Source organism: Stappia sp. TSB10P1A (assembly GCF_900185725.1).
Classification (GTDB): Bacteria; Pseudomonadota; Alphaproteobacteria; order Rhizobiales; family Stappiaceae; genus Stappia.
The window spans coordinates 394,673-507,997 of sequence record NZ_FYAU01000036.1 but is presented as its reverse complement, the minus strand read 5'-3'; the positions used below and the strand labels follow the sequence as shown (position 1 = coordinate 507,997).

89 protein-coding genes, 2 tRNA genes, 1 pseudogene and 1 riboswitch (2 of these 93 only partly in view) are annotated in these 113,325 nt (G+C 68.7%); of the genes and pseudogenes, 40 read left to right on the top strand and 52 right to left on the bottom strand.

The features are described from left to right. The 5 genes from TSB10P1A_RS20890 to TSB10P1A_RS20870 all read right to left on the bottom strand — a co-directional run. A protein-coding gene (locus tag TSB10P1A_RS20890; RefSeq protein WP_186389867.1) for a hypothetical protein crosses the window boundary here: on the bottom strand, positions 1 to 277 show its start. Its footprint begins 323 nt before the window's first position; only the first 277 of its 600 coding nucleotides appear in the window; it begins with the start codon at positions 275 to 277; the stop codon falls past the left edge of the window. Positions 278 to 279: 2 nt separating this feature from the next. Next, positions 280 to 885 (bottom strand): hypothetical protein, encoded by a 606-nt coding sequence (locus TSB10P1A_RS20885; protein ID WP_186389866.1) that lies wholly within the window; start codon positions 883 to 885, stop codon positions 280 to 282. A 68-nt stretch (positions 886 to 953) separates the two neighbouring features. After that, entirely contained in the window at positions 954 to 2,528 is a 1,575-nt protein-coding gene (locus tag TSB10P1A_RS20880) for an ABC transporter substrate-binding protein (RefSeq protein WP_186389865.1), read from the bottom strand. Positions 2,529 to 2,533: 5 nt separating this feature from the next. Continuing rightward, on the bottom strand, positions 2,534 to 3,430 hold the full coding sequence (locus tag TSB10P1A_RS20875) for an ABC transporter permease (protein ID WP_186389864.1): 897 nt from the start codon (positions 3,428 to 3,430) through the stop codon (positions 2,534 to 2,536). Further along, positions 3,431 to 4,369: an ABC transporter permease gene (locus TSB10P1A_RS20870; RefSeq protein WP_186389863.1), complete on the bottom strand. Its 939-nt coding sequence runs from the start codon at positions 4,367 to 4,369 to the stop codon at positions 3,431 to 3,433. A 281-nt stretch (positions 4,370 to 4,650) separates the two neighbouring features. Here TSB10P1A_RS20870 and TSB10P1A_RS20865 point away from each other — a divergent pair, with 281 nt between their 5' ends. Next, positions 4,651 to 5,550: a DUF1194 domain-containing protein gene (locus TSB10P1A_RS20865; RefSeq protein ID WP_244293198.1), complete on the top strand. Its 900-nt coding sequence runs from the start codon at positions 4,651 to 4,653 to the stop codon at positions 5,548 to 5,550. A 1-nt stretch (position 5,551) separates the two neighbouring features. Here TSB10P1A_RS20865 and TSB10P1A_RS20860 read toward each other — a convergent pair whose 3' ends face one another. The 7 genes from TSB10P1A_RS20860 to TSB10P1A_RS20830 form a co-directional block, all read right to left on the bottom strand. Next, positions 5,552 to 7,591, bottom strand: coding sequence for an ASKHA domain-containing protein (locus tag TSB10P1A_RS20860; RefSeq protein WP_186389862.1), 2,040 nt, complete (start codon positions 7,589 to 7,591; stop codon positions 5,552 to 5,554). Positions 7,592 to 7,623: 32 nt separating this feature from the next. Further along, positions 7,624 to 8,577 carry a methyltetrahydrofolate cobalamin methyltransferase gene (locus tag TSB10P1A_RS20855; RefSeq protein ID WP_186389861.1) on the bottom strand — a complete coding sequence of 318 codons (954 nt, stop codon included), beginning with the start codon at positions 8,575 to 8,577 and terminating at the stop codon, positions 7,624 to 7,626. Then, positions 8,574 to 9,470, bottom strand: a complete 897-nt coding sequence (locus TSB10P1A_RS20850) for a methylenetetrahydrofolate reductase (protein ID WP_186389860.1) — start codon at positions 9,468 to 9,470, stop codon at positions 8,574 to 8,576. The genes TSB10P1A_RS20855 and TSB10P1A_RS20850 overlap by 4 nt, the downstream gene beginning before the upstream one ends. After that, on the bottom strand, positions 9,467 to 9,811 hold the full coding sequence (locus TSB10P1A_RS20845; RefSeq protein ID WP_186389859.1) for a virulence factor: 345 nt from the start codon (positions 9,809 to 9,811) through the stop codon (positions 9,467 to 9,469). Before TSB10P1A_RS20845 ends, TSB10P1A_RS20850 begins: the two co-directional genes overlap by 4 nt. 207 nt (positions 9,812 to 10,018) lie before the next feature. After that, positions 10,019 to 10,666 (bottom strand): type B chloramphenicol O-acetyltransferase, encoded by a 648-nt coding sequence (gene catB / locus TSB10P1A_RS20840; protein ID WP_186389858.1) that lies wholly within the window; start codon positions 10,664 to 10,666, stop codon positions 10,019 to 10,021. Between the two features lie 178 nt (positions 10,667 to 10,844). Then, positions 10,845 to 11,456: a DUF1638 domain-containing protein gene (locus TSB10P1A_RS20835; RefSeq protein ID WP_186389857.1), complete on the bottom strand. Its 612-nt coding sequence runs from the start codon at positions 11,454 to 11,456 to the stop codon at positions 10,845 to 10,847. A 3-nt stretch (positions 11,457 to 11,459) separates the two neighbouring features. Next, entirely contained in the window at positions 11,460 to 12,167 is a 708-nt protein-coding gene (locus TSB10P1A_RS20830) for a B12-binding domain-containing protein (protein ID WP_186389856.1), read from the bottom strand. Between the two features lie 175 nt (positions 12,168 to 12,342). Here TSB10P1A_RS20830 and TSB10P1A_RS24020 point away from each other — a divergent pair, with 175 nt between their 5' ends. Then, a complete protein-coding gene (locus TSB10P1A_RS24020; RefSeq protein WP_186389855.1) occupies positions 12,343 to 13,410 on the top strand; it encodes a methylglyoxal synthase in 1,068 nt (355 codons plus the stop codon). Positions 13,411 to 13,488: 78 nt separating this feature from the next. Here the strand turns inward: TSB10P1A_RS24020 and TSB10P1A_RS20820 are convergent, their stop codons facing one another. Then, entirely contained in the window at positions 13,489 to 14,397 is a 909-nt protein-coding gene (locus TSB10P1A_RS20820) for a LysR family transcriptional regulator (protein ID WP_186389854.1), read from the bottom strand. A gap of 103 nt (positions 14,398 to 14,500) precedes the next feature. Here TSB10P1A_RS20820 and TSB10P1A_RS20815 point away from each other — a divergent pair. From TSB10P1A_RS20815 to TSB10P1A_RS20805, 3 genes and pseudogenes are all read left to right on the top strand, one after another. After that, positions 14,501 to 14,599, top strand: a pseudogene (locus TSB10P1A_RS20815) (NAD(P)H:quinone oxidoreductase); the annotation flags it as partial. Positions 14,600 to 14,646: 47 nt separating this feature from the next. Further along, positions 14,647 to 15,867 (top strand): CynX/NimT family MFS transporter, encoded by a 1,221-nt coding sequence (locus TSB10P1A_RS20810; RefSeq protein WP_186389853.1) that lies wholly within the window; start codon positions 14,647 to 14,649, stop codon positions 15,865 to 15,867. A gap of 115 nt (positions 15,868 to 15,982) precedes the next feature. Then, the gene (locus TSB10P1A_RS20805) at positions 15,983 to 16,411 is read left to right on the top strand and encodes a carboxymuconolactone decarboxylase family protein (protein WP_186389852.1); all 429 of its coding nucleotides are present in this window, start codon (positions 15,983 to 15,985) and stop codon (positions 16,409 to 16,411) included. A gap of 480 nt (positions 16,412 to 16,891) precedes the next feature. Here the strand turns inward: TSB10P1A_RS20805 and TSB10P1A_RS20800 are convergent, their stop codons facing one another. The 5 genes from TSB10P1A_RS20800 to TSB10P1A_RS20780 all read right to left on the bottom strand — a co-directional run bounded on the left by TSB10P1A_RS20800 (position 16,892) and on the right by TSB10P1A_RS20780 (position 23,052). Further along, the gene (locus TSB10P1A_RS20800; protein WP_186389851.1) at positions 16,892 to 18,562 is read right to left on the bottom strand and encodes a formate--tetrahydrofolate ligase; all 1,671 of its coding nucleotides are present in this window, start codon (positions 18,560 to 18,562) and stop codon (positions 16,892 to 16,894) included. A 154-nt stretch (positions 18,563 to 18,716) separates the two neighbouring features. After that, complete coding sequence (gene sseA / locus TSB10P1A_RS20795) at positions 18,717 to 19,559, bottom strand: 3-mercaptopyruvate sulfurtransferase (protein ID WP_186389850.1); 843 nt, start codon at positions 19,557 to 19,559, stop codon at positions 18,717 to 18,719. 49 nt (positions 19,560 to 19,608) lie between these two features. Continuing rightward, the gene (locus tag TSB10P1A_RS20790; RefSeq protein WP_186389849.1) at positions 19,609 to 20,322 is read right to left on the bottom strand and encodes an alanyl-tRNA editing protein; all 714 of its coding nucleotides are present in this window, start codon (positions 20,320 to 20,322) and stop codon (positions 19,609 to 19,611) included. A gap of 88 nt (positions 20,323 to 20,410) precedes the next feature. Next, positions 20,411 to 21,862 (bottom strand): cardiolipin synthase, encoded by a 1,452-nt coding sequence (cls, locus tag TSB10P1A_RS20785; protein ID WP_186389848.1) that lies wholly within the window; start codon positions 21,860 to 21,862, stop codon positions 20,411 to 20,413. Between the two features lie 146 nt (positions 21,863 to 22,008). Further along, positions 22,009 to 23,052 carry a cysteine synthase A gene (locus tag TSB10P1A_RS20780; RefSeq protein ID WP_186389847.1) on the bottom strand — a complete coding sequence of 348 codons (1,044 nt, stop codon included), beginning with the start codon at positions 23,050 to 23,052 and terminating at the stop codon, positions 22,009 to 22,011. 370 nt (positions 23,053 to 23,422) lie between these two features. On the opposite strand from TSB10P1A_RS20780, the gene TSB10P1A_RS20775 reads away from it, so the two are divergent. Both TSB10P1A_RS20775 and TSB10P1A_RS20770 read left to right on the top strand, forming a co-directional pair. Continuing rightward, a complete protein-coding gene (locus tag TSB10P1A_RS20775) occupies positions 23,423 to 24,088 on the top strand; it encodes a ChrR family anti-sigma-E factor (RefSeq protein WP_186389846.1) in 666 nt (221 codons plus the stop codon). A gap of 71 nt (positions 24,089 to 24,159) precedes the next feature. Next, on the top strand, positions 24,160 to 24,972 hold the full coding sequence (locus tag TSB10P1A_RS20770; protein ID WP_186389845.1) for an SDR family NAD(P)-dependent oxidoreductase: 813 nt from the start codon (positions 24,160 to 24,162) through the stop codon (positions 24,970 to 24,972). A gap of 10 nt (positions 24,973 to 24,982) precedes the next feature. Here TSB10P1A_RS20770 and TSB10P1A_RS20765 read toward each other — a convergent pair whose 3' ends face one another. The 10 genes from TSB10P1A_RS20765 to TSB10P1A_RS20720 form a co-directional block, all read right to left on the bottom strand. After that, entirely contained in the window at positions 24,983 to 26,329 is a 1,347-nt protein-coding gene (locus tag TSB10P1A_RS20765; RefSeq protein ID WP_186389844.1) for an MFS transporter, read from the bottom strand. Between the two features lie 3 nt (positions 26,330 to 26,332). Beyond that, positions 26,333 to 27,562 carry a cyclopropane-fatty-acyl-phospholipid synthase family protein gene (locus tag TSB10P1A_RS20760; RefSeq protein WP_186389843.1) on the bottom strand — a complete coding sequence of 410 codons (1,230 nt, stop codon included), beginning with the start codon at positions 27,560 to 27,562 and terminating at the stop codon, positions 26,333 to 26,335. A 34-nt stretch (positions 27,563 to 27,596) separates the two neighbouring features. Then, the gene (locus TSB10P1A_RS20755) at positions 27,597 to 28,436 is read right to left on the bottom strand and encodes a DUF1365 domain-containing protein (protein ID WP_208987165.1); all 840 of its coding nucleotides are present in this window, start codon (positions 28,434 to 28,436) and stop codon (positions 27,597 to 27,599) included. Next, positions 28,433 to 29,737 (bottom strand): NAD(P)/FAD-dependent oxidoreductase, encoded by a 1,305-nt coding sequence (locus tag TSB10P1A_RS20750; protein WP_186389842.1) that lies wholly within the window; start codon positions 29,735 to 29,737, stop codon positions 28,433 to 28,435. The genes TSB10P1A_RS20755 and TSB10P1A_RS20750 overlap by 4 nt, the downstream gene beginning before the upstream one ends. Positions 29,738 to 29,752: 15 nt before the next feature. Continuing rightward, positions 29,753 to 31,219, bottom strand: coding sequence for a deoxyribodipyrimidine photo-lyase (locus TSB10P1A_RS20745; RefSeq protein ID WP_186389841.1), 1,467 nt, complete (start codon positions 31,217 to 31,219; stop codon positions 29,753 to 29,755). 232 nt (positions 31,220 to 31,451) lie between these two features. Beyond that, entirely contained in the window at positions 31,452 to 32,090 is a 639-nt protein-coding gene (locus tag TSB10P1A_RS20740) for a hypothetical protein (protein WP_208987164.1), read from the bottom strand. Between the two features lie 372 nt (positions 32,091 to 32,462). Further along, positions 32,463 to 33,299, bottom strand: a complete 837-nt coding sequence (locus tag TSB10P1A_RS20735; RefSeq protein ID WP_186389840.1) for an extracellular solute-binding protein — start codon at positions 33,297 to 33,299, stop codon at positions 32,463 to 32,465. A gap of 22 nt (positions 33,300 to 33,321) precedes the next feature. Next, positions 33,322 to 34,116, bottom strand: a complete 795-nt coding sequence (locus tag TSB10P1A_RS20730) for an ATP-binding cassette domain-containing protein (RefSeq protein WP_186389839.1) — start codon at positions 34,114 to 34,116, stop codon at positions 33,322 to 33,324. After that, positions 34,109 to 34,816 (bottom strand): ABC transporter permease, encoded by a 708-nt coding sequence (locus TSB10P1A_RS20725; protein WP_186389838.1) that lies wholly within the window; start codon positions 34,814 to 34,816, stop codon positions 34,109 to 34,111. Before TSB10P1A_RS20725 ends, TSB10P1A_RS20730 begins: the two co-directional genes overlap by 8 nt. Positions 34,817 to 34,965: 149 nt before the next feature. Continuing rightward, the gene (locus TSB10P1A_RS20720) at positions 34,966 to 36,060 is read right to left on the bottom strand and encodes an META domain-containing protein (protein WP_186389837.1); all 1,095 of its coding nucleotides are present in this window, start codon (positions 36,058 to 36,060) and stop codon (positions 34,966 to 34,968) included. A gap of 307 nt (positions 36,061 to 36,367) precedes the next feature. Between TSB10P1A_RS20720 and TSB10P1A_RS23940 the strand changes: the two genes are divergently transcribed. Together TSB10P1A_RS23940 and TSB10P1A_RS20710 are read left to right on the top strand one after the other, a co-directional pair. Continuing rightward, positions 36,368 to 38,080 (top strand): methyl-accepting chemotaxis protein, encoded by a 1,713-nt coding sequence (locus tag TSB10P1A_RS23940; protein ID WP_186389836.1) that lies wholly within the window; start codon positions 36,368 to 36,370, stop codon positions 38,078 to 38,080. Positions 38,081 to 38,254: 174 nt separating this feature from the next. Next, entirely contained in the window at positions 38,255 to 39,148 is an 894-nt protein-coding gene (locus TSB10P1A_RS20710; RefSeq protein WP_186389835.1) for a VOC family protein, read from the top strand. Between the two features lie 45 nt (positions 39,149 to 39,193). Here the strand turns inward: TSB10P1A_RS20710 and TSB10P1A_RS20705 are convergent, their stop codons facing one another. Further along, entirely contained in the window at positions 39,194 to 39,697 is a 504-nt protein-coding gene (locus tag TSB10P1A_RS20705; RefSeq protein ID WP_186390094.1) for a MarR family winged helix-turn-helix transcriptional regulator, read from the bottom strand. A gap of 141 nt (positions 39,698 to 39,838) precedes the next feature. On the opposite strand from TSB10P1A_RS20705, the gene TSB10P1A_RS20700 reads away from it, so the two are divergent. From TSB10P1A_RS20700 to TSB10P1A_RS20690, 3 genes are all read left to right on the top strand, one after another. Then, positions 39,839 to 40,231: a cupin domain-containing protein gene (locus TSB10P1A_RS20700; RefSeq protein ID WP_186389834.1), complete on the top strand. Its 393-nt coding sequence runs from the start codon at positions 39,839 to 39,841 to the stop codon at positions 40,229 to 40,231. 13 nt (positions 40,232 to 40,244) lie between these two features. After that, the gene (locus TSB10P1A_RS20695) at positions 40,245 to 40,478 is read left to right on the top strand and encodes a DUF4287 domain-containing protein (RefSeq protein ID WP_186389833.1); all 234 of its coding nucleotides are present in this window, start codon (positions 40,245 to 40,247) and stop codon (positions 40,476 to 40,478) included. Positions 40,479 to 40,619: 141 nt separating this feature from the next. Then, positions 40,620 to 41,093, top strand: coding sequence for a TspO/MBR family protein (locus TSB10P1A_RS20690; RefSeq protein ID WP_186389832.1), 474 nt, complete (start codon positions 40,620 to 40,622; stop codon positions 41,091 to 41,093). A gap of 27 nt (positions 41,094 to 41,120) precedes the next feature. Here the strand turns inward: TSB10P1A_RS20690 and TSB10P1A_RS20685 are convergent, their stop codons facing one another. Genes TSB10P1A_RS20685 through TSB10P1A_RS20675 form a run of 3 tightly spaced genes read right to left on the bottom strand, consistent with a single transcriptional unit; the run spans position 41,121 to position 44,051 of the window. After that, positions 41,121 to 42,398, bottom strand: coding sequence for an MFS transporter (locus TSB10P1A_RS20685; protein WP_186389831.1), 1,278 nt, complete (start codon positions 42,396 to 42,398; stop codon positions 41,121 to 41,123). Next, positions 42,389 to 43,204, bottom strand: coding sequence for a 2OG-Fe(II) oxygenase (locus TSB10P1A_RS20680; protein ID WP_186389830.1), 816 nt, complete (start codon positions 43,202 to 43,204; stop codon positions 42,389 to 42,391). Before TSB10P1A_RS20680 ends, TSB10P1A_RS20685 begins: the two co-directional genes overlap by 10 nt. Before the next feature lie 4 nt (positions 43,205 to 43,208). Further along, positions 43,209 to 44,051 (bottom strand): 2OG-Fe(II) oxygenase, encoded by an 843-nt coding sequence (locus tag TSB10P1A_RS20675; RefSeq protein WP_186389829.1) that lies wholly within the window; start codon positions 44,049 to 44,051, stop codon positions 43,209 to 43,211. 207 nt (positions 44,052 to 44,258) lie between these two features. On the opposite strand from TSB10P1A_RS20675, the gene TSB10P1A_RS20670 reads away from it, so the two are divergent. Next, complete coding sequence (locus TSB10P1A_RS20670; RefSeq protein WP_186389828.1) at positions 44,259 to 45,137, top strand: LysR family transcriptional regulator; 879 nt, start codon at positions 44,259 to 44,261, stop codon at positions 45,135 to 45,137. A gap of 142 nt (positions 45,138 to 45,279) precedes the next feature. Here the strand turns inward: TSB10P1A_RS20670 and TSB10P1A_RS20665 are convergent. After that, a tRNA-Asn gene (locus TSB10P1A_RS20665) sits at positions 45,280 to 45,354 on the bottom strand. 258 nt (positions 45,355 to 45,612) lie between these two features. Then, positions 45,613 to 45,839, top strand: a riboswitch (cobalamin riboswitch). 124 nt (positions 45,840 to 45,963) lie between these two features. Between TSB10P1A_RS20665 and cobU the strand changes: the two genes are divergently transcribed. The 5 genes from cobU to TSB10P1A_RS20640 are packed head-to-tail and all read left to right on the top strand — an operon-like array spanning position 45,964 to position 53,562. Beyond that, on the top strand, positions 45,964 to 46,545 hold the full coding sequence (cobU, locus tag TSB10P1A_RS20660) for a bifunctional adenosylcobinamide kinase/adenosylcobinamide-phosphate guanylyltransferase (RefSeq protein WP_186389827.1): 582 nt from the start codon (positions 45,964 to 45,966) through the stop codon (positions 46,543 to 46,545). Next, positions 46,542 to 47,660 carry a cobalamin biosynthesis protein CobW gene (cobW, locus tag TSB10P1A_RS20655; protein WP_186389826.1) on the top strand — a complete coding sequence of 373 codons (1,119 nt, stop codon included), beginning with the start codon at positions 46,542 to 46,544 and terminating at the stop codon, positions 47,658 to 47,660. The genes cobU and cobW overlap by 4 nt, the downstream gene beginning before the upstream one ends. Before the next feature lie 42 nt (positions 47,661 to 47,702). After that, complete coding sequence (gene cobN, locus TSB10P1A_RS20650; RefSeq protein ID WP_186389825.1) at positions 47,703 to 51,461, top strand: cobaltochelatase subunit CobN; 3,759 nt, start codon at positions 47,703 to 47,705, stop codon at positions 51,459 to 51,461. 17 nt (positions 51,462 to 51,478) lie between these two features. Continuing rightward, positions 51,479 to 52,090 carry a cob(I)yrinic acid a,c-diamide adenosyltransferase gene (gene cobO, locus TSB10P1A_RS20645; RefSeq protein ID WP_067222724.1) on the top strand — a complete coding sequence of 204 codons (612 nt, stop codon included), beginning with the start codon at positions 51,479 to 51,481 and terminating at the stop codon, positions 52,088 to 52,090. Next, entirely contained in the window at positions 52,090 to 53,562 is a 1,473-nt protein-coding gene (locus tag TSB10P1A_RS20640; RefSeq protein WP_244293197.1) for a cobyric acid synthase, read from the top strand. Before cobO ends, TSB10P1A_RS20640 begins: the two co-directional genes overlap by 1 nt. Before the next feature lie 2 nt (positions 53,563 to 53,564). Here the strand turns inward: TSB10P1A_RS20640 and TSB10P1A_RS20635 are convergent, their stop codons facing one another. From TSB10P1A_RS20635 to TSB10P1A_RS20615, 5 genes are all read right to left on the bottom strand, one after another. Beyond that, a complete protein-coding gene (locus TSB10P1A_RS20635; RefSeq protein ID WP_186389824.1) occupies positions 53,565 to 54,179 on the bottom strand; it encodes a DUF938 domain-containing protein in 615 nt (204 codons plus the stop codon). An 8-nt stretch (positions 54,180 to 54,187) separates the two neighbouring features. Continuing rightward, complete coding sequence (gene cbiB / locus TSB10P1A_RS20630) at positions 54,188 to 55,168, bottom strand: adenosylcobinamide-phosphate synthase CbiB (RefSeq protein WP_186389823.1); 981 nt, start codon at positions 55,166 to 55,168, stop codon at positions 54,188 to 54,190. Positions 55,169 to 55,172: 4 nt separating this feature from the next. Then, positions 55,173 to 56,189 (bottom strand): threonine-phosphate decarboxylase CobD, encoded by a 1,017-nt coding sequence (gene cobD / locus TSB10P1A_RS20625; RefSeq protein ID WP_186389822.1) that lies wholly within the window; start codon positions 56,187 to 56,189, stop codon positions 55,173 to 55,175. Between the two features lie 198 nt (positions 56,190 to 56,387). Continuing rightward, a tRNA-Cys gene (locus tag TSB10P1A_RS20620) sits at positions 56,388 to 56,461 on the bottom strand. Positions 56,462 to 56,619: 158 nt separating this feature from the next. Continuing rightward, the gene (locus TSB10P1A_RS20615; protein WP_186389821.1) at positions 56,620 to 58,290 is read right to left on the bottom strand and encodes a methyl-accepting chemotaxis protein; all 1,671 of its coding nucleotides are present in this window, start codon (positions 58,288 to 58,290) and stop codon (positions 56,620 to 56,622) included. Positions 58,291 to 58,632: 342 nt separating this feature from the next. Between TSB10P1A_RS20615 and TSB10P1A_RS20610 the strand changes: the two genes are divergently transcribed. After that, complete coding sequence (locus tag TSB10P1A_RS20610; protein ID WP_186389820.1) at positions 58,633 to 59,013, top strand: glyoxalase superfamily protein; 381 nt, start codon at positions 58,633 to 58,635, stop codon at positions 59,011 to 59,013. A 64-nt stretch (positions 59,014 to 59,077) separates the two neighbouring features. Here the strand turns inward: TSB10P1A_RS20610 and TSB10P1A_RS20605 are convergent, their stop codons facing one another. The 3 genes from TSB10P1A_RS20605 to TSB10P1A_RS20595 all read right to left on the bottom strand — a co-directional run bounded on the left by TSB10P1A_RS20605 (position 59,078) and on the right by TSB10P1A_RS20595 (position 64,642). Continuing rightward, positions 59,078 to 60,877, bottom strand: coding sequence for an NAD(P)/FAD-dependent oxidoreductase (locus tag TSB10P1A_RS20605; RefSeq protein WP_186389819.1), 1,800 nt, complete (start codon positions 60,875 to 60,877; stop codon positions 59,078 to 59,080). 203 nt (positions 60,878 to 61,080) lie between these two features. Then, positions 61,081 to 63,018 (bottom strand): sigma-54-dependent Fis family transcriptional regulator, encoded by a 1,938-nt coding sequence (locus TSB10P1A_RS20600; RefSeq protein WP_186389818.1) that lies wholly within the window; start codon positions 63,016 to 63,018, stop codon positions 61,081 to 61,083. A 169-nt stretch (positions 63,019 to 63,187) separates the two neighbouring features. Further along, positions 63,188 to 64,642, bottom strand: coding sequence for an NAD-dependent succinate-semialdehyde dehydrogenase (locus TSB10P1A_RS20595; RefSeq protein WP_186389817.1), 1,455 nt, complete (start codon positions 64,640 to 64,642; stop codon positions 63,188 to 63,190). A gap of 400 nt (positions 64,643 to 65,042) precedes the next feature. Here TSB10P1A_RS20595 and TSB10P1A_RS20590 point away from each other — a divergent pair, with 400 nt between their 5' ends. Next, a complete protein-coding gene (locus TSB10P1A_RS20590; RefSeq protein ID WP_186390092.1) occupies positions 65,043 to 66,062 on the top strand; it encodes an Ldh family oxidoreductase in 1,020 nt (339 codons plus the stop codon). A gap of 477 nt (positions 66,063 to 66,539) precedes the next feature. Here TSB10P1A_RS20590 and TSB10P1A_RS20585 read toward each other — a convergent pair whose 3' ends face one another. Together TSB10P1A_RS20585 and TSB10P1A_RS20580 are read right to left on the bottom strand one after the other, a co-directional pair. Beyond that, positions 66,540 to 70,589, bottom strand: a complete 4,050-nt coding sequence (locus TSB10P1A_RS20585; protein WP_186389816.1) for a translocation/assembly module TamB domain-containing protein — start codon at positions 70,587 to 70,589, stop codon at positions 66,540 to 66,542. A 249-nt stretch (positions 70,590 to 70,838) separates the two neighbouring features. Continuing rightward, on the bottom strand, positions 70,839 to 72,806 hold the full coding sequence (locus TSB10P1A_RS20580; protein ID WP_208987163.1) for an autotransporter assembly complex family protein: 1,968 nt from the start codon (positions 72,804 to 72,806) through the stop codon (positions 70,839 to 70,841). Positions 72,807 to 73,265: 459 nt separating this feature from the next. On the opposite strand from TSB10P1A_RS20580, the gene TSB10P1A_RS20575 reads away from it, so the two are divergent. The 4 genes from TSB10P1A_RS20575 (at position 73,266) to TSB10P1A_RS20560 (ending at position 78,749) form a co-directional block, all read left to right on the top strand. Beyond that, positions 73,266 to 74,399, top strand: a complete 1,134-nt coding sequence (locus tag TSB10P1A_RS20575; RefSeq protein WP_186389815.1) for a polysaccharide biosynthesis/export family protein — start codon at positions 73,266 to 73,268, stop codon at positions 74,397 to 74,399. Between the two features lie 87 nt (positions 74,400 to 74,486). After that, positions 74,487 to 75,839: a capsule biosynthesis protein gene (locus TSB10P1A_RS20570; protein WP_186389814.1), complete on the top strand. Its 1,353-nt coding sequence runs from the start codon at positions 74,487 to 74,489 to the stop codon at positions 75,837 to 75,839. 1 nt (position 75,840) lies between these two features. Beyond that, complete coding sequence (locus tag TSB10P1A_RS20565) at positions 75,841 to 77,121, top strand: capsule biosynthesis protein (protein WP_186389813.1); 1,281 nt, start codon at positions 75,841 to 75,843, stop codon at positions 77,119 to 77,121. Then, positions 77,118 to 78,749, top strand: a complete 1,632-nt coding sequence (locus TSB10P1A_RS20560) for a hypothetical protein (protein WP_186389812.1) — start codon at positions 77,118 to 77,120, stop codon at positions 78,747 to 78,749. The genes TSB10P1A_RS20565 and TSB10P1A_RS20560 overlap by 4 nt, the downstream gene beginning before the upstream one ends. Before the next feature lie 9 nt (positions 78,750 to 78,758). On the opposite strand, the gene TSB10P1A_RS20555 is transcribed toward TSB10P1A_RS20560, so the two are convergent. The 3 genes from TSB10P1A_RS20555 to galE all read right to left on the bottom strand — a co-directional run bounded on the left by TSB10P1A_RS20555 (position 78,759) and on the right by galE (position 89,171). Further along, the gene (locus tag TSB10P1A_RS20555) at positions 78,759 to 80,099 is read right to left on the bottom strand and encodes an aminotransferase class I/II-fold pyridoxal phosphate-dependent enzyme (RefSeq protein ID WP_186390090.1); all 1,341 of its coding nucleotides are present in this window, start codon (positions 80,097 to 80,099) and stop codon (positions 78,759 to 78,761) included. An 85-nt stretch (positions 80,100 to 80,184) separates the two neighbouring features. Next, positions 80,185 to 87,822: a type I polyketide synthase gene (locus TSB10P1A_RS20550; protein ID WP_186389811.1), complete on the bottom strand. Its 7,638-nt coding sequence runs from the start codon at positions 87,820 to 87,822 to the stop codon at positions 80,185 to 80,187. A gap of 353 nt (positions 87,823 to 88,175) precedes the next feature. Continuing rightward, the gene (gene galE, locus TSB10P1A_RS20545; RefSeq protein ID WP_186389810.1) at positions 88,176 to 89,171 is read right to left on the bottom strand and encodes a UDP-glucose 4-epimerase GalE; all 996 of its coding nucleotides are present in this window, start codon (positions 89,169 to 89,171) and stop codon (positions 88,176 to 88,178) included. A gap of 329 nt (positions 89,172 to 89,500) precedes the next feature. Between galE and TSB10P1A_RS20540 the strand changes: the two genes are divergently transcribed. The 8 genes from TSB10P1A_RS20540 to TSB10P1A_RS20505 all read left to right on the top strand — a co-directional run bounded on the left by TSB10P1A_RS20540 (position 89,501) and on the right by TSB10P1A_RS20505 (position 99,458). Further along, entirely contained in the window at positions 89,501 to 90,820 is a 1,320-nt protein-coding gene (locus tag TSB10P1A_RS20540; RefSeq protein WP_186389809.1) for a UDP-glucose/GDP-mannose dehydrogenase family protein, read from the top strand. A 51-nt stretch (positions 90,821 to 90,871) separates the two neighbouring features. After that, the gene (gene cysQ, locus TSB10P1A_RS20535) at positions 90,872 to 91,714 is read left to right on the top strand and encodes a 3'(2'),5'-bisphosphate nucleotidase CysQ (protein WP_186390089.1); all 843 of its coding nucleotides are present in this window, start codon (positions 90,872 to 90,874) and stop codon (positions 91,712 to 91,714) included. A gap of 1,028 nt (positions 91,715 to 92,742) precedes the next feature. Further along, entirely contained in the window at positions 92,743 to 93,666 is a 924-nt protein-coding gene (cysD, locus tag TSB10P1A_RS20530; protein WP_371515147.1) for a sulfate adenylyltransferase subunit CysD, read from the top strand. 10 nt (positions 93,667 to 93,676) lie between these two features. Then, positions 93,677 to 95,563 (top strand): sulfate adenylyltransferase subunit CysN, encoded by a 1,887-nt coding sequence (cysN, locus tag TSB10P1A_RS20525; RefSeq protein WP_186389807.1) that lies wholly within the window; start codon positions 93,677 to 93,679, stop codon positions 95,561 to 95,563. Between the two features lie 173 nt (positions 95,564 to 95,736). Further along, positions 95,737 to 96,747: an ABC transporter substrate-binding protein gene (locus tag TSB10P1A_RS20520; RefSeq protein ID WP_186389806.1), complete on the top strand. Its 1,011-nt coding sequence runs from the start codon at positions 95,737 to 95,739 to the stop codon at positions 96,745 to 96,747. A gap of 168 nt (positions 96,748 to 96,915) precedes the next feature. Then, entirely contained in the window at positions 96,916 to 97,704 is a 789-nt protein-coding gene (locus TSB10P1A_RS20515) for an ABC transporter ATP-binding protein (RefSeq protein WP_186389805.1), read from the top strand. Beyond that, entirely contained in the window at positions 97,701 to 98,465 is a 765-nt protein-coding gene (locus TSB10P1A_RS20510) for an ABC transporter permease (protein WP_186389804.1), read from the top strand. The genes TSB10P1A_RS20515 and TSB10P1A_RS20510 overlap by 4 nt, the downstream gene beginning before the upstream one ends. Before the next feature lie 138 nt (positions 98,466 to 98,603). After that, positions 98,604 to 99,458, top strand: a complete 855-nt coding sequence (locus TSB10P1A_RS20505; RefSeq protein WP_186389803.1) for a class I SAM-dependent methyltransferase — start codon at positions 98,604 to 98,606, stop codon at positions 99,456 to 99,458. A 12-nt stretch (positions 99,459 to 99,470) separates the two neighbouring features. Here the strand turns inward: TSB10P1A_RS20505 and TSB10P1A_RS20500 are convergent, their stop codons facing one another. The 6 genes from TSB10P1A_RS20500 to TSB10P1A_RS20475 all read right to left on the bottom strand — a co-directional run bounded on the left by TSB10P1A_RS20500 (position 99,471) and on the right by TSB10P1A_RS20475 (position 105,952). Continuing rightward, positions 99,471 to 100,568 carry a hypothetical protein gene (locus TSB10P1A_RS20500; protein WP_186389802.1) on the bottom strand — a complete coding sequence of 366 codons (1,098 nt, stop codon included), beginning with the start codon at positions 100,566 to 100,568 and terminating at the stop codon, positions 99,471 to 99,473. Between the two features lie 28 nt (positions 100,569 to 100,596). Continuing rightward, a complete protein-coding gene (locus TSB10P1A_RS20495) occupies positions 100,597 to 101,973 on the bottom strand; it encodes a hypothetical protein (protein WP_186389801.1) in 1,377 nt (458 codons plus the stop codon). A gap of 28 nt (positions 101,974 to 102,001) precedes the next feature. After that, positions 102,002 to 103,288 (bottom strand): hypothetical protein, encoded by a 1,287-nt coding sequence (locus TSB10P1A_RS20490; protein WP_186389800.1) that lies wholly within the window; start codon positions 103,286 to 103,288, stop codon positions 102,002 to 102,004. A gap of 27 nt (positions 103,289 to 103,315) precedes the next feature. Further along, complete coding sequence (locus tag TSB10P1A_RS20485; RefSeq protein WP_186389799.1) at positions 103,316 to 103,969, bottom strand: ABC transporter ATP-binding protein; 654 nt, start codon at positions 103,967 to 103,969, stop codon at positions 103,316 to 103,318. Beyond that, positions 103,966 to 104,751 (bottom strand): ABC transporter permease, encoded by a 786-nt coding sequence (locus TSB10P1A_RS20480; RefSeq protein WP_186389798.1) that lies wholly within the window; start codon positions 104,749 to 104,751, stop codon positions 103,966 to 103,968. The genes TSB10P1A_RS20485 and TSB10P1A_RS20480 overlap by 4 nt, the downstream gene beginning before the upstream one ends. Positions 104,752 to 104,857: 106 nt before the next feature. After that, a complete protein-coding gene (locus tag TSB10P1A_RS20475; protein ID WP_186389797.1) occupies positions 104,858 to 105,952 on the bottom strand; it encodes an NAD(P)/FAD-dependent oxidoreductase in 1,095 nt (364 codons plus the stop codon). Positions 105,953 to 106,207: 255 nt separating this feature from the next. Between TSB10P1A_RS20475 and rfbC the strand changes: the two genes are divergently transcribed. From rfbC to cysD (TSB10P1A_RS20435), 8 genes are all read left to right on the top strand, one after another. Then, positions 106,208 to 106,765, top strand: coding sequence for a dTDP-4-dehydrorhamnose 3,5-epimerase (gene rfbC, locus TSB10P1A_RS20470; protein WP_186389796.1), 558 nt, complete (start codon positions 106,208 to 106,210; stop codon positions 106,763 to 106,765). Positions 106,766 to 106,993: 228 nt separating this feature from the next. After that, complete coding sequence (locus TSB10P1A_RS20465) at positions 106,994 to 108,016, top strand: NAD(P)-dependent oxidoreductase (protein ID WP_186389795.1); 1,023 nt, start codon at positions 106,994 to 106,996, stop codon at positions 108,014 to 108,016. Between the two features lie 8 nt (positions 108,017 to 108,024). Continuing rightward, positions 108,025 to 108,900, top strand: a complete 876-nt coding sequence (gene rfbD / locus TSB10P1A_RS20460) for a dTDP-4-dehydrorhamnose reductase (RefSeq protein WP_186389794.1) — start codon at positions 108,025 to 108,027, stop codon at positions 108,898 to 108,900. Next, entirely contained in the window at positions 108,897 to 109,766 is an 870-nt protein-coding gene (gene rfbA / locus TSB10P1A_RS20455; RefSeq protein ID WP_186389793.1) for a glucose-1-phosphate thymidylyltransferase RfbA, read from the top strand. Before rfbD ends, rfbA begins: the two co-directional genes overlap by 4 nt. A 12-nt stretch (positions 109,767 to 109,778) precedes the next feature. Next, the gene (locus TSB10P1A_RS20450; RefSeq protein ID WP_186389792.1) at positions 109,779 to 111,101 is read left to right on the top strand and encodes a rhamnan synthesis F family protein; all 1,323 of its coding nucleotides are present in this window, start codon (positions 109,779 to 109,781) and stop codon (positions 111,099 to 111,101) included. 17 nt (positions 111,102 to 111,118) lie between these two features. Further along, on the top strand, positions 111,119 to 111,988 hold the full coding sequence (locus TSB10P1A_RS20445) for a bifunctional 2-polyprenyl-6-hydroxyphenol methylase/3-demethylubiquinol 3-O-methyltransferase UbiG (RefSeq protein ID WP_186389791.1): 870 nt from the start codon (positions 111,119 to 111,121) through the stop codon (positions 111,986 to 111,988). After that, positions 111,988 to 112,734, top strand: a complete 747-nt coding sequence (locus TSB10P1A_RS20440; protein ID WP_186389790.1) for a class I SAM-dependent methyltransferase — start codon at positions 111,988 to 111,990, stop codon at positions 112,732 to 112,734. The genes TSB10P1A_RS20445 and TSB10P1A_RS20440 overlap by 1 nt, the downstream gene beginning before the upstream one ends. A 327-nt stretch (positions 112,735 to 113,061) precedes the next feature. Beyond that, positions 113,062 to 113,325 carry the 5' portion of a sulfate adenylyltransferase subunit CysD gene (gene cysD, locus TSB10P1A_RS20435; RefSeq protein ID WP_186389789.1) on the top strand. 645 nt of this gene lie beyond the right edge of the window, so only the first 264 of its 909 coding nucleotides appear in the window; it begins with the start codon at positions 113,062 to 113,064; the stop codon falls past the right edge of the window.

Sequence of the window (113,325 nt, the reverse complement as noted above, 5' to 3'; positions counted from 1 at the left end):
GCCAGGAGACCCCGGGCAGCCAGGCGGGCTGGCCGGTCGAGCCCATGGCGATGACGGTGCCGCCGCCGGCGAGATAGTCGGCGAATTGCTCCCGGCAGGGGACAAGCTGGGACGGGTCGGTGCGGCAGGAGACGAGGATCAGTTCGTGCGCGGAGAGGTCGGTCCCGGCGAGGTCGCGGATATAGACGATCTCGTCGAAATGGTCGCGGTAGCGCGGCTCGTAGAGCGAGCGGTGGTGGTAATAGGTGCCGCTGTCGAGGGCGGTGATGCGCGCCATGCTCAAGCCTCCCGTCCGGCCGCCCAGCGGCACAGTTGCGGCACGATCCGCGCCGTGGTGTCGCTGGCCCCGGCATACATCCAAAGGTCGTTGCCGGCATGCATGAGGATGCGCCCGCCGGCCGGGCGGTGGTAGAGCCAGTCGCAGGGCGCCCGCTCCGGCCCCAGCCCGTGCAGCGGTATGGCGCCCGGCGGCGGCGGGTTGTGACCGCGCGCGTAGAAGCCGGCAACGCCGCGGCGAAAGGTCAGCTCGCGCGCGTCGACCCCGGCAAAGACCGGGTGATCGGTCATCCGGTGCACCTCCAGCGTCGCCAGCGTCACCTTCGGCAGCACCACGAAGGGAGCGAACTCCGGCAGCATCGGCCAGGCGACATGGCCGTTGAAGACCAGCGTGCCGCCGCCGTCGAGAAAGGCGGAGATCTTGCCCGCCAGCGTTCCGAAGTAACGCTGGTCGAGATGGGCGGGAACGAGCAGCGCCCGATAGGCCGACAGGTCGGCCCCTTCCAGCGCGTAATGGTCGATCTGGTCGAGATCGTCGACGAAGCCGGAAATGTCCGGCAGGTCGCCGCCCGCGCCCTTGATCGGCTTGAGAAACAGACAGGATGCCATGGGAAACTCCGGCGGAAGGGGACCGGCGTGGGCAAGCCCGGCCGGTCCCGTCTTGCTGGCGGTCCGGTTCAGTTCTTGGTGACGGACTTGAAGTCGTAGAAGAAGCCCGAAGGGTGGACCTTGTAGCCCTCGACCGTGGCCTTGGCGGCGGCGACGAAGACCTTGTGCACCAGGGGGATCTCCGGCGCGTCCTCCTGCAGGATCTGCTGGGCGCGGACATAGGTGGCGAAGGCCTCCGGCCCGACGTCGAGGGTGCGGCCCTTGTCGACCAGGGCGTCGAACTCCTCGTTGACCCAGAACTGGTAGTTCATGCCGGCCTTGGAGTGGAACTGCGACTTCAGGTGCAGGTCCGGATGGCCGGTCATTTCCGGCGTCCAGAACACGACGGAGATGTCGTAGTCGCCCTGGCGGACCAGCTCCAGCATGCCTTCCCAGGTGAACATCTGCATCTTCGTTTCGATGCCCTGCTGCTTCAGGAGAATGGCGAGCGCCTCGGTGATGGTCGGCATTTCGGCGCGGCTGGAATAGCTGAGGATGCGCAGGGTGAGCGGCTCGCCGTCCTTGGTCCAGATGCCGGAGGACTTGTCGTAGCCGGCCTCGGTGAGCAGGGCGCCGGCGGCTTCGGGGTCGAAGCTGTAGGGCGTCACCTCCTCGCTGGTCCAGGGGAAGGAGGCGGGGAAGAAGGTCCAGGCCGGGTTGCCGATGCCGTCGAGCGCGCCCGTGACGACGATGTTGCGGTCGACGAGCAGGTTGACGGCGCGGCGCAGGCGCACGTCGGAAAGCACGCTCTTCTCGCCGGCATTGATCGCGCCGTAATAGATGCCGGCGCTTTCCTCGCTATGGACGGTGAAGCGGGCGTCGGCGGACAGGCGCGCGACGTCGGAGGGCAGCAGGTTGTCGATGAAGTCGACCTCGCCGGCCTCCAGCGCGATGGCGCGGGCATTGTGGTCCGGGATGTAGCGGTATTCGATGGTCTTGAGCGCGGGCGCCGCGCCCCAATAGCCGTCGAAGCGCTCGACGATGGTGCGGTCCTGCTTGCGGTAGTCGGCAAGCTTCCACGGGCCGGTGCCCACGGGGGTGACGAACTGGCCCGCCTCATCGAAGGAGGCCTTGCCGTAGATCACGGTGATGGCGTCGGTGAGCTGGTTCGGCAGGGCCGAGAAGGGCTCGGAGGTCTCGATCTCCAGCACCAGGGGCTCGGGCGCGGACATGCTCTTGATGTTGAGCAAGTCGGCGGCATAGGGCAGCAGGGCGACGACCCGCTCCAGCGAGAATTTTGCGGCCCTCGCGTCGAAGGGCGATCCGTCATGGAAGGTGACGCCCTCGCGCAAGGCAAAGCGCCACACGGTCGGCGAGACGCGCTCCCAGGAGGTGGCAAGGCCGGGGACGAGGGTCATCTGGTAGTCGAGCTTGATCAGCGTGTCGAGGATCTCGCTCTCGTTGAAGAAGCGGCTGCGGCGCGGCGCCATGGCGAGCGGCAGCGCCTCCCACATGGTGGCGACGACCAGCGTGTCGGCCGGCGTCTCGGCGCGGGCCGGAGAGACGAGCGCGTCGGTCGCGGGCAGGGCGAGCATCGCCGCAGCTATGGCGGCAATCGCGTGCCTGCCGAGCCGGGGGAGGGAAAGGGAGAGGGAGAGGGGCATGTGCATCAGCTCCGTGTTGTCAGGTAGTTGGTGCGGCCCGCGCGCAGCCGGTCGCCGAGGGCATCGCCCAAGAGGTTGACCAGGATGACGAAGGCCATGATCGTGAGACCCGGCACCAGGACGAGGCGCGGGTGATCGCGAAGGTGGTTGCGGGACTCGGCGATCATCCGGCCCCATTCGGGCGCGCCCGGCTCGACGCCGAGGCCGAGAAAGCTCAGTCCCGCGAAGGACAGGATCACCCAGGACATCGAGTAGCTGCCCAAGGCGAGAAGCGGCGTCAGGATGTTGGGCAGGAGGTGGCGGCGGATCACCGACAGGCGCGGCACGCCGAGCGCCTCGGCGGCGAGCACATAGGTCTTGCTGCGCTCGATCATGACCGCGTTGCGCACGAGGCGGGCATATTCGGTCCAGTGGACGGCGGCGAGCGCCAGGATGACGGCCTGAAGGCCGAGGCCGAGCACCCCGGCGATGACGAGGGCGACGGCAAGGGCGGGCAGCACCGAGACGCCTTCGCACAGGCGCATCAACAGCCGGTCGCCGATCCCGCCGAAATAGCCGCTGACGGCGCCGAGAAGCGTCCCGAGGCCGGCGGAGGCCAGCACCACGGCGAGCGCCGAGAGCGTGGTGAGCTGCGCGCCGTAGAGCAGGCGCGAGAGCATGCAGCGGCCCATCGCGTCGGTGCCGAGCGGATAGGCAAGGCTGGGCGGCGCGAGGCGGCCGAGGATGTTGGCAGCATAGGGATCGTGCGGGGCGAGCAGCGGGCCGAGCAGCACAAGGGCCAGGAGCGCGGCGACGGCGAGCGCGAGGCCGCTGCGGCGGCGGGCAAGGCGGGCGCGAAGGCGGGTGCGAAGACGGGCGCGAAGAAGACGGGCGCGAAGACGGGCGGCGGCGGCGGCGACCATCTAGACCACCTCCCGCGTGCGCGGATCGTAAAGGGCGATGGCATAGTCGACGGCGAGATTGACCAGCACATAGCCGCAGGCGACGACGAGGAAGCTCGCCTGGATCATCGGATAGTCGCGGGCGAGCAGCGCCTCCACCATCATCCGGCCGATGCCGGGCCAGCCGAACAGCGTCTCGACGATGATCAGCCCGTCGAAGATGCGGGCGAATTGCAGCCCGGTGAGGGTGAGCACCGCCGGCAGCACATTGGGCGCGGCATGGGTGAGGAGGGCGCGGGTGCTCGACAGGCCCTTGGCCCGGGCGGTGCGCATATAGGGCTGGGCGAGCTCCTCCAAGAGGCAGCCGCGCACATAGCGGGCGAGAATGCCGCAGACCGAGGTGGCGATGGCCAGCGTCGGCAGGACCAGATGCGCCGGCGTGCCGTAGCCGGTGCTGGGCAGCCAGCCGAGCGCGAGGGAGAACAGCAGCGCCAGCAGCAGCGCGTACCAGAAATTCGGGATCGACATGCCGAGAACGGCGAAGGCGGCAAGGCCGCGGTCGAGGAGGCTGCCGGGAAAGGCGGCGCAGACCGCCCCGACCGGCAGGGCGATGGCAAGCGCCAGCAGCAAGGCGGCGACGGCAAGCTTCAGCGAGGCGGCAACGCGCAGGGCCAGTTCGTCGGCGACCGGGGTGCCGCTGACCATCGAGCGGCCGAAATCGCCGGTGAGCACATTGCCGAGCCAGACGAGATATTGCTGCGGCAGCGGCGCGTCGAAGCCGTTTTCCGCCGAGAACCGCGCCAGCGCCGCCGCGTCCGGCAAGGTGCCGTCCATCTGCGACATCAACAGCACTTCGGCGAAATTCCCCGGCATCAGCCGCAGCAGGGCGAAGCCGGCGATGGAGATCGCCAGCAGCAGCAGCGCTGCCGAGAACAGCCTGAGGACGAGTTGCCGTGCCATGTCCGGGTGCCGGGTGGGCCTGGGGGCCGTTAAACTTGAGTGTAGAAATCATGAATTTTCGGGATCGTCCATGCCCCGGCGAAAAAACCTGACAATTTTGCTCATGAAATTTCGAAACAACATATCCAGGGTTTCAGCAGGAGCTGCAGTCTCTATCCAGAGGCGAGGGGGCCAGAGGCGAGGGGCCGGAGATGAAGGACCCAGAGGCGAGGGGCCAGAGGCGAGGGCCGTTCACGAGAGTGTGCACTGGACCCGGCGGCATCCTGGGTTAGGCTTGGCCGATGAGCTGGAGAACGGACGCCCTGAAAAGGACGCTCCCGGCCACGGCCCTGGCGATGGTGCTGGCCGCGGCGATGGTCCTTGTCGCCCTGGTGCCGGCGCGCGCGCAGCCGGCCGGGGGCGAGCCTGTCGACGTCGCCCTGGTGCTGGCCATCGACGTGTCGCGCTCGATGTCGCGCGAGGAACTGGCGATCCAGCGCCGGGGCTATGCCGAGGCGATCGCCAGCCGCGAGGTCTTGCGGGCGATCGAGCACGGCCCGCATGGGCGGATCGGCCTGGCGATCTTCGAATGGGCCGGCGACTTCCACACCCGCGAGGTGCTGCCCTGGACGATCGTCGAGAGCGCGGCGGACGCGCAGGCGATTGCCGCGCTGCTGCTGGAAGAGGAGAGCTCCAGCCAGAGCCGCACCTCGATCTCCGGCGCGATCCTGCGCAGCATGGCGCTGCTGGAGGAGGTGCCGTTCGCGGCCGAGCGGATGGTGATCGACATTTCCGGCGATGGTCCCAACAATCAGGGTCCGCCGGTGACGCAGTTGCGCGATATGGCGGTCGACCGGGGCATCACCATCAACGGGCTGCCGCTGATGACCGACGACGGCTTCGCCCGGTATTTCGCCATTCCCGATCTCGACGAATATTACCGGCGCTGCGTGATCGGCGGGCCCGGCGCCTTCGTCGTGCCGGTGCACGAGTGGAACGAGTTCCCCGAGGCGGTGCGGCGCAAGCTGGTGCTGGAGATCGGTACGCTGGAGCCGTTCCACGACCCGTGGCGGCAGCACCACGACGGCGGCGCGCTGCCGGTGGTGCCGGCGCAGTTCGCCGCCGAGGAGCCCTATGACTGCCTGGTCGGCGAGAAGATGTGGCGCGACCGCCGGGACCTGTTCTACGACGGCGGCAGGTAGATTAACCGCGCCGCCGGCGGCGACGACGCCCGCCGTCGCCGTCTTCGTCCGCGCCCTCGCTCGCCGCGCGCGGCTCGGGCAGCGCGACCGCCGCGCGCAGCTTGACGAAGGGGTCCACCTTGTTGGGGATCGCCATGGCGTTGACGAAATGCTCCTGGAAGCGCGGCTCCAGCGCCGTCTCGATCTTCTCGATCTCGCGCACGACGCGCTCGACCGTGCGCCGCTCGCCGCGATTGATCAGCGCCATGCGCGCGCCGGTGCCGGCGGCATTGCCGACGCTCGCGACATGGGCGAGGTCGCAATCGGGGATCAGCCCGAGGATCATCGCGTATTTGGTGTCGATATAGCTGCCGAAGGCGCCGGCAAGGCGAATGCGCTCGATCGGCGGATTGCCGAGCTTGTCGGAGAGGAGCTGGATGCCGGCATAGAGCGCGGCCTTGGCGAGCTGAATGGCGCGGATGTCGGTCTGGGTGATGGTGAGCTCGATGCCTTCGCTCGCCACCACATAGGCGAAGGTCCGCCCCTTTTGCACCACGCGGGGCGAGCGCTCGGCGAGCGCGCCGTCGATCAGCCCGTCGACGGTGATGACGCCGGCAAGATAGAGCTCGGCGACCGCCTCGATGATGCCCGAGCCGCAAATGCCGGTGACGCCGACCTGGTCCTTCTTCTCCGCGAAGTCCGGATCGTCCGACCATTCGTCGAGGCCGATCACCTTGAAGCGCGGCTCGAGCGTGACCGGATCGATGCGGATGCGCTCGATGGCGCCGGGCGCGGCGCGCTGGCCGCAGGAAATCTCCGCGCCCTCGAAGGCGGGGCCGGTGGGGGAACTCGCCGCCAGCAGGCGGTCGCGATTGCCGAGCACGATCTCGGCATTGGTGCCGATGTCGACGACCAGCGTCAGGGCTTCGGCCTCGAACGGGCGGGTGGAGAGCGTCGCGGCGGCGGCATCGGCGCCGACATGGCCGGCGATGCAGGGCAGGATATAGGCGCGCGCGCCGGGATTGAGCTCCAGCCCCAGCTCGGAAGCCGGGATATGCACGGCGCCCGACACGGCGAGGGCGAAGGGCGCGCCGCCCAGCTCCGTCGGATCGATGCCGAGGAAGAGGTGATGCATGATCGGGTTGCCGACGAAGACGGCGTCCATGACGTCCTCGCGGGTGGCGCCGACATCTGCGACCAGCTTGGCGACCAGCGCATCGACCGCCGCGCGCACCGCCGAGACGAGATCGGGCAGGCGCGCCGGGTTCATCTGCACATAGGAGATGCGCGACATCAGGTCTTCGCCGAAGCGGATCTGCGGGTTCGAGGTGCCGGCCGAGGTGACGGTGCGGCCATTGGTAAGATCGCAGAGATGCGCGGCGATGGTGGTGGAGCCGATATCGACGGCAAGGCCATAGACGGTGGTCTTCTCGCCCGGCCACAGGGCGGTAACGCGCGGCGGGGCGTCGTCGTCCTGCCAGATTGCGGCGGTGACGCGCCAGTGGCCGGCGCGCAGCACCTTTTGAACCCTGGCCAAAAGCGGCGGATCGAGACTGAGGCCGGAAAGTCCGGAGGCCTCGGCAACTGCGGCAAGCAGCCGGTCGCCATCGCCGAGCGGCTGTTCCATGTCCGGCTCGCTGACCTCGACGGTAACAAGGCGGATGGCGCTGTCGGGCGCGACGGTGACGTTCTCGGCGCGCTTGCGCACCACCTGGCGATTGGTCTGCGCCTCCATCGGCACGTCGACCACCATGTCGCCGAGGATCGCGGCCTGACAGGAGAGGCGCCGGCCTTGCGGCAGGCCGCGCAGGGAGAGGTAGCGCGCCTCGGCATCGGTCACCGGGCCGAGATGGTCCGCCGTGCTGACGATCTGCTCCTTGGCGAAGGCGCCTTCGGAAACGGAGATCTGGCAGCGGCCGCAGATGCCGCGCCCGCCGCAGACGGATTCGACATAGACGCCGAGCGCGCGCGCGGCATCCAGCAGCGGCGTGCCGAGCGGGAACGTGCCCCGCCGGCCGCTCGGCTGGAAGACAACCTTTGCCGTTTCGGGCGCCTCGCTCATGGCCTCGCCCGTTCTCGTGGTTGGTCTTGCGTTCAAGCGCTGGCCCGCCTCCGTCCCTCGCGCCCGCCGCGCCGTCCGGAGCCGCCCGAGGCGGCGGGGGCGGGGGCCGGGCCGCCTTCCGCGCCCGGCTTGTAGTCGCGATAGGTCATGATCCAGTCGGAGCAGTTGGGATCGTTGCCGGTCAGCACGTTGGCCGCGCGCACCGCCTCCATCTCCTGCGGCCGGCAGGGGTTCATGATGGCGCTGGTCATGCCGGCGCCGATCACCATCGGGATGAAGCCGGCATTGATGCCGTGCCGATGGGGCAGGCCGAAGGAGATGTTGGAGAGGCCGCAGGTGGTGTTGACCTTCAGCTCCTCGCGCAACCGGCGGAGCAGGCGGAACACCTGCTGGCCGGCGCTGCCCATGGCGCCGATCGGCATGACCAGCGGATCGACGACGATGTCATGGGCGGGAATGCCGTAGTCGGCGGCGCGCTCGACGATCTTCTTGGCGACCGCAAAGCGCACGTCCGGGTCTTCCGAAATGCCGGTCTCGTCGTTCGAGATCGCGACGACCGGGACATTGTATTTCTTGACGAGCGGCAGGATCGCCTCGAGCTTTTCCTCCTCGCCGGTGACCGAGTTGACCAGCGGGCGGCCCTTGGCGACCCGAAGGCCGGCCTCGATGGCGGCGGTCACCGAACTGTCGATGGACAGCGGCACGTCGACGAGGCTCTGGACGATCTCCAGCGTCCTGACCAGCAGCGGCGGCTCGGTCTCGTTGGGATTGACGGCGGTGACGCCGGCATTGACGTCGAGCATGGTGGCGCCGGCGGCGACCTGGGCCAGCGCATCCTTCTCCACGGTGGAGAAGTCGCCGGCGGCCATCTCGGCGGCGAGCTTCTTGCGGCCCGTCGGGTTGATCCGCTCGCCGATGACGCAGAACGGCTGGTCGAAGCCGATGACGATCTCGCGGGTGGCCGAGGCGACGATGGTGCGGGTCATTGGGCTACCTCTGCGGGGTAAGTCGCGGTGCCAGCGGCGGGAAAGGACCAGCTCCCGCGGGCACTCAGCCAGTCGGCCGTCTTGGTCAGGCCGCCGAAGGGAAAGACGTGGATCTGCTGCAGCCGGGTTTCGGGCTGGGTCTGCACGCGCAGCTCCAGCGGGCCGACCATGGTCTCCGGATCGTAGCCCGACAGCATCGAGACGACGGCGCCGCCCCGCTTCTTCAGGAAGGAGAGCGAGTTCTCCACCCCGGCGAAGGCGGCATATTTCAGCAGCGTCGTCATCTTGGCCGGGCCGGCGACGCCGATATGCACCGGGAAGCGGTTGCCCCAGGCGGCGATCTCGTCGAGCCAAAGGCTGACCTTCTGCGGATCGAAGCCGAACTGGGTGACGATGTGGAACTCGGCATCGCTCTTTGCCGCGAGCTCATGCTTGCGCATCAGGAAGGCGCGGATGGTCTCGCGCGAGATTTCCGGCGCGCCCTCCGGATGGCCGGCAACCGCAATGCGGGTGATGCCGAGCCGGTCGAACAGGCCGGTCTCGATCATCGCGACGGAGGAGGCGATGGGGCCGGGCGTCGGCGCCTCGCCGGCCACCGCCAGCACCTCGCGCACGCCGGCTTCCGCGACGAGGCGGGTCAGCCGGTATTCGAAGGCGGCGAAGGAGGGATAGCGGCGCGCGGCCATGTGCGGCACGGCAACGAGGCCGGCATCAGTGACCGCGCGGGCGGCGCGGATGATGTCGTCCTCGCCGACATTGCCGAGATCGGTGAGGTAAAGGCGCGTGCCGGCGGGGACGAGACGGAGCAGCTCCGGCTTTTCCACCACCTGGCGGGGCGACATTTCCGTGGAGGCGGCAAGGCGCCCGAAATCGTTGAGGCGGTGGTCGGTCATGTCGCCGGTCCCGTGCTGGTGTGGTCGGGAGAGGGGGAGGCGGCCGCATCGAAGCCTTCGGCTGCGACCAGGGCCGCCAGCCGCTCCGGCGGATAGGCGGCAAGGAGATCGGCAAGCGCCGCCTCCGCTTCCGCCTCGATGTCGTCGCCGACCGCGACGGGATCGCCCCGCCGCCACTCGGCCAGATAGGCATCGCTGTCCTTCGCGCCGACGCGCATGGCGCAGCGGTCGACAGCCTGGATGAAGCGTTCGGGCAGCTCGCGGCGGGCGCTGGCGCGGCCGGCCCGGACCAGCACCTGGGCCGGGATGTCACGCCAGTAGACGATGGTTTTCTGCGCCAAGATGCGGCCCTTCGACCCGGCCGGGAACGCCTGTCGTCCCCGTGCTTTCGAGCATCATGATGCCTTTGGCCGGCCATCTCATCGGTGCACAGACGACACGGGAAAGCCAGAAAACGACAGCGGCGAAGGGGCGCCGGAACGCGGCACGCCCGCCGGGGGTTTTCGCTCCCGGCGGGCGTGCCTGTCGTCGTGCGGGAGGTGCGAGACTCAGGCCTCGGCCGTGCCTGCCGCTTCAGCCGTCCAGCGCGCATGCAGCCTGGCGATGTCGGCCGAGCACAGGTTGTGCATCTCGCGGCCGATCCGCTCGATCGGCCAGTCCCACCACGCCATCTCCAGCAGCATCGCGATCTCCTCGTCGGAGAAGCGCTTGCGGATCTCGCGCGCCGGATTGCCGGCGACGATGGTGTAGGGGGGAACGTCCTTGGTGACGAGCGCGCGGCTGCCGATCATCGCGCCGTGGCCGATGCGGATGCCGGGCATGATCATCGCTTCCGCGCCGATCCACACGTCATTGCCGACGACCGTGTCGCCCGCCGGGCGGTAGGCGTTTTCGGCGTCCGCGAAGGCCGGTTCCTCGGGCATGAAGAAGAACGGGAAGGTAGAGATCCAGTCCATCCGGTGGCCCTGGTTGCCCGCCATCATGAAGCAGGCACCGGTGCCGATGGAGCAGAAGCTGCCGATGACCAGCCGGTCGACATCGTCGCGGTCGGGCATCAGGTAGCGGGCGCAGTCGTCGAAGGAGTGGCCGTGGTAATAGCCGGAATAATAGCTGTAGCGGCCGACCGAAATGTTGGGATTGGTCACCTGCTCGCTCAGCAGCTTGCCCTTGAAGGGGCTGTCGAAAAAATTGCTCACGGGAGGTCGTCCTCTGTCGCGAGGCTGGGCCCTTTCCGGCCCGTTGGATGGGATGAGGGGACCGGTCCTGCGGCTCATGCCACGCAGACCCGTCCGTGCCGCCGGGACCGCGCTTCTAGCATGCGGGAGAGGGCGCGCAAGGACGCGGATGCAACAGGGGCGTGCAAACAAGCGGTGATCAGGTACTGAGCGTGGTGAGCCGCGTTTCCAGCAGGCCGTAGCCGGTGACCCGCTTGGCATAGGCAAGGCCGAGCCGCTCGGCGGCCGCGCGGGCCCGCGCCTCGATTTCCGGATCCGCCGCCTGTTCCAGATAGAGCAGGCGGGTGTAATTGCCGAAATAGGCGTCGCGCAGCTCGGGATGCGTGTCGAGCCCGAGCGGGCGGATCACCAGCGTCTCGAAATGGCGGGCGAGGAAATCGGTGAGATAGAAGGTGCCGGGCTCGGCCTCGGCTTCCGCGTCGAAGGCGTCGAGGCCGGCGAAGAAGGCATAGCAATGGGCGCCCTCGATCCGCTCCACCCCTTCCTCGGCCAGCACCGTGTCGAGCAGCCCGCCGGTGCCGCAATCGCCATAGCCGATGAGGATATGGGCGTAATGCGGCCGCAGCTTGCGGATCTCGGCGCGCACGGCGGCCGGGATCTTCTCCGGGCGGTTGTGAAGCTGCGCCGGCAGGCATTGCAGCTCCACATGGGTGAGGCCGTTGGCGTCAATGATGGCGAGGATCTCGCGCGCCAGCGCCCCGCAGGCGATCACCAGCACCTTTTCGCGAAAGGGCGCGGGTGCCGCCGGCATGGCTCAGCCCGCCCGCGCCACCAACTGGTTGTGCTTGCGCGCGATCAGCTCCTTGGCGAGTTCGACGGTCACCGCCGCGTCGCGCCCATAGGCATCGGCTCCGACCGCCTGGCTGAACTCCTCGTTCAGCGGCGCACCGCCGACCATGACGATATAGTCGTCGCGGATGCCCTTCTCGATCATCGTGTCGATGACGACCTTCATATAGGGCATGGTGGTGGTCAGCAGGGCCGACATGCCGACGATGTCCGGCTTGTGCTCCTCGATGGCCGCCAGATAGTTCTCGACCGGATTGTTGATGCCGATGTCGATCACCTCGAAGCCGGCGCCTTCCATCATCATCGAGACGAGGTTCTTGCCGATGTCGTGGATGTCGCCCTTGACGGTGCCGATCACCATCTTGCCGACCTTCGGCGCGCCGGTCTCGGCAAGCAGCGGGCGCAGCAGCCCCATGCCGGCCTTCATGGCATTGGCCGACATCAGCACTTCCGGCACGAAGAGAATGCCGTCGCGGAAGTCGACGCCGACGATGCGCATGCCTTCGACCAATGCGTCGGTGAGAATCCGGTAGGGCGTCCAGCCGCGCTCCAGCAGGATCTCCACGCCCTCGACGATTTCGTCCTTGAGGCCGTCATAGAGATCGTCATGCATCTGCTCGACGAGTTCCTCGTCGGACAGCGACCTGAGATCGAGATCGTCTTCCTGCGACATCGCGGGCGCTCCGTTTGCGCATTCGGGGGGCATGGCTCGCTTCCGGGCCTGCTTCCAGTACACTGGTTTGCACCGCCTCCCGTCGATATCTTCAATGCGACATGCGGAGTCGCGGGAGCGACAGCGCCGGCGTCCCGCGGACGCCTGCGCGATTTTCAAGGGGACCGGCGCGCCGATGGCCTTCGATTTCATCTTCATGCTGACGGAGGACGACAGCACCGTCCCCGATGCCCGAAGCCGGCTGGACGAGGTGCTGGCGGGCGGTGCACGGCATATCGGCTTCAAGGATGTCGGCCTGCCCTTCGAGGAGCTGCGGGGGCTCGCCCGCGACATCCGCGCCGCCGGCGGGCGGGTCTATCTGGAGGTGGTGAGCCTCGATGCGCAGAGCGAGTTGCGCTCGGCCCGCGCGGCCATCGGCCTCGAAGTCGACTGCCTGCTCGGCGGCACGCGGCCGGCCGAGGTGGCGCCGCTCCTGAAGGCGCATCCGATCCGCTACTATCCCTTTCCCGGCGAGATCGTCGGCCATCCGAGCGTCTTGGCCGGAACCATCGAGAGCATCACGGCAAGCGCCCGCGCGCTCGCCGAGCTGGAGAGCGTGCACGGGCTGGACCTGCTCGCCTATCGCTTCGCCGGCGACGTGCCGGCCCTGATGCGCAGCGTCTGCTCCGCCTGCGACAAGCCGGTGATCATGGCCGGCAGCATCGACCGGGCGGCGCGCATCGTCGAGGTGGCGGAGGCGGGGGCTGCCGGCTTCACCGTCGGCACGGCGGCGCTGAAGGGCCAGTTCGCGGCGCCCGAAGCCGGCCTTGCCGCGCAGGTGCGAGCGATCCTGTCGCTGACGCTGGAGGCGCGCCGCCGCTCCACCGCGCCGCGCCGCATCGCGCTGGTCGCCCACAATGCCCGCAAGGCGCATCTGCGCGCCTGGGTCGGCCGGCATGCGCAGGTGCTGCGCCGGCAGAAGCTGGTGGCGACCGGCGGCACCGGCGCCATGCTGCTGGAGGCGGTGCCGGGGCTTGCGATCCAGCGGCTGCAGCGCGGCTCGCATGGCGGCGACCAGCAGCTCGGCGCGCTGATCGCCACCGGCGAGCTGGACGCGGTGATCTTCTTCGCCGATCCGCATGGCCACCATTCCAGCGATGTCGACCTGATGGCGCTGACGCGGCTCGCCATCCTGCACGACACGCCGATCGCCTGCTCTCCGGCCGCCGCCGACCTCGTCGTCGCGGCAAGCCTCGCCGGGTAGGGGCTGTCCGCCGCTGCCCCCTTCGCGCCTGCCCCTCCTTGGCAGCATTCCGGCCAGGCGTGATGCCGCCGTCCCGCCTCAGGCGCCGTCCAGTTCGATGAGCAGATCCGCAAGGCGTCTTGCCGCCGGGCCCATCGCCTCGTCCAGCCGATGGGCGACATAGGCCTCCGACGCGATTTCGCCGCCGCGTCCCAGCGCGCCGACATTGAGCCGCACGAGGCGGCCCTGCTCGATGTCCCGCTCCACCAGCCAGGAGGGCAGGCGCCCCCATCCCGCGCCGCCGAGGATCAGGCTGTGCTTGGCGTCCTGGGTGTTGACCCGGCAGGTCTGCGGCGAGAGCACGCCGAAGTCGCGCCCTTCCGAGATGGAGGAGGGGTCCGACAGCACGATCTGGAGATGGTCGGCAAGATCCAGCACCTCCAGCGGGCGGCCGGGCTCCCCATGGGCGAGCGGATGCGCCGTGGCGACGACGGCAACCTGCGTGATCGAGGTCAGGGCATCGAAGCGGATGCGGGCATCGCGAAAATCCTCGCCGACCATGACGGAGAGGGCGCAGCGCTTCTGCTTCAGCGCGTCGAGCGGTCCGCCGAGCGGCTCGACCTGCACCCGCACGGACACCGAGGGAAAGTCCTGCCGCATCCGCGAGATCGCCCGGCCGACCTGCTGCTGCGGATAGAGCGTGTCGACCGCCACCGTGAGCTCCGTCTCGACCCCTTGCGCATAGCCGCGCGCCTTCGCCCGCAAGGCATCGACGCGCACGATGATGTCGCGCGCATTGCCGAGCAGCGCCCGGCCCTGGGGCGTCAGGACGGGACGGTGGCCCGAGCGGTCGAACAGCTCGACGCCGAGCTGGGCCTCGAGATTGGCGATGGCGACGCTCACCCCCGACTGCACGCGCGAGAGCTTCCGGGCGGCGGCGCGGAAGCTGCCGCTCTCGGCGATCGTCACGAAGGTGCGCATCTGGTCGAGGGTCAGGGCATCGAGCATGATCGATTCAGATGAACAAGTTGATAGATTTTATATCACTTAAACCGTTCGAACTTTGCGGGCAACGTCGACCTCATTCGCAATCAGACCTGAGGTTGAAACGATGGCCAGGGTTCTCGTGCTCTACTCCTCCTCCTATGGTCACATCGAGACGATGGCCGAAGCGGTGGCGGACGGCGCCCGCTTCCAGGGACGGCATGTCGCCGAGATCGCGCTGGCGCTCGCCGCCGGCCGGCAGGGCAGGGCGGCGTGACGGCCGCCGCTGCAAGGCCGGAGCCGTCCTCCACCAGATGGGCGGCCGTCGGCCTGATCGTCGGGGCCGGGATCGTCGCGGCGCTGCAGGTGGGCAAGGCGCCCATCGCCGCGCCCCTGCTGGAAGGCGATCTCGGCATCGGGCTTTCGGCGCTCGGCTGGCTGACCGGCGTCTTCGCCCTGATCGGGCTGGTCGGGGGCATCCCGACCGGGGCGCTGGTCGGCAGCTTGGGCGCGCGCCGCGTGCTGGTCGCGGGGCTGTTGATCACGACTGCGGGCGCGGCAGCCGGGGCGCTGTCCGCGGGTCTTGCGATGCTGATGGCCTCGCGGATCGTGGAGGGTGCGGGCTTCCTCTTGATCACCGTCGCCGCGCCGTCGCTTCTCGGGCGCGTTGCGCGGCCGGGCGACCGGGACCTCGCCTTCGCGCTGTGGAGCTGCTTCATGCCGCTCGGCATGGCGGCGGCGATGCTGGCCGGGCCGATGTTCGACGCCTGGCGGGCGATGTGGTGGGCGAGCGGCGGGCTTGCCCTGGCGCTCTGCCTGCTGGTGCCGCTCGTCGTGCCGGCCTCCGGCGAGCGCCACGGTTGGTCGTGGCAGCGCCTGCGGGCCGATACGGCGGCGGTCTTCGGCAATGCCGGCGCCGCCGGGCTTGCCGTCACCTTCGCGCTCTACAGCCTGATGTTCTTCGCGCTGTTCAGCTTCCTGCCCGTGCTGCTGATGGAGCAGATGGGCGTTTCCCACCGCACCGCCGGGCTGCTCAGCGCGCTGGCCTCCGCCGTCAACGTCGTCGGCAACCTGACGGCGGGCGTGATGCTGTCGCGGGGCGTCGGCCGGCCGGCGCTGCTGATCGGGGCCTGCCTGATCATGGGCGCGGCGAGCCTCGGCATCTTCCTGCCGCTGCTGCCGGCACCCGCGACGTTTCTCCTGTGCGTCCTGTTCTCGGCCGTCGGCGGGCTGATCCCGGCAACGCTGCTGTCGTCCGCGCCGATCGTCGCGTCCTCGGCCGCGCTGGTGCCCGTGGTGATCGGCCTGATCGTCCAGGGCAACAATCTGGGGCAGATCCTCGGCCCCGTCGCCGTCGGCAGCGCCATCGACCGGTTCGGCTGGAGCTCGGCCGCCGTCATCGTTGCCGGTGCGGCGGTGCTGGGAACAGCGGTGGTGGTGGCTTTCGCGCAGCGTGTCGCAACGCCTGCCGAGAGGGCCGGAGGAGCCCGATGAGCGTCGCCGATGCGGGACGCAAGGGCTTCTGCCTTGCCGAAGAGTTTCACCGGAGACGTCACAAACCGGCCGGCTCAATCGTCAAGGGGGATACAACACTCGAATGGAGCGGACTATGACGGCCAAGCCGGTAAACCACTACAAGAACGTCCCCGATGTCTTCGGGGCACTGGAGAATGTCCACGGGGCCATCGACGGGCACGGCCTCGACCGGATGCTGCATCATCTGGTGCAGCTTCGCGCCTCGCAGCTCAACGGCTGCGCCTATTGCGTCAAGATGCATACGAGGGAAGCGCGCGAGGACGGGGAAACCAACGACCGTCTCGACCGCCTGACGGTGTGGCGGCATGTCAGCGATTTTACCGCGAAGGAACGGGCCGCGCTCGCCTGGACTGAGGCGCTGACCCAACTCGACGGCAAGACCGACTACGGCCCCTTGCGCGCCGGGCTGCGCGAGCACTTCAGCGAGGCGGAGATCAGCGCCCTGACCGCGACGGTCGCGATGATCAACCTGTGGAACCGCATCCAAGTGTCCATGCACTGACACGCAATCCTCCGAAACAGTCTTGTTCGAAGAACGGCGCCCGCTCTGGCTGTCATGCCTGCGAAGGCAGGCATCCAGTATCCGCTGGCGGTTGTGGTGAAGCCTCAGGCGATGCTTCCGCACGGCAACGTCACGGCCGGAGGCGCGCGGCCTGTGGTTACTAGGTCCCGGTCTTCGGCTACGCCGAAACCGGGACGACAGGCGGAGGGGATGGGGCTTGGGAGGGACGACAGGCGGAGGGGGCGGGGCGAGGCGGCGTGTCCTCGCCGCCGTTCCTGTCGCATATGCCCCTCCCCGCGTCTTCCCGGACGAGCATCGCGAGATCCGGGACCGGGGAGGCACGGCGGTGGTGGCATCTTTCGGGAGCGCTTCCGCGGCCGCCCCGGCTCGCCGATCCCGGCTCGGCGCTGCGCGCCGTCCGGGAGGACGAAAGGAGGGGTGAGTGTGCCTTCGCCGCAGCGTCGTGGCGTGGCGCGGCGCCTAGAACAGTCCTTCGATCTGGCCGTTCGCGTCGAGGCGGATGTGGTTGGCCGACGGCACCTTGGGCAGGCCGGGCATGGTCATGATCTCGCCGCAGATCGCCACGACGAAGCCGGCGCCGGCCGAAAGGCGCACCTCGCGCACCGGCACGATGTGGCCGGTCGGCGCACCGCGCAAGGTGGGGTCGGCGGAGAAGGAATATTGCGTCTTGGCCATGCAGACCGGCAGATGGCCGAAGCCGTCCGCCTCCCAGCGCGCGAGCTGCTCGACCACCTGCTTGTCGGCGGCGATCCCCTCGGCGCGGTAGATCTTGCGGGCGATGGTCTCGATCTTCTGAAGCAGCGGCATCTCGTCCGGATAGATCGGCGCGAAATTGGGACTGCCGCCCTCGACCAGCTCGACCACCTTGCGGGCAAGGTCCTCGGTGCCCTTGGAACCGTCAGCCCAGTGGCGGCACAGCACCGCCTCGACGCCCTGCTCGGCGGCATAGGCCTGGAGCGCGGCGATCTCGGCATCCGTATCGCTGACGAAGTGGTTGATGGCGACGACCACCGGCAGGCCGAAGCTCTTCACGTTCTCGATGTGGCGGCCGAGATTGACGCAGCCGCGCACAAGCGCCTCGACATTCTCCTCACCCAGCGCCTCGCGGCCAACGCCGCCGTTCATCTTCAGCGCTCTGACGGTGGCGACGATGACCGCAGCGTCCGGCTTGAGGCCCGCCTTGCGGCACTTGATGTCGAAGAATTTCTCCGCGCCGAGATCGGCGCCGAAGCCGGCCTCGGTGACCACATAGTCGGCGAGCTTCAAGGCGGTCTTGGTGGCGATCACCGAGTTGCAGCCATGGGCGATATTGGCGAAGGGGCCGCCATGCACGAAGGCCGGGTTGTTCTCCAGCGTCTGCACGAGGTTCGGCTGCATCGCCTCCTTGAGCAGCACGGTCATGGCGCCGTCCGCTTCAAGATCGCGCGCGGTGACGGCGCTGCGGTCGCGGCGATAGCCGACGATGATGGCGCCGAGCCGCGTCTGCAGGTCGGCGAGATCGCGGGCAAGGCAGAGGATCGCCATGATCTCCGAGGCGACGGTGATGTCGAAGCCGGCCTCGCGCGGGAAGCCGTTGGCGACGCCGCCGAGCGAGGCGACGATCTGGCGCAGCGCCCGGTCGTTCATGTCCATCACCCGGCGCCAGGTGATGCGTCGGGTGTCGAGGCCGAGCGCGTTGCCCCAGTAGATGTGGTTGTCGATCAGCGCCGAGAGCAGGTTGTGGGCCGAGGTGATGGCGTGGAAGTCGCCGGTGAAGTGGAGGTTGATGTCCTCCATCGGCACGACCTGGGCATAGCCGCCGCCGGCCGCGCCCCCCTTCATGCCGAAGCAGGGGCCGAGCGAAGGCTCACGCAGGCAGATCGCCGCGCGCTTGCCGATACGGTTGAGCCCGTCGCCAAGGCCGACCGTGGTCGTGGTCTTGCCCTCGCCGGCCGGCGTCGGGTTGATCGCGGTGACCAGCACCAGCTTGCCGTCGGGCCGGTCCGCAAGGCCGGAAATGAAGTCGGAGCGGACCTTGGCCTTGGTCGATCCGTAGCTTTCCAGCGCCTCCGCCGGAATGTCGAGCTTCGCGCCGATCTCGGCGATCGGCTTCATCTTGGCGGCGCGGGCAATCTCGATATCACTGGCCATGGCAAACTGTCCTCTCCCGGGCGGTCGTTGATCTGCCGCCGTCTATCGTTCGATTTGGAAAGCCGATCCTAGAGGCTGAGGGCAGGGCCGACTGTTTGCGATCCGACATGTCGGCATCGCGCAATCGTCGTCCTGCGGGTGAAATGGGGTCTTGTCAGTCCTCGCCGGTGGCGACAGGCGTGTCCTCGCGCCCGCCCCATTCGGTCCAGGATCCGTCATAGACGGCGGAGCGGTCATGTCCGGTAAGGGCGAGCGCCAGCGACAGGATCGCCGCGGTGACGCCGGAGCCGCAACTGGTGATGACGGGGCGCGAGCGGTCGATGCCGGCCGCGTCGAAGGCGGCGGCAAGCTCCTCGGCCGGGCGCAGGCGGCCGTCCTCCATCAGCTCGGTGAAGGGCAGGTTCCGCGCGCCGGGCATGTGGCCGCCGCGCAGCCCTGCGCGCGGCTCCGGATCGGTGCCGGCGAAGCGGCCGCGCGAGCGCGCGTCGAGCACCTGCTGGCCGCTCTTCAGTGCCTGCGCCACCTTGTCGAGATCGGCGACGAGGCCGTTGTTGAGGCGGGCGGTGAAGTGGCGCTCGCCGCGCGGGGCGGGGGCGCCATCCTCGACCGGGCGGCCTTCCGCCTGCCACTTGGGCAGGCCGCCGTCGAGCACGAAGACCTGTTCGACGCCCATGGCGCGGAACATCCACCACACGCGGGCGGCGGAATAGAGCCCGACGCCGTCATAGACGACGATGGTCTGGCCGTCGCCGATGCCCATGCGCCGCATCATCGAGGAGAAGACATGGGCGGGCGGCAGCATGTGCGGCAGATCGCTGGTGGTGTCGGCGATGGCGTTGACGTCGAAGAACACCGCGCCGGGGATATGGCCTTGCGGATATTCCGGCGGCACGTCCGGCTGGCCGACCGGCGGCAGCCAGGCATTGACGACGACAAGGTCCGGCGAGGCGATCTTGTCGGCCAGCCACTGGGTCGAGACGAGCGGGGAAAGCACCATTGCTGAAAGCCTCGCTGGAGCGATGAAGGGGAAGAGAGAGGGGAGGGCGTCAGTCGGCGAGCTGGATGCGCACGCGCCGGTTCTGGCGGCCCTTCTTCTCGATCTTGGTGACGATGAGCGGGCCGATCTCCGAGGTGCGGCTGACATGGGTGCCGCCGCAGGGCTGCAGGTCGACATCACCGATGCGAACCAGCCGCACGCGGCCGCTGCCCATCGGCGGCTTGACGCTCATGGTCTTGACCATCTCGGGCTTGGCGAGCAGCTCCTCGTCGGTGATCCAGTCGGTGGTGACGGCATGATCGGCGGCGGCGATCTCGTTGACCTTCGCCGCGACCTCGTCCTTGTCCGGGCTGCCGTCGGGAATGTCGAAGTCGAGCCGGCCCTCGCCCTCGCCGATCTGGCCGCCGGTGACGGGGAAGGGCAGGACGACGGAGAGCAGGTGCAGGGCGGTGTGCACGCGCATCAACCGGTAGCGGCGGTCCCAGTCGAGATGCAGAACGATGGCCTCGCCGACGGCGGGAAGCGCCTCGCCCTCGGCCGGGACATGGACGATCTGGCTGCGGTCCTCGCCATAGACGGTGGTGGGAATCGCGATCTGGCGGCCGTCGGAAAGCTCGATCCGGCCGCTGTCGCCCGGCTGGCCGCCGCCGGCGGCATAGAAGACGGTCCGGTCGAGAACGAGGCCGCCGCGGTCGGTGATGGCGGTGACCCGCGCATCGCAACTGCGCAGATAGGCATCGTCTCGAAAAAGCAGATCCGTCATGAGAAATCCCCGATGATTCCGGCAGGAGCGCCAGCCTATCCGATCGGCACCGGCAATCAACCACCCGCCGGGGCGAGGATCACCCACCTCACAGGATCGGCGAGAACAGCCGCGCAGCCTGGGCGATGAGGCGGAAGCCGAAGGAGCGCACCTCCAGATCCTCCGGCGTGGTCGGCCGGGAATTGGCGAAGTCGGCCTCCAGCATCCTTTCGACCCGCTCGATGGTGCGCTCGTGGGTGAACCACAGCGTCACCTCGAAATTGATGTGGAAGGACCGGGAATCGAAGTTCACCGTACCGATGCCGGCGAGTGCGTCGTCGACCAGGATCACCTTCTGGTGCAGGAAGCCGGAGGTGTAGCGATAGACATTGATGCCATAGTCGACCATGTCGTCGGCATGGGCGTAGCTGGCGAGCCAGACCAGCCGGTGGTCGGCTTTTTCGGGCAGCAGGATGCGCACGTCGACGCCGCGCATGGAGGCGGCCATCAGCGCGGTCTGGATGGCCTCTTCCGGCACGAAATAGGGGCTGACGATCCACAGCCGCTCGCGCGCCCTGGCGATGGCCTCGGAAAAGGCGATGGCGCAGTCGTCGAACCGGTCGGCCGGGCCGGTCGGCATGACCAGCACCGGCTCGTCGCCCGGCTGCGGGATCGGCACCGGCAGATAGGGGCGGATCGGCGTGCCGGTCGCCCAGTGCCAGTCCTCGCAGAAGGACAGGGCGCAGGCGATGGCCGCCGGCCCCGCGACCTTCACATGGGTGTCGCGCCAGTGGCCGAAGATCGGCGACAGGCCGATATATTCGTCGCCGACATTGAGCCCGCCGACCCAGGCGGCCTCGCCGTCGACGACGACGATCTTGCGGTGGTTGCGGTAGTTGAGCCGCATCGGCCCGGTGAAGCGCAGCCATTTGTGGCGCTGGTTGAAGCCGGCGATCTGGACGCCGGCCTCGCGCAGCCGGCGGCGATAGCTGCGCGGCAGTTGCTTTGAGCCGACATCGTCGTAGAGCACATGGACGCGCACGCCCGCCTGGGCCCGCTCGATCAGCACCTCGGCGAGCCGCTGGCCGAGCCCGTCGTCGCGGATGATGAAGAATTGCACCAGCACCTCGTGCCGCGCCCCGGCGATGCCGGCGAAGATCGAGTCGAACGTGTCCGGCCCATCGACCAGCAGCTCGACCGAATTGCCGGCGAGAAACGGGATCTGGGCGATGCGGGTGAGCACCGGCCAGCTCGTGCTGGTGGTGGCGTCGGCCAGCCGCAGCTCTCCGGCGCGCGCGGCGCGGGTGGTGCGGCCGGCATAGGCGCGCACCTCGCCGTAATCCTCGAACCGCTTCCAGCCGAAGACGAGATAGAGGAAGGCGGTGGGGAAGGGCAGGAACAGCAGCGACAGCAGCCAGGCGATGGAGCCCTGCGAGGTGCGCGAATTCAGCACCTCGCGCACGGCGCAGACGGCGGCAAGCGTGTAGAGCGCGAAGGTGAACGCGGCGATGATCGGCAGGTTGGCGACAAACGCCTCGGCGAGATTGAAGTCGCGGATCATCTCAACTCGGAAGAAACGAGGGTCGAGGGAAGACGGTAGGGACGAACCTGCCCAAAGACAAGGCAGGTTCGCCGATTATCGACCGTCTGTTATCGACCGCCCGTTCTCGACAGCCTGGCGGCACCGCGCGCGACCGGTCGCGCCGGTCAGGCGACCTCCTCGAAGGGAGGGGCGATGGCGCTGGTCACGTGGTCCAGCCAGGCCGGCACCGGCAGATCCTTGGAGCGCAGGAACTCCGGGTTGAACAGCTTCGACTGGTAGCGCGTGCCGTAGTCGCACAGGATGGTGACGATGGTGTGCCCCGGTCCCATCTCGCGCGCCATGCGGATGGCGCCTGCGACATTGATCCCGGAGGAGCCGCCAAGGCACAGACCCTCGTGCTCCAGCAGGTCGAAGACGATCTGCACCGCCTCCGCATCCGGGATCTGGAACGGCATGTCGACCGGCGCGTCCTCAAGGTTGGCGGTGATGCGGCCCTGGCCGATGCCCTCGGTGATCGACGAGCCCTCGGCCTTCAACTCGCCATGGGCGTAATAGTGGTAGAGCGCCGCCCCCATCGGATCGGCGAGGCCGATCTTCACGCCGGCGTTGCGCGCCTTCAGCGCCATGCCGACGCCGGCCAGCGTGCCGCCCGAGCCGACGGCGCAGACGAAGCCGTCGACCTTGCCGTCGGTCTGGCGCCAGATCTCCGGGCCGGTGGTTTCCAGATGCGCCTGGCGGTTGGCGACATTGTCGAACTGGTTGGCCCAGATCGCGCCGTTGGCTTCCGTTTTCGCCATCTGCTCGGCAAGGCGGCCGGACAGTTTCACGTAATTGTTGGGATTGCGGTAGGGGACGGCCGGCACCTCGACCAGCTCCGCGCCGGCCAGCCGCAGCATGTCCTTCTTTTCCTGGCTCTGCGTCTCCGGGATGACGATCACCGAGCGGTAGCCGAGCGCGTTGCCGACCAGCGCCAGGCCGATGCCGGTGTTGCCGGCCGTGCCCTCGACGATGACGCCGCCGGGGCGCAGGGTGCCGCGCGCCTCGGCATCGCGGACGATGTAGAGGGCGGCACGGTCCTTGACCGACTGGCCGGGGTTCATGAACTCGGCCTTGCCGTAGATCTCGCAGCCCGTCAGCTCGGAGGCCCGGTTGAGACGGATCAGCGGCGTGTTGCCGATCGCATCGATCACGGAGGTCTTGATGTCCATCGCTCGTTCCGTCCGTTCAAGGGGCTTGCGGCCCCGGTTGCAGGCCGCCGGGGCCATCTGGTCGAATGGGCCGGCAGGGTAGGCCGGAGGGGCGGGGGCTTCAAGCGAGCCCATGCCAATTGTCAGGCGAACGTTGATAATCCTTTCGGCGCTGTTCTACAAAGTTGATCGATAAATCATGAGAGTGCACATAAGCTTGGAATGTCATGCTGGCGATGATCCAGCTTGCAGTCCGCATCGTAACAGGCACAGAGAGGTTCTCCCGAGCCGCCCGCGCCCGTATCCGGGATATATTGGCGCGACGCCGCAAGTGGAGTATGAGCGATGAGACGCGGCCCTTGGGGGGTGCCGCGACAGGGATTGGATTGGAATGGACGCATCACGCGAACGCGAACAGTTCGACGCGCTGCTGGCCGGATATGTGGCCGGCACGCTGGCCGAACCCGCAAGGCTGCTCGTGCGAAGCCATCTCGACCTGTCGCCGGTCAATCGCGGCTTCGTCCGCGATCTTGAAGCCGCCGGCGGAGCGATGCTGGAAGAGATCGCACCGGTGAGGATCGACAATCGCGACGCGATGCTCGCCGCGATTTTCCAGGCCCCGATTTTCCAGGACCCGGCCGACGAGCCGATCTCGGTTCCGCACCGGGCGCTGAAGACCCGGCTGCCGGCGCCGCTCTTCGACTTCATCGGCAAGGATGTGGCGGACCTGCCCTGGAAGACCAAGCTTCCGGGGCTGAAGGAATACCGGGTCGCCGAGATGGACGGCTGCAGCGCCAGCCTGCTGTGGATCCGCGCCGGCATGGCGATGCCCGCCCATACCCATCACGGCTCCGAACTGACGCTGGTGCTGGAGGGCGGCTTCACCGACCTGCATGGCCACTATGTGCGCGGCGACGTCGCCTATGCCGACGACGATGTCGACCATCGTCCGGTCGCCGACGACGACGAGGACTGCATCTGCTTCGCCGTGACGGAAGGCAGCTTGCGGCTCACCGGCCCGATCGGCCGGCTCTTCGCGCCCTTCATGCGCGGCTGAACCAGAGATCCGTCGGCGATCCGCCCGCGCCCGCCTGCCGTAAACCCCTGGAAACAGGATGGAGGCAGACGATGGCAACAACGACAGTTGGCCCGCAGGACGGCATTGCCTGGGTGACCGGCGCCAGTTCCGGCATCGGCGCCGGGCTGGCGCTCGAACTGCAGCGGCACGGCTGGACCGTAGCAGTGACGGCGCGCTCCGCCGAGGCGCTGGAACGGCTGAGGCAGCGGGCCGTGCCCGGCGCGATCCTGCCGATGCCGGGCGATGTTACCGATGCCGGGCGCATGGCGGAGATCGTCGCCGAACTGGAAGAGCGGCATGGCGGCATCGCGCTTGCCGTGCTGAATGCCGGCGTCTACCTGCCGGTCGACGGGACCGATCCCGACCTTGCCGCCTTTCACACCTCCTTCGACGTCAATCTCAAGGGCACGGTGAATGCCCTGGTGCCGCTGGTGGCGGCGATGAAGCCGCGCCGGCGCGGCCAGATCGCCATCGTCGCCTCGGTCGCCGGCTATCGCGGATTGCCGACCTCGGCGGCCTATGGCGCGACCAAGGCGGGGCTGATCAACCTGGCCGAGGCGATGAAGTTTGACCTCGACCGGCTCGGCATTCGCCTGCAACTGGTCTCGCCCGGCTTCGTCGACACGCCGGCGACCAAGGACAATCCCTTTCCGATGCCGCATCTGATGAGCGTCGATGCGGCGGTGGCCGAACTGGTCAAGGGGCTGGAGGCGCCGACCGGCTTCGAGATCACCTTCCCCAAGCGCTTCACCCGGCAGCTCAAGGCGCTGCGCCTGCTGCCCTACCGGCTGTACTTTCCGCTTGTCGCCCGCGCCACCGGCTGGTCGCGCAAGGGAGAGCCGAAGGACGACGCCAAGGAGTGAAGCCTGCCCGCTATGCGAGGGGCCGGCCCGGCGTCTCGTTTCGCTCGGCGAGCGAGCGGGCAAGCTCCGCATGCGCGCTGGCACCGAGCGGGAAGTTCCACATCAAGGCGATGGCGGCGAGCTTCAGCCCGACCGGCACCAGCGCATAGAGCGCGACCAGCATGGCGAGCCCGTCCGTGCCGGTGCCGTCGGCCGCGAAGCCGGCCAGATCGAGCAGCGGGAAGGCAAGGCCGACGGCGAGCGCCAGCGACAGTTTCGTTGCGAGCCCCCACAGCGCGAAATAGAGCCCGGACCGGCGGCTGCCGGTCGCAAGGCGGTCGACATCGATCACATCCGCCTGGATCGCCGAGGGGAGGGCGAGATCGGCGCCGAGCGCCAGGCCGGTCAGCACGCAGATGACGGCGAACCCGGCAAGGTCGCCGGGTCCCAGCAGCGGCACCAGCGCGAAGATCGCGCAGGCCCCAAGCATCGCCACCGACCAGCTTCGATGCTTGCCGAGCCGGCGCGAGACGGCGATCCACAGCGGCACGCCGGCAATGCCGCAGAAGAAATAGAGGAACAGGAACGGCCCCTGCATCTGCGGCGCCTCCAGCACCCGCGCGACGAAGAACAGGAACAGCGTCGCCGGCAAGCCGTTGGCGAAGCCGTTGACGACGAAGGCCACAAGCAACCGCAGGAAGGGGCGGTTGGCGGCAAGATGGGCAAGGCCCTGACGCAGGCCCGGCAGGGCGCGGCTCGCCTGCGCCGGTTCGGGGAGGGTGCGGACCGCGACGACGACCAGCAGCGGCAGCGACAGGGCGACGAGCCAGGCCAGCACCGCGAGTGCATCGCCCTGGCTGCCGGCGCCGCTCGCCTCCACCACCGCCGGCACCGAGATCGCGACCAGCGTGCCGACCAGCACCATCCCCTCGCGCGCGCCGGCGACGCGGCTGCGGCCGTGATAGTCGTCGGCCAGCTCCGCCCCCCAGGCAGTGTAGGGGATGATCGCCGCCGTATAGCCGAGCGACAGCGCCAGGCCCCAGCCAAGCAGATAGGTCCAGCCGGCATCCGGCGGCGGCGTCAGGATCATGAAGGCGGCGAGCGCGGCCGGAAGGGCGGCGAGCGCCAGCCAGCCGCGCCGCCGGCCGAGCGGCGGGTGGAAGCGGTCGGCGGCGAGCCCCACCAGCGGATCGGACACAGCGTCGGCGAGCCGCACGATCAGCAGGATGAAGCCGACCTGCGCGAGCGGCAGGCCGATGGTGCCGGCGTAGTAGCTCGGCAGGATGACGTAGAGCGGCAGGGTGAGCGCCGCCAGCGGCAGCGCCGGTCCCGCATAGGCCGCAAGTTGCGCCCATGACGGGCCCGGCGCTGGCGCCATGTGTCAGGGCGCCTTCACATAGATCATCTGGCGCACGTCGATATTGCCCGAGCGGAAGCCGGCCTCGCAGTAGTGGAAGTAGAACTCCCACAGCCGCTTGAACCGGTCGTCGAAGCCGAGCGGACGGATGCGCGGCCAGGCGGTCCAGAAGCGCTGGCGCCATTCCTCCAGCGTGCGTGCATAGTCGTGGCCGAAGATGCGCTGGGCCGCGAGCTGCAGGCCGGTGCGGGCGCCGAGCGCTTCCAGCTCGCCCGGCGGCGGCAGCATGCCGCCCGGGAAGACGTGGCGCTGGATGAAGTCCGGCGTGCGGCGGTAGTCGTCGAACAACTGGTCCTGGATGGTGATGATCTGCAGGCCGGCGCGGCCGCCGGGCTTCAGGCAGTTCGAGACGGTCTGGAAATAGGTGCTCCAATACTCCTCGCCGACCGCCTCGAACATCTCGATCGAGGCGACGCGGTCGTATTGCCGGCGCTCGTCGCGGTAGTCCTGCAGCTTCAGCGTCACCCGGTCGGCGAGCCCCGCCTCCTGGATGCGCTTGGAGGCGAAGTCGAACTGCTCGCGCGAGATGGTGAGGCCGGTGACCCTGGCGCCGATCTCGCTCGCCACGAACTCGGCAAAGCCGCCCCAGCCGCAGCCGATCTCCAGCACATGGTGATCGGGCGCGATGCCGCTTTCCTCCGCCAGCGCCCGGTATTTGCGCTTCTGCGCCTGTTCCAGGTCGTTGACGCCGCCGTCATAGAGCGCCGAGGAATAGGTCATCGTCGGGTCGAGCCATTCGCGGTAGAAGGCATTGCCGAGATCGTAATGGGCCGAGATGTTGCGCCGCGAGCCGGAGCGGGTGTTGCGGTTCAGCCAGTGGCGGACGCGCACCATCATCCGGAAGATCGGGCTGCCGCGCAGCATGTCGGCGGTGGCGTCGCGGTTGCGGCAGAACAGCTCCAGGAAGGTGGTGACGTCGGAACTGGTCCACTCGCCGACCATGTAGCTCTCGCCGACGCCGATGTCGGAGCCGCTGAGCAGGCGGCGGATGAAGCGCCAGGAATGGATGCGCACCTGCGCGTCCGGTCCCGGCGCCTCGCCGCGAATGAGGAAGCGGCGGCCTTCCGGCGTTTCCACGCTCAAGGATCCGGCCTTGAGATTGAGGGCGATGCGCAGGCCGAGGCGGGCGAGCCGGGGAAGTCCGGCCAGCACCTGGCGGGCGTTTTCAGGTGTGAGAAGGATCGCAGTCGACATGATCGGTCGCTCCTCGTCGGACAGCCGGGACACTTCAGCTCCCCGTATATGCTTTGTGGCGTCGAATGGTTCCCGGACGTTGAGACGGCGAATGAAAGGGCGCGCCCTTGAGCCAGAGCCGGAACGCTTCCCAGTGGATTCCGGCGATTACTTTGAGTGTCATGAACGGGATTTTCAAGCAGAGCGAGAACAGTGCGCGGCTCGTCGCCGGCACCGCCGTTCCCGCGAAGGCGGCGGAGAGCAGGGGTCCCGTAGCGTCACTTTCCAGGATGCGCACGCGCACCGCCTTGCCCGGCGGCAGCACGCGGAAGGCATAGGTCTGCGCCATGTCGATGAAGGGCGAGACATAGAAGGCCTTGGCGCGGGACTGGCGGATGCCCTCCGGCCCGCGCTGGCGCTCGCGCACCGGCTCCACATAGGTGTGGATGTCGCCGAACGTGTTGCGCACCTCGTAGACCAGCGCCACGAGCTCCCCGTCCGCGCCATAGGCGAAATAGACGGACAGCGGGTTGAACACGTAGCCGAGGATGCGCGGATAGCACAAAAGCAGGATCCGCGCCGGCGGCGTGTCGATCCCGCGCGCGGCGAGCAGGCCTTCCACATGGGCGCGCAAGGGCGTGCCGTCGCGCGGACCATGGTCGGCCGCGTGGAAGGAGGCGAGGTTGAAGCGGCCGACCGAGAACAGCCGCGACTGACGGTCGGCTTCATTCAGCCGGTCGAGGTCGATCAGCAGCGAGAACACCGTGTAGTCGAAGCGGTGGCCGAACGGCTTCAGCCGCGCATGCATGACCTTGCCCGGATAGAGCACGGCCGCGGCCTCCGGCGGCGGGCCGTTGGCCTCCCGCGTCGTCGCCATGGGGCGTGGCCTGGTCATTCTGCGGCCTCCGCGGTGCGCGCGACGCCGTCCGCGCCGACCCGCCAGGGAATGTCGCAGCCGATCGCCTCGGCGACCGAGAGGCCGGCGGCAAGGCCGTCCTCGTGGAAGCCGTGGCCGCACCAGGCGCCGCAGAACCAGGTGTTGCGGTCGCCCTGGATCTGGCCGAGCGCCTTTTGGGCGGCGATGGCGGCCGCGTCGAACTGTGGATGATCGTACTCGAAGGCGCCGAAAGTAAGGTCTTCGCGCGGCGGCACCAGCGGATTGAGGCTGACGAAGACCGGCTTGTCCTCTGGCAGGTTCTGCAACCGGTTCATCCAGTAGCTGACCGAGGCGTCGCGATAGGGCGCGCCCGGATCGCTGGAGGCGATGTAGTTCCACGACGCCCAGACCCGGCGCCGGCGCGGCATCAGGGCGCGGTCGCGGTGCAGGTAGACCTGGTTCGGCCGGTAGCGGATGGCGCCGAGGATGTTGCGCTCTTCCGGCGAGGCATCGGCGAGCATGGCCAGCGTCTGGTCGGTATGGGAGGCGAGCACGACATGGTCGAACACGTCCTCCTGTCCCGACGTGTCGCGCACATGCACCCGCCCCTTGCGGCGGGTGACCTCGGCGACCGGGGTCGCCAGCCGCACGCGGCCCTGCAGGGGCGACAGCAGCCGCTCGACATAGCTGCGGCTGCCGCCGGTGACCGTGCGCCAGACCGGACGGTCGTGGTTGACCAGCCGGTGGTTCTCGAAGAAGGCGACGAAATTCTCCGCCGGGAAATCGAGCATGTGGGCCGGCGGCGTCGACCAGATCGCCGCGCCCATCGGCAGCAGATAGTCGGAGGCAAAGCCGGGCGAGAATTTCCGGCGCTGGAGATAGTCGCCGAGCGACAGGCCGACGAGGTCGCCGCAGGCGCGGTCGAGGACGCACAGGCGGTTGAAGCGCAGGATCTCGCGCAGCATCCACAGAAACCGCGGCGAGACCATGTTGCGCCGCTGGCCGAAGATCGTGCCGAGGCTGCTGCCCGACCATTCCCGCACGCCGCCGTCGAGCGAGAAGGAGAAGCTCATGTCGCTGGCCTCGCTGGCGACGCCGAGGTGATCGAACAGCGCGGTCAGGTTGGGATAGTTGAGCTCGTTGTAGACGATGAAGCCGGTGTCGACGGCCAGCCGCGTGCCGTCATAGTCGATGTCGACGGTGGCGCTGTGGCCGCCGGGGCGCGCCCGCTTCTCGTAGAGCGTGACGTCGTGCCTTTCGCTCAAGGCCCAGGCGGCGCTGTTGCCGGCGATGCCGGAACCGATGACGGCGATGCGCATTAAATGTCCTTCTCTTCAGGCAGCGTTTTTTATGGACTGGAAAGCGTCGAGGGCGCGCTGGCGCGCCGCGCCGTGCTCGACCATCGGCCGGGGATAGGTGTCGCCGAGGCGGATGCCGGCTTGCTCGAGCATCTCGCGCGGGGCTGCGTGAGGCTTGTGGATGTATGAGGCGGGCAGGCGGGCGAGCTCCGGCACCCAGCGCCGCACATAGGCGCCGTCGGGGTCGAATGTCTCGCCCTGGCTGGTGGGGTTGAAGATGCGGAAGTAGGGAGCGGCATCGGCGCCCGATCCCGCCACCCACTGCCAACTGGCGGTGTTGTTGGCCGGATCGGCATCGACCAGCGTGTCCCAGAACCAGGCCTCGCCCTGGCGCCAGTCGATCAGCAGATGCTTGATCAGGAAGGAGGCGACGACCATCCGCACCCGGTTGTGCATGTAGCCGGTATGCCAGAGCTCGCGCATGCCGGCATCGACCAGCGGATAGCCGGTTCGCCCCCGCGTCCAGGCGCGGAACCCGTCCGGGTCGTCCCGCCAGGGAAAGGCCTCGAAGCGCGGCTGGAAACTGGCATGGCCGATAGCGGGGAAGTGGAACAGCAGGTGGTAGGAAAACTCCCGCCAGCCGAGCTCGGAGCGGAACTTGTCGAGATGCCGGTCGTCGAAGTCGCCGGCGGCGGCCCGCGCACTGGTCGCAAACCAGACGCGGCGGGGCGAGATTTCGCCGAAGCGCAGATGCGGCGACAGCAGCGAGGTGGCGTCCGCACCGGGTATGTCGCGCTCGCCCGCATAGCGGTGCAGCCGGTCGCCGAGAAAGGCTTCGAGCCGCCGGTGCGCGCCGGCTTCGCCCGGCACCCAGGTGTCGCGCAGGCCGCCGGCCCAGTCGGGGCGCGCGGGCAGGGGCAGCAGCGCGTCGATCTCCTCGCTCTGAAGCACGGGCGGCTCCGGCAAGGGGCGGGAAGGGGCCTTGACGTCTTTCGGCTGCGCCGGGGCGCCGCGCGCAGTCATCGCCCGGAAGAAGGGGGTGAACACCCGATAGGGCTGGCCCGCGCCGGTCAGCACCTCCCAGGGCTCGGCCAGCAGCGCGCCATTGAAGCTTTCGGCGACGAGGCCGTCACCACGCAAGGCCGCCTTCAGCTCCGCGTCGATGGCAATGCCGGCCGCCTCATAACGCCGGTTCCAGACGATATGGGCGGCGCCGGCCTCGGCGAGCACCTCGCGCACGGCCGTCAGCGCCGGGCCTTTGCGCAGGACCAGCGGCACGCCGATCCTCGCAAGGTCCCCGGCAAGCGCTTTCAGCGACAGATTGAGCCACCAGCGCGAGGCCCCGCCCGGCGCGCGCGGCGCATCCGGCCCGCTGTCGAGCACATAGAGGGCGATGACGGGCCGGCCTTCCGCGAGCGCTGCGGCGAGCGCAGGATTGTCGTCAAGGCGCAGGTCCTCGCGGAACCAGACGACAAACGGGGACAGGCTGACCTTCGAGGGCATGGGGCGGAATGTCCGTCTTCAGCGGGTATCTGATCCACTTACGTCCTCTTGTGACTGATGGATCAGCACTTTTGACGGAAATGCGCAGGCCGTGTTCCGGGGCCTGTCCGCGCCTTGCACCGGGCGGGGCGCGGCGCAAACGAAGAACGGCCGCACCCGGGGCGCCGCCGTTCTTCGGATCGCTCATCAATGCTTCAGGCCGATATTTCAGGCCGATGTTTCAGGCCACGTTCTAGGCGCGGAACGGTTCGGTGATCCAGTGCCAGGCAACGACGATGCTGTCCGCCGCCGCGCTGAGGCTAGCGAGGATGGCGCTCCACAGCGCATCACCGAAGGCGGCGATCCGCATCATCGTGGTTGGTTCCGACCGGGGGGTCTCCTCGATGAACTCGATGGTGGTCTGCAGCTCCGGATCGTCGACGACGCGGCGGGTCACCACGAGACGCGCATCGGGGGCGACGCGGGACTGGTCGGTCTTCGCCACGCGGGTCTGGTCATCCTGCGGATCGAGCATGGCGCGGACCACGACGGCGCGGCCGTCCGGCAGCAGATGCGTCTCGTTCTGCGCGACCTCGCTGTCGTAGATGACCTCGCCGTGATCGTCGATCAGCTCGACCCAGACGGTCTTGCGCCCCTGGCGCTCGACCTCGCCGACCCAGATCGCATAGGAGCTTTCCTCGACGGCGCCCTGCGGCGTGCCGAGCGTCACCGACAGCCGGTCCTGCGGCAGGAGAAAGGTCTCGCGGTCGCTCTTCGCCAGCACCGCGTCGGCGGTCTGCGCGCGCAGATCCGCGCCGGCGGACGCCGCAACGAGGGCGATCGCCGCCGCCAGCGCCAGCCCGCTGCGGGCCACGCCGTGCCGCGAAGCCACACTGCGTGACTTTCCTGCAACGATAGTCTTTGCAAGTCCAAACATTCGTCGCCTCCCAAGGCTGGGCGGTCCCGAGTTCTGTGGCCGGTGACCGCCTGAATGTTGCTAAGCTTGAGATTTGGTGTACGACTCCCAAATATTCTAGGCCAAGCGTGCCCCAACGTCTCTCAAACATCCTGACAAAACCGTAACGCGCATCACACAGACGCGGTTCCGTGCGAAACGGTTTTTTTACGGATGCCGGATCCCCTTGGGTAAGCTGCTGAAATCTCGGGAATTTCAAACCGGGCAGGAATGCGGCAGAGACGCGGCCACAAGGTGGCGTGGTAAACGTCACGTTTTCGTGACCGCGTCGGTTCGGAAGGACCGGGTCTAGCTGCCACTGGGCCGGGCGTTGGGGAAGAACAACTGCTGGCCGTCGATCTTGTAGTCGGCGATGACCTGCTGCCCCTCCTCGGAGATCACCCAGTCGACGAACTGCTGGCCGAGATCGGCCTTCACGTTCGGGAGCTTCTCCTTGTTCACCAGACTGATGCCGTACTGGTTGAACATCCTTTCGTCCCCCTCGACGGCGATGCGGTACGCGCCCTTGTTGCCGAAGGAGATCCAGGTGGCGCGGTCGGTCAGCACATAGGCGCCCATGCCGGTGCCGGTGTTGAGCGTCGCACCCATGCCCGAGCCGGTCTCGCGATACCAGCCGCCCGAGGCCGCCGCGACGTCGACCCCGGCCGCCTCCCACAGCGCAAGCTCGGCCTTGTGGGTGCCGCTGTCGTCGCCGCGCGAGGCGAAGGGGGCCTTGGCCTCGGCGATCTTCTTCAGCGCGTCGGTGATGTCGCTGGAGCCGGCGATGCCGGCCGGATCGGCCGGCGGGCCGACGACGACGAAGTCGTTGTACATCACGTCGAAGCGCTTCACGCCGTAGCCGTCGGCGACGAACTTTTCCTCCGCCGGCCTGGCATGAACGAACAGCACGTCGCCATCGCCATTGGCGGCGTTCTTGATCGCCTGGCCGGTGCCGACGGCGACGACGCGCACTTCGATGCCGGTCTTTTCCTGGAACTTCGGCAGCATGAACTCGAACAGGCCCGAGTTCTGCGTCGAAGTGGTCGACTGGACGATGATGAACGTGTCCTGTGCCTGGACGGGCGCGGAAACACCCGCCGCCAGCAGGCCGGCCGCGGCAAGTGTCAGGAACCGGCGACGAAGCATGTTGGACCTCCCTCTTTGTTGATCAGCTTTGCGCGCGCGGTTCGTCGAGGAACAGCCGCCCCTCCAGCCAGGCGCTGGCGGCTTCGGAACGGGGGGACGACAGCACCCGCGCGGCGGGCCCGCTCTCCGCGACCCTGCCGGCATGCAGGAAGACGATGTCGTCCGCCAGCCGCCGGGCCTGGCCGAGGTCGTGGGTCACCATCACCACGGTGACGCCGCGCCGGCTGGCATCGGCGATCAGGGTCTCGATGGCCTGGGTCGAGGCCGGGTCGAGGCTGGCCGTCGGTTCGTCGAGAAACAGCAGTTCGGGATCGCAGGCGAGCGCCCGCGCCAGGGCGAGGCGCTGCTGCTCGCCGCCCGACAGAACCCGCGCCGGGCTGCGGGCCAGATCGGTGAGCCGCGCCTTCTCCAGCGCCTCATTGATGCGCGCCTGACGCATCGCCCCGCGCAGGCCCCGCACCTTCAGCGCGAAGGCGAGATTGGCGATGACCGAGCGGCGCAGCATCACCGGGCGCTGGAACACCATCGCCTGCGCTCGCCGGGCGGTTCTGTCGAGCGGGCCGCCGCGCCAGGCTATCCCACCGGCCGTCGGCGCGATCAACCCGTGCAGCAGGCGCAGCAGCAGGCTCTTGCCGGCGCCGTTGGCGCCCATGACCATCGTCCGGCGGCCTTCGTCGATGCGGATGTCGATGCCGTCGATCAGCCGCTTGCCGCCGATCTCCAGCAGCAGGCCCTGCCCCTCCAGCAGGGCGGGGACGGGTGCCGCGTCAGGGCGCTGGGGGCCCTCCGCTTCGTTTCTGGCCAGGGCCTCACGCATAGGCGGCCCTCGCGGCGGAGGCACGCAGGCCCATGACGGCGGCGTTGACCAGGATGGCGATGACCAGCAGCACCACGCCGAGGGCCAGCGCCAGCTCGAGATTGCCCTTCGAGGTCTCCAGCGCGATCGTCGTCGTCATCACCCGTGTGACGTGGTTGATGTTGCCGCCGACGATCAGCACGGCGCCGACCTCGGCGATCGCCCGGCCGAATCCGGCCAGCGCCACGGTCAGCAGGCTGTAGCGGGCATCCCACAGCAGCGCGGTGATGCGGGCGAGCGGGCCGACATCGAGCGAGCGGAACTGCTCGGCATATTCGCGGTCGAGATCCTCGATCACCTGGCGGGTGAGGGCGGCGACGATCGGCGTCACCAGGATGGTCTGCGCGATCACCATCGCGGTGGGCGTGTAGAGCAGGCCGAGCGGGCCGAGCGGCCCTGAAGCGGAGAGCGCCAGATAGACGACGAGGCCGACCACCACCGGCGGCAGGCCCATCAGCGAATTGAGCAGGACGGTCGCCAGGGTGCGCCCGGGAAAGCGGAAGGCGCCGACCGCGGCGCCGAGCGGCAGGCCGATCACGCAGGCGATCAGCACGGCGGTCACCGTGACGCGCAAGGACAGGGCAATGATGCCCATGAGGCTGGCGTCGCCCGACAGGATCAGTGCGACGGCGTCTCCCAGGACTGCCGTAAAGCTCTGCATTCCTGATTTTCCTCCCTCATAAGGGAAGGAACGCACAAAATCGCCGAAAAATCCACTCCCGATCCCGAGCGTCCGGGTGTGCGACGCGGCGGGAGTGGGCGCGCGGGGGACGCACCGATCTGGCGGAGGCGGCGCCGCCGCCCGCCGTGTCAGCCGGCGCGGCGGGCGGTGAGCGTTGCCCCGCTCTCGCCGCGCAGCAGCAACGCGCCGGTCTCGTCGATCCGCCACTCGCTCAGCTCGGGGAGCGTGTCGAGGAACTTGCGCTCCTGCTCCATCAGCGCCGGGGCGCAGGCCATCATAGTCGAGACGGTGCGCGGGTCGACAGCGATCCGCTCGCCATTGGTGGCAAAGCGCGTGCCGTAGCTGTTGCAGGTGGCCTGCCCGCCGAGCTGGCCCTCGTCGGAAAAGACCAGGGTCACGCGGGAAGCGTCGATGATGCCGCTGCCCGAGATGTCCTCGACCACCCATTCCTCGCCGGGCAGCGCGTCCATGCCCGAGGCAAACTGCGGCACCTCCACTTCGAGGCCGCAGGGCGGCAGTTCCTCTCCGCGCAGCGTGAAGCTGGCCTCCAGCCCCTTGGTCCACAGCACGGTGGCGGGATCGTCCCCGGCCTCGTAGCGCACGCCGCTGGCGGCCGGGGTCTGCTTCAGGGCAAGGGTCTCGTCGCCAAGCTCCAGCACGGCGCTGTCGTCGCGCTGCCGCAGCACGCCGGCGACCTCGCCGCAGGTAAGGTTCACCGTCACCGAGACGGGAAGCTGGCGCAGCAGCAGCACGTCGCCGGCATCCGTTCCGGCCTCGTCCGGTCCGGTGGGCGCGGCCTCGACCGCCACCGGCTGCGACACCCAGCCGGGGCCCTCGCCATCGGCGAGCAGGAGCCGGAGCGCATAGCGCGTGCCGGGCACCAGCCGGTCGCCCTCGGCCTTCAGATAGAAGGGAAGGGGCACCTGCCGGCCTTCGAGCTTTTGCCGCTTCTCCGCCACCAGCCGCACGCTCCCGGCCTCGACGCCGGGCTCGAGCGCCGCCATCTCGCGCAGCTCGACGACCAGCTCCGCGCCGCTGCCGATGGCGATGCGCTCGCGATAGGCCGCCGTACCGACGACCTTGAACACCCAGTCCCCCTCCTGTGCGCCGGCCGGCGGCGGGGCGAGCGCCAGAACCCCGACAACGCCGAGGGTGGCAAGGCCGAGGGTGGCAGGGCCGGGGGTGGCTGGGGTTGTTGCGCGGGGGCTTGCAGTTTGGGCCATTCTGTCCTGCCGTGCTTGCGAAGGGGCGCGTCCTGCATCGGCGCGCCGTCCGGTGGATCCTTTCTCGGCTTAGCGGCGAAAGCAGGGCCGGCGCAACCCCGTGGTGCGGGCGGGGGCTGGAGGCACATGGAGGTATTTGCGCCTGCAGTGGAGCGGTTTTGTTGAAAGCGATTCGAAATGTCCGGCCATGCTCAGAAAATTCGTCAGGTATTCTCGCCGCTTTTCCGTTTTCTGCGCAACTTTACGGAGTGTTCACGCCAGATCCTCCAATCTCGGGAACAGGTAATTCTCGAAACCGGAGGGCGGAATGCGCAAGGGAGCGTTCAATCTGAGTGTCGCGCGCAAGATCGGCGCCACCATGGCCCTGTTGATCGTGGTCTCCGTGGGCGCCAGTCTGTTCGCCCTCGACGCCACTCAGCGGGTTGGCGACAACGGCATTCGGCTGGGCGAGGTCGAGGCGCCGCTGGCCGATGCGGCAATGGAGATCAAGCTCACCGCCACCCGGGCCCATCTCCTGTTGGAGGAGATCATGTCCGGCGACGAGGGGGAGAGCATCGACGAGGTCTGGCGGCTGATCGACGAGGCACGGTTCTATGCCCGCGCCATCCTGGACGGGGGAAGCAACCGCGAGGGAGCTTTCATCGCCACCTCCGATCCGGGGGTGCGCGAGGTCGTGCGGGATGTCGCGGCGAAGATCGACGCGTTGGAGGAGGTCGCGCGCGAGCGCCATGCCGGCCTCGTTTCGGGCGTGGACGGGGGAGCCGGCTCAAAGGCCGACGAGATCTTCGATGCGACGTTCGAGACCCTTATCGAGCGCGCCGACGAGGCGGAGGAACTGCTCAAGGCCTCGATTGCGGCAAGCCTTGCGAACCTGCGTGCCGAAGCCGCGTGGGCGCGCAACGTCAGTCTCGGCGGCGTGGCCGCGATGGTTCTGGTCTTCCTGGCCGGGACCGTCTTCGTGTACCGCTCCGTGACGGTGCGGCTCCGCGATCTCGACCGCGTCGCGCGCGCCTATGCGAACGGCGACACGGATGTGCCGGCGCCGGCCTGGCGCTCGCGCGATGAACTGGGACGCCTGAGCGAGGCGCTGGGCCGGTTCCGCGAAGGCGTGATACGCCAGCGCCAGCTTGCCGAGGAGGCGAGCGAGCAGGAGACCCGCCGGGCCGTCGAGCAACGCGAACTGGAACGGCGCACCGCGCAGTCCTTCCACGAGACGACCCGCGGCTTCTTCGACACTCTGGACGGGGCGGCGGGCGCCCTGATGACGGCCGTCGACACCCTGGAGCAGATGAGCGCGCGCTCGGGCGACCTGTCGGAGCGCACCACCGCCACCTCGCGCCAGGCGTCCGACAATGTCCAGACCGTCGCGGCGGCGGCGGAGGAACTGTCCTCCTCGATCTCGGAGATCGCCCGGCAGGTGACCTCCACCACCGAGGTCGTGTCGCGGGCGAGCGACCACGCGAAGCGCACCAACGAGACGGTGTCGCGGCTTGCTGCCGGCGCGAGCAAGATCGGCGAGGTCGTCTCCTTGATCCAGGCGATCGCCGAGCAGACCAACCTTCTCGCCCTCAACGCCACCATCGAGGCGGCGCGGGCCGGCGAGGCCGGTCGGGGCTTTGCCGTCGTCGCTGCCGAGGTCAAGGAGCTTGCCACCCAGACCTCCAAGGCGACCGAGGAGATCGGCGCCCAGATCGCCGCGATCCAGGCCTCGACCGAGGATGCGGTCCAGGCCATCGGCGAGATCACCCGCACCATGCAGGATGTCGACGGCTTCACCGGATCCATCGCCGAGGCGGTCGACCAGCAGGGCCAGGCAACAGGGGAAATCAGCCAGCACGCGCAGCAGGCCTCGGCCCGCACCGGCGAGGTCGCCGACACGATGGGCGAGATGTCTTCCGCCATCGGCCAGGCCGGCGAAGAGGCGGCCAGGGTGCGCGAACTGTCGCGCACGGTGCACCGCGAGGCGGACAACCTGAGGACCTCGGTGCGCGACTTCATCGCCCGCTTCGACGCGGCATGACGGGGCCGGGCCGAGCCTCCCGCTTCCGCCCTGGCGGAGCTGGCTGGCGGTATTGTTCTCCCTGAGTGAACGATACTGTGAGGGAATGGCGGATTGTAATCATGCCGCGCGCGACGCACATTTCGGTCGATAGATTGCGGGCCCCATGGCCTGCGCCGAGATCTGGAGACAGTCATGCCCGCCATCTCTCTCGACAGCCGGACCGCCGTGCAGGGCGACCGTTTCGACATGGCGGCGGCGCCGCTGCGCGTCGGCCTGGTGACGCTGGCGGTGCGCGACAGCGCGCGCGTCGCTGCGTTCTATCGCGAGGTCCTGGGGCTCGAGGATCTCGGCTCCGACGGCCGTGAGGCGCTGCTCGGCGCCGGCGGGGTGCCCTTGCTGCGCCTGCGCGGCGATGCCGGCCTCGTCCCTGCGTCGCGGTCTGAGGCGGGCCTCTTCCACACCGCCTTCCTGCTGCCCTCGCGCGCCGATCTCGGCCGCTGGCTCGCCTTTGCCGCCGAGCGCGGCCTGCGGCTGCAGGGCGCGTCCGACCACAAGGTCAGCGAGGCGGTCTATCTCGCCGATCCGGAAGGCAACGGCGTCGAGATCTATGCCGACCGCGCGCCGTCCGTCTGGACGGATGCGACCGGCGCGATCGTCATGTCGACCGACCCGCTGGATGCGCCTTCGCTGCTGGCGGAGGCGGCCGGGACGGCGTGGCACGGCGCGCCGGCCGGCACGCTGGTCGGCCATGTGCATCTGCAGGTCGGCGCCACCGACATCGCCGATGCCTTCTATTCGGCGCTGCTCGGCTTCGATATTGCCACCCGCTATCCGGGCGCCAGCTTCTACGGCTCGGGCGGCTATCACCACCAGCTTGCCGGCAACATCTGGAACAGCCGGGGCGCGGGGCCGCGCAAAGCCGGCTGCACCGGCCTTGCCGAACTGCAGATCGTGCTGCGCGAGACGGACCGGCTCGGTGCGATCGCCGATGCCGCCGGCAAGGCCGGGCTGGATGTCGCGGCCGGCGGCGACGGGCTCACCCTTGCCGATCCCTGGGGCACCCGCATCCGCCTGACCGCCGCCTGACCGCTGTCTGACCGTCGCCTGACGACTGGCTGAGGCGGGAGCCGGTCAGGCGCCGCCGCCCGGCGCCTCGATCTCCTCCAGCAGCTTGCGCAGCAAGCCGGCCAGCGTCTCGCGCTCGGCCGGGGCAAGATGCGCGAGATACCGCGCCTCGTTCGCCATATCCGCCCGGAAGGCCTCTTCCGCCAGCGCGCGGCCGGCCGGGGTCAGCACCACTTCGAGGCTGCGCCCGTCGCGCGCGGATTTTTCACGCGCGATCAGCCCGGCCGTCTCCAGCCGCCCGAGCCGGTGCGTCAGCCCGCCGGAGGAGATCATCAGCGTCGAATAGAGCTCGGTCGGCGTCAGCCGGTAGGGCGGGCCGGCGCGGCGCAGGGTCGAGATCACGTCGAACTCGCCGCGGTCGAGCCCGTAGCCCGCGAAGATCTTCTCGATGCTGCCGCCGGCCAGCAGCGTCAGCCTGCGCGCCCGGCCGAGGATCGCCATCGGCTCGGTGTCGAGATCCGGCAGTTCCCGCGCCCATTGCGCCCGCAACCTGTCGATATGATCCGCCATGACATCCCCCACGTCGGGACCCCGCCCGCTGCTCAAGGGCGGCTCCCGGGTTCAGTCTCTCGATATCAAGATAATTATCTTGACGCAAAGACAAATCTTTGGAAGTATCTTCTCGTCAAGATAAATGCGGGAGGGATTGCCATGACAGCCAGTGTTCACGCCTCGGCGCAGGCCTTTGCCGAGGATGCCGGACGGCCCGATATCTCGGTCCGCCGCCATCGCTCGCCGGTTCCGGGCGAAAGCCCGACGGTGCGTTTCGAGGGGAAGGACTACGGCTCGCCGGTGTCCATGTTCATCACCGACAGCGCGCCGGGCACCGGCTCGCAACTGCATGTCCACCCCTATCGGGAGACCTGGGTGGTGCGCAAAGGCGCGGCGGAATTCCTGGTCGGCGACGAGCGGCTGCGCGCCTTTGCCGGCGACATCGTCGTCGCGCCGGCCGATGTGCCGCATCGCTATCTCAACGTGGGGACGGAGCAACTGGAGTTGGTCTGCATCCACCCGTCCGAGACGATCCGCCAGCAGGACCTGTGAAAGGAGACGGGGCATGTCGTCATCCGAAGGCAAGCCGCCGGTGAAGGGGACCGTCAAGGGACCGGCCTCCTATTTCCCGTCCATCGAAAAGAAATACGGCCGCCCCATCGCCGAGTGGAAGGCCCTGATCCGTGCGCAATCCGGCCTCAAGCACATGGAACTCGTCGCCTGGCTGAAGGCGACCCACGGGCTCGGCCACGGGCATGCCAATGCGCTGGTCGCCCATACGCTCGCCGAGGACAGGTGAGGGCGGGCGTCTTGCGCGGCCGGCGGAACCTGTCAGTCTCGCGATCGTGTCCTGCAGCGACAAGGGAACCTGCAGGGCGCTGACCTGGCATGGGGGCCCGCTCCCCAGCGCCGTACTTCGTGAAATGTCGAGGCAAAGCTCATGGACATGTCCACCCTGCCGGCTCTGCTGGGGTTTCTGGCAGCCTGTTTCCTTGCCGCCCTGACCGGCGCGCTGTTCCGCCCCGGTGAATGGTACGAGCGGCTGAAAAAGCCGGCCTGGCGCCCGCCCAACCGGCTGTTCCCGCCGGTCTGGACGGTGCTCTACGTGATGATCGCGGTCTCCGGCTGGCTGGTGTGGCGCGAGGCGGGCTTTGCCGGCGCGGCGCTGCCGCTCGCCCTCTACGGCCTCCAGCTTGTGCTCAACGGCGCCTGGACGCCGCTGTTCTTCGGCCTGCACCGCCCGGATCTCGGCATGATCGACATCGTGCTGGTGTGGCTGTCGATCATCGCGACGATCCTGCTGTTCTGGCCGGTGCACATGCTCGCGGCGCTGCTGCTGGTGCCCTATCTCGCCTGGGTCAGCTTCGCCGTCGCGCTGAACTTCTCGATCTGGCGGCTGAACCGGGAGGAGTGAGGTAAACGCAAGACCTCCGCCGCCCGATCAGGACCGGTCCTTGACCGGGGAGGCGGCCGGGCGTGCGTCCTGCGCACGGATGGTGACGACCCGCGCGCCGGTGACAAACACCAGATAGCCGGCAAGGGACAGGGCGGCCAGCGCGCCGACCGCGAGCCGATAGGCAGCCTCGACGCCGACTTCCGGGGCGAGGGCGGACACCAGGGCGCCGAAGCCCCATTGCCACAGGAACACGCCGACGAACAGCAGCAGGTTGAAGAAGGCGATGGCGCGCCCGGCCTCGGCGGGCTGCGACCTCTGGCCGACGAGCGGATGTGTCACCGAGAGCGGCCAGGCGGCAACGCAGAACAGCGCAAACAGATACCAGTCGGCGCGGGCGCCGAGGGCGGCAATGACGACGAGCAGGACGATGCTGGCCGGCGTCCAGCGCCGCAACACCTGCTCCCCGTCCTCGGCGCTGGCGAGAAATCGCGGCGACAGATAGCCCATGACCAGGAACACGAAGAGCATGATCACGTTGATGTAGAGCAGCTCCAGTGCCGCACCGCGCGGGCTTTCGCCCATGACTTGCGTCAGCCATGGCCCGATCCACAGGGTCTGCACGGCGACGAGGATCGCGTAGTTGAAAAAGCCGAGGGCCCCGATCCGCCAGATATGCGCGGTCCGCACGATCGACGCATAGCCACGCAGGATGCCATGCGGCGGCACCCCGGCGGCCGGGCGATGCCCCGGTGCCTGCAGCGCGACCAGCAGCGCGACGGCCGCGAACAGCCCCCCCAGAACGAGGAATAGCATCGGCCAGCCGAAGCGTGAGGCGAGGCTTTCGGACGGCAGCGTGCCGAGGATCAGCCCGAGCGCTCCGGCCATCAGCATCCACGAGTTGAGCCGCTGCTGCAGCGCCGGCGTCGTCCACAGGCGGGCGGCCGTGAGGGGGGCGATCAGGCAGGCGCTGACGCCGACGCCGGTGAGCAGCCGCGCTCCGAACAGGCCTTCGAAACTGTCCGCGACGGCGAACAGGACGCAGGACAACGCGGCGGTGGCGAGCGAGACCACCAGCACGGCGCGCACGCCGAACCGGTCGAGCAGGGCCCCCATCGGCAGTTGCAGGAACGCGAAAGAGGCGAAATAGGATCCGGCAAGCAAGCCGAGTTCGCCGGCGGACAGGGCGAACTGCTCGGTGAACATGGGGGCGAGCGCGGCGGTGACGCCGCGCAACAGCGAGGACAGCAGGTATCCGGCGGCAAAGATCACCAGGACGGCGGCGCCCAGGTGACCCTTGCTCGCCGCAGGGCGGGTCAGCTCCATACCGTCAGCGGCTCCCTGTCTCCCCGGTAGCCGAGAAAGCCCGAGATCGTCAGGCGGTCGATGCCCTCGCCGGGCAGCACCGCATGCAGCTTGCGCGCATTGAACAGGATCAGGTCGCCATTCTCCGGCTTTGCCGAATAGTTGCAGGGCGGAAGGTTCTCCAGCGGGATCGCATAGTCGTCGCCGCGCTGATCGAGGAACTCCGCGTCCGACAGTTCGTCCTGCCACATCGCCAGTTCGCCGCCCGTCTCGGGGACATCGACATAGATGTTGATGCCGAACTGGCTGATCAGGGACGCGGCCTCCGGCGTGTCGGGGGCATGGCGGCCGAACATGTCGTGGTGAGCCTTGAGGGGAATGCCCGGCTTCATGCAGCGCGACAGGCCGACGAACATCTTGCGGCCGTAGAGCGTCTGCAGCGTGCAGCCGGCGCCCCAGGTCTCGTCCATGACGCAGCGGAATGTGTCCATCGGGCAGGGATAGGGATCGCAGGCCCTGCGCAGCAGGTTGAGATTGTCGAGCGCGGTGGCGAAATAGTGCTCGATGATCTCCGGCTTGCGGCCTGTTTCGAAATAGGACATGCCGATCCGGCCGACCTTGGGAGCGTTGAGATAGTCGCTATAGCCGGTGGACTTCAGTCCTTGCGAGATGGTCCGGCACGCCTCGGCGGAAATGAACTCCGGCACGCGCAGGACCTGGATCTCGTTGCGGATCAGGGCCAGGACGTCGTCCAGCGAGAGGGTGGGGGCGACGCGCACGGGATCGATCGGGGCGGCGGACGAGACATCGGGACGGGCAAGGGTCATGGCGTCAGCTCCAGTAGGTGAGCGGCTGGTCGTCGCCGCGATAGCCGATGAAGAAGGACACGGCCATGCGCGCCGTATCGTGCGGCGAAGCGACCGCGTGGATCTTGCGGGAATCGAAGATCAGCAGGTCGCCCCGTCCGGGCTTGACGATGACGTCGGGCGTCGGCAGGTCCTCGACGGCGATGCCGTATTTGCCCCGGCGCCTGCGGTCGAATTCCTCCGTCGTCATGTTGCGATGCCACATCAGCAGTTCGCCGCCCACTTCGGGGACCTGGAAGTAGATGTTGGCGGCGAACTGGGCGAGCAGCGATTCCGCTTCCTCGATGCCCGGAGCATCCTCGGAGAAGATGTCATGGTGGGCGAGGAACGTCGTGTTCGGCTCCACCATCCGCGACAGGCCGACGAACATCTTGCGGCCGAACAGCGTCTGCAGGTTTGCACCCGCCGGCCAGATCTCGTCGAGAATGCCGCGCAGCGTGTCGAGGGGCGACCCGTACGGCTCGCAGGCCTTGCGGAAATCGTTCAGATGCTCCCGCGCGACCACGAAATAGCGCTCGATCAGTTCGGGCTTGAGCTCGGTCTCGTAGAAGGCCATGCCGATCTTGCGGACCTCCGAGACGTTGATGTAGGGCTCGAAACCGAGGGAGGCCTGCCCCCGAGAGATCAGTTCGCAGGACGGACCGTTCGCAAAGGCCGCAACCCGGATCACGCGGACCTCGCCCCTGGCGAGTGCCTTGAAATGCTCGCTGTTCAGGCCGTACTTGTCGGTATGCAACACATAGGGCAAGCCGCCGGACGCCGGGCTGGCCTCGAAGCGTTCGACTTCAGTGGACAATGCAGTATCCATGTCGCCTCCTCATACTTCGTTGCGTTCTGGTCCGGAGCCTTGCACGTGCAGTCGTGACCAGCAGCCCGGCCAGGTGGCCGGTTGCGTGCCGGAGCATGCGGTTGACTGGTTTTTATGGGTGCAACCTATAGTATGAATGCGCCGCAGAGGCAGCCGCTCCGGCCGCAACTCTGTCGTGCCGCTACGTCACGAATGCAGCAGGGATCCATGCTCGCACCCGAAGTCATCCTGCTCCTGCGGCTGGCCGATCTGGGCACCCTGGCGGCTGTCGCCGAGGAGACGGGGATGACGCCGTCGGGCGTGTCCCGCATGGTGTCGCGCCTGGAGAAGCGCACCGGCATCAAGCTCGTGCACCGCTCGACCCGTCGGCTTGCCTTCACGCCGGAGGGCGCCGTCTTCATCGGCTATGCTCGCCGCATGCTGAAGCTCGCAGAGGCGGCCGAGGTCGACCTGTCGCACCGGCACGGCGAGGTTCGCGGCCATCTGCGCGTCAATTGCGGCACCGCCTTCGCGCGGCACCGGTTGGCGCCGCTGCTGCCGGCGTTCCTGCGCCGGCATCCGGCAGTGACGGTCGGGGTTTCGGTTTCCGACCACCGCATAGATCCGTTCGAGGAGCAGATCGACGTGACGATCCGCGTCGGCCTGCTGGACGACAGCGAGTTGATCGCGGCTCGCCTGGGCACGGTCCGCCGCGTCATCGCCGCAAGCCCCGCCTATCTGGAACGGCGCGGCACACCGACGACCGCCCAGGACCTGGCGAGCCATGACTGTCTGTTGCTGACCGGGTTTCCCGGCCAAGCCTACTGGCCGATGATCGAGCAGGGAGCCGTGGTGCGGACGCCCGTCCGCGGGAGCGTCACCGCGGACAGCGCCGATACGCTGTTGCAGATGGCGATCGAGGGCGTCGGCATCATCCGTCTTGGGGACTTTCTCGGCAGGAAGGCGCTTGCCGAGGGGCAGCTCGTTGAACTGTTCCAAGGACAGCACGACGCGGATCCCAAGCCGATCTCCGCCCTGATGCTTCCTGGCCGCCAGGCCATTCCGCGCGTGCGCGCCTTTGTCGACTTCCTGAAGGAACGCGCGTAGGTCGTGAACTCGTAAGTCCGGCGAGAGACGGCACAGTTATGAATTCACGACCTAAAGCCCATTCGGCCACGGCGATCCGATATCGCCAGGCGAGGCATGTTTTCGGGAAGACTGGAGGATTTTTGGGAAAATAAGGAGGAAGTGGCTCCCCGGGCCGGATTCGAACCAGCGACCAAGCGGTTAACAGCCGCTTGCTCTACCACTGAGCTACCGGGGATCACGAAACACGCGGGGCATCCGCACCGCGTCGGTGGCAGGCGTATAGCAAACTGCGCCGCCGCTTGCCAAGCCCTTTGTCGCAAAACTTTTCCACAGTCGGGGAGCGGGCGAGGGGCGGGGAGCGTGCACCGGCAAGCTGCACCGGCAAGAGCCGCGGGCATCCGGCCGCATCCGCTGTGAGTGGAGCGGGCGCCGCCGCGGAAGCTTCCCGGAGCCGTCCACGCCGCGCCGCTGGACGCCGGCCCCTTCGGCAGGCTATGAGTCGTGATCTTCCGGTCCTTTCTGACGGACGAAGTCCGGTGAAAGGGGAAAGTCGGAATACGGTGGGGGAGGACCCAAGTCGGGCTCCCGAATCCGTAGCTGCCCCCGCAACTGTGAGCGGCGAGCCTTCCTGCATGAACCACTGGGCCTTTCGGTCCGGGAAGGGCAGGGCAAGGCCGCGACCCGCGAGCCAGGAGACGAGCCGGATCACCCGAGCCCCCGTGAAGGGGCCCGGCCCGAAACGTCACGCGCCGTCGGGTGGACGGCAGGAGGCCAGAATGTTCCCGTTGAAGGGCGCCCGCCGCTTCAGCCCTCCCGGCATATCCCGCTGCCGGACGGCTTGCGCGTGAGCGGCGCATCCGATTCGCCAACCGCCCCGGCTCCTGTCGCGGCCCGCACCGTGCTGGTGACGGGCGGCGCGCGCTCGGGCAAGAGCCTTTATGCCGAGGGGCTGGTGCGCGCGTCGGCGCGCGAGTGCGTCTATGTCGCCACCTGCACGCCCCATGACGAGGAGATGCGCCAGCGCATCGACCGCCACCGCGACCAGCGGGGCGAGGGCTGGCGGACCATCGAGGAGCCGCGCGACCTTGCCGGCGTCCTCGCCGCCGAGAGCACGGCGCATCGCGCCATCCTCGTCGACTGCCTGACCCTGTGGCTCAGCAATCTGATTTTCGCCGAGGCCGATCCGGAAGCGGAGACGGCCCGGCTCGCCGGGGCGCTGCGCGCCGCGCCCGGCCCGATCGTTCTCGTCACCAACGAGGTCGGCTCGGGCATCGTGCCCGATAATGCGCTCGCCCGCCGCTTTCGCGACGAGCAGGGTCGCCTCAATCGCCGCATCGCGGAACTCGCCGATGTAGCGGTGCTTGTCGCCGCCGGCCTGCCGCTCGTTCTCAAGCCATCCCACCTCCAGCCGGAGATCCGCCTATGACCGCATCCACGCCCCGCACCGCCGGCAAGATCCCGGCCACCATCGTCACCGGCTTCCTCGGCGCCGGCAAGACGACGCTGCTCGCCAACCTGCTGCGCGAGGCGAAGGGCAAGCGCATCGCCCTCATCGTCAACGAGTTCGGCGACATGGGCTTCGATGGCTCGCTGGTCGACGGCTGCGCCGATCCGGACTGCGCCGCCGAAGAGGTGGTGGAGCTGACCAATGGCTGCATTTGCTGCACCGTCGCCGACGACTTCCTGCCGACGATGGAGATGTTGATCGCCCGCGACGAGGCACCGGACCATATCGTCATCGAGACCTCGGGCCTTGCCCTGCCGCAGCCGCTGGTGCGCGCCTTCTCCTGGCCGAGCGTCAAGACCCGGGTGACAGTCGATGCGGTGGTGACGGTGGTGGATGCCGCAGCCGTCGCGGAAGGGCGTGTGACCGGCGACGAGGCGGCGCTGGCCGCGCAGCGTGCCGCCGACGAGGCGCTGGACCACGACAGCCCGGTGGAGGAACTGTTCGAGGACCAGCTCGTCTGCGCCGATCTGGTGGTGCTGAACAAGGCCGACCTCGTCGACGCGGCAACGCTGGAGCGGGTGCGGGCCGAAGTCGCCGGACGCGTCCGCGCGGCGGTGGAGATCGTCGCGGCGGAAAAGGGCATGCTTGCCGCCGACGTGCTGCTCGGCCGGATGAGCGCCTCGGAAGACGACATGCACGGGCGCGAGAGCCATCACGAGCATCATCACCACGACGATGACGACCACGACCACGACGATCACGATCATGACGACCACGACCACGATCATGACCATCATCATCACGACCACGACGACTTCGTCAGCCATGTGGTCGAGCTCGCCCCGCTCGCCTCGCTGAAGGATCTGGAGGCGCGCGTCGCCGCCGCCATGGCGGTGCCCGGCGTGCTGCGCATCAAGGGCGCGGTCGGGATCGAGGGCAAGGCCGCGCCGGCGATGGTGCAGGCGGTCGGCCCGCGCGTCGAGGCATGGTTCGCGCGCGACGCGCGCGCCCCCGGCCGGGTCGTGGTGATCGGCCTTGCCGGCTTCGACCTCGCCCGCGTCGAGGGTCTGCTCGCCAGCGCGCTCGCCGCCTGATCCATACGGCAGGCCAGATACGGCGACAGCGCAGGAGACGGCATGCATATTCTCGCGGGGCGCAGCGGACGCATCGACCAGGGCGACGAGGCGGTCGATCTCGGCCAGTCGCCGGCCGATGTGGTGGTGCTGTCGGCGGCCGACACGGAACTCGCCTCGCTCGCCTCCGTGGCAGCAGGGGGCGGGGCGGGGCAGCCGAGCCTGCGGCTTGCCAACCTGATGGCCCTGTCGCACCCCTATTCGGTCGACATGTATGCCGAGCAGACGGTGGCGGGCTCGCGGCTCGTCGTGCTGCGCCTGCTCGGAGGGGCGGAATACTGGCCCTATGGCGTCGAGCGGCTGACCGAGGCGGCGCGCGGCCACGGCCTGCATCTGGCGGTGATGCCGGGGGACGACCGCTGGGACGCGGACCTTGCCGCCCGCTCCACGCTGCCGGTCGACGAGGTGAGGTGCCTGTGGCGCTATCTCGCCGAAGGCGGGGCGGAAAACCTTCGCAACTTCCTGCGCTACGCCGCGCATCTTCTGGATGGCGCGAGTGAGCCCGATCCGCCGCGCCCGCTGCCGCGCGCCGGCCTGCTGCTGCCCGGCCGTGCCCACCCGACGCTCGCCGACCTGCGGGCGACCTGGACTGATCCGGCCGCCCCCGTCGCCGCCATCGTCTTCTACAAGGCATTGATGCAGAGCGCGGCGACCGCGCCGGTCGAGGCCCTGTGCACGGCGCTGGCGTGCGAGGGCATCAACCCGCTGCCGGTCTTCGTCTCCTCGCTGAAGGAGGCCGAATCCGCCTCCGTCCTCGCCGCGCTGTTCGCCGAGGCGCCGCCCGCCGTGGTGCTCAACGCCACCGCCTTCGCCGTGTCGAAGGCCGGCGAGGCGCACAGCGGAACGCCGCTCGATGCACCTGGCGTGCCGGTGTTGCAGGTGGTGTTCTCCTCGTCCTCGGAAGAGGGCTGGCGCGACGCCGACCAAGGCCTTTCGATCCGCGATCTCGCCATGCATGTGGTGATGCCGGAGGTGGACGGGCGCATTCTCACCCGCGCCGTCTCCTTCAAGGAGCAGGCGCCGCACGATCCGCTCACCCAGTCGGCGACCATGCGCTTCGTGCCGAAACCCGACCGGGTGGCCTTCGTCGCCGCCCAGGCCGCGCGGATCGCCCGCCTCGCCGCGACCCCGGCGGCGGAGCGCAAGGTGGCGCTGATCCTTGCCAACTATCCCAACAAGGACGGGCGCCTTGCCAATGGCGTCGGCCTCGACACGCCGGCCTCCTGCGCGCGCCTGTTGCAGGCGCTTGCCGCCGAGGGCTACCGCATCGACGGCGCGCCGCAGGGCTCTGCCGAGCTGATGGCGCGGATCAGCGACGGCCCGACCAACGACATCGCTGCCCGCCGCGTGCGCCATGGCGGCGCTGAGCTTTCGCTCGCCGACTATGCCGCCTTCTTCGCCCGGCTGCCGCAGGCGGTGCGCGAGGCGGTCACGGCCCGCTGGGGCGCGGCGCAAGACGATCCGCATGTGGAGGAGGGCGCGTTCCGCCTCGCCGTGACGCGCTTTGGCAATGCGGTCGTCGGCATCCAGCCGGCGCGCGGCTACAACATCGACCCCAAGGCGACCTATCACGACCCGGATCTGGTGCCGCCGCACCACTATTTCGCCTTCTACATCTGGCTGCGCGAGACATTCGGCACCCATGCCGTGGTGCATCTGGGCAAGCACGGCAATCTCGAATGGCTGCCGGGCAAGGCGCTGGCGCTCTCCGAAAACTGTTTCCCGGAAGCGGTGCTCGGGCCGCTGCCCAACATCTATCCCTTCATCGTCAACGATCCGGGCGAGGGGGCACAGGCCAAGCGCCGCACCTCCGCCGTCATCGTCGATCACCTGACGCCGCCGCTGGCGCGGGCCGAAAGCCACGGCGTCGCCGCCGAGCTGGAAGTGCTGCTCGACGAATATTACCTGGCGCAGGGTGTCGATCCGCGCCGGCTGAAGGCGCTGACCCGCGACATTCTCGAGGCGGCGGAACGGCACGGCCTCGACCGCGATATCGGCCTGACCAGCGAGATGGACGAGGAGACGCGGCTCGCCCGGCTCGATGCGCATCTGTGCGACCTGAAGGAGTTGCAGATCCGCGACGGGCTGCACGTTCTGGGTGCTGCACCTGGTGGCGATCTGCTGACCGCGCTCCTGGTGGCGCTGGTGCGGGTGCCGCGCGGCGAGGGGCCGGCGCATGAGGGCATCACCCGGGCGCTTGCCCGCGATCTGGGGCTCGAGGGCTTCGATCCGCTCGCCTGCGCCTACGAACTGCCCTTCGACGGCCCGCGCCCGGTGCTGCTTGAAGAGGTGGCAAGCAGCCCCTGGCGCAGTTGCGGCGACACGGTGGAGCGGCTGGAACTGCTGGCGGCAAAGCTGGTGGAGGAGGGCCGCGCGCCGGATGGCTTTGCCGCCACCGCCGCCGTGCTGGAGGAGATTACGACCCGCATCCGCCCGGCCGTCACTGCTTCGGGGGACGCCGAGACCGCCGGCGTTCTTGCCGGGCTTGCCGGGCGCTTCGTGCCGCCGGGCCCGTCCGGCGCGCCGACGCGCGGGCGCCCCGATGTGCTGCCGACGGGCCGCAATTTCTACTCCGTCGATGTGCGCGCCGTGCCGACCGAGACCTCCTGGCGCATCGGTGCGGCCAGCGCCGAGCGGCTGGTCGAGCGGCATTTCCAGGACGAGGGCGAGTATCCGGCCGCCGTCGTGCTGACCTGCTGGGGCACGGCCAACATGCGCACCGGCGGCGACGACATCGCCCAGGCGCTGGCGCTGATCGGCGCCCGGCCGAAATGGGAGGCGGGCTCGGGCCGCGTCACCGGCTTCGACATTCTGTCGCTCGCCGAGCTCGGCCGGCCGCGCGTCGACGTGACGCTGCGCATCTCCGGCTTCTTCCGCGATGCCTTCCCGCATCAGGTCGACCTGTTCCAGTCGGCGGTCGCCGCCATCGCCGCGCTGGAGGAGCCGCAGGACGCCAATCCGCTCGCCGCGCGCGCCCGCAAGGAAGCCGCCCGGCTGGAGGCGGACGGCCTTGCGCCGGAAAAGGCCCGCCGGCAGGCGCTCTACCGCGTCTTCGGCTCGAAGCCCGGTGCCTATGGCGCCGGCCTGCAGGCCTTGATCGACGAGCGGCTCTGGGAGGCCCGCGCGGACTTCGCCGACGCGTTCCTCGCCTGGGGCTCCTACGCCTATGGCGGCGGGGCGAAGGGCGAGGGCGCGCGCGCCAGCCTGACCGCGCGCCTGTCGCAGGTCGACGCGGTGCTGCACAACCAGGACAACCGCGAGCACGACCTGCTCGACAGCGACGACTACTACCAGTTCGAGGGCGGGCTCGCCGCGACGGTGGAAACGCTGAAGGGCACGGCGCCGAAGGTCTATCACAACGACCATTCGCGCCCCGAGCGCCCGGTGATCCGCACCCTGTCGGAGGAGATCGGCCGGGTGGTGCGGGCGCGCGCCGCCAATCCGAAGTGGATCGCCGGCGTCATGCGCCACGGCTACAAGGGCGCGTTCGAGATCGCCGCGACGGTGGACTATCTCTTCGCCTTTGCCGCCACCACCAATGCGGTGGGCGACCATCACTTCGACCAGCTCTATGATGCCTATCTGGACGACGGCGAGGTCCGCGCCTTCTTGGGCGAGGCCAATCCGAAGGCGCTGGAGGAAATCGAGGCGCGCTTCCGCGAGGCGGTCGAGCGCGACCTGTGGCGGCCGCGGCGCAATTCGGTGCGCGCTGCCTTGAATATCGAGGCCCCGCAGGGGCAGGAAAGGGAGACGACCTCGTGAGCGACAAGAAGGCCGAAATGAGCGAAGAGGAGCTCAACGCCCGCCACGCCGAGAAGATGCGCAAGAAGAAGGCCGCGCGCGACAAGATCATGGCGACCAAGACCATCGAGAAGGGGCTCCTGATCGTCCATACCGGCAAGGGCAAGGGCAAGTCGACGGCCGGTTTCGGCATGGTGTTCCGCTCGCTCGGCCACGGCCACAAGGTCGCCGTGGTGCAGTTCGTCAAGGGCCGCATCGAGACCGGCGAGCGCATGGCGCTGGAACGCTTCTCCGACCTCGTCACCATCAAGCGCATGGGCGAGGGCTTCACCTGGGAGACCCAGGACCGCCAGCGCGACATCGATGCCGCCCGCGCCGCCTGGGAGGCAGCCAAGGACCTGATCCGCTCGCGCGAGCATCGCCTCGTCCTATGCGACGAGCTGAACATCGTGCTGCGCTACGACTACCTGCCGATCGAGGAAGTCGTCGCCTTCCTGCGCGACGAGAAGCCGGAGGACGTGCATGTCGTCATCACCGGCCGCAACGCCAAGGACGAGCTGATCGAGATCGCCGACCTCGTCACCGAGATGGAGCAGGTCAAGCACCCGTTCCGCTCCGGCGTGAAGCCGCAGGAGGGAATCGAGTTCTGATGGCGGCAGGCCGCCGCATCCCCGCCCTGATGATCCAGGGCACCGGCTCGAATGTCGGCAAGAGCCTCGTCGTGGCAGGGCTCTGCCGGCTGTTCGCCGATCGCGGGCTGAAGGTGCGGCCGTTCAAGCCGCAGAACATGTCGAACAACGCGGCCGTGACCAGTGACGGCGGCGAGATCGGCCGGGCGCAGGGGCTGCAGGCGATGGCCGCGCGCGTGCCGCTTTCGGTGCACATGAACCCGGTGCTCCTGAAGCCCGAGACGGATGTGGGGGCGCAGGTCATCGTGCAGGGCAAGCGCGCCGGAACGATGCGCGCGCGCGAATACGGCAGCCGCAAGGCCGAGCTCCTGCCGAAGGTGCTGGAGAGTTTCGACCGGCTCAGCGAGGGCGCGGACCTCGTTCTGGTGGAAGGGGCGGGCAGCCCGGCGGAGATCAACCTGCGCGCCGGCGACATCGCCAATATGGGGTTTGCCGAGGCGGTGGATATCCCCGTCGCCCTGTGCGGCGATATCGACCGCGGCGGAGTGATCGCGAGCCTCGTCGGCACCCATGCGATCCTGCCGGAGGCGGAGCGGAGCCGCATCAAGGCCTTTCTGGTCAATCGCTTCCGCGGGGATGTGTCGCTGTTCGATGAAGGCGTGCGGGAGATCGCCGCGCGCACCGGATGGCGCCCGCTCGGCGTGGTGCCATGGTTTGCCGATGCTCACCGCCTGCCGGCGGAGGATGCGCTGGCGCTGGAGGAAAGCGACGGCGACGGCTCGGTGAAGATCGCCGTGCCGGTGATCAGCCGCATCGCCAATTTCGACGATCTCGATCCGCTGCGGCTGGAGCCGGGCGTGACGCTGGAGCTGGTCGGGCCGGGCCGGCCGCTGCCGGGCGATGCCGATCTCGTGTTGCTGCCCGGGTCCAAGTCGACGGTCGGGGATCTCGCCTTCTTCCGCGCGCAGGGCTGGGACATCGATCTGGCCGCCCATGTGCGGCGCGGCGGGCGCGTCATGGGCGTGTGCGGCGGCTACCAGATGCTGGGGCGGACGATCAGCGATCCCGACGGCATCGAGGGCACGCCCGGCACCGTCGACGGGCTTGGCCTGCTCGACGTCGACACGGTGCTGACAGTCGACAAGCGCCTTGTCGAGGTGACGGGCCGCCATGCGGCGAGCGGGACAGCGCTCTCCGGCTACGAGATCCATATCGGCCGCACGCAAGGGCCGGACACCGCGAGGCCCTTCGCGCTATTGGGCGAACAGGGCGAGCCGGACGGTGCGGTCTCGGCAAACGGGCGCATCGCCGGCACCTATGTGCACGGGCTGTTTGCGTCGGACACGTTCCGCGCCGGCCTGCTGGCGGAACTGGGCAGCGGCTCCACCCGCGCCTATGAGGGCGAGATCGACCGCACGCTCGACGCGCTGGCCGCGCATCTGGAGGCCTCGCTCGACATCGGGGCGCTGCTGGAGATCGCCCGCGCGCGGTGAACCTACCCGCCGGCGCGCCGCCAGATCAGCAACTGGTTGTTCGCCGGCATCGCGAGGTCTTCCAGCAGGGTCAGCCCCTGCGCTTGCGCCAACTCGTCGAGCGCCTCGAAATCGCGAATGCCGCTCAGCGGGTCGCGCGCCCGCAACTGCGCGTCGAATTCGGCGTTGCTCTTTGTGGTGAAGGCGCCGCGATATTTCATCGGCCCGTAGACGCAGCACAGGCCGCCCGGCGCCAGCACCTCGCCGATACGGGCAAAGAACTGCCCGACATGGGCGAAGGACATGATGTGCAGCGTGTTCGCCGTGAAGACCGCGTCGAAGGCATCGGGCGCATCAGTCGCCGGCAGCGGCCAGGGCGCGGCGGCGACATCGAGGGCGAGCGGCGGCGGCGTGCGGACAGTCCCCTCGGCCTCCAGTCGCGCCGCAACTCCCTCGACGGCACCGGGCAACTCGCTGCACTGCCAGACAAGCTGCGGCAGGGCCGCAGACATGTGCACCGCGTGCTGGCCGGTGCCGCTGCCGATCTCCAACACGCGCCGGCAGCGGGCGAGGTGGGAACGGAGCCCCGCCAGGATCGCGTCCTTGTTGCGCTCGGCGGAGGGGGCGAAGGGAAGCATTGCGGCCCTCACAGGAACAGCGGGACGAGCGCGATGGCCGCGACCGCAACGGCCTGCAGCACCATCGCCTGGCGGAACACTTTCAGCGCCCTGGAAATGTCGCCGGCGGTGGCCTCGCGCCGGCCGCCTTCGTTCATGAACGGATCGTCGACCCTATAGCCGGGATAGGCGCGCGGGCCGGCCAGCGCCAGCCCGAGCACGGCGGCCATCGCCGCCTCCGGCCAGCCGGCATTGGGCGAGCGGTGCTTCGGCGCGTCCCGGCGCATCACCGCAAGGCTTTCCTTGAGGCTGCGGCCGTTCAGCGGCGAGGTCAGCGCCATGGCGAGCCCGCACAGGCGGGCGGCCGGCCAGTTCACCAGATCGTCGAAGCGGGCCGAGGCCCAGCCGAAGGCCTCGTGCCGCTCGGTCCGGTGGCCGATCATCGAATCCGCCGTGTTCACCGCCTTGTAGGCGATGAGGCCGGGCAGGCCGAGCAGCAGGAACCAGAAGGCCGGCGCGGTCACCCCGTCGGCGGCGTTCTCGGCGCAAGATTCGATGGCCGCGCGGGCAACGCCGGCCTCGTCGAGCTGTTGCGGATCGCGGCCGACGATCATCGCCACCGCCCGGCGGCCGCCGGCAAGCCCGTCCTCCAGCAGGCCGTCGCGCACCGCCGCCACATGCTCGTAGAGGCTCTTCTGGGCGATGAAGACGGCCGCGATCACGGCAACGCCGATCTCGCCGAAGGGCAATGCGCGCAGGATCACCTCGATCAGCACGCCGACCAGCAGCGAGCAGGCGACAAGGCTGGCGAGGAACACCGCGCCATAGATCTTGCGCGCGCGGGGCGAGGCGGCGGGATCATTGAAATCCTGGTCGGCGATCTCGATCACCTTGCCGATCAGCACCACCGGATGCGGCACCGCTGCCCATAGCCGGCGCGGATCGCCGACGAGCGCATCGAGCACCAATGCCAGCAGCAGCAGGAAGGCGGTGTCGGTGAAGAGCAGCATCGTATCAGCGCCCGGTTGCGCCGCTGTCGGCCATGGCGTTTTGCAGCGCCGCCTCCAGCCGGGCCAGCCCCTCGCGCCCGCCGGGCAGGCCGATGCGCAGCCATGTCGGGGTATAGTCGAAGATGCGGGTCCAGATCCGCTGGCGGGCGAGCGCCTCGTGCAGGCCGGCGGCATTGCGCGTGCCCGCCAGCACGAAGAGCGGCGTGCCGCCGAAGACGGAAAGCCCGTGCATCTGCAATGACAGCGTCAGATCGGCGGCCTCATCCGCAAGCTGTGCCATCATCGCCCGGCGCCAGGCATCATTGGCGAGCGCCTGCGCGCCGGTCTCGATCGCCGGGCCGGAGACGGCCCAGCTTTCCAGCCGCTCGCGCAGCGCGGCGACGACGCTCTGCGGCCCGGCGGCGAAGCCGAGGCGCAGTCCGGCAAGTCCGTAGAACTTGCCGAAAGAGCGCAGCACGACCGCCGGGCGCCCGGTCAGATGCGGCAGCACGCTGGCGCCCGGCACGCAGTCGGCAAAGGCCTCGTCGACGACCAGCATGCCGCCGCGTCCTGCCATCTGCCCGGCCATGTGGCGCAGGCTCGACGGGTCGACCAGCCGGCCATCCGGATTGTTCGGGTTGACGATCACCAGCACCTTCACCTCAGGCGCCAGTTCCGCATGCGGCGAGGTGACCTCGCAGACCCGCCGTCCGGCGCGGCGCCAGGCATCCCCGTGGCTGCCATAGGTCGGCCCGGTGATAACGACATCGCCCTGGGGCAGCACATGCGGCAGCAGGGCGATCAGCGCCTGCGTGCCGGGGGCGGCGACGAGCTTGAGGTCGGCGGGCACCTCATAGGCCTTGCGCGCGGCCGCAAGCAGCCGGTCGAGCGCGCCCTGCGAGGGCAACTCCCGCCAGCAGCGGGGGGACAAGGCGGGCACGGGATAGGCATGCGGATTGATGCCGGTCGACAGGTCCAGCCAGTCCTCGGCGAGCCCGCCATACCGGGCCATCGCGCCGCCGAGATCGCCGCCATGCTTCATGCGCCCGCCTCCGGTGAGTGATCCTGTTGTTGCCGTCTGCATGACAGATAGACCACGGGGACGGCGGCAGGAAAAACGAAAATGCACATGGCCGGGGAGATCGCGCCGGCAGAGCAGGTTTGATGCGCGGGACAGGCACGCACCATCGCCAGCCGCAGGGGTGGGCGGCAGCTATATCGGGGACGGACGGGAGGGTGCTGGAGGCCTCGCCCGGAATCGAACCGGGGTGCACGGATTTGCAATCCGCTGCGTCACCACTCCGCCACGAGGCCAGCGGGCAGACTTATCAATCACATGCGAGGCAAGGTCAAGCGGTGTGTCGTGAAAGCTGGATATTTCCACGGCTCTTCAAGGGAGCCGTGTGTTTGGCCCGCCTCCCAGGGGTAATTGTCTGACTGCGCACGCGCCCATGGGGCGCGCGCGGTGCGGCCTATGCCGCCTGGACCTTGCCGATGAAGGCCTGGATGGCCGCGTCGAGCGCCGCCGAAGTCTGCCCGATCTCCGAACTGGCGGCGAGAACCGCCTCGGAGGCGCTGGCCACCGTCAGCGAGGACTGATCGACGGACCGCAGGTTGTCGGCGACGGTGCCCGCCCCGTTCGCTGCCGAGGCAACGGCATGGCTGATCTCGCCGGTCGCGGCCTGCTGCTCCTCGATGGCGGCGGCAACGCTCGACGCGATCGTATCGACATCGGCAATCGCGGCATTGATCTGCTCGACGGCGGAGACCGCCTCCTGGGTGCCGTCCCGGATGCTGTCGATCTGCAGGGCGATCTCCTCGGTCGCCTTCGCCGTCTGGCCGGCCAGCGCCTTGACCTCCTGGGCCACCACGGCAAAGCCACGGCCAGCCTCGCCCGCGCGCGCGGCCTCGATGGTGGCGTTGAGCGCGAGCAGATTGGTCTGTTCCGCGATCGAGCGGATCAGTTCGGCGACGGCGCTGATCTTCATGCTGCGCTCGGCCAGCGCCTTGACGGCCTGGTCCGTGGCGAGCGTCTGCTCGACCGCGACCCGCGCGGCCTGGGCGGATCTGGCTACCTGCTCGCTGATGTCCCGCGCCGAGATCGACAGTTCCTCGGTCGCCGAGGCAACGCCCTGCACGGAGTGCGAGGTCTCGTTGGCCGCCGCGGCGGTGGCGGCGATCTGCGTTTTCGTCCCGGATGCCGACTGCGCCATCTGGCCGGCCGTCTCGTCCAGGCCGGCGGTTGCCTGTTTCAACGTTGCGGTCAGGCTCGCTCCGGTCGCGCGGAACTCGGCGACATGGCGGCCGACGGCCTCGGCCCGTGCAAGATCGCGGCGTTGCGCCTGCTCGCGCTCCCTGGCGAGATCCTGGCTTTGGATGGCGGCGACCCGCAACGTGTCGATGGCCTCCGCCATCTGGCCCAGTTCATCCCGGCGTCCCCGCCCGGGGACGAGCGTGTCATAACGCTCCTCGGCAAGGTTTCTGACCGCTTCGGTGAGGGCGCGCAACGGCCGCGTGACATGCGACAGCACCATCCAGCCCGCGCCGAGGACGATGGCCATGGCGGCGGCCAGCACCAGCCATGACACCCATTGAATGAGCTCCAGCCGCAGGCTGCTCTCCGCCGCCGTTTCGGTCGCCCCTTCGATCTGCACATCGACCAGCTTGCCGATGGCCTCGGTCAGGGGATCGATGATCTGGTAGAGCTTGTCCTTGACGAAGGTGTCGAGGCCGGCGCTGTTCCTGGCGCCCAGGATGCCTTCCAACTCGACGATCGCGGCATCGACGCCGGCGATCAGACGGCGCACCTCATCGACATGCGGGCGCTCCGCCTCGTCGATCGTCCCCGAAAGATAAGCTCGAAGATGACGTTCGATTGCCGTCTTGGCTTCGGCAAGCGACTGCAGGCCTTCGTCCCAACTCCAGTTGCCGTTGCGAACCTTGTGCGAGGCATCGACAACGTTGACGGCATACATGTCGGAGACAATCTTGAGGTCACGCAACGGTATGACCCGCTCGTCGTTGATCTCGCGCAAGGATTTTTCCGCGGTATCCGATCCCCAGAAGCCGGTCGCTACCACCGCCAGAATACAGGCGAAGAGGGTGACAAGGGTTACTAAAAGTCGCGTGCGGATCGTTAACATTGCAACCTCACGTTACAAAATCTATTGTATTCATATCTATAAAATGGTTAACGGGTGATTGAAAATCCGCTAGGGTATTTCGGAAAAGGCTGGTTTCAGAGTTGTTTAGCAATATCAAAGATATTTAACCGCATAAGCCGAACTCTTGGAAAGCAGGCGAGCCGGACCGCGCTGGTGGGGTGGACGCCGATTTATGTGCAGCGATGACGCCCTCTCGCTGGTCAACCCGGCCTTTCCGGGGCATTCTGGCGCCGGGCACCGTCCTGACATCTCCCTGCGAGGCGCTACCGGCCGGGGCACCGTCCCCGAAAGGCGCAGCGTTTCGCCAGCCAAGGCAGTCGCATGACCATGCCCCTTCCTGGCGGGATCCGGTTCGGCCGGATCGCCGCAACCTTGCCCGTGAGCGATATGTCGCGGGCGCTCGACTTCTATGTCGGCGTTCTGGGCTTCACCAAGACCTTCGAGAACGGCGATCCCGTCGGCTTCGTCATTCTCAAGCAGGGCGAGGCGGAGCTTCACCTGACCCTGCAGCCCGGCCACCGCGCCGCGCCGTTCAACGTCGCCCATCTGATGGTCGGCGATGTCGACGCGCTGCATGAGGTCTGCCGCCGGCAGGGCCTGCGCATCGTCAAGGGCCTGCGCGACAAGGAGTTCGGCCTTCGCGCCTTCGTCTTCGAGGACCCGGACGGAAACCGCATCGACGTCGGCCAGCCGCTCGGCTGAGCGGATTTGACCAAGCAAAACCGGGCGGATCGCTCCGCCCGGTCCTGTGTCGGCTGGCGCTGGCTCAGCCCTTGTGATGCACCTGTTGCAACCCGTAGACCGGCGTCGGGATGCCTTCCATCCGCGCCTTCAACTGCAGCGACAGGAACTGCGAGTAGTGGCGCGACTGGTGCAGGTTGCCGCCGTGGAACCACAGCGCTTCCTGCTGCGTCGGCTTCCACATGTTGCGCTGCTCGCCCTCCCAGGGGCCGGGGTCCTTGGGCGTGTCGGAGCCGAGCCCCCAGACCTTGCCCACCTTGTCGGCGGTCTGCTGGTCGATCAGGTCGGCGACCCAGCCGTTCATCGAGCCGTAGCCGGTGGCATAGACGATGACGTCGGCGGGGATCTCAACGCCGGTGTCGAGCTTGACGGAAGTCTCGGTGATCTCCTCCACCTGGCCGGCAGCGAGCTTGATCTTGCCGTCGATGATCAGTTGCGAAGCGCCGATGTCGATGTAATAGCCCGAGCCCCGCCGCAGATACTTCATGAAGAGCCCCGAGCCGTCCGGGCCGAAGTCGAGCTGGAAGCCGGCCTTTTCCAGCGCCGCATAGAAGTCCGCGTCGATCTCGCGGATCTTGTCGTAGATCGGCTTCTGGAAGGTGTGCAGGATCCGGTAGGGGAGCGAGGCGAAGATCAGGTCCGCCTTCGCCGTCGTCATGCCGTTCGCCACCGCCTGCTCGGAATAAAGCGCGCCGAGCCCGTGCTCCATCAGCGGATCGGAGCGCACGATATGGGTGGTCGAGCGCTGCACCATGGTCACGTCGACACCGGCCTCGTAGAGCGCGGCGCAGATGTCATGGGCCGAGTTGTTCGAGCCGATGACGACGACCTTCTTGCCCTTGTAGCCGTCGGGGCCGGGATGTTTCGACGAATGGTGCTGCTCGCCGGCAAAGCGGTCTGCGCCCTTGAACTGCGGGATGTTGGCCTTGCCGGACATGCCGGTGGCGAAGACGAGCTGCTTGGGCCGCAGCACCACTTCCTCGCCGTCCCGGTCGACGGTGACGACCCATTCCTTGTTGGCCTCGTCCCATTTCGCCGAGCGGGCGGTGGAGCGCGTCCAGTAGTTCAGCTCCATCACCTTGGTGTACATTTCCAGCCAGTCGCCGATCTTGTCCTTCGGCGCGAAAACCGGCCAGTTCTTCGGGAAATCGATATAGGGCAGGTGGTCGTACCAGACCGGATCGTGCAGGCAGAGCGACTTGTAGCGCTTGCGCCAGGAATCGCCCGGCCGGTCGTTGCGCTCAACGATGATCGTCGGCACGCCGAGCTGCCGCAGCCTTGCGCCGAGGGCGATACCGCCCTGGCCGCCGCCGATGATCACCACATAGGGCTGCCTGGTATAGCCGAGCGTCGCGGCCTCTTCCTCGCGCTCCTCCTTCCAGGTCTTGGCGCCGGGATTGACCCCGTGCCTGGCGCCGAGCGGACGGGAGAAGCCGGCCTTTTCCTCGTGCCCCTTCAGCTCGACCATGGTGGTCAGCAGCGTCCAGATCAGCCCGTCCTTGAGGCGGATCAGGCCATAGCCGCGCGCCACGTCGGTCTCGAAGGTGATCCAGGCCTGGGTGACGCCGTCGGCCTCGCTGGCCTCCTCGCCCTCGGCCACCTGCCAGGCGGTCGGCCTGGTTGCGGCAAGCTGCGCCTCCAGCATGTCGCGGACCTCGCCGCGACCCTCTACGGTCTTGATATTCCAAGTGAATGTGACGAGGTCGCGCCAGTAGCACTCCTCGGCGAACATGCTGACGGCCTCGTCGATCCGGCCCGCCTCCAGCGCCCCGCCGAACCTGTCGAGAAAGGCCTGAACGCGGGCCGTCGGTGTCTTGTCGAGCATATCGTCTCCTCCCGTTGCTCAAGTGTCCGGGGACGGGGGTGAGCCCGCCCGGTGAGGGGGAGATGGCAAGCCGCGTGCCAAGTGGTCTTGCGCCGGGAGCGCTTTTTTATCAAAGGGTTATATCGGTTGTTGCGTGGCCTGTCGCAGCGTTGCGCAACAGGCCTGCAACACCTGTCGCACAGGGTGCGACAGGCAGGCGCGGCTCACACCGCGCGAGGGTTGCCGCGTTTCAGCCAGCGATGCACGGTGGAGCGGTTGACGCCGAGCCGGCGCGCCAGCGCCGAGACATTGCCGCCGCAGGCGGCGAGCTCGCGCAGGAGATCGCCTTCTCCTGCCGCATCCGTGCCGCCGGGCGGTGTTGCAGGCGGTATCGGGGCGAGGGTAGGGCGAAACCCCGGCCGTGCGCCCGGCCGGCCGATCTGCTCGGGCAGGGCGTCGGGATCGATCACCTCCCCCTCCGACAGGGCGGCCGCGACCTTCAGCGCATTGTGCAATTCGCGCAGGTTTCCCGGCCAGGGATGGGCGCGCAGCGCCATGCGGGCGCCGGGGGAGAGGCGTGGACTGCGCCCGGTCTCGGCGGCGATCCGCGCCAGGATCCGGTCGGCGAGCGCGTCGAAATCCAGCCGCTCGCGCAGCGGCGGCAGGGTGAAGGTGGCGGCGTTGAGCCGGTAATAGAGGTCCTCGCGGAAGCGCCCCTCGGCGACCAGCCGGCCGAGATCGCGGTGCGAGGCCGAAATCAGCTTCAGCCGCACCGGCCGCGTCTTCAGCGCGCCGACCGGCTGCACCTCGCCCTCCGACAGCACGCGCAGCAGGCGGCTTTGCAGGGAGAGCGGCATGTCGCCGATCTCGTCGAGAAACAGCGTGCCGCCGGCCGCCGCCTCGATCAGGCCGGTCTTGCCGCGCGGCGCCGCGCCGGTGAAGGCGCCCGGCGCATAGCCGAACAGCTCGGACTCGATCAGATGCTCGGGGATCGCCGCGCAGTTGACGGCAACGAAAGGGCCGGGCCGCTCGCGGCTCTCGTGGATGGCGCGGGCGAGAACCTCCTTGCCCGTGCCGGTCTCGCCGTGGATCAGGATCGGGATGTCGAGCCCGGCGAGCCGCGACACCCGCGCCAGCATCGCCTCCATGCGCGGGTCGCCGAAACTGAGGCTAGAGAGCGCGCCCGGCAGGCGGGGGCGGACGGCCGCCGGCCCGCGCGGCTGCACCACCGGGGCGATGGAACTGGCGAAAAAGGCCGAGCCGTCGCGCGCCCGCAGCACCCGCTCCCGGTCGGTGCCGCCGCGCATGTAGCGGGGCAGGTCGTCGATCTCGATCTCGAAGAACCGGTCGATCCGCTCGCCGACAAGGTCGCGCGCGGTGAAGGCGGTCAGGTTCATCGCCCGCGCCAGCGCGTTGAAGCCGCCATGGGTGATGCCGGTGACGCGCCCCGCGCCGTCGAGCGACAGCGCCGCGTCCGGGTCGACGTCGAGAAAGTCCGGCAGCCGCGACAGCCGCAGCACCCAGTCGTTGCGGGTGCGGGAGATCAGGTTGGCAAGCTCGATCCGCCGGGCGGTGGCGGCGACCAGATGCAGCGCCAGTTGCTGGCTGGCCTTGGCGGTGGGCGAGCGCAATTGCGAGATGTCGAGCACCGCGGTGAGGTCGCCGAGCGTGTCGTAGATCGGCGCGGCGGTGCAGGTCAGGCCGATATGGCTGGTGTCGAAATGGTCGTCCTGGTGGATCACCACCGGCTTGCCGGAGACGATGCAGGCGCCCACCGCGCAGGTGCCGGCGCGGTTTTCCGACCATTCGGAGCCGAGATAGAGCCCGGCCTTGCGCAACTGGTTGTCGAAGGTCGGATCGCCCATGAACTCGACGGTGACGCCGCGCGCATCCGACAGCAGCAGCACGTATTTCTGCTCGGCGACCTGGTTGAACAGCGTCTCCAGGCCGCTGCGGCCGATGCGGATAAGCTCCTCCGCCTGCTCGCGGTGCTCGCGCAAGGTCGTCTCGGGGACGATATAGGCTTCCTGCGCCTGCGCCGGGTCGAGCCGGTAGTCGTTGACGCAGCGCAGCCACGACTGGACGACGGGCATATCCCGCCCGCTCGCCCCGCCCATGGCGACGCGCTCGATCTCCCTGATGTGCGACAGGGTCGACACCATGGTTATTTCCTCCCGCTTTGATGCTCGCATGGGCGGGCGCCGCTCACAAGGCGGGAACGGGGGATTGGTGCCAAAGGAGGAGTGCGCGGGCGCGCAACTCGTTGACCTGAAAAGCATAAGGGCCACCCAATGGGCGGCCCTTCGCATGTCCGGTGCGGGAGGCGGGGCGTTACAGCCCGAGACCGCCGACGCAGGCATATTTGATGTTGAGATAGTCCTCGACGCCGTATTTCGAGCCTTCGTTGCCGACGCCGGAGTCCTTGACGCCGCCGAAGGGCGCGACCTCGGTGGTGATCAGCCCCTCGTTGACACCGACGAGGCCGTATTCCAGCGCCTCCATGACGCGGAAGGCGCGGCCCAGATCCTGGGTGTAGAAGTAGCAGGCAAGGCCGTATTCGGTGTCGTTGGCCCGCGCCACCGCCTCGTCTTCCGTGTCGAAGCGGAAGAGCGGAGCGAGCGGACCGAAGGTCTCCTCGCGCGCCACCTTCATCTCCGATGTGGCACCGACGACCAGCGTCGGCTCGAAGAAGCGGCCGCCATTGCCGTGGCGCGTGCCGCCGGCAAGCACCTTGCCGCCCTTGGCGAGCGCGTCGGCAATGTGCTCCTCGACCTTCTCCACCGCCTTGCCGTCGATCAGCGGTCCCTGCGTCACGCCGTCCTCAAGGCCGTTGCCGACCTTGAGGCGGGCGATGGCGGCACCAAGCTTTTCGGCGAAGGCGTCATAGACGCCGGCCTGCACATAGATGCGGTTGGCGCAGACGCAGGTCTGGCCGGAATTGCGGAACTTGGAGACCATCGCCCCTTCGACCGCCGCATCGAGATCGGCGTCGTCGAAGACGATGAAGGGCGCGTTGCCGCCGAGCTCCATCGAGATCTTCTTCATATGGGCGGAGGCGTGGGAGGCGAGCTTCTTGCCCACTTCCGTCGAGCCGGTGAAGGTGATCTTGCGCAGATGCGGGTTCTCGCACATCTCCGCCGCGATCTCGGCGGCCGAGCCGGTGAGGACGTTGACCACGCCGCGCGGGAAGCCGGCTTCCTCGGCGAGCGCGGCAAGGGCGAGCGCGGAGAACGGCGTCTGGCTCGCCGGCTTGATCACCATGGTGCAGCCGGCGGCAAGCGCCGCGCCGAGCTTGCGCGAGATCATCGAGTGGGGGAAGTTCCAGGGCGTGATCGCGCCGGTGACGCCAACCGGCTCCTTGGTCACCAGGATGCGCTTGCCGCGCCAGGGCGAGGGGATGATGTCCCCGTCGATGCGCTTGGCCTGCTCGGCGAAGAAGCGGACATATTTGACGCCGAGGGCAATCTCGCCCTTGGCCTCGGCCAGCGGCTTGCCCATCTCGGTGGTGAGGATTTCCGCCAGCGCGTCGTGATTGGCAAGGATCGCGTCGCACAGCTTGTGCATCAGCGTGGCGCGCTCTTCCGCCGTCGTCGCCTTCCAGTCCTGGAAGGCGAGATAGGCGGCCTCGATGGCCCGCGCCGTCTCGGCCCGGCCGCAGCGCGGCACGGTGCCGATGATCTCGCCGGTCGCCGGATTGTCGACCTCGATCACCGATCCGGTGTCGGCATGGGTCCACAATCCGCCGATATGGCAGGACTGCCTGAAAAGCCTGTGGTCGCTGATCATGCTTGCGCTCCCGTTGTTGTTGGCGGGCCCGTGCGGGCCGGCCCTTGTGCTGTCGCGGCCGCATGCGCGGGAGGCGGCCGGTATCTCGTGCGAGGGCCCTGGGGCGAGGCCTTGCGCAGGTCCTGCAAGGCGGTGCACCGGCGAGGGACGGGGATCTGGAATGCCCGGCCGCGCGCCACCCGTCGACCGGGATTCTTGAGCAATCATAGGCATCCGGCCGGCAAGCAGCAACGCAAAGCCGGGAGATACCCCCAGCCGGCGGGGCGCGTTTCGCCGCGTGCCGGGGCCGCGACACGCGCGGCTTTCCCCTTTTCGCGCGGGACGAAGCGGTCTAAACGGCGGGAAGACCCGGCGCGCTGCCGCCGCCGGCCCCCACAGACGAAAGCTCGCCATGACCTCCATGATCTCCCTGACGCTGGACGAGGCCGGCGCGCTGGCCCGCGCCGCCCTCATCGCCGCCGACACCTCGCCGGAAAACGCCGAAGCCGTCGCCCGCGCCCTCGTTGCCGCCGAGGCCGACGGCCAGGCCGGCCATGGCCTGTCGCGCGTGCCCTCCTATGCGGCGCAGTCGCGGACCGGCAAGGTCGACGGCCATGCGGTGCCGGAGTTCTCGCGCCCCGCGCCGGCCCTGCTGCGGGTCGATGCCGGCCTCGGCTTTGCCTATCCGGCCTTCGATCTGGTCATCGACGCGCTGCCCGGCATCGTCGCGGAGACCGGCATCGGCCTTGCCGCCATCCGCCGCTCGCACCACTTCGGCCAGGCCGGCGCCCATTGCGAGAAACTGGCGGAAAAGGGCCTCGTCGCCTTCGTCTTCGGCAATGCGCCCAAGGCCATCGCCCCCTGGGGCGGCAGCAAGCCGCTGTTCGGCACCAACCCGATCGCCTTCGCCGCGCCGCTGTCCGAGGGGCGGGCGCCGCTGGTCATCGATCTCGCCGTCTCGCGCGTGGCGCGCGGGCGGATCATGGCGGCGCAAAAGGCCGGCAAGCCGATCCCGGAAGGCTGGGCGCTCGATGTCGACGGCAACCCGACGACCGATGCCGATGCCGGCATGGCCGGGACGATGATCCCCATCGGCGAGGCCAAGGGCGCGGCGCTGGCGCTGATGGTCGAGGTGATGGCCGCCGCGCTGGTCGGCGCCAGCCTTGCCTTCGAGGCCTCCAGCTTGTTCACGGGGGAAGGGGCCGCGCCCGACCTCGGCCAGACGGTCATCGCCATCGATCCGGGCCTGAGTTCCGACGGCGCCTATGGCGAGCGGATGGCGACGCTGGTCGCGGCGATCGAGGCGCAGGACGGGGTGCGCCTGCCGGGCTCGCGCCGGCTCGAGGCACGCGCTCGCGCCGCCCGCGAGGGAGTGTCGATCCCGGCGCCAATCCACGCGGAAATCATCGCGCTCGCCGGGGACAACTGGCGCGAGGCGTGAGGCGCGCGCCGGCCCGGATAGAAGGCGCCCCGGCCGGCGTGGCTCTCCGGTTCCGTTGGGGTGGATCGCGCTTCGCTTGCCCGGAATGACGCTTGGGGAGGTTGGAGCAAAAAACACCTGCCGAGGTTGCCAATGGTTCCCGGCTCTCCGGCTTCGCCTACGGCCGGGACGACATCCTGAGTGAGAGGCGCCGCCTCGCATCCCCTCGGCCGTCACCCCGGCCAAGCGCGAGCGCAGAGCCGGGGCCTATTGGTTGCCAGAGCGGCGGCGAGGCGCGCAGTCCTCTCGCGCGTCCTTCCGGACGGTGCGCGAGCGCCGAGCCGGGATCGGGGAGCCGAGGGCGCTTGCGGACGCGCTCCCGAAAGACACCACGACCGCCGTGGCTCCCCGGTTCCGGAGCGCGGCTTCGCTTGCCCGGAATGACGAAGGGAGAGGGCGGGGCGAAGGGGCCGACAGGCAGCGGCGGCAGGCAGCCCGCTACCTGCCGAATTCGCGCTCGAAGAAGATGCCGGCCTTGGACTCGCCGTCGGCGCCGACCTCGCCGCGCAGCTTCAGCGACCGGGTGACGTCGATGTCGACGGTGACGCGGCTGGAGCCGGCCTCCGTGCCCTGTTTGACGCCGAGATAGATGTTGTCGCTGAGATATTTGCCGACCGCGAGCGAGGGGCCGGAGGTGCCGTCCGTCTCCAGGTCGATGGCATCGACCCCGAGCGACTGGCGCAGCGCCCCGAGCGGGCCTTCGGTGCTGCCGCCGGTGAGCGCCAGCACCGAGGCGCCGAGCTGGGCGATCTGCGTCGGCGAGAGCTGGCTCATCGACCGGTCGAACAGGAATTGCGCCAGCACCTCGTCCTGCGGCAGTTGCGGCGAGGAGGTGAAGGCGATCCGTGGCTGCGCCGCCTCGCCGGTCACCGTGATGGTGACCGCCGCGCTGCTGGTCTGCGAGGTGGCGGCGAAGTTGAGCCGCGGCATCAGGGAGCCGGTGAAGCCGACATCGCCGCGGTTGAACTGGACGCGCCGGGTCAGCACCTGCAGCAGCCCGCGCCGCATGGAGAAGGAGCCGACGGCCTGCGGGTCGGCGGTGGTGCCGACGATGCGCAGGGAGCCGCCCATCTCCGCGTCGAGGCCGCGTCCGCGCACGAAGATGCGTCCCGGCGCCGACACGTTGATGTCGAGACCGATCGGCCGGCCGCCGCCGCCTGTCCCGCCGCTGTCGCGCGCCAGCGCCGCCTCCTGCTGCCGCACCGCCTCCGGCGCGTTGACATGGGTGACCGACACCGGATCGATGGCGCCGGGCAGGGTGCTGGGAATGGTGATATCCGCACGGGCGATGGAGACGCTACCCTCCAGCCGCGCGCCGCGCGCCGGGTCGGCGAGCGGGCCGGTCAGGCGCAGGTCGGCGCCGAGCACCGCCTGGACGATGCGCCCGTCGGTGTAGCTCCCCTCGCGCACCTGCACACGCAGGTCCGCCGGCATGCCGGCATCCAGGCCGATGCGCCCGTTCGCCGAAAGGTTGCCCCCGGCGGCGATGGCCGCGGTAAGATCGTTGATCGCAACACCTGACGTGTCGACGGCGATGCTGCCGGCGAAATTCTGCAAGGTGAGGCCGGAGGCGAGCTGGGTCAGCGACAAGCCGCGCGGCTGCAGGGTGAGACTGTAGCGCGGCGCGGCGAAGGGGCCGGTGACCCGGCCGGAGACGGCGAGCCCGCCCTGGCCGGAAAAGCCGGACAGGATCAGCCGCTGGCGCGCCGCGCTGACCGGCACGTTGCCGCTCACCGTGATGTCGAGGGCACCAGGCGCCGTAATGGCGACGGTGCCGGCGGCGGTGAGCGCCAGACCGTCGGCGCCGGTGATGTCGGTGGTCTGGGTGATCCGGCCGGCCTGGAACCGGCCGGTGGAGCGCAGGCCGACGGCGGCAAGGCCGTTGTCGCGCAAGGGCGCGGCGGAAAGGTCGGCGACCGTCAGCGACCATTCGGCCTGCGGATCGGCGGCAGCACCGCGCAACGTGACCGTGCCCGAGGCGCTGCCGGTGGGCGAAACGCCGGGGGCAAGGGGACCGAGCGCCGTCAGCGGCAGGGCATTTATCCTCGCGTCGATGGCAAGCCGCTCGCCGGCGGTGCCGCTGATGTCGATGCGGCCGCCGCCGATCAGCAGCCCGAGACCCTCGATGCTGGTGATGCCGTCGGCAAGGGTGATGCGCGAGGGCTGCGCCAGCCGGGCGGCGAGACCGCGATAGCGCCCGTCGAGCGCGGAAAGCTGCAAGGCCAACCCGCTGTCCGACGGCTCCAGCGCGGCGGTCAGCGCGACGCCATCGGCATTGCTTCCCTGCGCCAGGCGGGCATCCAGCCGGAGGTCGGTGCGCGTTCCCTGCGAGGTCGCGGTCGCGGTCACCGTCTCGATCAACGTGTCGCCGGCGAGGATGCCACTGAGCCTTGCTTCGCCCGACAGCGTCGGCGCTGTAAGGTCGCCGCGCGCCGTGCCGGACGCGGACAGCCGCGCGATGCGGGTGCCGGCGACCGAAAGATCCTCGCCCGCAAGGGTGAGGTCCGCCCGCTGCGCCGCGCCCGTTCCCGTCAGCGCCAATGTGCCCGACAGGGCGCCGTCCAGCTCGGTCAGCGCCAGGGCGGAAAGTTCGGAGAGGTTCGGCGCGGCGATGTCGAGCGTGCCGGTGAGCGTGCCGAGCGCGTCCGCAAGCTCGCCGATCTCGAAGGCGCCGGTGATCCGGTTGTCCCCGGCCGCGAGCGAGAAGGTCGGGATCGTGACGCCGGCCTCCTTCGGCCTGGCGTCGACCAGCGCGTTCAGCCGATGGCCGTCGACCGTGCCATGGGCGATGATGCGGGCCGACAGCGCCTCCGGCGCGGTCGTGCCGTCGATGTCGATCTCCAGATCGGTGACCGGCTTGCCGGCAAGCTGCAGCGCCTCGGCCTTGAGCGTCGCGGCGATGTCCGGGCCGGCGAGGGCGCCGGTCGCGGTGCCCTCGATCTGCGCGCCGCCCGTCAGTTCGGGAACGAAGCGGGCAAGATCGGCGAGCGTCACGGTGTAGCTGGCGTCGATGGTCTCGGCCGTCAGCGTGCCGTCCATCCGCGCCTCGATGCCGGTGAGCGTCAGGGTCAGATCGGAGATTTCGGCGCCCGGAGCGGAAGGGTCGACGGCGGCACGCGCGTCGAGCGCCAGCGGCCCGGCGAGCATCTCCGCCCCCTCGATCAGCGGCGCGACATGGCGGGCGGTCAGCCGGAGGGCGACGTCGGGACGGACAGTCCTTGCCGTCGTGTCGAGGTTTTCGCCCTCGAGCCGCAGGGCGAGGCCGTCGAGACGGGCCTCCGCCGTCTGCAGCCGCGCGGTGTCGAGGGCAAGCGCCCAGTCCAGCGCCTCGCGCGGGCCGCGCGCCGTCAGCCTCAACTCGCTCTCGCCGATGGCGATCAGCCGGCCGGGCAGTTCCACGCCGATCATCGATCCCTCGCCGGCGGACAGGCGCAGTTCGGCGCCGGCATCGATCCGCCCGTCCTCGGGCAGGTCGGCGCGGAAGTCGGCGGACAGCGTGCCGGTCGTCAGGGTGCCGGTCGCCCGCCGCGGCGCGAAATCGCGGGCGAAGACCACGTCGGCATCGAGCACCGTGCGGCCCATGACGAGGGCGGCGGCGACCGGCGGGGCGAGGGCGGCGACGTCGCCCTCCAGCCGCGCCGTCAGGCGGCGGGTGTCGCCGGCCTCGGCGAGACGGGCGGTGCCGGAGATCTCGGTGCGCCCGTCGAGCGCCAGCGCAAGCTGCGCCTGCCAGTCGTCGAGCGGCCCGTCGCCCTTCAGCGTCACGTCCAGCGCCGGCAGGCCCTCGATCTGCAACAGCCGGGCGGCAAGCCCGCCGCGCGGCTCCTCCACCCTCACGTCGAAGAACAGTTCCTCCGCCTGCGGCAGGAAGCGGACCGTCGCCGCGACATCGCCCGGCGTGCCGTCGATGCGGCTGACGGAGAGCTCGGCAGTGGCCGCGCGCGGTGCCTCGGAGAGGCTCGCCCGCGCCTGCGCGGTGAGGCGCACCGGCGCGCCGACGACGGCCTCACCGATGGCGATCTCCTCGACCTGCGCCCGGCCGAGGCGGAAGGGCAGCAGCGGCAGCGCGCCGCTGTCGGTGCCCTCCGTCTCGCTCTCGACCGGCAGCCGGTCGAGCGACACGCGCGCAACGTCAAGCGTCTCGACATCGACCCTGCCGGACAGCAGCGCCAGCGGATGCCAGGCGAGCCGGGCCTGCTCGACCGCGAGATAGGGGCCTTGCGCATCCCAAACCTCGACCCGCTCGAGCGAGGCGTCGAGACCCCAGCCGACCCTGAGACCGGCGAGGCGGACACCGCCGTCGGCGTCGCTGGCAAGGCCGTTGACGATGGCGACGACCGCGTCCCGGCCGGCCTGCGTCTGCAGCGCGCCGAGGAGGCCAAGGGCGAGCAGCGGCACCAGCACCACGACGGCGAGGACCGTGCGCAGCAGCAGCCGGGCGGCGGTGCGCAGGACGGAGCGGCGGCGGCGGGGCGACGGCGCGGTCACCTCAGGCGCCCCCGCGACGGGGAAAACGAGTCTTCATCGAAAGACTTATGCCGCGCTGTTGAAGCGAAATCATGGCGCATCGCAGCGGCGACCTGATTCGGTCTCTCAAGTCGTTGAATCGGAATCGGAAGCTCATCGTTCCGATCCATATCACTGAAATGATTCACGGAATCGAATTTCGAGACGGATTTTGCAAAATTTCGAGAAATTTTGCGTTTTTGCCGCCCAACCCGTCTCAATTTCTCAAAATCAGAACGCCTGGCTGAGGCCGACATAGACGGCGAAACTCGGGTCGTCCTTCTCCGGGTTGAGCGGCACGGCGACGTCCAGCCGCAGCGGCCCGACCGGGGTGAAGTAGCGGATGCCGGCGCCGACGCCGACCTTCAACCCTTGCGAGAAATCCGGATAGATCGAACTGAAGCTGTTGCCCGCATCGACGAAGCCGACAAGGCCGATCGTGTCGGTGACTTTCATCCGGATTTCTGCCGAGGCCTCCACATAGGAGCGGCCGCCGGTGACCTCGCCGCCGAGCCGCGGCCCGACATTGCGATAGGCATAGCCGCGGATCGAGCCGCCGCCGCCGGAGAAGAAGCGGCGGGCCGCCGGCACCGACCGCACGGACGGCGCGACGATGCTGCCGGCGCCGACGCGGCCGGCAAGCACGAAGCGCCTGGCATCGTCCAGCGCCTGATAGGCGGCGACTTGTCCCCGGGTGAACAGCATGAAGGTCTTGCCGCGGGCGTCATAGGCCGGTTCGGCGAAGATGACGGCGTTGAGGCCCTTTGTCGGGTTCAGCCTGTCGTCGCGGGTGTCGTAGGCGAGTTCGCCGATGACGCCGCCGAGCAGGTAGGTGCGCTTGCCGAACACGTCGGTCTCGTCGGCGAACTGCACCTCGGCGCCGACCCGCGCCGACAGATGCTCGCTGAACTCGCGGCGGACGAAGGCATCCAGCGTGACGTGGCGGCTGCGATAGGCGTCCGGAATTTCCTGCTTGGCGCTGAGGCTGGTCGTGAAGGTGGTCAGCGGCCCGAAGGCGCCGGGCTTCTCGAAGGCGATGCGGGCGGCATATTCCAGGTCCGACAGGCTGTTGTCGCCCAGACGGCCGATCGAGCCCTCGAGGCTGAGCAATTCGCCGCGGCCGAACAGGTTGCGCCGGCGCCAGTAGGACTCGACGCCGAAGCCTTCCGAACTCGACCAGTTGGCGCCGACGCCGATGACGTTGCGCTTGCGCTCCGACACTTCGATGGTCATCGGCAGCCGCCCGTCCGGGCCGACCTGCTCGCCCGGCACGATGCGCACGGAGGAAAAGATGCCGAGATCGGAGAGCCGCTTGGTCGCCCGGTCGATCGCCTGCGGCGAATAGGCCTCGCCCTCCGGCAGCATCGCCTGGGTGACGACGAAATCGGGATCCGTCACCTCGGTGCCGGAGACGGAGACGGCGCCGAACCGGGCGGCCTCGCCGGGCGCGGCGACGAGGCGCACGTCGAGCCGGTTGGTGGCGTGGTCGGCGACGATCTCGCGCCGCTCGATCCGCGCGAAGGGATGGCCGGTCGCCTTCAGGTCGGCGACGATCCGCTGCTCGGCGCGCAGCACCTTGTCCGAGTTGGCGGTGTCGCCCGGCACCAGCCCGTAGCTTTGCGGCGAGCCGACCTGTCCGGCCGGGCCTTCGCTCTCGACGGAGAGCTTGCCGAAGGTGAAGAGCGGCCCCGCCGACACCCGGATCGCCACCGGGACGGGGCGCGGGCCGGGCAGGGAGGGCATGCGCAGCGCCGCCTCCAGCGTCAGTCCGGCAATGCGGATATCGACCGTGCCGGCATAGTAGCCCTCGACATAGAGCCGGCCGACGAGACGCTCGAAGTCGGAATTGGCGCGGGCGATCAGCCCGGCCTCGCCGGAGGGCGGGCGCTCGGCGTCGTCGACGAGGAGCGAGGCGGACTCCAGCTTCTCCTTGAGATCGGCGTCGCCGCCGGTCAGCGTCAGGGCGACCGTGTAGGGGAAGGGATCGACGACGGCGGTTTCCGATTCGCCGCGCGAAGAGCCGAAGGGCCACCACCCGAACAGGTCGAGCGCCTGCGCCGGGGCGGGCGGCAGGCTGAACAGGGTGCCGGCCAGCAGGGCAGCACAAAGCGCGCGCCGGCGAGCCTGCCGCCGCGCGTCTTCCGCATCCCCCGCCATCGACGCCAGCGGGGACGCTGCCCGGATCTCGTTGATACGCACGAGATATCCTGTTCCGGTTGAACCCGAGAGGTCCGTCATCGCCCCTATGGTAAACCAAGGTTAGACCCGAATGGTTGACCGGATCTGAACCGGCCGGACCTTCGCGGTCCAGGTCCGCCACCATATGGCATGTTTCATCCGCTTTGACGACTCCCGCGCCCCCGCAGCGCCCTCGCCACGGACGCGGCCGGCGGTGTCGGCAAGGGGCGCCGCGCGCCGCGCCGGCGGGCCGCGACACTTTGCGAGCCGCTTTTGCCGCTTCGCACAAATGCCTGAAAATCGGGGCAATTTTGTCAGATTCACTTTTTGTTTGATTAACCAATCGGGTAAACAATGTTGCCGTTCGACAACAGGTGCCGGACATGCGGATGCGTGCGCCCATCCGCCTTGGACACCCGCCCGCGAGGGTGCTAACAGAAGCGGGCGTGACACGTCCGCATTGTCACTACCGAGGCCTTGATGCGTTTTCTGATCCCTGTTTTCCTTGCGTTTTCGCTTGCGGGCTGTGCAGGCCTGCCAGGGCAGGGACCAGCCGCGATCACCATCACCTCCGAGGAGATCGAGGGCGACGCTCTCAGCTCCAACTACGTTCTTCTGACACTCGACCGGCAGACGGTCGCCGCCGTGCACGACTATCGCCCGGCACCGTTCTCGCGCCATTTCGCCTCCGTGCCGGGCGCCGGCCGCTCGACCCGCGTCGGCATCGGCGACCGCCTGGTCGTGACGATCTGGGAAGCGGCGCCGGAAGGCCTGTTCTCCACCGCCGACGGCAAGAACGTCTCGGTGCCGGTGGTGGTCGACGAGACCGGCCATATCTTCATTCCCTATGCCGGCCGCATCCAGGCCAACGGCCTGACGGTCGAGGGCCTGCGCTCCTCCATCCAGGAACGGCTGAAGGGCAAGGCGATCGAGCCGCAGGTGCTGGTGCTGGTGGAAGGCAACGAGAGCAGCGGCGTCGTCGTCGTCGGCGACGTGATGAAGCCCGGCCAGTACACCATGTCGGTGCGCGGCATGCGCCTGCTGGAAGCGGTGGCGCGGGCCGGCGGCTCGCGCGAGGCGACCTACGAGACGGTGGTGACGGTCAAGCGCGGCTCGCGCTCCGGCGAGGCCCGCCTCGTCGACCTGATCGAATATCCGGAAAACAACATCTGGCTGACGCCGGGCGACAATGTGCTGGTGACGCACAAGCCGCGCACCTTCTCCGCCTTCGGCGCGGTCCAGAGCACCCAGCTCGTGCCGTTCAAGACCGAGTCGGTGACGCTGGCCGAGGGCCTGGCCCAGGTCGGCGGCCTCAAGGACTTCTTCGCCGATGCCGGCGGCATCTTCCTGTTCCGCTACGAGGACCGGGAGCTGATCCGCAAGATCCGCGGCGAAGAGGTGGCGAAAAGGTTCTCCAAGAGCCGCGTTCCGGTGGTCTACAAGCTGAACCTGCGCGCGGCCGAGGCGTTTTTCCTGGCCCGTTCGCTGGAGATGCGCGACAAGGACATCATCTACGTCGCCAACCATCCGACGGCGGAGTTCGGCAAGTTCCTGCAGATCATCGGCCCGCTGCTGACCAGTGCCAGATCGATCGATGCGCTGGCCAGCAATTGACGTCGGACCTCGCCCCGGCGAGGGGACGTCCGCCGGTGATGCAGACGCTGGCCCGCCGCCGTGCCCGCGTCGCACTGGACGCCTGACATGCCGCAAGAGACGCCAACGCGCACGGTTCTGTTCCTGCAGGGTCCGCCCTCGGATTTTCCGCGCGTCGTCGCCGATGCGCTGGAGGCGCGCGGCCACCGCAGCTTGCGCATCAATCTCAGCCTCTCCGACTGGCTGCTGTGGCACGATGCCCGCTGCACCAGCTATCGCGGCAGCCTGACGGACTGGCCGGCCTTCCTGGAGGCCTATGTCCGCAAGCACGGCGTCACCGACATCGTCTTCTACCAGGACCGCTTTCCCTACCATTCGGCGGCGATCGAGCTGGCCGGCCGGCTCGGCCTGCGCACCGTCGCCTATGAGAACGGCTATCTGCGGCCCGACTGGATCACCGCCGAACTCGACGGCATGTCGGCGCGCTCGCTGTTTCCCGACGACGTGGCGGCGATCCGCGAGGCGGCCTCGGTGCTCGCCCCCATCGACCTGACGGTGCGCTATCGCCATCCGTTCTGGCTGGAGGCGATGCACGAGGTGGTGTTCCACCTCGTCAATTCCATCGTCTTCCTGTTCTGGCCGCGCTTCACCCAGGACAAGTTCTATCACCCGATCTTCGAATATCTGGCGATGGTGCCGCGGCTGGTCTTCGCCCGCAGCCGCGACCGCAACGCCAACATCCTGATCGCCGACCTGATCGAGTCGCGCTGCCCGTATTTCGTCTTCCCGCTGCAGCTCCAGAGCGACTACCAGCTCCGCTACAATTCGCAATACGGCCATCTCGCCGAGGCGCTGGACGAGGTGCTGGCTTCCTTCGCCGCGCATGCGCATCTGGCGGCGCATCTGGTGGTCAAGATCCACCCGATGGACCAGGGCATCGAGCCGTGGGGGCGGATCGTCCGCCAGCTCGCCCGCAAGCACAAGGTCAAGCACCGGGTGCATCTGGTCGATGGCGGCCATCTGGTGACGCTGCTGGAACACGCCTCCGGCGCGCTGATGGTCAACTCGACGACGGGCCTGCACGCGGTGCGGCTCGGCTGCCCGGTGAAGATCCTCGGCGTTGCCGTCTACGACCTGCCGGGCCTGACCTGCCAACTGCCGCTCGACCGGTTCTGGAGGACGCCGCAGGCGCCCGATGCCGGCGTCTACGACGCGGTGCAGCGGCTGATGGGCCACGCGATCCAGATCCAGGGCAATTTCTACACGGACGAGGGCAAGCAGGCCGCCGCCGACGAGTTGGCGCGGCGGCTGACGCAGAACGGCATCAACGAGCCCGCCGCCTGCGTGCGCCCGGCGCCGCGCACGGAAAAGGCCCGGCGGCTCGGCATTCCGATGAGTTTTGCCGAGGAAATGCGGGCGCGCGGGCGCGTCGGGCGGTGGTGGCGTGCCTGGCGCGGCTGAGATGCGCGGCAGCCGCGCCCGGCATTTCCTGTTCCTGCAGGGGCCGCTGTCGCCGCTCTACCGCAGGATCGGCGAAAGACTGGCGGCGGCCGGTCACCGGGTGACGCGGGTCAACTTCTGCAGCGGCGACTGGCTGCGCTGGCACGGGCGCGAGTGCCGGTTCTGGCGCGGGCGCCTTGCCGACTGGCCGGCCGAGGCGGCGCGGCTGATGGCGGAGGGCGCTGTCACCGACCTCGTGCTGCATGGTGACACGCGGCCCTATCACCGCCCGGCGGTGCTGCAAGCCGAGGCGCGCGGGATTGCGGTGCATGTGACCGAACTCGGCCTGCTGCGGCCGGGCTACATGACGCTGGCGCGCGGCGGGCTCGGCGTGCTGAGCCGGCTGCCGGACGACCCGGCGGCGATCCGCCGGGCGGCGGCGCGGCTGGGCGAACCGGACCTGTCGCCGCGCCATCCCGGTTCCTTCGCGCTGGAGGCCTGGCAGGACATTGCCTATCATCTGCCGAATGTGGCGGGCTTTCCGCTGCATCCCTTCTATCGCCGGCACACGCCGAGCCATCCGCTCGCCGATTACCTTGCCTGGGTGCTTCGGCTCGCCGGCGAGCGGCGGCGCAGGAGCGAGGCGGCGCGCATCGAGGCGGCGCTCTTGGCGGGCGACGGACCGCTGTTCCTGCTGCCGCTGCAGGTGGAGGGGGATTACCAGATCCTGGCGCAGTCGCAATTCGGCACGATGCGCGCGGCGCTGGCCCATGTGATCGCCGCCTTTCGCGACGGCGCGCCGAATGCGGCCCGGCTGGTGGTGAAGGCGCATCCGCTCGACAATGGCGCGGTCGACTGGCGGGCCGAGATCGCGCGGCACGCGGGCGCGGATCGGGGCCGGATTGCCTTCCTCGACGGCGGCTCGCTGGCAGCGCTGTTCCCGCGCCTTGCCGGGTTGGTGACGGTGAATTCGACCGCCGGGCTCGACGCGCTGCGGGCCGGCGTGCCGGTCGCGGTGCTGACGCCGGCGCTCTACGACATGGCGGGGCTGACCAATCGCGAGCCGCTCGCCGAGTTCTGGCGGGCGCCGGAGCCGCCCGATCCGGCGCTGCTCGCCGATTTTCTGAAAGTGGTGGTGGCAAGCTCGCAACTGCGCGGCTCGATCCACAATCGCGCGGGGCTGGACGAGGCCGCCGCGACGATGAGCGCGCGGCTGCTGGACGGGACCGCGCCCGATCCGGACTGGCATGTCGAGCCGCCGCCGCGCCTTGCCCGCGCCCGCGCGCTGGGGGTGCCGCTGTGAGCGCGTCGCCGAAATGCCGGCGCTGGCTGCTGGTGGATAAGGGGCTTCGGCCGCATGCCGCGGTGCTCGCCGCGATGCTCGGCGCGCCGGCGGTGACGGCGACCCGGTCGCCGAAAAAGGGCGAGGGGCTGGTCTGCCGTGCCGGCAGCGGCGAGGTGCAAGAGGGCGCGCGGCAGGCGGCGGAGGCCGGCACTCCGCTGCTGCTGGCCGGGCTGCTGCGGCTCGAGGCGCCGCCGGCGCCGCTGGCAAGCGAGACGCTGGTGGCGGCGCTCCTGCCGGTCGATCCGGCGACGGTCCTGAGAGACGGCGAGGCTGCGGCGATCACGGCGGCGGTGGCGGCGCTGGAAGCGGGCACTGGTGAAGCGGGCACTGGTGAGGACACGGCCGGCTGGGGTGCGGCGCTGTGCCGGCGCTTCGGGGTTGCCGAGAACCGGGCGGAACTGGTGCTGTCGTTGGCGCATGTCCATCCCTCGCCCTACGAGGCGGCGGCCGCATTGCCGGCGGTGCTGGCGCTGCAGGGGGTGGCGGCGGCGGCGCGGCGGGCGGAGGTTTCGCAAAAGCCGCTGTTCTGCTTCGGCGCCAAGTCCTGGAACCACGCGACAATCCGTGCCGCGCTGGCCGGCCCCGGCGGGGATTTCGCCTTCTGTGCGAGCGCGGACGAGGCGATGGCCCGCGCCGCGCGCGAGGGCGGACGGGCGCTCGGCTGGGCGGCCGGGGTCACAGCGGAGGCCGAGGCGGCGGCGGCGCGCGCGGGCGTCGAGCTGTGGCGGATCGAGGACGGCTTCCTGCGCTCGGTCGGGCTCGGCGCGGGTCTTGCGCGCGGGGCCTCGGTCGGCTTCGACGACGAGGGCATCTATTTCGACGCGCTGCGACCAAGCCGCATGGAGCGGCTGCTGGGCGAACGGGTGCTGTCGCCAGTGGAACGCGCCCGCGCGGAGGGGCTGATCGCCCGCATCCGCAAGGCGCGGGTCACCAAGTACAATGTCGGCGGCACGGGCGCGCTGCCGAGCGTGCCGAGGGACCGCACGGTGATCCTGGTGCCGGGGCAGGTGGCGGACGATGCCGGCGTGCGCCGCTCGCTGTCGGCGACGATCGACTGCGCGGCTTGCCAGAACGTCAATCTGGAGCTGCTGCGCCAGGTGCGCGCCCGCAACCCGCAAGCGCATATCCTGTTCAAGCCGCATCCGGATGTGGCCGCAGGCCTGCGCGCCGGTCGGCTGGAGCCGCGCGAGGTCGAAGGGCTCGCCGATCAGGTGGTCGAGGGCTGCGATATTCTCGACCTTGTCGATCTCGCCGACCGGGTCGAGACCTTCTCCTCGCTGAGCGGCTTCGAGGCGCTGCTGCGCGGCAAACCCGTCACCGTCTACGGTATGCCGTTCTATGCCGGATGGGGGCTGACGGACGACCTGACGGACTGCGCAAGGCGCGGGCGGCGGCTGGATCTCGCAACGCTCGCCCATGTCGCCTTCATCGACTATCCGCTGACGGTCGATCCGGTGAGCCTCGTGCCGTGCGGGCCGGAATTCCTGATTTCGCGGCTGGAAAGCCAGCGGGCGAGCACCCGCCACCGGATCGCAACGCGGATCCGGCAGGAACTGTCGTGGCTCGGGCGCAAGCTGGGGCTCTAGCTGGCCGTCCTAACTCGTCTGGCGGACGCTTTTGACCAGCGACGAGAAGCCGACATTCTCTTCCCGCATCTTCGCCAGTTCCTCGGCCGTGGCATCGACCGCGCGGTCGATCTGCTCGGCGCTGTGCTCGCTGGTGATGAAGAAGCGGATGCGGGCGGATTTTTCCGCGACCGCCGGGAAGACGATGGGCAGGGCGTTGATGCCGCGTGCCAGCAAGCGGTTGGACAGCGTTGCGGCGCCGATGGAATCGCCGACGATGACCGGAATGACGCTGAGCCCGGCACTGGGGCCGGTGTCGAGGCCGGCGGCGCGGGCCCGCCCCAGGAAGCGCTGGCCGTTGGCGGCAAGCCGCTGCACGCGCTCGGGCTCGCGCTCCATCAGGTCGGCGGAGGCGATCGCCGCCCCGGCCAGCGCCGGCGACAGGCCGACGGAGAAGACGAAGCCCGGCGCGGTGGCGCGCAGATAGTCGCACAGGGCCTTGGAGCCGGCGATATAGCCGCCGCAGGCCGAGAAGGTCTTCGACAGCGTCCCCATCCACATCTCGACGCTGCGCGGATCGACGGAATACTGCTCGGCGAGCCCGCGCCCGGTGGCGCCGAGGACGCCGACCGAATGGGCCTCGTCGACGAGCAGCCAGCAGTCGAAATTCTGCTTCAACCGGATCAGGCGGGCAAGGTCGGGATAGTCCCCGTCCATGCTGTAGATGCCCTCGACGACGATCAGCACATGGTCGAACTTGTGCCGGTTCTGCGACAGCAGTTGCTCCAGCGCGTCGAGATCGCCATGCGGGAAGTTCATCCGCGCCGCGCCCGACAGGCGCGCCCCCTCGGTGACCGAATTGTGCACCAGGGAATCGGTGAGGATGAGATCGTCGCCCTTCATCAGGTGGCCGATGACGGTGACGTTGGTGGCATGGCCGCTGACCATCACCACCGCGTCCTCGACGCCGTGGAGGCGGGCGAGCCGGTCCTCGAGCTCGCGGTGGATCGGCCGTTCGCCGGCGACGACGCGGCTGGCCGAGGCGCTGGTGCCATAGGTGGCGATGGCGCGGGTGGCGGCCTCGTTGACCGCCGGATGGCCGTTCAGCCCGAGATAGTTGTAGGAGGCGAAATTGTCGAAGGTCCGGCCGTCGATCACCGTGGTGGCGCCGGCAACGCCCGCATGGGCGCGGAAGAACGGATTGTCGAGGCCGATGAGATCGGCCGCGGCCCGGTGCATGCGCAACTGGCGAAGCTGCGGCAGCTCGGAAAAGTCGAAGGCGGCGGGGCCGGGCGGCGGCGGCACCGGGGCGGCCGGGCGCGCGGGCTGGCGCTGGCGCGCCGCCTTGTGACCGGCGCGCAGACTGGCCATCAGCTCGCGCCGCTCGTCCGACTTGCTGCCGTGATGATCCAAGTTTCCCTCTCCTCAAGAACCGGGCCTTGCGCCCGCTGGCCCACTATAGCAGCGAGCGGACGTTGCGCGTGCGTTCCTCGACCTCGGCCGCCACCTCGGCCAGCGCCTCCGCGTCGCCGTCGAACACGTCCTCGCCGAGATGCTGCATGGCGTTGGTCCGTGCCTCGCTGGACAGGTCGGCGCCGTTGCCGCTGTCGCCCGACAGGACCTGATCGGCGATGCGCGCGGCCATGTCGGCGAGGGTCGCGCCGTTGGCCAGCGACATCAGCGGAATGTCGATGCCGAACTGGCGCTCCGCCGCCATGCGCAGCTCCAGCGCCATCAGCGAATCCATGCCGACTTCCGTGAGCGGACGGGCCGGGTCGATGTCGTCCTCGCCGATGCGCAGGATGCGGCCGATCTCCACGGCCAGCAGCTTGCCGATCTTGGCGATGGCGCCGGCCCGGTCGAGCCCCTTGACCAGTGCGGCAAGGTCGATGGCGCCGCCTTCGCCGGACCCGTCATTGCCTGCCGAGATCCCCAGCCGCTCGGCGAAGGGCGTGGCGAGCAGGGCAAGGTCGCGCCGGGCCGCCGCCCAGTCGATGCGGGCATAGCCGGGCGCCGCCGCGCCGACGTCGTCCTGCGGCAGGGCCATCAGCACCGCCAGCCCGTCCAGCGCCTCGCGCGCCGAGAGCGCATGGCGGCCGAGCTTGCGGGCCAGCAGGTCGCCGACCTCGGCGTTGCGGGCAAGATAGCCGGCGTCGGAGATCGCGCCCCAGGCGACCGCAAGGCCGGGCAGGCCTTCCGCCCGGCGGCGGGCGGCAAGACCCTCCAGATAGCCGTTGGCGGCGACATAATTGGCCTGCCCCGGATTGCCGACCAGGGTTGTCGCGGAGGAGAACATCACGAACTGGCGCAAGGCGTCGCCCCGCGTCAACCGGTCGAGAAGCTGCGCGCCGCGCACCTTCGGCGCCAGCACCGCGTCAAGCTGCTCGCGGGTGAGATTGGCGAGCAGCGTGTCGTGCAGCACCATCGCCGTGTGGAAGACGGCCTGGATCGCCCCGGCCTCCTTGCGGATCGCGGCAAGGGCGGCGGCGACGGCGCTCTCGTCGGCGGCGTCGCACGCATGGCCGACGACCGTGACGCCGCGGCGGCCCATCGCCTCGATGAGGGAAGCGGCCTCCGGCGTGGTGGCGCCGCGCCGCGACAGCACGTCGATGCGCGTCGCGCCCATGTCGGCGAGCCGGCCGATCAGAGCCGCGCCGAAACCGCCGAACCCGCCGACGACGACCAGGCTGCCGGCGTCGCCCTCGAAGCGGACGGGCGCGGGCGCGGCAGGCCGGGCGGCCGGCTGCTGCGGCGGGCGGATGACGATCTTGCCGATATGGCCGGCCTTCTGCATCAGCCGGAAGGCGGCGACCGCCTCACCGGCCTCGAAGGCGCGATAGGGCAGGGGCGACAGGGCGCCGTCGGCGAAGAGCTGCATCAGCTCGTCGAGCAGCCGCTCGGCCAGCGCCGGCTGGTGGATCAGGAGCTGGTCGGCATCGATGCCGAAATAGCTGAGGTTGCGGCGGAAGGGCCTGAGGCCGAGATGGGTGTTCTCGTAATAGTCGCGCTTGCCGAGCTCGAGGAAGCGGCCGAAGGGGGCGAGCACCTCGATGCTGCGCTCCATCGCCTCGCCGGACAGCGAGTTGAGCACCACCTCGATGCCCCTGCCGCCGGTCAGCCGCATCACGTCGTCGGCGAAGGTGAGCGAGCGGGAATCGAGCACATGGTCGACGCCGAGCCGGCGCAGCAGGCTGCGCTTTTCCGGGCTGCCGGCGGTGGCGATGATCGTCGCGCCGATATGGCGGGCGACCTGGATCGCGGCAAGGCCGACGCCGCCGGCGCCGCCATGGATCAGCACGGTCTCGTGCGGCTCCAGCCGGGCGAGCCGGTGCAGCGCGTAATAGCTGGTGAGGAAGGCGACGGGGATGGTCGCCGCCGCTTCCGGATCGAGCCCTTGCGGCGTGCGGGCGCAGCCCTTTTCCGAGACGGTGACGCGGCTGGCGAAACAGGCCGGGGCGAAGGCGATGACCTTGTCGCCGGGGCGCAGGCGGCGGGCCTGCGGGCCGGTGGCAACGACCGTGCCGGCGCATTCCATGCCGAGCGTCGGGCCGGCGAACCCGTCCTCCAGCGCCTCTTCCGGCAGCAGGCCGAGCGCCCACATCACATCGCGGAAATTGAGGCCGCTCGCCTCCACCGCGATCTCGACCTCGTCGCCGACAAGGGCGCGGGCGGGAACCTGCGACCAGGCGAGGCGGTCGAGCGAGCCCTGCTGGGCGATGTCGAGGCGCAGGGTGCCGCCGTCCGTCTGCGTGTCGCCCGTGCGCGGCAGGTCCGGGCCGCGCTCGAGCCGCAGGCCGAGGCGCGTGTCGCCGTCGATCACCAGCTCGCGCTCGTCGCACTGGCCGGCGCCGACGATCTCTGCGGCAAGGCGCAGGGCGGCGGCGCTGGCATCGAGATCGCGGCGGATGTCGACGAGCCTGAGGCCGGCGGAGGGGAATTCGTTCATGGCGACGCGGCCGAAGGTCCACACGCCGGTCTGCACCGGGTCGGGCGCGGTGCCGCGGGCGAGGGCGCGCGCGCCCTCCGGCGCGACGAGCATCACCGGGCCGGTGGCGCTGCCGCGCCCCTTGAGCATCTGCGTGAGCTGCCAGGTGCGGGCCGAGAGCAGGGCGCTGGCATCCTCGCCAGATCCGGAGCCGCTCCCGCTATAGGCGCCGGCGAGATGGACGATGCCGTCGCGGGCGGCAGCGGCAAGCATCGTGCCCTCGCTCCAGGTCGCGGGATCGTCGAGATCGGCGCGCAGCAGGTCGTCGCCCTTCGTCGGCGTGCCGGCGGCGACCAGCACCGCCTCGATGCCATGCGGCTTCAGGCATTCGCGCAGCGCCGAGGCGACGGCCCGCGACGGCCCCTTGGCGTCGCAGACGATCGCCAGGCGGCGCGGCTCGGCCTCGCTGTCCGCCGCGCCGTTGCCTTTGCCGTTGGCGGCGCTGGCGCGGGCCGGGGCGGCCGCGACGAGAATGCTGGCGTCGATCTCGCCGCCGGCGAGCGGCAGCGCCTGCGCGTCCGCAAGGCCGAAGGCGGCAAGGCGGGCCTGCCAGGCCGCGCGGTCGAGCAGCGGGACGGCGGGAAGCGGCGCGCCGGGAACGGCCGTCCACCAGTCGGCGCCGGTGCCGAGGATCAGCTCGGCGTCGGTGGCGGGGGCGCGCTCCAGCGCCAGAAGCTGGCCGCCGGGCGACAGCATCGCGACGAGATCCTTGAGCAGCGCATCGCCGGCGCCGCTCAGCGTGTCGCAGCAGACCACCAGATCGTAGGGCCCGCCCTCGATGAGCGCGCCGTCCTCCGGCGACAGGAAGCGCGTCTGGGCGCTGCCCTGCCAGTTGCGGCGCAGCCGCTCGACGGTCGCCGGCGACGGATCGCTGACGGTGAGCGTGGCGTTGTAGGGCGACAGCAGCGTGTCGAGATGGCGGGCGGCGGCGAACGAACGCTCGCCCAGCACCAGCACGGAGAGCGGAACCTCGCGCGGCCAGTCGGCGACGGCGCGTGCGGCAAGGTCGAGACAGGCGCGGCGCAGCGCCTGCGCCGCCGGATCGGCATTGCGCCAGCCGGCCAGCAGCGCCGAGGCGAAGACATCGCCGGCGCTGGCCGGCAGCCCGCCCCGCAACAGGTCCGGCAGATCGTCGGCAAGGCGGGCGAGCAGGGTCGCCTGCGAGCCGTGGGCGCCGGCCTCGAAGACCAGCGTCTGCACCAGCGAGGCGGGGTCGAGCCCGTCGGCGGGATCGGCGATGCGCCAGGCGCCGTCCTCCTGATGGGCGAGGTCGTGCTGCGCCAGCAGATGCAGGAAATGGGCGGCGAAGGCGGCGGCGCTCTCATGCAGGGCGCCCGCGCGGATCCGGTCGGCAAGCAGGAAGGGCTCGTCGCCAAGCACCGCATGCAGCGCCCGGTGGGCGACCGTGCGGGCCAGCGCGTCGGCGAGCAGGGCAGCGTCGGAGGGGTCGTAGTCCTCGCTCGCCACCAGCCCGAGCTCTTCGGCAAGCGCGGCGAGCGGCCGGACGACCGGCGCTCCGGTTTGCGCCGGGGTCAGCAGGCGGGGAACGACGCGGTAGTGCAGCCGGTGGTCGGTATCGGCCATGTGGAACTGCACCGCCTTGAAGCGGGCGCCCGTCAGCCGCGCGACGAGGCCGCCCTCGGCGTCGAGATAGTCGAAGCTGGCAACCAGCGAGCGGGCGCTGCCCTTGTCCACCCGGATGCGCACGGCAACGGGAAGGGAGGCGGGGGCATGCAGCTCGACCGCGCCGAAGCGGATCGGCAGGAAGCCGCCGCCGACGGGTTCAGTGCGCTGGCCGAGCAGGGCGAAGAGGCCGTGGAAGCCGGCATCGGCAACGGCCGGATGCAGGGCGAAGGTCTCCGGCTCGGACAGGGCGGCGGGGGCCAGCAGGCCGAGCCGCGCCTCACGCTCGCCCGACAGCACGGCACCGTCGGCAAGGCGGAAGGCCGGGCCGTAGTCGAGGCCGTGCGCCAGCGTCAGCCGGTAAATCTCGTCATGGGAGACCTCGATGCCGGCCGCATCGGCCGCCACCTGATGGGAAACCTCGGTGCCGGCCGCATCGGCATCCGCCTGCGGCGCGGCGCCGGACACCGCCAGCGTGCGGAACCCGGCCTTGGCATAGAGCGACCAGTCGGCGCCGGAAAGGCGCTGGCGGGCATGGATCTCGATCACCCGGTCGTCGGGCGACAGGCGCACCATGGTTTCGAAGGTCTTGCCCTCGTCGAGCACCAGCGGGCGCAGGATTTCGAGGTCGCGCACCTCGATGCGCGCCTCGCCGGTCCATTGCAGCGCGGCGCGCAGGGCCATCTCGATATAGCCGGCCGCCGGGAACACGGCGGTCTGCTCGACCTTGTGGTCGGCGAGGAAGGGCAGCAGGTCGAGGTCGACGACGTTGAACCATTCCGCCGTCTCCGGCCGCAGCCGCTTGCCGGCCAGCGGCCAGCCGCGCTCGCCATGGGCGGTGATGCGCTCGTCGGTCTCCGGCGGCAGGAAGGACGTGAGCTGCCAGGGATAGCTCGGCAGCACCGGCAGGTTGCGCCCTTCCGGCCCGACATAGCGGTCGAGATCGGCCGCCGCGCCATGGGCGACGATGCGCGCGGCGATCGTGTCGATATCGGGGATTGCCGCGCCTTCACCGCGCGGCGCCTCCAGGCTGGCGAGCACCGGCGTCTGGTTGCCGACGCTGCGCAGCACGTCGCGGATATAGGTGGTGAGCACCGGCTTGGGGCCGATCTCGACGACGAGGTCGACCGGCTGCTCGGCAAGGCGCGCGACCGCGTCGGTGAAGCGCACCGGCCGGCGGACGTTTTCCCACCAATAGGTGGCGTCGGGGGTGATCTCGTCCTGCTCCGGCGTGACCGAGGAGAGGAAGGGGATCGCCGGCTTGCCGCATTTCAGCGTCCCGAGCGCCTCGCGCAGCGGCGTCTCGATGGGATCGACCAGCGCGCTGTGGAACGGGTAGGCGATGTTCAGCTTGCGCAGGGCCCACCGCTTCTTGCGGGCGAGGCGGGCGAAGGCGTCGATGCTCTCGGACGGGCCGGAAATGGTGACGCTGCGCGGCGAGTTGAGAGCTGAGAGCTCGATGCCCGGCAGGCCGGCTTCAAGGATCGCCGCCTCAGCCTCCTCGGGCGGAAGCAGCAAGGCCGCCATGCTGCCGAGATGGCGCACCACCTCCTGCTGCGTCGAGCGGGCGTGGATGATGCGCGTCGCCGTGGCAAGATCCAGCATGCCCGAGCACCAGGCCGCCGCCACCTCGCCGACGCTGTGGCCGAGCACGGCGGACGGGGCAAGGCCCCGCGCCTTCAGCGCGCTGACCAGGGCCACCTGCACCGCGAAGAGCAGCGGCTGGGCGATCTCGGTCCGCTCGATCTCCGTCTCCAGGTCCTTGGAGAACAGCATGGTGACCAGCGACCAGCCGGACACCGTCATGAAATGCCGGTCGACGAGTTCCAGCGCCTCGCGGAACGCCTTGTCGCCGGAATAGGCCTGCTGGCCCATGCCGGCCCATTGCGAGCCGTTGCCGGAAAAGGCGAAGGCGACGCCGCGGGTGCGCGGGGCGGTCTTGCCCTCGATGGCGGCGGGCGCCTCCTTGCCCTCGGCAAAGGCCGTGAGCGCGGCGAGCTTGGCGACGCTGTCGCCGAGCACGACGAGGCGGTGGTCGTGCAGGTCGCGGCGGCGGGCGGCGGCGTCGATCACCGCACCGGTCTGCGTGCCGGGGTCCGCGACCAGCGCGGCATAGCGGCCGGCCAGGTCGCGTAGCGCCGCTTGCGAGCGCGCCGAGATCACCAGCGGCGCGGTGTCGGCGACGCGGCTGTCGCAGGGCTGCGCCGGCTCCATGTCGCCGATGACGGTATGGGCATTGGTACCGCCGAAGCCGAAGGAGTTGATGCCGGCAAGGCGCGGGCGCTGCCCTCGCGGGAGCGCGACCGGCTCGACGGCGACAGCAAGGTTGAGGCCGGCAAAGTCGATATTCGGGTTCGGCTCGTCGAAATGCAGCGACTTCGGCAGCCGGTCGTGCTGCAGCGCCAGCACCGACTTGAGGATGCCGACAAGGCCGGAGACCGGCTCGAGATGGCCGACATTGGTCTTGACCGAGCCGATCGGCAGCGGCGCGCCGCGCTTGCGGCCGATGGCGGTGCCGAGCGCGTTGGCCTCGGCCGGGTCGCCGACCTGGGTGCCGGTGCCATGCGCCTCGACGAAGGCGAGATCGTCCGGCGAGATGCCGAGCTCCTCGCTATAGATGCTCTCCAGCAGCGTCTTCTGCGCCGGGGAGGAGGGCAGCGACAGGCCGGCGGTGCGCCCGTCCGCATTGATGCCGGTGGCGAGGATGCGGGCCCGCGGCTCGCGCGCGGTGGTGTCGCGCTGCAGCACCAGGGCGACCGCGCCCTCGGAACGGACATAGCCGTCGCCGGAGGCGTCGAAGGCCCGACACAGGCCCTGCGGCGACAGCATCGAGGCGCGGGCGAAGCCGATGAAGGAGAAGGGGCTGAGCAGCAGGTTGACGCCGGCGACGATGGCCGTGTCGATCTGCCCGCTCTCGATGGCGCTGACCGCCTGGTGCAGCGCCACCAGCGAGGAGGAACAGGCGGTGTCGAGCGTGAAGCTCGGCCCGCGCAGGTCGAAGGCATAGGAGACGCGGTTGGAGATGATCGACAGCGTGTTGCCGGTCATCGTCTGCACGTCGACGGAGGGCAGGTCGAACAGCAGCCGCTGGTGATAGTCGAGGCCGGAGGCGCCGACATAGACGCCGGTCTGGCTGCCGGCAAGGTCGCAGGCGCGCAGGCCCGCGTTCTCGATCGCCTCCCACACCACCTGCAGCAGCAGCCGCTGCTGCGGGTCGATCTGCACCGCCTCGCGCGGCGAGATGCCGAAGAAGCTGGCGTCGAAGCCCCACACGTCGTCGATCTGGCCGGCGGCGAAGGTGAAGCTGCGCCCGGACACGCCCGGCCGGGGATGATGGAAGCCGCGCGTGTCGAACCGGTCGCCGCCGATCTCGGTGACCGAGCACAGCCCGTCGTCTAGCAGTGTCCAGAAGGCATCCACTGTGCCGGCCCCGGGAAGGCGGGCCGCATAACCGGTAATGACGGTGCTATTCGCGCGCAAGGACATTCAGAACTCTTCCGTAGCGGTGCTTTTCGGGCAACGGCGGTCCTGCGACCGCCACCGCATGTTGTCGTCGGGTTGCATACCCCTGCAACCGCCCTGCCGGAGGCCGGCTCCCATCCTTGTCCGGGATGGGTCCTGCCACCGTCCCCGACAAGGTCTCTCAATCAGCTTTGGTCCCCGCCTGCCACCAGCCGGGACCCGTTCGAACGGCCTCAATATAACAGCACGAGACGGTCTTCAAAGCGTCGATAATATAGCAATATTGCATTGCAGCATAAATTTCTCCAGATATTTGTTCCCCAGCGGAATCATTGAGCGCCGCATCGGAAATGGTCAGTCTTTCAAAATGATGACAGTCAACCCTCGTTGCGTTGCAACAGTTTCCTCTCCCAGGCAAGAGCGTGCCCGGCGATGACCTCGATATCGTCATGGGCCGGCCGCCAGCCGAGCCTTGCAACAATCCTGCCGTTGTCCGCCACCACGCTGGCGATATCGCCCGGCCGCCGCGGTCCGGTGTGGACGGGAAAGTCGCAGCCCGCCAGCCGCTTCACGGCGGAAATCGTCTCCAGCACCGTATAGCCCCGGCCGTAGCCGCAATTCAGCGTGAAGCCGGGGCTCCCCTCGCGCAACTGGTTGAGGGCGAGGTAATGCGCCTCCACAAGGTCGGCGACATGGATGAAGTCGCGCTCGGCGGTGCCGTCGCGGGTCGGATAGTCGGTGCCGTGGATGGTCAGCCCGTCGCGCAGGCCGAGCGCGGCCTCGCAGGCGACCTTGAGCAGATGCGCCGCGCCCCGCGTCGAATGGCCGGTGCGCCCGAGCGGATCGGCGCCGGCGACGTTGAAATAGCGCAGCACGCCGCAGCGCAGGCCATGGGCGCCGGCGATGTCGGCAAGCATCCGCTCGCTCATCAGCTTCGACATGCCATAGGGGGAGGTGGGCAGCGTCGGCGCGTCCTCGCCGACCGGATCGCCGCCGACCTCGCCATAGACGGCGGCGGTGGAGGAGAAGATGAGATTGGCGATGCCCGCCGCGCGGCAGCCCTCGACAAGTGCCAGCGTCGCGCAGGTGTTGTTGCGGTAGTATTTTTCGGGGCGCTCGACGGATTCGGGCACGGAGACCGAGCCGGCGAAATGCAGCACCGCGTCGACCGGTTCGCCGGCAAGGGCGAGCGCGCGGCCAAGGGCTTGCGGATCGGCGACATCTCCTTGCAGGAAGGCAGCGGCCGGCGGCACCGACCAGGCGTGCCCGCCCTCGAGCGTGTCGAGCACGACGACCCGCTCGCCCGCGTCCAGCAGCCGCCACGCCATCTGGCTTCCGATGTAACCTGCTCCGCCGGTTACAAGAACCGCCATGCTCCCCTCCCGCGGCCGTCCGCCACGCGCCGTTTCGGATGCCGCGGCACCCGGTCGCCCGATGGTGTTAGCGGGTTGACAAACGGCTGGCAAGCGAACAGGAACGCAGCCGGACAGGCGCGCTCGCGAGCGGTTGGCCGAAGCGGTCCGCAACGCGGCCGGCGAGCACCCGGTTCCAGGATCCTCGCCGGGACCCTCATCGGGACCCTCATCGGGACCCTCAAGGGATCCTGCCTGCAAGATCGTGACGTGAACAGCACCGGTCCGGCCCGCGCCGCCGCCTCCCGGCCCCCGCAGGCCCGTTTTTCCAGGAAACTCCAGGAGCACGCATGCGCATCGCAATGATTGGCACCGGCTATGTCGGCCTGGTCTCTGGCGTCTGCTTTTCGGAATTCGGCTTCAAGATCGCCTGTGTCGACATCGACGCGGGCAAGATCGAACGGCTCAACGCGGGCGAGGTGCCGATCTACGAGCCGGGCCTCGACGGGCTGATCGAGCGCAATCTGGCGGCCGGCCGGCTGTCCTTCACCACCGATTTCGACACGGCGGTGGCCGGCGCCGACGTGGTCTTCATCGCCGTCGGCACGCCCTCGCGGCGCGGCGACGGCGAGGCGGACCTCACCTATGTCTATGCCGCCGCGCGCCAGATCGCCAAGGCGATGCGCCCCGGCACGGTCGTCGTGATCAAGTCCACCGTGGTCGTCGGCACCTGCCGAAAGGTCGCCGAGATCATCCGCGAGGAGCGGCCCGGCGTCGACTTCTCCATCGCCTCCAATCCGGAATTCCTGCGCGAAGGCTCGGCGATCGAGGACTTCATGCGGCCCGACCGGGTGGTGGTGGGCGCCGAGGACGAGCGCGCGGAAAGCGCGCTGCGCCGCCTCTACCGGCCGCTCTACCTGCGCGAGACGCCGATCCTCGTCACCTCGCTGGAAAACGCCGAACTGACCAAATATGCCGCCAACGCCTTCCTGGCGCTGAAGATCACCTTCATCAACGAGATCGCCAACCTGTGCGAGAAGGTCGGCGGCGACGTGCAGAAGGTGGCGAGCGGCATCGGCCTCGACAACCGCATCGGCTCCAAATTCCTGCATGCCGGCCCCGGCTTCGGCGGCTCGTGCTTTCCCAAGGACACGACGGCGCTGGCCGCGACCGGCCTGAAGCACGGCGCGCCGCAGCGGCTGGTCGAGGCGACCATCGCCGTCAACGAGGAGCGCAAGCGGCAGATGGCGGAGCGGGTGCTGGAGGCGCTCGGGCCCGAGACTGCCGGCAAGCGCGTCGGCATTCTCGGCATCGCCTTCAAGCCGAACACCGACGACGTGCGCGACGCCCCCTCGCTGGTGATCGTGCCGGCGCTGCAGGCGGCCGGCGTCATCGTCGTCGCCCACGATCCGGAGGCGCGCAGCCAGGCGGAACCGCTGCTGCCGGGCCTCGAATGGCGCACCGACCCCTATGAGGTGGCGGACGAGGTCGATGTCCTCGCGGTCATCACCGAGTGGAACACCTATCGCGGGCTCGATCTCGCCGAGATCGCCCGGCGCATGCGCGGGCGCGCGGTGGTCGACATGCGCAACATCTGGCAGGGCTCGGATGTGGTCGCCGCCGGCCTGCACTACCGGGGCATCGGCAAGACGCCGCTCGCTCTCGGCTGAGCGGCGGGGCAGTAGCCACGAACGGATCACCACTGGAGAGACACCATGCGGATGACGGACGACATGCGGGCGCTGAGAGCGCTCTGCCTGGAGGCGGGGGCGGTGCTGCTCGACTATTTCCACGGCGGCGTCGCGGTGGAGAGCAAGGCCGACGACAGTCCGGTGACCGAGGCCGACCGCCGGGCCGAGGCGATCATCCTTGCCGGGCTGGCCAAGGCGTTTCCGGGCCTGCCGGTGGTCGCGGAAGAAGAGGTCGCCGCCGGCCGGCTGCCCGAGGAGGTCGGCGAGCGCTTCTTCCTCGTCGATCCGCTCGACGGCACCCGCGAGTTCATCTCCGGCCGCGGCGATTTCACCGTGAACATCGCGCTGGTGGAAAAGGGCGTGCCGGTGATGGGCGCCGTCTACGCGCCGCATCGCGGTTCGCTCTATCTCGGGCGGCTCGGTGAGGGCGCGGTCGAGGAGACGGTCGCAGTGGGAAGCGGCGGCGGCGAGGTGGTGCCGCTGCGCGTGCGGGCCGCGCCGAGGGTGCCGCCGGTGGCGGTCGCCAGCCGCTCGCACCGGGACGCGGAGACCGACGCGCTGCTCACCGCGATGGGGGTGAGCGACACGGTCAGCGTCGGCTCCTCGCTGAAATTCTGCCTGGTGGCGCGCGGCGAAGCGGACCTTTATCCGCGCTTCGGCCGGACCATGGAATGGGACACGGCGGCGGGTCACGGCGTGCTGCTGGCCGCCGGCGGCAGCGTCAGCCGCCTCGACGGCGCGCCCTTCCTCTATGGCAAGCGCAACCAGCCGCACGACGCCGACTTCGCCAATCCGGGCTTCCTTGCCGCCGGCACGAGCGATCTCGTGCGCGCCGCCGCCGCCAAGGTCGCCGGAACGTCCGCTGCCGGCTGACGCAGGAGAGGGCTGACAACGGCGGATAGCGCGGGCGCGCCGTCGCCGCCGCTCTGGCAGCCAATAGGCCCCGGATCTCGCGATGCTCGTCCGGGGTGACGGCCGAGAGGATGCGAGCGGGTCGGCCTCTTTCTCAGGACGTCATCCCGGCCGCAGGCGAAGCCGGAGAGCCGGGAGCCATTGGCACCCTCGGCAGGCGCGAGGCGGGACGCACCGCCACCTCCTCGGCTGTCATACCTGCGAAGGCAGGTATCCAGTATCCGCCGGGGCGGGTGGGTGTGCGAAGGCAGGAGCTTCCGGCGGCAGTGCCGAGGCCTCACTCGAACCGTTCGGGGTTACTGGTTCCCGGTCTTCGGCTACGCCGAAACCGGGGCGACACTCTGTGTGTGGGGTTCGCGCGGGCGTGTCCTCGCCGCCGTTCCTGACGCACATGCCTCTCCTTGGCGTCTTCCCGGACGAGGCCGGAGGCCGAAGATCCGGGATCGGGGAGGCACGGCGGTTGCGGGGGCGTTCGGGAGTGCCGTCGTGAGGCTCCCGGCTCTCCGATCCCGCATCTTCGCTGCGCTGCGTGCGGGATGATGCGGGGAGGGTGGTGAGCGGGCGCGAACGTCGTCCGGAGGACGTGGAGACGTTCCGGTGTCCTCGCCGCCGCTCTGGGAACCAATAGGCCCCGGATCTCGCGATGCTCGTCCGGGGTGACGGCCGAGAGGATGCGAGGCCGTGCCTCCTCTTCGGAGGTCATCCCGGCCGCAGGCGAAGCCGGAGAGCCGGGAACCATTGGCACCCTCGGCAAGTGTTTTGTCACACACGCCTCCCCCTCGGAGGCCGTCCCGGCCGCGAAGGCCGTCGAGGCACCCGCAAAAGCTGCGAAATGACAGAGATTTTTTAACGACGGCCGTTTGTCGGCAATCCTGTTTCTCGCGCTGGGGCGCGCGGCTGCGTAAGTCGTGGACGATAGCTGCCGGGAGCAGCGGACGGGACGGTCGCGCCGAGGGCGCTCCGGCCGCCGCCGCGCATCTCCCGGCCTCGTGCACGAGGAGACATCCGTGTCCAACCGGGGAAGCCATCTGCGCCGTCTCGAGGCGCAATCCATCGAGATCATCCGAGAGGTCGTCGCCGAGATGTCGCGACCGGTGATGCTCTACTCGATCGGCAAGGATTCGAGCGTCATGCTGCATCTGGCGCGCAAGGCGTTCTACCCGGCGCCGCCGCCGTTTCCGCTGCTGCATATCGATACGACCTGGAAGTTCCGCGAGATGATCGCCTTCCGCGACCGCATGGCGGCGGAAGCGGGCATGGAGCTGCTGACCCATACCAACCGGCAGGGGCTGGCGGAGGGCATCAACCCGTTCGACCACGGCTCGTCCTACTACACCCAGGTGATGAAGACCGACGCGCTGAAGCAGGCGCTGTCGCATTACGGCTTCGACGCGGCCTTCGGCGGCGCCCGGCGCGACGAGGAGAAGTCGCGCTCCAAGGAGCGGGTGTTCTCCTTCCGCACCGGCTCGCATGGCTGGGACCCGAAGAACCAGCGCCCGGAACTGTGGTCGATCTTCAACACGCGGGTGCGTCCGGGCGAATCGCTGCGCGTCTTCCCGCTGTCGAACTGGACCGAGCTCGACATCTGGCAATACATCCGCTCCGAAAACATCCCCATCGTGCCGCTCTACTACGCCGCCGAGCGCCCGGTGGTGGAGCGCGACGGCATGCTGGTGATGGTCGACGACGAGCGCCTGCCGCTGCGCCCCGGCGAGGTGCCGCAGAGGCGCCAGGTGCGGTTCCGCACGCTCGGCTGCTATCCGCTGACGGCGGCGATCGATTCCGCCGCCACCACCCTCGACGAGATCGTCACCGAAATGCTGATCGCCCGCACCTCGGAGCGCTCCGGCCGGCTGATCGACCACGACGAGGCGGCGTCGATGGAAAAGAAGAAACGCGAAGGCTATTTCTGAGGATCGATCCATGAACCAGGCATTGCCTTCCCTCGCCGGCCAGGCGCTCGACCATCTCGGCGATCACGAACGGAAAGGGCTCTTGCGCTTTCTCACCTGCGGCAGCGTCGACGACGGCAAGTCGACGCTGATCGGCCGGCTGCTGCACGACACCAAGCGGCTGTTCGAGGACCAGGTGGCGGCCCTGCAGAAGGACTCGCGCAAATACGGCACGCAAGGCGAGGAGCTCGATTTCGCGCTGCTGGTCGACGGGCTGGAGGCCGAGCGCGAGCAGGGCATCACCATCGATGTCGCCTATCGCTTCTTCGCCACCGAGGCGCGCAAGTTCATCGTCGCCGACACGCCGGGCCACGAGCAATACACCCGCAACATGGCGACGGGCGCCTCCAACTCGGATCTGGCGATCATCCTGATCGATGCGCGCAAGGGCGTGCTGCAGCAGACCCGCCGACACTCCTTCATCGTCTCGCTGCTGGGCATCCGCCATGTGGTGGTGGCCGTCAACAAGATGGATCTGGTCGGCTACGACCGCGAGGTGCTGCAGCGCATCCGCGCGGAGTATGAGGCGTTCTCGCAAGGCTTCGGCTTCGAGACGCTGGAAGTCATCCCGATGTCGGCGCTGACGGGCGAGAACGTCACCCGCCGCAGCGAAGCGATGGACTGGCACGACGGCCCGACGCTGCTGGAGCATCTGGAAGCGGTGGAGGTCGCCGGCGAGGACCGCCTCGGCCCGTTCCGCATGCCGGTGCAATGGGTGAACCGCCCGAATCTCGACTTCCGCGGCTATGCCGGCACCATCGTCAGCGGTGCGATCCGCCCCGGCGACAAGGTGGCGGTGGCCGCCTCCGGGCGCGTTGCCACGGTGGCGCGCATCGCCACCATGGACGGCGACCTGGACGAGGCGGTGGCGGGCGATGCGGTGACCATCACCCTTCAGGAAGAGGTCGACATCTCGCGCGGCGACGTGCTGAGCCCGCCGGAAAGCCGGCCGGAGGTCTCCGACCGCTTGAGCGCCCATGTGATCTGGATGGGCGACCAAGGGCTGCGCACCGACCGCAACTACGTGATCAAGGCCGGCAAGCGCAGCACCACCGGCGTGGTGGCGCGCATCGAGCACGGCATCGACGTCAACTCGCTGAAGCACCTGCCGACGAGCACGCTGGCGCTGAACGAGATCGGTTTCTGCGAGATCCACCTGAGCGCGCCCATCGCCTTCGACCCCTACGAGGTCAATCGCGAGATGGGCTCCTTCGTGCTGATCGACCCGCTGACCAACCAGACGGTCGGTGCCGGGCTGATCTGGGCGAGCCTCAGGAAGGCCGACAACATCCACCGCCAGGCCTTCGACATCGACCGGGCGGCGCGCGCGCGGTTGACCGGCCAGACGCCGCGGGTGCTGTGGTTCACCGGCCTGTCGGGCGCCGGCAAGTCGACCATCGCCAACCTGGTCGAGCAGCGGCTGCACGCGCAAGGACGGCTGACCTTCCTGCTGGACGGCGACAATGTGCGCCACGGGCTCAACCGCGACCTCGGCTTCACCGAGGCCGACCGGGTGGAGAACATCCGCAGGGTCGGCGAGGTGGCGCGGCTGTTCACGGAAGCCGGCGTGATCACGCTGGTGTCGTTCATCTCGCCGTTCCGCTCGGACCGGCAGATGGCGCGCGATCTCTTCGCGCCGGGCGAGTTCGTCGAGATCCATGTGCACGCGCCGCTGGACGTCGCCGAGACGCGCGATCCCAAGGGCCTGTACCGCAAGGCGCGGGCCGGCGAGATCAGCAATTTCACCGGCATCGACAGTCCTTACGAGGCGCCGGAGGGGGCCGAACTGGTGCTCGACACGGTGGTGCGTCCGGCCGAGGAACTGGCCGACGAGGTGATCCGCTATCTCGGCCTGTAGGGCTTGAGGCCTATGATGAAAAAACCGGCCGGACGACGCGCGTCCGGCCGGTTTTGCCGTCTTTTTCGGCGGTCCTGCCCGCGAATTGAGCGCAGGCCAAAATTGCTTGATGCTTGGGCAATTGCGGGGCAGTCTCTCCGGTGACCCTTCATAAAAACACCAGTGGGGACACCATGCGGAGACTTTTTGGCATTGCTTTCGCCCTGACGCTGGCCGCGCCGGCGGCGATGGCGCAGACCGAGATCAAGTTCACCCTCGACTGGAAGTTCGAGGCCCCGGCCGCGCCCTTCTTCATCGCCCAGGACAAGGGCTATTTCGCCGAGGAAGGCCTTGCCGTCACCATCGACACGGGCGCGGGCTCGCGCGAATCGATCCCGCGCGTCGCCACCGGCGCCTATCAGATGGGATTCGGCGACATCAACGCGCTGATCAAGCTGATGGATGAGCAGCCGGACCTCAAGGTCAAGGCGGTGATGATGGCCTATGAGCGCCCGCCCTTCGCGGTGATCGGCCGCAAGAGCCTCGGCGTCACCGAGGATCCGAAGTCGCTGGAAGGCAAGAAGCTCGGCGCCCCGCCGCCGGACGCCGCCTTCGGCCAGTGGCCGGCCTTCGTCGATGTCGCCGGCCTCGACACCTCCGGCATGACCATCGAGAATGTCGGCTTCCCGGTGCGAGAGCCGATGCTGGCCCAGGGCCAGGTCGACGCGATCTTCGGCTTCTCCTTCTCCTCGGTGATCAACCTGAAGTCGCAGGGCGTGCCGATGGATGACATCGCCACGATCCTGATGGCCGAGAACGGGCTCGACCTCTACGGCAACGTGGTGATGGTCAACACCGACTTCGCCGAGAGCAATCCGGAGGCGGTGAAGGGCTTCGTCAAGGCGCTGGTGCGCGGCTTCCTCGACACGATCGCCGATCCGGAAGCCTCCGTGCCCTACGTCCTGAAGCGCAACGAGGTGCTGGACGAGGCGACCGAGATCGACCGCATCCTGATGGCCGTCGAGGGCTCCATCGCCACCCCGGCGGTGAAGGCCAACGGCTTCGGCGGCGTCGACATGGCCAAGCTCGCCCAGTCGATGGAGTATCTGAAGGCCTCGATGGGCGTGAGCGACACGCCGCCGGCGCCGGAACGGGTGTTCGACCCCTCCTATCTGCCGCCGGTCGAGGAGCGGATGATCAAGTAAGGCCTGCGCCCGCGCCGTTTCTCCTCGTCTCGCGAGACGGGAAGGGGAGGCGCGGGCGTCGTTTCCTCAGGCTTGTCCGCGCCTGCCGGAAAGCTCGCCCATGCCGGGCGCCACCGCCCGTCCTGCGGCCCGCGAAGGCCGCATCATCTCTCGGAGTATCGCCCCGCCGTGACCGGTTTCGTCGATCTCAACAACATCCGCCTTGCCTATGACGGCGGCGACGGCACGCTCGCCCTCGATGGCCTGACCATGGCCGTGCAGAAGGGCGAATTCGCCGCCGTGGTCGGCCCCTCTGGCTGCGGCAAGTCGACCCTGATGAAGCTCGCCACCGGGCTGATCCGGCCGCAGGCCGGCACCGTCGAGGTCGCCGGCAAGGAGGTGGACGGGCCCGTCTCCGTCGCCGGCATGGCCTTCCAGAACCCCTCGATGCTGCCCTGGCGCACGACGCTGAAGAACGTCATGCTGCCGCTGGAAATCGTCCAGCCGCACCGGCGCCGGCTGAAGAGCGAGTATGAGAGCTATGTTGCCCGCGCCGAAAGCCTGCTGGAGGTGGTCGGCCTCAAGGGCTTCGGCGACAAGTTCCCCTGGCAGCTCTCCGGCGGCATGCAGCAGCGCGCGAACCTGTGCCGCGCGCTGATCCACGACCCGGCGCTCCTGATGCTCGACGAGCCGTTCGGCGCGCTCGACGCCTTCACCCGCGAGGAGTTGTGGCAGGTGATGCGCGACCTGCACGCGGAAAAGGGCTTCACCGTCATTCTGGTGACCCACGACCTGCGCGAGGCGGTGTTCCTCGCCGACCGCGTCTTCGTGATGAGCGCGCGCCCCGGCCGCATCATCGTCGAGCGCCAGGTCGAGTTCCCGCGCCCGAGGCCGATCGACCTGACCTATGACGGGGACTTCAACGACATCGTCCACGAATTGCGCGGACACATTGCCGAGGCGAGGGCCGCCGCATGACCAACGAACGCTGGATCAAGGCCGCCCCCTGGCTGTGGACGATCGGCCTGTTCGTCGTCTGGGAAGCGGCGTGCAAGGGCCTCGACATCGCCGTCTTCATCCTGCCGGCGCCGACCGACATCTGGGCGGCCATCGTCAAATACTGGTCGCCGATCTGGAAGAACTCGCTGCAGACGCTGTTCACGACGACGGTCGGCTTCCTGCTGGCGGTGGTCGGCGGGCTGGCACTCGGCCTTGCCATCGGCTGGAGCCGGGCGATCTATGCCGGCCTCTATCCCCTGATGATCGGCTTCAACTCGATTCCGAAGGTCGCCGTCGTGCCGATCCTGGTGATCTGGTTCGGCATCGGCACGGTGCCGGCGGTGCTGACCGCCTTCCTGATCGCCTTCTTCCCCATCGTCGTCAACGTGGCGACGGGGCTCGCCACCATCGAACCGGAGATGGAGGACGTGCTGCGCGCGCTCGGCGCGAAGAAGATGGATATCATGCTGAAGGTCGGCATCCCGCGCTCCATGCCCTATTTCTTCGGCTCGCTGAAGATCGCCATCACGCTGGCCTTCGTCGGCTCGGTGATCTCCGAGACGGTGGCCGCCAATGCCGGCATCGGCCACATGATGCTGGCGGCGCAGTCGCAGTTCAACGTGCCGCTGGTCTGGGCCGGCCTGGTTGCGCTCGCCGTGCTCGGCATCGTCATGTATGCGGCGATGGCCTGGCTGGAGATGCGCATGACCGGCTGGGCGCACCGCTCGGGCCGCAACTGATCGCCGACACTCGCCGGCACTCGCCTGTAGCGCGACGGCGCAACACTCCGGCGGAACCTGCCGCCGGAGTGGCGGCAAGGTGTAGGCAAGCGGCGCGCGAGCCTGTAACACGGTCGGCACCAGCCGCCGGAGACCTGCATGTCGTTCCTCTATGTCCTGAAGCGCCGCATCCAGCGGAACCTGCCCAAGCCGCTCCAGCGCAAGCTCCAGGAGGCGATCTATTTCGCGCTCTACCGGCTGTCGCCGGCCCGCCACCAGAACTTCTTCAACAGCGGCTATTCGCCGGCGGAAGTGCCGTGGACGGAGCTTGCGCCCTTCGACCGCGAGCCGCTGCAGGCGACGCTTTACGACAAGGTGCTGTGGGAACTGACCCGTGAGGCCGCCGGAGGGGGAGGGGCCGATGGTGCCGACTGGGCCGACATCCTCGACATCGGCTGCGGCCTCGGCGGCGGCGTGCAGGTGGCCCATCACCGCTTCCCAAAGGCGCGGATCACCGGCGTCGACGTCAATACCAGCGCGGTGAGCGTCGGCCGCAAGCGGCTGCAGCACATCCCCTCCATCCGCATCCTGCAGGGCAATGCCCGCGACCTGCCGCTGGCCAACGGCTCGTTCGACATGATCTTCAGCGTCGGCGCGGCGAGCTATGTCGGCATGGACGCCTTCATGCAGGAGGCCGCGCGCGTGCTGCGCCCCGGCGGCGTCCTGAGCTTCTCGGTCGGCTACACGGACAAGGACTTCGCCGACCAGCGGGAGATCGTCGACGCGCTCTGCGAGAAGAACGGGCTCGACGTGCACAAGGTGGTCGACATCACCGAAAACGTCTTCGCGGCGATTGCCGAGGACGTGCCGCGCCGGCGCGAGCTGATCAACCGGGTGCCCTGGCCGTTCCGCGACTACGCGCTCGACTGGGCCGACATGCCCGGCACCATGCGCTACCAGGAATATGTTGACGGCCGCCGCCTCGACTACGCGGTCTGCTGCGTCAAGCGCTGAGGGCGAGGGTGGTCAGCGCCGCTGGGCCGCCTGCGGCACGCCGCTCGCGGGAGCCGGGGCGGTGCGGGGACTGCCGAACTCGGTGTCGATGACGTCGCGCAGCTCGCGATAGAGCACCACGTCGAACTCCAGATATTCCTGCACCTTGTCGATCTGCTGCAGCCGCTCGGCCAGCTCCATCGTGCCCGGCAGCACGTAAGGTTCGTAGCCGGCGAACAGGTTGCGGCCGATGGCCTCCTCGACGCAGGTGTTGAACTCGTCGATCCGCTCCTCGACGCCGACCGCGTCGAACTCGGCCAGCCGGTCCAGCGCGATGCTGATATGCCGCTCCTCCGGCTCGTCGCCCTGGTCGCAGACCAGCGCGCGCAGGAACGGGTCGGCAATCGCCTGGATCTGCTGCGGACGCAGCCGCGTGAAGGCGTCGTGCAGCGAGTCCTCGTTCTCCAGGTCGATGGTCTCGCACAGGCCGAACAGGTTCTCGAGACCGGCGACGAGGTTTTCCAAGAGCTTGCGGTTCGTGGACCGGGAGATCTGCTTGATCATCACCAGCCGCTCGGCGAGCTCGACGACGGGGTCGCGCAGCAGGGCGAAGCGCATATAGTCGCGGCTCAGCAGGAATTCGGCGATGCGGTTGTGATTGCTGCGGCCCATCACGAACAGCGAATGGGCATTGTGGTTGATCAGGATGCTGGAGATGGTCGCGAAGGTGATGCGCTCGCTGTTGGTATAGGTCAGGCTGAACAGGTCGTTCGCCATGTTGCGCATGCGGATCTGCGGCACGACGCAGAGGTTGAAGAACATCACCCGCTTCTCGATCCGGTAGGGCGAGGCGGTGTGCCGGTGCACCATCAGCCCGGTTTCCTGCTCGACGAGCTGGACGTTCTCCGCCTTCTGGATGCCCTTCACCACCTTGTCGTCGATATGGAAGCCGACGAAGCCGGTCGTGTGAAGCCCCAGGTCCTTGATGTCCTGGCGGTTCACGTTCGGGCCGACGACGGCGATTTCCTCGTCGTTGACGATCACCTTCACATGCGGCGTGCCGCCCGGATTGGTGGGCACGATCCAGCCGGAAAGGACGCCGTTGGCCTGTCTGTCGATATGAAACTGCACTGTGCCGGCTCTCCCGGGGGCTGTCCCGTCAGATCGCGTGGTCCTTCACCGAGGCGACGATCAGCGAGGCGATCGCCCACAGGACGAAGGAAATGAAGAAGATCATGAAGATGCCCGCCGCAACGCGCGGATAGAGCGCGGTGTCGGGCACGGCGGGACGGACGATCTCGACAAGATAGAGCTGCTGGCGCTCGGTCTCCTGGCGCGCCTTCTCGTAGGAGGAGACGGCGATGGAATAGCGGTTGGCGGCGAACTCCTCCTCCAGCCGCAGGTTCTCGAAGCTGGCGACCACGTCGGACACGGTGCCCTCGCTGCGCCCCTGCGAGGCGAGCAGGCCCTCCTGCGCGGCGATCTGCGCCTTGACCTCGGCCAACTGGCGCTCCAGCACCTGCCGCGGCGCGAAATCCTGGTCGAGCATCGCCGCCGTCGTCTCCAGCCGCGCCTCCAGCTCGATCCGCTTGAGCATGAGCTGCGACAGCACCTGGCCGATGGACTCGGCTGTCATCGTCGGGTCGATGGTCTCGCTGACATTGCGGTAAAGGCGCAGCGCCTCGCGGGCCTCGGCAAGACTGCCCCGGGCAAGCTCGACATCGGCCAGCGCCACGCGCAGCGCTTCCTCGCGGGCGCGGCGGGAGATCTCGTTGACGAGGGTCTCGCTCTTCTCGACGACCTGCCGGGCCAGCCACTCCGCCTCCTCGGCCGAGAAGGCGGTCGCCTCGACGGTGATGATGCCCGACTGGGTGTCGAGCGAGGCGGTGACGCGGCGGTGCCAGTAGTCGACGATGTCCTCCCAGGTCGCGTCCCGCTCCAGCGTCGCGAAATAGTCGCCGCGATCCGGGTTGAACAGACGGAAGACGGTCTCCTTGCCGCCGATATCCTCGATGATCGCCCGGCTCTTGACATAGTTGAGCACGGCGAAACTGTCGGGGCTGGTGCCGGAGACGCCGGCGACCTTGGCGACCATGGCGAGCGCGCCGCTGCCGACCTCCTGCTGGGTGTCGCCGCTGCGCACCATGAAGCGGGTTTCGGAGGCGAAGATGTCGGAGGCGATGACGAGGAAGTAGAGCGCGGCGAGCACCGTCGGGATCATCACGAAGATGCCGAAGCTGCGCCAGAGCCCGCCGCCGCGCCGGCCGGACGTGTCGGTCTCGCGCAGCTCCTTCAGGTCCTCGCGGACGCTGCGCACCAGGCCGGTGACCTTCGTGCCGGCGCGCGCCAGCGGCCCGCGCGAGCGCGGGGCAAGGCCCTCAGTGTCGCTGCTGCCGCCGGTGACCTTGACGGCGCGGGCGGCAACGCCTTCCGGACGCGCCGCCTTGCGCTCGCCGGCATTTCCCTGCGACTTCGGCCCCTGTGCCTTGGGGGGCCGTTCCCTGGTGCCGGGAAGGCGCGAAAGCAGTCTTTGCATCGTCACGTCCAGCGCCTCGCGTCCATCGTCATGCCGCCAGATGGTTGCGGATGAGCACCGCAAGGCCGACCAGTCCGCCCCAGGCGGAGATGCACAGCACCAGGACCACGGTCCATGACCAGATCCGGCGCGGATATTCGGCGTCCTCCGGCAGGGTCGGCTGCATCACGACCGCCGTATAGACCTGCCGCCGGTCAGCGTCCAGCCGCGCCCGCTCGTATTCCAGGCTCGCCTGGGTGTACTGCTTGCGGGCGATCTCCTGGTCGAGCAGGTAGCGGTCGAACAGCGCCTTGGTGGTCGACAGCGTCTCGCCGGTGCTGCCCGGCGAGGCGATCTCCTGGCGCAGCCGCACGATCTCGCTCTCCAGCGTCTCGATCTGCCGGGCGAGGAAGCGCATCTGCGGCGTGTCGGCATTCATCGAGCCGAGCGCCGCGCGCTGGCGCACCCGCATGTCGGAGAGGCGGACCTCCAGCTCCGTCGCCACCGCCGAGATCGACTTGGCATAGAGCTCGGGATCGAGCAGGCCGGTGCTGTTGCGCAGCGCCGCGAGGTCTTCGCTGAGCGCCTTCAGCCGTTCCTGCGCCTGGTCGAGATCCTGGCGGTTGAACTGCAGCAGGTCGGCGCGGGCGCGGGCCGACAGCTCGTTGACGAGCTGGTCGACGGCCTCCAGGATCAGGCTGTTGATCTCCTGCGCGTCCTGCGCCGAGAAGGCCTGCACCGTGACGGTGACGATGCCCGACAGGGTTTCAACATGCACCCCGACCCGCTCGCGCCAATACTCCATGAAATCCTCGATCGGATCGCCTTGCGGAAAGCGCGAGAAGACATCGATGTCGGGCGAGTTGAACTTTCCGAACAGGTCGGTCCGCTCCAGCAGGTGATCGACGAGGGCGCGGCTGTGCACGTAGCTCTGGACGACCTTGGCCTCCTGCATGAGGTTGCCGGTCGGCAGGCCGGTCAGCGACATGAAGGCGGCCGGCGCCGAAGCCTTGAAGTTGCGCAGCGAGAACTGCATCTCGGACTCGTAACGGTCCGAGGCGATGAGGCCGAAATAGAGGCCGGCGACCAGCACCGGAACCAGCACCACCAGCAGCCCGCTGGCGATGATCGACAGCAGGAACAGCCGCTCGCCGCGCCGGCGACGGAAGCCGCCGCCGCCGATGACGCGGCGGTTCGAGCGGATGCGCCGGCTGGCCTCCTTGAGGGCCGCCGAGATCGCGTCCGTGCGCCTGCCGGTCTTCGGTGCCTCGGCGACCACGTCGCCGCCGCCGCCGAGCACCACGTCTATGAGCGCGTCCGACATCTTCTCCGCCATTCGCGGCGAGCCTTTCGCCCGCCGCCGCTACATGTTCAACTGTTTGTACATCTCGACCGCATCCGAGACCGAATCGAAGAAATACATCTTCCCGTCGGCGAGCACGATGCCACGGTCGCAATACATCTGCACAAGCTCGATGCTGTGCGAGATCATGATCATATCCGAATATTGCTTGCGCTTGTTGAATTCGTCCCGGCAACGCTGCTGGAAGCGGGAATCGCCCACCGCCATCACCTCGTCGATCAGATAGCAGTCGAAGTCGATCGCCATCGACAGGCCGAAGGCGAGGCGCTGCTGCATGCCGGAGGAATAGGTGCCGAACGGCGCGTCGATGAACGGGCCGAGCTCGGCGAAATCCTCCACGAAGCGCACCGCCTTGCGGATGTCCTGCCGGTAGACGCGGGCGACGAACTGGATGTTCTCGCGGCCCGTCAGCGCCGGGTGCAGGCCGCCGGCGAAGCCGAGCGGCCAGGACACGCGCGAGTCCCGCACGATGCGGCCGCTGTTGGGCATCTCCGTGCCGGCGATCAGCCGCATCAGGGTCGACTTGCCCGCTCCGTTGATGCCCATGATCCCGTAGCTGACGCCCTTGTCCAGCCGGAAGCTGATGTGGTCGAGCACGATCTTGAGCGTCTTCTGCGTGCGGTAGAACTTGAAGACGTTCTGGAACCTGATCATTTCATCAAGAGCTTTCCGCGCACCGCCCGCTCCGCCGCAAAGCCGAGCAACAGGGTGAAGAGCGAGACCTGTACCACATAGAGCGGGTCGAGCGTCCCTTCCGCATAGCCGTCGTAATAGGCGGTGCGCAGCCACGAAATGCAGTGATACAGCGGGTTGTAGACGATGTAGTCGAGCACCCAGGACGGCATCATGCTCGGCAGGTAGAGCGCGCCGGAGGTGATCCACTGGGCGATCATGATCAGGATGAAGATCGCCACCCACATGGGAAACAGCACCAGGATGACACAGCTCAGCAGGCCAACGGAAATGCCGTAGAGCACCGTGACGGCAATGGCGGCGATGGCGATCTCCGGCCGGTTGGGCAGGAAGTCGACGCCGGCGATGTAGAGGATCGCGCAGAAGGCGATCAGCACGCACATGGCGGTGATCATCTCCAGCACCGCGCGCGCCAGGATGATGTCGATCACCTTGACCACCGGGAACAGCAGCATCGGCTTGTTCTGCTGGATCGCCATCATCATCATCCGCCCCGGATAGAGGCACAGGATATAGGGCATGATGCCGGTGCCGAAGAACACCACATTGTTGGTGCCGAGCGGCACGGCGCGCCCCAGCGCCACCCACACGCCGAGCATCGCCAGCAGGTGGGTGAGCGGCCATGCGACCGCGATGACGAAACCGATCGCCGTACGCCCGAACCGGGTGCGCATGTCGCGCAGGATGAGCGCGCCCATCACGGCCTTCTGGTTGGCCAGGGCGGCGACGAAGGACGTCGTCATGTCACTCCCGAAGCTTCCGGTTCCGCTTGCGCATGTTGCGCTGCGGTACAAATGACCGGGGAACGCGACGATTCCATGGCATGTCCGGGCGCGCGGGGCAATCTCGTCATGCCTCCAGCCTGTCGGCGACGATCCCGGCCAGCGCCAGCGCCGAGGTCAGGCCGGGCGATTCGATGCCGTACAGCGCGACGAGGCCGGCATGGCCATGCTCGCGAGGTCCGTCGATGCGGAAATCCGCCGCCGGCGCGTCGGGGCCGGAGATTTTTGGCCGGATGCCGCTGTAGTCCGGCCGGAGCGCGCCATCGGCCAGCCCCGGCCAGTATTTGCGGATCTCGGCATAGAAGCCGTCGGCGCGGCGCGGGTCGACCGTGTAGTCGAGGCTGTCGATCCACTCCACGTCCGGGCCGAAGCGGGCCTGGCCGCCCATGTCGAGCGTCAGGTGAACGCCGAGGCCGCCGGGCTCGGGCACCGGATAGACCAGCCGCGAGAACGGCGCGCGCCCCGCAATCGAGAAATAGCAGCCGCGGGCGAAATAGGCTTGCGGTGCCTGCGTGCCGGCAAGCTGGCCGGCGAGCGAGGGCGCGCCGTGGCCGGCCGCGATAACGAGGGAGCGGCAGGTGAGGGCGAAGCCGTCGGTGCCGTCCGCCACCGTCAGCCGGTAGCCACCGTCGACGGGCGCAAGCCCGGTCACCCGGGCGCCGCAGACCACCTGGCCGCCGCGCGCCTCCAGGGAGCCCTGCAGGGCCTGCATGAAGGCATGGCTGTCGAGGATGCCGGTGGAGGGGGAGAGCAGCGCCGCCTCGCAGGCAAGCTGCGGCTCCAGCGCCAGCGCCTCCGCGCGATCCAGAAAGGCGAGATCGTCGACGCCGTTCGCCTCCGCCCTGGCCCGGATCGCGACGAGCGCCTCGACCTGCTCGGGCGCGGTCGCGACGATCAGCTTGCCGAGCCGGCGATGGGCAACGCCGTGCTCCCGGCAGAAGCTGTAGAGCATCTCGCGCCCGGCCAGGCAGGCGCGCGCCTTGAGGCTGCCGGCCGGATAATAGATGCCGGCATGGATCACCTCGCTGTTACGGGCGCTGGTCTGCGAGCCGATGATCGGATGCTGTTCGAGCACCATCACCTCGCGCCCGCGCAAGGCGAGCTCGCGCGCGGCGGCAAGGCCGATCACCCCGGCCCCGATCACCACCGTCTCGACATCCATCCCCCGCTCCTTCCCAAGCTGCCGGCCCAAGCTGCCGGCCCAAGCTGCCGGCCCAAGCTGCCGGCCCAAGCTGCCGGCCCAAGCTGCCGGCAAACCGCCGCAATTGCGTGTGACGTCGCTTAGGCCATCGGCAGGGGCGTCGCAACAGGAAGCGGATCGAGGCCCTACTGCGCTCTTGTTCGTCGCGGCTGGGTCTTCTATACAACGGCGGGTCCGTTCCGTTTTTCGAACTCTCAAGGACAGGCATTCATTTCCATGGCCGTTGACGTTACCAGCCTTGAAATTCCCGAAGTAAAGATTATCCGGCCAAGGAAATTCGGCGATCATCGCGGGTTTTTCTCCGAGGTCTACAACAAGAAGGCCTTTGCGGAAGCCGGGATCGAGCTCGATTTCATCCAGGACAACCATTCCTATTCGGCGGAGGTCGGCACCCTGCGCGGGTTGCACTATCAGGGCGGCGAATTCGCCCAGGACAAGCTGGTGCGCTGCGTGCGCGGCCGCATCCTCGACGTGGCGGTGGACATCCGCAAGGCGTCGCCGACCTTCGGCAAATGGGTGTCGGCGGAGATCTCCGCCGCCGAGTGGAACCAGATCCTGGTGCCGGTGGGCTTTGCCCATGCGATCCTGACGCTGGAGCCGGATACGGAGATCATCTACAAGGTGACGGGACATTATGCGCCCACGCATGATTTCGGCATCCGCTGGAACGATCCGGACCTGGCCATCGACTGGGGGATCGACGAGGGCAGGGTGATCCTGTCCGACAAGGACCGCGCGCAGCCCTTCTTCAAGGATGTGGTCCACTGGTTCTGACGGGAGTGATGGTTTCCAAGGCGGGTGCGCCCGCAATTTAATCAATATTTTCGTACATGCGGCTTGATCGCCTCGCCCTGGGCTGCAAAATGCGCCGCCGGTGGCGACGCCGCATGGACCTAGGATCGGGGCAGGGACGAGGGCATCCGGGGCAGGAGGCCTTCCTGGAATTGCTAAGGGGCTGGTGGAGTGCCGCCGGCCCACAACTCGAACGCGGTCGGTGTTTGCATGGAAACTGTACTGGTCACGGGTGCGGGCGGTTATATCGGAACCACCCTCGTGCCGATGCTGCTGGAGGAAGGCTACGCGGTCCGCGCGGTCGACCGGTTCTTCTTCGGTCGCGAGCTTCTGCCCGAGCATGAGCGGCTGGAAATCGTACGACAGGACACGCGCCTGATCGATCCGGCGCTGTTTGCCGGCATCGATCATGTGATCGACCTTGTCGCCATCTCCAACGATCCGTCCGGCGAGGAATTCAGCCGCGAGACCGACCAGATCAACCACGTCTCGCGCGTGCGCTCCGCAAGGCTCGCCCGCGAGGCCGGCGTCAAGCGCTACGTGCTGCCGTCCTCCTGCAGCCTCTACGGCTTCCAGGAGCCCGGCGTCATCGCCGACGAGACGACGCCGACCAACCCGCTGACCGCCTATGCGCGCGCCAACGAGATGGCCGAGCACGGCGTGCTGCCGCTCGCCTCGGACGATTTCACGGTGGTGGTGCTGCGCCAGGCGACGGTCTACGGCTACAGCCCGCGCATGCGCTTCGACCTTGCCATCAACGGCATGGTGTTCGGCGCCTGGAAGACCGGCAAGCTGCCCCTGATGCGCGACGGCAGCCAGTGGCGGCCGATGGTGCATGTGCGCGACACCGCGCGGGCCCAGATCTTCATGCTGAGCGCCCCGGCCGACAAGGTCAACGGCCAGATCTTCAATGTCGGCTCGGACGAGAACAACTACCAGATCGGCCCGCTGGCGCAGATCGTCGCCGACACCCTGCCGAACGAGGTCGCCATCGAGTGGTACGGCGATCCCGACCATCGCTCCTACCGGGTCGCCTTCGACAAGATCGAGGCGCTGGGCTTCAAGGCCGAACTGACGGCGGTCGACGGCGTGCGCGACGTGCTGGCGGCGCTGGAGGACGGGCGCACCGACAAGACGACCCAGACCATCACGCTTGCCTGGTACAAGGAACTGGTGAGCTGGCACGAGCGCATCAAGGAGCTCGAGCTCAACGGCGGCATGCTGCGCATCTGAGGCTTCCCATGAAAACGATCCTCCTTGGTCCCGGCGGCCAGCTCGGCACGGACATCCGCCGGGTGAACGAGGCCGCGGGCAGCCCGCTCGACATCGTCTCCGTCGACCGCGACCGGCTTGATCTCGGCGATTTCGACGGGGTGCGCGAATTGCTGTCCGCCGCCGAATTCGACGTGCTGGTGAACTGTGCAAGCTATCACAAGACCGACGAGGTCGAGAGCAACGCGCAGCACGCCTTCACCATCAACGCTCATCTCGTCGCGCTGCTGGGCGAACTGGCGCAGGCGAAGTCGGCGCGTTTCGTCCATGTCTCGACCGACTATGTGTTCGGCGGCCAGGACAAGCGCAGCCCGCTGTTGGAAGACGATGCGCGCGCGCCGATCAATATCTACGGCGCCAGCAAGGCGATGGGCGAGGATCTTGCCCGGCTCGCCTGCGAGAACACGCTTGTCCTGCGCGTCGCCTCGCTGTTCGGCGTGGCCGGGGCCAGCGGCAAGGGCGGCAATTTCGTCGAGACGATGATCCGCTTCGCCCGCGAGCGCGGCCACCTGCGCGTCGTCGCCGACCAGCAGATGTCGCCGACCTCGACGAAGGACATCGCCGCCGCGCTGCTGGAGATGCTGCGCAAGGATGTGCCTTCGGGCATCTGGCATGTGGTGAATTCGGGATCGGTCACCTGGCACGGCTTTGCCGAAGAGATCGTCCGCAAGGCCGGGATCGCCGCGACGGTGGAGCCGATCCCCTCGGCGGAGTTTCCGACGCCGGCGCGCCGGCCGGCCTATTCGGTGCTGTCGAACGACAAGCTCGCCTCCGTCATCGGCGCGCCGCGCCCCTGGCAGGAGGCGCTGGAGGACTACATGGCCGAGAAGGGGCACCTGGCGTGAAGGGGATCGTGCTCGCCGGCGGCTCCGGCACCCGGCTCTATCCGCTGACGCTGGTGACCAGCAAGCAGTTGCTGCCGGTCTACGACAAGCCGATGATCTATTATCCGCTGTCGGTGCTGATGCTGGCCGGCATCCGCGAGATCCTGATCATCTCCACCCCGCGCGACCTGCCGAGCTACGAGGCGTTGCTCGGCGACGGCAGCCAGTGGGGCATCAAGCTCTCCTATGTGGTGCAGCAGGAGCCGCGCGGTCTGGCCGAGGCCTTCATCCTCGGCGAGCGCTTCATCGACGGAAGCCCCTGCGCCCTGGTGCTGGGCGACAACATCTTCTACGGCCACGGCCTCTCGGAACGGCTGGTCAAGGCCTCGGCGCTGACCGCCGGCGGCAAGGTCTTCGCCTATCACGTGCAGGACCCGCAGCGCTACGGCGTCGTCGAGTTCGACGAGGCCGGCCGCGCGGTGTCGCTGGAGGAAAAGCCGGCAAGCCCGAAATCCAACTGGGCGGTGGCCGGGCTCTATTTCTACGACGCCGAGGTGGTCGAACACGCCCACCAGGTGCGCCCGTCCGCCCGCGGCGAACTGGAAATCACCGACATCAACCGCCGCTATCTGGAGGCGGGGCACCTGACGGTGGAAAAGCTCGGCCGGGGCTTTGCCTGGCTCGACACCGGCACCCATGACAGCCTGATGGAGGCGTCGGAATTCATCCGCGCGATCGAACACCGGCAGGGGCTGAAGGTCGCCTGTCTGGAGGAGATTGCCATGGTGAACCGCTGGATCACTCCGGAAGACGTCTTCGAACTCGCCAAGCCGCTCGCCAAGACGTTGTACGGCGAGTACCTCCTGCAGATCAGCGGACGAAAATAGGCGAGAGGGAACATGCTCGGGCAGGTCATCCACCCAGTGATCTTCTTCTTCTACAGGATCCTCAACCGGGTCTGGTACCTGTACTGGTACTTCCTCGTCATCATGCCTTACGAGGTCTATGCCCGCTTCGTCTGCCGGCTCGACCCCAAGCTCTATTCGGAAAAGCGTCGTATTCTCGGCGTCACCGAAGGGCGCCGCTCGCATGAGGGCAAGCGCTTCGCGATCTTCGTGATCTACACCAAGGCCGACATCCAGGTGTTCACGCGCACGGCGATCGACGCGCTGAACGCCCGCGGCATCAACATCGTCTTCGTCACCAACATGCGCGCGAGCGGCAGCGTGCGCGAGGACCTGCTCGACAATTGCCATCTCTTGATCGAGCGCGAGAACCTCGGCCGCGACTTCGGCGCCTACAAGGACGGTTTCAGCCTGCTGCGCCAGCGCGAGCCGGTGATCGACAAGCTGATCCTGATGAACGACAGCGTCTATTACCTGCCGAACGGTCTCGACAAGATCTTCGCCAGGCTGGACGCGGACGAGCCGTTCATCGGCCTGACGGAAGTGTTCGAGCACCACTACCACGTCCAGTCGTTCCTGCTGGCCTTCAACCGCGAGGTGATCGAGGCGCCGGCCTTCCTGGAATACTGGGACAAGTACCTGCCGATCAGCACCCGCCGCTGGTCGGTGCACAAGGGCGAGGTGGGGCTGACCAAATGCGTGCTGCGCAAGGTCGGCCAGGGTCCGCATATCATCGTCAACCCGGTCGAGGTCTACAACATCCTCGTCGGCATGGATTTCGGCGAGCTCAAGTCGACCATCGACCTGGTGCCGTTCCGAAACAGGAACCTGCTGCGCAAGCAGCTCTACAAGCTGATCGAACTGCGCTCCAGCCAGGCGATCTCGGAAGAAGCGCTGGCCCAGGGCCAGTTCATCGAGCGCTTCGCCGATCTCGTCAACACCGCTCGGGCCAAGGGCACCTCGCTCGCCGATGACGACGACGTCACCAAGGCGCTGGACCTGCGCTACGACTTCCAGAGCCGGCGCAACCTCAGCGACTTCAAGGTGGCGGAGTTCATCGAGGGCTACGTCAAGCTGATGACCGAGCGCAACCAGATCCATTTCGGCGGATTTCTCTACTACAAGTTCCTCGGCGTCCCGATCCTGAAGCGGGACCTCGTCTATCGCGGGGTCTACACGTTCGAGCAGATCAACAAGATCATCGACGATCTCGACCTGCCCTTCGCCGAGGACATCCGCGTCGACATCCGCAGCAAGGGGATGGGGCGCTACTACAAGGGCTTCAAGAAAGTCCTGTTCCGCTACGGCTCGATTTGAGGACGGGGTCGACACCCATGGCAAGACGACTGTTCCGTCGGTTCATCAACACGGTCTCGGGCGCGCGGCGCGCGGTGGTGCTGCCGCAGGCGCGGGCCGCGCAGGACAAGGCGCTCGACGACCGCTACGACATGCGGGTGGCGCGGCCCGAGAACGCCATCGACCTGTTCGAGGGCGAATGGTCCGGCGCGCTGCCGGACCTGCCCTCCAACGGCAAGCCGGCCTTCTTCACCGATCCGCGCATCGACTTCTTCGAGCGGGCCTGCGGCGGCTACACGGGCAAGAGCGTGCTGGAGCTGGGGCCGCTGGAGGCCAGCCACACCTATATGCTGCAGAAGAAGGGTGCGGCCTCGATCACCTCCATCGAGGCGAACACCCGTGCCTATTTCAAGTGCCTGATCGTCAAGAACAATTATCGGCTCGACAAGGCCCAGTTCCTGCTTGGCGACTTCCTGAAATACCTGGATGAGGAGCCGCGCCGGTTCGATGCCATCGTGGCGAGCGGCGTGCTCTACCACATGAGCGATCCGGTCGCGCTGATCGAGGCGATGTGCCGGAGCGCCGATGCCATCGGCATCTGGAGCCACTATTACGACCACGACATCATCTCCCGCCATCCGGTCTATGCCGGCCGTTTCGCCGCACCCGAGACGATCCAGCATCGCGGCGTGCCGGTGACCATGAGCCGGCAGACCTATGTGCAGCAGGTGCTCGACTGGAAGGGCTTTTGCGGCGGCGCCGAGCGGGTGACCCGCTGGGTGGAGAAGGCTTCGCTGCTGCGCCTGTTCGACGCGCTCGGCTTCGACGTGGAGATCGGCAAGGACGACCCGGCCCATGTCAACGGGCCGGCGCTGACCTTCGTCGCCAGAAAGCGGAAGGGCGCGTGATGGCCGGGATCCTGCAGCGGATCGTCGGCGCGCTGACCGGCAGCAAGGCGCGCGAGGAGGCGGACAAGCCGCATTTCCAGCGCGACTACGAGCGCCATGTCCGCAAGCTGAAGGACAGCCATCCACTGGACGAGGCGATGTCGCTGGCCGTCGGCGGCCATTACGACATCCAGGGCCGCATCCATCTGGAGCTGCTGCGCTCGCTCGGGCTGAAGGACGGCGACAGCCTGATCGACCTTGGCTGCGGCAGCGGCCGCACCGCGCGCCAGCTCGCCGCGAACGGCAGCTATCGCTATCTCGGCATCGACGTGGTCAAGGACCTCATCGACTATGCCCGCGCCCACACCCCGGCCGACTACCGCTTCCACATCTCCACCGACCTGACGATCCCGGCGCAGGATGCCTCCGCCGACATCGTCTATTCGTTCAGCCTGTTCACCCATCTGCTGCACGAGGAGAGCTATCTCTACATGCAGGAGGTGCAGCGGGTGCTGCGGCCGGGCGGGACGTTCCTGTTCTCGTTTCTGGAGTTCGGCAGTATCGGCCATTTTCCGGTGTTCGCCGGCAGTGTCGAGCAGCAGAGAAACGGCACCAAGCCGGTGCTCAACATGTTCATCGAGCGCAACGTCATCGAGCTCTGGGCGGAGAAGCTCGGCTTCGCGGTGGAGAGCTATATCGACGGCAACCGCGAGATCGTGCCGCAGGGCCGGCTCGGCCAGACGGGGGCGGTGCTGCGGCGTCTCTGACGGCGGGACAGGGGCTCCGGCGGCCCTTGCGGACCTGACGTCAACGGCTTGATCGCGCCGCTGCGAGCAACTAGAAGGAGCTGACGGAATGAGTGTCGACGCGGGTGTTTGCCGCCGGTTCATCCGTTCGCCAGGGAGCCCGATCGGGTCGTGCCAGATTTCGGCCGACGGGGGCGAAAAAGGCCGAAAGAGCCATAACAGACAAACCGGCAGCCAGGGAGCGGCTCGCCTTGCGGGATACCGTGCCGGCCTCGTTTCGAACGGGGCCTCGGCGGGGCGCGAGGTCGCGTGATGCATCAGGAAGGGTCGAACTTGCAAATGGACGGAATGGCACCCGGCCGCCTCGACAATCTCAGGACGCTCGAGGCGGAAAGCATCCACATCATCCGGGAGGTGGCGGCCGAGTTCCGCAATCCCGTCATGCTCTATTCGATCGGCAAGGACTCCTCCGTCCTGCTGCATCTGGCGATGAAGGCTTTCGCGCCCTCGCGCCTGCCGTTTCCCCTGATGCATGTCGACACGACGTGGAAGTTCCGCGAGATGATCGCCTTCCGCGACGAGACGGCGAGGCGCATCGGCGCCGACCTGATC

What these genes read in the sequence shown, in the direction of transcription:
- TSB10P1A_RS20885 (WP_186389866.1), bottom strand. Translation starts at nt 885, where the DNA reads ATGGCATCCTGTCTGTTTCTCAAGCCGATCAAGGGCGCGGGCGGCGAC.
- TSB10P1A_RS20880 (WP_186389865.1), bottom strand. Translation starts at nt 2,528, where the DNA reads ATGCCCCTCTCCCTCTCCCTTTCCCTCCCCCGGCTCGGCAGGCACGCG.
- TSB10P1A_RS20875 (WP_186389864.1), bottom strand. Translation starts at nt 3,430, where the DNA reads ATGGTCGCCGCCGCCGCCGCCCGTCTTCGCGCCCGTCTTCTTCGCGCC.
- TSB10P1A_RS20870 (WP_186389863.1), bottom strand. Translation starts at nt 4,369, where the DNA reads ATGGCACGGCAACTCGTCCTCAGGCTGTTCTCGGCAGCGCTGCTGCTG.
- TSB10P1A_RS20865 (WP_244293198.1), top strand. Translation starts at nt 4,651, where the DNA reads ATGAGCTGGAGAACGGACGCCCTGAAAAGGACGCTCCCGGCCACGGCC.
- TSB10P1A_RS20860 (WP_186389862.1), bottom strand. Translation starts at nt 7,591, where the DNA reads ATGAGCGAGGCGCCCGAAACGGCAAAGGTTGTCTTCCAGCCGAGCGGC.
- TSB10P1A_RS20855 (WP_186389861.1), bottom strand. Translation starts at nt 8,577, where the DNA reads ATGACCCGCACCATCGTCGCCTCGGCCACCCGCGAGATCGTCATCGGC.
- TSB10P1A_RS20850 (WP_186389860.1), bottom strand. Translation starts at nt 9,470, where the DNA reads ATGACCGACCACCGCCTCAACGATTTCGGGCGCCTTGCCGCCTCCACG.
- TSB10P1A_RS20835 (WP_186389857.1), bottom strand. Translation starts at nt 11,456, where the DNA reads ATGCCGGCGGCACCCGCGCCCTTTCGCGAAAAGGTGCTGGTGATCGCC.
- TSB10P1A_RS20830 (WP_186389856.1), bottom strand. Translation starts at nt 12,167, where the DNA reads ATGTCGCAGGAAGACGATCTCGATCTCAGGTCGCTGTCCGACGAGGAA.
- TSB10P1A_RS24020 (WP_186389855.1), top strand. Translation starts at nt 12,343, where the DNA reads ATGGCCTTCGATTTCATCTTCATGCTGACGGAGGACGACAGCACCGTC.
- TSB10P1A_RS20820 (WP_186389854.1), bottom strand. Translation starts at nt 14,397, where the DNA reads ATGCTCGATGCCCTGACCCTCGACCAGATGCGCACCTTCGTGACGATC.
- TSB10P1A_RS20805 (WP_186389852.1), top strand. Translation starts at nt 15,983, where the DNA reads ATGACGGCCAAGCCGGTAAACCACTACAAGAACGTCCCCGATGTCTTC.
- TSB10P1A_RS20800 (WP_186389851.1), bottom strand. Translation starts at nt 18,562, where the DNA reads ATGGCCAGTGATATCGAGATTGCCCGCGCCGCCAAGATGAAGCCGATC.
- sseA (WP_186389850.1), bottom strand. Translation starts at nt 19,559, where the DNA reads ATGGTGCTTTCCCCGCTCGTCTCGACCCAGTGGCTGGCCGACAAGATC.
- TSB10P1A_RS20790 (WP_186389849.1), bottom strand. Translation starts at nt 20,322, where the DNA reads ATGACGGATCTGCTTTTTCGAGACGATGCCTATCTGCGCAGTTGCGAT.
- cls (WP_186389848.1), bottom strand. Translation starts at nt 21,862, where the DNA reads ATGATCCGCGACTTCAATCTCGCCGAGGCGTTTGTCGCCAACCTGCCG.
- TSB10P1A_RS20780 (WP_186389847.1), bottom strand. Translation starts at nt 23,052, where the DNA reads ATGGACATCAAGACCTCCGTGATCGATGCGATCGGCAACACGCCGCTG.
- TSB10P1A_RS20775 (WP_186389846.1), top strand. Translation starts at nt 23,423, where the DNA reads ATGGACGCATCACGCGAACGCGAACAGTTCGACGCGCTGCTGGCCGGA.
- TSB10P1A_RS20770 (WP_186389845.1), top strand. Translation starts at nt 24,160, where the DNA reads ATGGCAACAACGACAGTTGGCCCGCAGGACGGCATTGCCTGGGTGACC.
- TSB10P1A_RS20765 (WP_186389844.1), bottom strand. Translation starts at nt 26,329, where the DNA reads ATGGCGCCAGCGCCGGGCCCGTCATGGGCGCAACTTGCGGCCTATGCG.
- TSB10P1A_RS20760 (WP_186389843.1), bottom strand. Translation starts at nt 27,562, where the DNA reads ATGTCGACTGCGATCCTTCTCACACCTGAAAACGCCCGCCAGGTGCTG.
- TSB10P1A_RS20755 (WP_208987165.1), bottom strand. Translation starts at nt 28,436, where the DNA reads ATGACCAGGCCACGCCCCATGGCGACGACGCGGGAGGCCAACGGCCCG.
- TSB10P1A_RS20750 (WP_186389842.1), bottom strand. Translation starts at nt 29,737, where the DNA reads ATGCGCATCGCCGTCATCGGTTCCGGCATCGCCGGCAACAGCGCCGCC.
- TSB10P1A_RS20745 (WP_186389841.1), bottom strand. Translation starts at nt 31,219, where the DNA reads ATGCCCTCGAAGGTCAGCCTGTCCCCGTTTGTCGTCTGGTTCCGCGAG.
- TSB10P1A_RS20735 (WP_186389840.1), bottom strand. Translation starts at nt 33,299, where the DNA reads ATGCTTCGTCGCCGGTTCCTGACACTTGCCGCGGCCGGCCTGCTGGCG.
- TSB10P1A_RS20730 (WP_186389839.1), bottom strand. Translation starts at nt 34,116, where the DNA reads ATGCGTGAGGCCCTGGCCAGAAACGAAGCGGAGGGCCCCCAGCGCCCT.
- TSB10P1A_RS20725 (WP_186389838.1), bottom strand. Translation starts at nt 34,816, where the DNA reads ATGCAGAGCTTTACGGCAGTCCTGGGAGACGCCGTCGCACTGATCCTG.
- TSB10P1A_RS20720 (WP_186389837.1), bottom strand. Translation starts at nt 36,060, where the DNA reads ATGGCCCAAACTGCAAGCCCCCGCGCAACAACCCCAGCCACCCCCGGC.
- TSB10P1A_RS23940 (WP_186389836.1), top strand. Translation starts at nt 36,368, where the DNA reads ATGCGCAAGGGAGCGTTCAATCTGAGTGTCGCGCGCAAGATCGGCGCC.
- TSB10P1A_RS20710 (WP_186389835.1), top strand. Translation starts at nt 38,255, where the DNA reads ATGCCCGCCATCTCTCTCGACAGCCGGACCGCCGTGCAGGGCGACCGT.
- TSB10P1A_RS20705 (WP_186390094.1), bottom strand. Translation starts at nt 39,697, where the DNA reads ATGGCGGATCATATCGACAGGTTGCGGGCGCAATGGGCGCGGGAACTG.
- TSB10P1A_RS20700 (WP_186389834.1), top strand. Translation starts at nt 39,839, where the DNA reads ATGACAGCCAGTGTTCACGCCTCGGCGCAGGCCTTTGCCGAGGATGCC.
- TSB10P1A_RS20695 (WP_186389833.1), top strand. Translation starts at nt 40,245, where the DNA reads ATGTCGTCATCCGAAGGCAAGCCGCCGGTGAAGGGGACCGTCAAGGGA.
- TSB10P1A_RS20690 (WP_186389832.1), top strand. Translation starts at nt 40,620, where the DNA reads ATGGACATGTCCACCCTGCCGGCTCTGCTGGGGTTTCTGGCAGCCTGT.
- TSB10P1A_RS20685 (WP_186389831.1), bottom strand. Translation starts at nt 42,398, where the DNA reads ATGGAGCTGACCCGCCCTGCGGCGAGCAAGGGTCACCTGGGCGCCGCC.
- TSB10P1A_RS20680 (WP_186389830.1), bottom strand. Translation starts at nt 43,204, where the DNA reads ATGACCCTTGCCCGTCCCGATGTCTCGTCCGCCGCCCCGATCGATCCC.
- TSB10P1A_RS20675 (WP_186389829.1), bottom strand. Translation starts at nt 44,051, where the DNA reads ATGGATACTGCATTGTCCACTGAAGTCGAACGCTTCGAGGCCAGCCCG.
- TSB10P1A_RS20670 (WP_186389828.1), top strand. Translation starts at nt 44,259, where the DNA reads ATGCTCGCACCCGAAGTCATCCTGCTCCTGCGGCTGGCCGATCTGGGC.
- cobW (WP_186389826.1), top strand. Translation starts at nt 46,542, where the DNA reads ATGACCGCATCCACGCCCCGCACCGCCGGCAAGATCCCGGCCACCATC.
- cobN (WP_186389825.1), top strand. Translation starts at nt 47,703, where the DNA reads ATGCATATTCTCGCGGGGCGCAGCGGACGCATCGACCAGGGCGACGAG.
- cobO (WP_067222724.1), top strand. Translation starts at nt 51,479, where the DNA reads ATGAGCGAAGAGGAGCTCAACGCCCGCCACGCCGAGAAGATGCGCAAG.
- TSB10P1A_RS20640 (WP_244293197.1), top strand. Translation starts at nt 52,090, where the DNA reads ATGGCGGCAGGCCGCCGCATCCCCGCCCTGATGATCCAGGGCACCGGC.
- TSB10P1A_RS20635 (WP_186389824.1), bottom strand. Translation starts at nt 54,179, where the DNA reads ATGCTTCCCTTCGCCCCCTCCGCCGAGCGCAACAAGGACGCGATCCTG.
- cbiB (WP_186389823.1), bottom strand. Translation starts at nt 55,168, where the DNA reads ATGCTGCTCTTCACCGACACCGCCTTCCTGCTGCTGCTGGCATTGGTG.
- cobD (WP_186389822.1), bottom strand. Translation starts at nt 56,189, where the DNA reads ATGAAGCATGGCGGCGATCTCGGCGGCGCGATGGCCCGGTATGGCGGG.
- TSB10P1A_RS20615 (WP_186389821.1), bottom strand. Translation starts at nt 58,290, where the DNA reads ATGTTAACGATCCGCACGCGACTTTTAGTAACCCTTGTCACCCTCTTC.
- TSB10P1A_RS20610 (WP_186389820.1), top strand. Translation starts at nt 58,633, where the DNA reads ATGACCATGCCCCTTCCTGGCGGGATCCGGTTCGGCCGGATCGCCGCA.
- TSB10P1A_RS20605 (WP_186389819.1), bottom strand. Translation starts at nt 60,877, where the DNA reads ATGCTCGACAAGACACCGACGGCCCGCGTTCAGGCCTTTCTCGACAGG.
- TSB10P1A_RS20600 (WP_186389818.1), bottom strand. Translation starts at nt 63,018, where the DNA reads ATGGTGTCGACCCTGTCGCACATCAGGGAGATCGAGCGCGTCGCCATG.
- TSB10P1A_RS20595 (WP_186389817.1), bottom strand. Translation starts at nt 64,642, where the DNA reads ATGATCAGCGACCACAGGCTTTTCAGGCAGTCCTGCCATATCGGCGGA.
- TSB10P1A_RS20590 (WP_186390092.1), top strand. Translation starts at nt 65,043, where the DNA reads ATGATCTCCCTGACGCTGGACGAGGCCGGCGCGCTGGCCCGCGCCGCC.
- TSB10P1A_RS20575 (WP_186389815.1), top strand. Translation starts at nt 73,266, where the DNA reads ATGCGTTTTCTGATCCCTGTTTTCCTTGCGTTTTCGCTTGCGGGCTGT.
- TSB10P1A_RS20570 (WP_186389814.1), top strand. Translation starts at nt 74,487, where the DNA reads ATGCCGCAAGAGACGCCAACGCGCACGGTTCTGTTCCTGCAGGGTCCG.
- TSB10P1A_RS20565 (WP_186389813.1), top strand. Translation starts at nt 75,841, where the DNA reads ATGCGCGGCAGCCGCGCCCGGCATTTCCTGTTCCTGCAGGGGCCGCTG.
- TSB10P1A_RS20555 (WP_186390090.1), bottom strand. Translation starts at nt 80,099, where the DNA reads ATGGCCAGTCTGCGCGCCGGTCACAAGGCGGCGCGCCAGCGCCAGCCC.
- TSB10P1A_RS20550 (WP_186389811.1), bottom strand. Translation starts at nt 87,822, where the DNA reads ATGTCCTTGCGCGCGAATAGCACCGTCATTACCGGTTATGCGGCCCGC.
- galE (WP_186389810.1), bottom strand. Translation starts at nt 89,171, where the DNA reads ATGGCGGTTCTTGTAACCGGCGGAGCAGGTTACATCGGAAGCCAGATG.
- TSB10P1A_RS20540 (WP_186389809.1), top strand. Translation starts at nt 89,501, where the DNA reads ATGCGCATCGCAATGATTGGCACCGGCTATGTCGGCCTGGTCTCTGGC.
- cysQ (WP_186390089.1), top strand. Translation starts at nt 90,872, where the DNA reads ATGACGGACGACATGCGGGCGCTGAGAGCGCTCTGCCTGGAGGCGGGG.
- cysN (WP_186389807.1), top strand. Translation starts at nt 93,677, where the DNA reads ATGAACCAGGCATTGCCTTCCCTCGCCGGCCAGGCGCTCGACCATCTC.
- TSB10P1A_RS20520 (WP_186389806.1), top strand. Translation starts at nt 95,737, where the DNA reads ATGCGGAGACTTTTTGGCATTGCTTTCGCCCTGACGCTGGCCGCGCCG.
- TSB10P1A_RS20510 (WP_186389804.1), top strand. Translation starts at nt 97,701, where the DNA reads ATGACCAACGAACGCTGGATCAAGGCCGCCCCCTGGCTGTGGACGATC.
- TSB10P1A_RS20505 (WP_186389803.1), top strand. Translation starts at nt 98,604, where the DNA reads ATGTCGTTCCTCTATGTCCTGAAGCGCCGCATCCAGCGGAACCTGCCC.
- TSB10P1A_RS20495 (WP_186389801.1), bottom strand. Translation starts at nt 101,973, where the DNA reads ATGCAAAGACTGCTTTCGCGCCTTCCCGGCACCAGGGAACGGCCCCCC.
- TSB10P1A_RS20490 (WP_186389800.1), bottom strand. Translation starts at nt 103,288, where the DNA reads ATGGCGGAGAAGATGTCGGACGCGCTCATAGACGTGGTGCTCGGCGGC.
- TSB10P1A_RS20485 (WP_186389799.1), bottom strand. Translation starts at nt 103,969, where the DNA reads ATGATCAGGTTCCAGAACGTCTTCAAGTTCTACCGCACGCAGAAGACG.
- TSB10P1A_RS20480 (WP_186389798.1), bottom strand. Translation starts at nt 104,751, where the DNA reads ATGACGACGTCCTTCGTCGCCGCCCTGGCCAACCAGAAGGCCGTGATG.
- TSB10P1A_RS20475 (WP_186389797.1), bottom strand. Translation starts at nt 105,952, where the DNA reads ATGGATGTCGAGACGGTGGTGATCGGGGCCGGGGTGATCGGCCTTGCC.
- rfbC (WP_186389796.1), top strand. Translation starts at nt 106,208, where the DNA reads ATGGCCGTTGACGTTACCAGCCTTGAAATTCCCGAAGTAAAGATTATC.
- TSB10P1A_RS20465 (WP_186389795.1), top strand. Translation starts at nt 106,994, where the DNA reads ATGGAAACTGTACTGGTCACGGGTGCGGGCGGTTATATCGGAACCACC.
- rfbD (WP_186389794.1), top strand. Translation starts at nt 108,025, where the DNA reads ATGAAAACGATCCTCCTTGGTCCCGGCGGCCAGCTCGGCACGGACATC.
- TSB10P1A_RS20450 (WP_186389792.1), top strand. Translation starts at nt 109,779, where the DNA reads ATGCTCGGGCAGGTCATCCACCCAGTGATCTTCTTCTTCTACAGGATC.
- TSB10P1A_RS20445 (WP_186389791.1), top strand. Translation starts at nt 111,119, where the DNA reads ATGGCAAGACGACTGTTCCGTCGGTTCATCAACACGGTCTCGGGCGCG.
- TSB10P1A_RS20440 (WP_186389790.1), top strand. Translation starts at nt 111,988, where the DNA reads ATGGCCGGGATCCTGCAGCGGATCGTCGGCGCGCTGACCGGCAGCAAG.